Annotated in this window: 90 protein-coding genes (2 of these 90 cut by a window edge); 43 read left to right on the top strand and 47 right to left on the bottom strand. The window is 73.3% G+C overall.

Translation table 11 applies throughout. The features are described from left to right. The 6 genes from ACIBNE_RS19540 to ACIBNE_RS19565 form a co-directional block, all read right to left on the bottom strand. On the bottom strand, positions 1–7,710 hold the 5' portion of the coding sequence (locus ACIBNE_RS19540; protein ID WP_399273130.1) for an amino acid adenylation domain-containing protein. Its footprint begins 7,197 nt before the window's first position; only the first 7,710 of its 14,907 coding nucleotides appear in the window; it begins with the start codon at positions 7,708–7,710; the stop codon falls past the left edge of the window. Beyond that, on the bottom strand, positions 7,707–23,234 hold the full coding sequence (locus tag ACIBNE_RS19545; protein ID WP_399273132.1) for an amino acid adenylation domain-containing protein: 15,528 nt from the start codon (positions 23,232–23,234) through the stop codon (positions 7,707–7,709). The genes ACIBNE_RS19540 and ACIBNE_RS19545 overlap by 4 nt, the downstream gene beginning before the upstream one ends. Further along, positions 23,234–29,521 carry an amino acid adenylation domain-containing protein gene (locus ACIBNE_RS19550; RefSeq protein ID WP_399273134.1) on the bottom strand — a complete coding sequence of 2,096 codons (6,288 nt, stop codon included), beginning with the start codon at positions 29,519–29,521 and terminating at the stop codon, positions 23,234–23,236. Before ACIBNE_RS19550 ends, ACIBNE_RS19545 begins: the two co-directional genes overlap by 1 nt. A 241-nt stretch (positions 29,522–29,762) precedes the next feature. Further along, positions 29,763–30,977, bottom strand: a complete 1,215-nt coding sequence (locus tag ACIBNE_RS19555; protein ID WP_399273135.1) for a cytochrome P450 — start codon at positions 30,975–30,977, stop codon at positions 29,763–29,765. A 2-nt stretch (positions 30,978–30,979) separates the two neighbouring features. Further along, positions 30,980–31,966, bottom strand: a complete 987-nt coding sequence (locus ACIBNE_RS19560; RefSeq protein ID WP_399273137.1) for a TauD/TfdA family dioxygenase — start codon at positions 31,964–31,966, stop codon at positions 30,980–30,982. Next, positions 31,966–36,060 (bottom strand): PA14 domain-containing protein, encoded by a 4,095-nt coding sequence (locus ACIBNE_RS19565; RefSeq protein WP_399273139.1) that lies wholly within the window; start codon positions 36,058–36,060, stop codon positions 31,966–31,968. The genes ACIBNE_RS19560 and ACIBNE_RS19565 overlap by 1 nt, the downstream gene beginning before the upstream one ends. Positions 36,061–36,259: 199 nt before the next feature. Between ACIBNE_RS19565 and ACIBNE_RS19570 the strand changes: the two genes are divergently transcribed. Then, positions 36,260–36,910 carry a response regulator gene (locus tag ACIBNE_RS19570; protein ID WP_399273141.1) on the top strand — a complete coding sequence of 217 codons (651 nt, stop codon included), beginning with the start codon at positions 36,260–36,262 and terminating at the stop codon, positions 36,908–36,910. Between the two features lie 59 nt (positions 36,911–36,969). Here ACIBNE_RS19570 and ACIBNE_RS19575 read toward each other — a convergent pair whose 3' ends face one another. The 3 genes from ACIBNE_RS19575 to ACIBNE_RS19585 form a co-directional block, all read right to left on the bottom strand. Continuing rightward, entirely contained in the window at positions 36,970–37,224 is a 255-nt protein-coding gene (locus ACIBNE_RS19575) for a LysR family transcriptional regulator (protein WP_399273143.1), read from the bottom strand. 223 nt (positions 37,225–37,447) lie between these two features. Then, on the bottom strand, positions 37,448–39,979 hold the full coding sequence (locus ACIBNE_RS19580) for an ABC transporter permease (RefSeq protein ID WP_399273146.1): 2,532 nt from the start codon (positions 39,977–39,979) through the stop codon (positions 37,448–37,450). Then, positions 39,979–40,749, bottom strand: a complete 771-nt coding sequence (locus ACIBNE_RS19585) for an ABC transporter ATP-binding protein (protein ID WP_399273148.1) — start codon at positions 40,747–40,749, stop codon at positions 39,979–39,981. Before ACIBNE_RS19585 ends, ACIBNE_RS19580 begins: the two co-directional genes overlap by 1 nt. A gap of 261 nt (positions 40,750–41,010) precedes the next feature. Between ACIBNE_RS19585 and ACIBNE_RS19590 the strand changes: the two genes are divergently transcribed. Beyond that, positions 41,011–42,228, top strand: coding sequence for a cytochrome P450 (locus ACIBNE_RS19590; RefSeq protein ID WP_399273149.1), 1,218 nt, complete (start codon positions 41,011–41,013; stop codon positions 42,226–42,228). Positions 42,229–42,255: 27 nt separating this feature from the next. Here ACIBNE_RS19590 and ACIBNE_RS19595 read toward each other — a convergent pair whose 3' ends face one another. Then, on the bottom strand, positions 42,256–44,385 hold the full coding sequence (locus ACIBNE_RS19595; protein ID WP_399273151.1) for an ABC1 kinase family protein: 2,130 nt from the start codon (positions 44,383–44,385) through the stop codon (positions 42,256–42,258). A gap of 255 nt (positions 44,386–44,640) precedes the next feature. Between ACIBNE_RS19595 and ACIBNE_RS19600 the strand changes: the two genes are divergently transcribed. Then, positions 44,641–44,859, top strand: a complete 219-nt coding sequence (locus tag ACIBNE_RS19600) for a DUF6269 family protein (RefSeq protein WP_399273152.1) — start codon at positions 44,641–44,643, stop codon at positions 44,857–44,859. A 154-nt stretch (positions 44,860–45,013) separates the two neighbouring features. Here the strand turns inward: ACIBNE_RS19600 and ACIBNE_RS19605 are convergent, their stop codons facing one another. Then, positions 45,014–46,894 carry a BTAD domain-containing putative transcriptional regulator gene (locus ACIBNE_RS19605; protein ID WP_399273154.1) on the bottom strand — a complete coding sequence of 627 codons (1,881 nt, stop codon included), beginning with the start codon at positions 46,892–46,894 and terminating at the stop codon, positions 45,014–45,016. Positions 46,895–47,122: 228 nt separating this feature from the next. On the opposite strand from ACIBNE_RS19605, the gene ACIBNE_RS19610 reads away from it, so the two are divergent. After that, positions 47,123–47,428 carry a hypothetical protein gene (locus ACIBNE_RS19610; RefSeq protein WP_399273156.1) on the top strand — a complete coding sequence of 102 codons (306 nt, stop codon included), beginning with the start codon at positions 47,123–47,125 and terminating at the stop codon, positions 47,426–47,428. A gap of 86 nt (positions 47,429–47,514) precedes the next feature. Here the strand turns inward: ACIBNE_RS19610 and ACIBNE_RS19615 are convergent, their stop codons facing one another. Genes ACIBNE_RS19615 through ACIBNE_RS19625 form a run of 3 tightly spaced genes read right to left on the bottom strand, consistent with a single transcriptional unit; the run spans position 47,515 to position 50,431 of the window. Further along, positions 47,515–47,754, bottom strand: coding sequence for an acyl-CoA carboxylase epsilon subunit (locus tag ACIBNE_RS19615; protein ID WP_399273157.1), 240 nt, complete (start codon positions 47,752–47,754; stop codon positions 47,515–47,517). Between the two features lie 17 nt (positions 47,755–47,771). Further along, positions 47,772–49,319 carry an acyl-CoA carboxylase subunit beta gene (locus ACIBNE_RS19620; RefSeq protein WP_399273159.1) on the bottom strand — a complete coding sequence of 516 codons (1,548 nt, stop codon included), beginning with the start codon at positions 49,317–49,319 and terminating at the stop codon, positions 47,772–47,774. 20 nt (positions 49,320–49,339) lie between these two features. Continuing rightward, positions 49,340–50,431, bottom strand: coding sequence for a polyprenyl synthetase family protein (locus tag ACIBNE_RS19625; RefSeq protein ID WP_399273161.1), 1,092 nt, complete (start codon positions 50,429–50,431; stop codon positions 49,340–49,342). Between the two features lie 161 nt (positions 50,432–50,592). On the opposite strand from ACIBNE_RS19625, the gene ACIBNE_RS19630 reads away from it, so the two are divergent. From ACIBNE_RS19630 to ACIBNE_RS19640, 3 genes are all read left to right on the top strand, one after another. Further along, complete coding sequence (locus ACIBNE_RS19630) at positions 50,593–51,270, top strand: hypothetical protein (protein WP_399273163.1); 678 nt, start codon at positions 50,593–50,595, stop codon at positions 51,268–51,270. A gap of 133 nt (positions 51,271–51,403) precedes the next feature. Next, positions 51,404–52,348 carry an ACP S-malonyltransferase gene (locus tag ACIBNE_RS19635; protein ID WP_399273165.1) on the top strand — a complete coding sequence of 315 codons (945 nt, stop codon included), beginning with the start codon at positions 51,404–51,406 and terminating at the stop codon, positions 52,346–52,348. Continuing rightward, the gene (locus tag ACIBNE_RS19640; RefSeq protein ID WP_399273167.1) at positions 52,345–53,121 is read left to right on the top strand and encodes an IclR family transcriptional regulator; all 777 of its coding nucleotides are present in this window, start codon (positions 52,345–52,347) and stop codon (positions 53,119–53,121) included. The genes ACIBNE_RS19635 and ACIBNE_RS19640 overlap by 4 nt, the downstream gene beginning before the upstream one ends. Before the next feature lie 128 nt (positions 53,122–53,249). Here the strand turns inward: ACIBNE_RS19640 and ACIBNE_RS19645 are convergent, their stop codons facing one another. Both ACIBNE_RS19645 and ACIBNE_RS19650 read right to left on the bottom strand, forming a co-directional pair. After that, positions 53,250–53,996, bottom strand: coding sequence for an IclR family transcriptional regulator (locus tag ACIBNE_RS19645; protein WP_399273169.1), 747 nt, complete (start codon positions 53,994–53,996; stop codon positions 53,250–53,252). Positions 53,997–54,300: 304 nt separating this feature from the next. Further along, positions 54,301–55,176, bottom strand: a complete 876-nt coding sequence (locus ACIBNE_RS19650) for a LuxR family transcriptional regulator (protein WP_399273171.1) — start codon at positions 55,174–55,176, stop codon at positions 54,301–54,303. 223 nt (positions 55,177–55,399) lie between these two features. Here ACIBNE_RS19650 and acpS point away from each other — a divergent pair, with 223 nt between their 5' ends. From acpS to ACIBNE_RS19695, 9 genes are all read left to right on the top strand, one after another. Next, a complete protein-coding gene (gene acpS / locus ACIBNE_RS19655) occupies positions 55,400–55,870 on the top strand; it encodes a holo-ACP synthase (RefSeq protein ID WP_399273173.1) in 471 nt (156 codons plus the stop codon). A gap of 2 nt (positions 55,871–55,872) precedes the next feature. Beyond that, on the top strand, positions 55,873–56,334 hold the full coding sequence (locus ACIBNE_RS19660; RefSeq protein WP_399273175.1) for a hotdog domain-containing protein: 462 nt from the start codon (positions 55,873–55,875) through the stop codon (positions 56,332–56,334). Further along, complete coding sequence (locus ACIBNE_RS19665) at positions 56,331–57,653, top strand: beta-ketoacyl-[acyl-carrier-protein] synthase family protein (protein ID WP_399273177.1); 1,323 nt, start codon at positions 56,331–56,333, stop codon at positions 57,651–57,653. The genes ACIBNE_RS19660 and ACIBNE_RS19665 overlap by 4 nt, the downstream gene beginning before the upstream one ends. After that, on the top strand, positions 57,650–58,033 hold the full coding sequence (locus ACIBNE_RS19670) for a 3-hydroxyacyl-ACP dehydratase FabZ family protein (RefSeq protein WP_399273179.1): 384 nt from the start codon (positions 57,650–57,652) through the stop codon (positions 58,031–58,033). Before ACIBNE_RS19665 ends, ACIBNE_RS19670 begins: the two co-directional genes overlap by 4 nt. Continuing rightward, positions 58,030–59,412, top strand: coding sequence for a beta-ketoacyl-[acyl-carrier-protein] synthase family protein (locus ACIBNE_RS19675; RefSeq protein ID WP_399273181.1), 1,383 nt, complete (start codon positions 58,030–58,032; stop codon positions 59,410–59,412). Before ACIBNE_RS19670 ends, ACIBNE_RS19675 begins: the two co-directional genes overlap by 4 nt. A gap of 93 nt (positions 59,413–59,505) precedes the next feature. Continuing rightward, a complete protein-coding gene (locus ACIBNE_RS19680; protein ID WP_399273183.1) occupies positions 59,506–61,875 on the top strand; it encodes a beta-ketoacyl-[acyl-carrier-protein] synthase family protein in 2,370 nt (789 codons plus the stop codon). Continuing rightward, the gene (locus ACIBNE_RS19685; RefSeq protein ID WP_399273184.1) at positions 61,872–62,639 is read left to right on the top strand and encodes a 3-oxoacyl-ACP reductase family protein; all 768 of its coding nucleotides are present in this window, start codon (positions 61,872–61,874) and stop codon (positions 62,637–62,639) included. Before ACIBNE_RS19680 ends, ACIBNE_RS19685 begins: the two co-directional genes overlap by 4 nt. A gap of 56 nt (positions 62,640–62,695) precedes the next feature. After that, on the top strand, positions 62,696–64,237 hold the full coding sequence (locus ACIBNE_RS19690) for an acyl-CoA carboxylase subunit beta (RefSeq protein WP_399274227.1): 1,542 nt from the start codon (positions 62,696–62,698) through the stop codon (positions 64,235–64,237). After that, positions 64,234–64,407 (top strand): acyl-CoA carboxylase epsilon subunit, encoded by a 174-nt coding sequence (locus ACIBNE_RS19695; RefSeq protein ID WP_399273186.1) that lies wholly within the window; start codon positions 64,234–64,236, stop codon positions 64,405–64,407. The genes ACIBNE_RS19690 and ACIBNE_RS19695 overlap by 4 nt, the downstream gene beginning before the upstream one ends. Positions 64,408–64,547: 140 nt before the next feature. Here ACIBNE_RS19695 and ACIBNE_RS19700 read toward each other — a convergent pair whose 3' ends face one another. The 3 genes from ACIBNE_RS19700 to ACIBNE_RS19710 form a co-directional block, all read right to left on the bottom strand. Further along, positions 64,548–65,786, bottom strand: coding sequence for an SGNH/GDSL hydrolase family protein (locus tag ACIBNE_RS19700; RefSeq protein WP_399273188.1), 1,239 nt, complete (start codon positions 65,784–65,786; stop codon positions 64,548–64,550). Between the two features lie 188 nt (positions 65,787–65,974). After that, on the bottom strand, positions 65,975–66,262 hold the full coding sequence (locus tag ACIBNE_RS19705) for a hypothetical protein (RefSeq protein WP_399273190.1): 288 nt from the start codon (positions 66,260–66,262) through the stop codon (positions 65,975–65,977). A gap of 46 nt (positions 66,263–66,308) precedes the next feature. Beyond that, the gene (locus ACIBNE_RS19710; RefSeq protein WP_399273192.1) at positions 66,309–66,761 is read right to left on the bottom strand and encodes a hypothetical protein; all 453 of its coding nucleotides are present in this window, start codon (positions 66,759–66,761) and stop codon (positions 66,309–66,311) included. Between the two features lie 194 nt (positions 66,762–66,955). On the opposite strand from ACIBNE_RS19710, the gene ACIBNE_RS19715 reads away from it, so the two are divergent. From ACIBNE_RS19715 to ACIBNE_RS19745, 7 genes are all read left to right on the top strand, one after another. Beyond that, positions 66,956–67,963 (top strand): helix-turn-helix domain-containing protein, encoded by a 1,008-nt coding sequence (locus ACIBNE_RS19715; RefSeq protein WP_399273194.1) that lies wholly within the window; start codon positions 66,956–66,958, stop codon positions 67,961–67,963. 132 nt (positions 67,964–68,095) lie between these two features. Next, a complete protein-coding gene (locus ACIBNE_RS19720; RefSeq protein WP_399273196.1) occupies positions 68,096–68,506 on the top strand; it encodes a peptidoglycan-binding protein in 411 nt (136 codons plus the stop codon). A 151-nt stretch (positions 68,507–68,657) separates the two neighbouring features. Beyond that, complete coding sequence (locus ACIBNE_RS19725) at positions 68,658–68,999, top strand: hypothetical protein (RefSeq protein WP_399273197.1); 342 nt, start codon at positions 68,658–68,660, stop codon at positions 68,997–68,999. A 136-nt stretch (positions 69,000–69,135) separates the two neighbouring features. Beyond that, on the top strand, positions 69,136–69,477 hold the full coding sequence (locus ACIBNE_RS19730; protein ID WP_399273199.1) for a hypothetical protein: 342 nt from the start codon (positions 69,136–69,138) through the stop codon (positions 69,475–69,477). A 74-nt stretch (positions 69,478–69,551) separates the two neighbouring features. After that, on the top strand, positions 69,552–69,908 hold the full coding sequence (locus ACIBNE_RS19735; protein ID WP_399273201.1) for a hypothetical protein: 357 nt from the start codon (positions 69,552–69,554) through the stop codon (positions 69,906–69,908). Between the two features lie 8 nt (positions 69,909–69,916). Further along, complete coding sequence (locus tag ACIBNE_RS19740) at positions 69,917–70,330, top strand: peptidoglycan-binding protein (protein ID WP_399273203.1); 414 nt, start codon at positions 69,917–69,919, stop codon at positions 70,328–70,330. A 71-nt stretch (positions 70,331–70,401) separates the two neighbouring features. After that, positions 70,402–71,178, top strand: coding sequence for a GNAT family N-acetyltransferase (locus tag ACIBNE_RS19745; protein ID WP_399273206.1), 777 nt, complete (start codon positions 70,402–70,404; stop codon positions 71,176–71,178). A 512-nt stretch (positions 71,179–71,690) separates the two neighbouring features. Here the strand turns inward: ACIBNE_RS19745 and ACIBNE_RS19750 are convergent. Together ACIBNE_RS19750 and ACIBNE_RS19755 are read right to left on the bottom strand one after the other, a co-directional pair. Further along, entirely contained in the window at positions 71,691–72,206 is a 516-nt protein-coding gene (locus ACIBNE_RS19750; RefSeq protein ID WP_399273208.1) for an NUDIX domain-containing protein, read from the bottom strand. 518 nt (positions 72,207–72,724) lie between these two features. Then, on the bottom strand, positions 72,725–73,198 hold the full coding sequence (locus ACIBNE_RS19755; RefSeq protein WP_399273210.1) for a hypothetical protein: 474 nt from the start codon (positions 73,196–73,198) through the stop codon (positions 72,725–72,727). Between the two features lie 106 nt (positions 73,199–73,304). Here ACIBNE_RS19755 and ACIBNE_RS19760 point away from each other — a divergent pair, with 106 nt between their 5' ends. From ACIBNE_RS19760 to ACIBNE_RS19785, 6 genes are read left to right on the top strand one after another with little or no spacing between them, the layout of a single operon-like run. Continuing rightward, positions 73,305–74,141, top strand: coding sequence for a helix-turn-helix domain-containing protein (locus ACIBNE_RS19760; protein ID WP_399273212.1), 837 nt, complete (start codon positions 73,305–73,307; stop codon positions 74,139–74,141). After that, on the top strand, positions 74,138–74,338 hold the full coding sequence (locus tag ACIBNE_RS19765; protein ID WP_399273214.1) for a DUF397 domain-containing protein: 201 nt from the start codon (positions 74,138–74,140) through the stop codon (positions 74,336–74,338). The genes ACIBNE_RS19760 and ACIBNE_RS19765 overlap by 4 nt, the downstream gene beginning before the upstream one ends. Next, a complete protein-coding gene (locus ACIBNE_RS19770; protein ID WP_399273216.1) occupies positions 74,335–74,535 on the top strand; it encodes a DUF397 domain-containing protein in 201 nt (66 codons plus the stop codon). The genes ACIBNE_RS19765 and ACIBNE_RS19770 overlap by 4 nt, the downstream gene beginning before the upstream one ends. Further along, on the top strand, positions 74,532–74,732 hold the full coding sequence (locus ACIBNE_RS19775; protein ID WP_399273218.1) for a DUF397 domain-containing protein: 201 nt from the start codon (positions 74,532–74,534) through the stop codon (positions 74,730–74,732). The genes ACIBNE_RS19770 and ACIBNE_RS19775 overlap by 4 nt, the downstream gene beginning before the upstream one ends. Continuing rightward, positions 74,729–74,929, top strand: coding sequence for a DUF397 domain-containing protein (locus tag ACIBNE_RS19780; RefSeq protein ID WP_399273219.1), 201 nt, complete (start codon positions 74,729–74,731; stop codon positions 74,927–74,929). The genes ACIBNE_RS19775 and ACIBNE_RS19780 overlap by 4 nt, the downstream gene beginning before the upstream one ends. After that, positions 74,926–75,135, top strand: coding sequence for a DUF397 domain-containing protein (locus tag ACIBNE_RS19785; protein ID WP_399273221.1), 210 nt, complete (start codon positions 74,926–74,928; stop codon positions 75,133–75,135). The genes ACIBNE_RS19780 and ACIBNE_RS19785 overlap by 4 nt, the downstream gene beginning before the upstream one ends. Positions 75,136–75,209: 74 nt before the next feature. Here ACIBNE_RS19785 and ACIBNE_RS19790 read toward each other — a convergent pair whose 3' ends face one another. Further along, positions 75,210–75,632, bottom strand: a complete 423-nt coding sequence (locus ACIBNE_RS19790; RefSeq protein WP_399273223.1) for a nitroreductase/quinone reductase family protein — start codon at positions 75,630–75,632, stop codon at positions 75,210–75,212. Beyond that, positions 75,629–76,237, bottom strand: coding sequence for an NAD(P)-dependent oxidoreductase (locus tag ACIBNE_RS19795; RefSeq protein WP_399273225.1), 609 nt, complete (start codon positions 76,235–76,237; stop codon positions 75,629–75,631). Before ACIBNE_RS19795 ends, ACIBNE_RS19790 begins: the two co-directional genes overlap by 4 nt. Before the next feature lie 59 nt (positions 76,238–76,296). On the opposite strand from ACIBNE_RS19795, the gene ACIBNE_RS19800 reads away from it, so the two are divergent. From ACIBNE_RS19800 to ACIBNE_RS19830, 7 genes are all read left to right on the top strand, one after another. Beyond that, a complete protein-coding gene (locus tag ACIBNE_RS19800; RefSeq protein ID WP_399273227.1) occupies positions 76,297–76,683 on the top strand; it encodes a winged helix-turn-helix transcriptional regulator in 387 nt (128 codons plus the stop codon). Between the two features lie 198 nt (positions 76,684–76,881). Beyond that, positions 76,882–77,781 (top strand): GNAT family N-acetyltransferase, encoded by a 900-nt coding sequence (locus ACIBNE_RS19805; protein ID WP_399273229.1) that lies wholly within the window; start codon positions 76,882–76,884, stop codon positions 77,779–77,781. A gap of 457 nt (positions 77,782–78,238) precedes the next feature. After that, entirely contained in the window at positions 78,239–78,640 is a 402-nt protein-coding gene (locus ACIBNE_RS19810; protein WP_399273231.1) for an acyl carrier protein, read from the top strand. 31 nt (positions 78,641–78,671) lie between these two features. Next, complete coding sequence (locus ACIBNE_RS19815) at positions 78,672–79,766, top strand: 3-oxoacyl-ACP synthase III family protein (protein ID WP_399273233.1); 1,095 nt, start codon at positions 78,672–78,674, stop codon at positions 79,764–79,766. Between the two features lie 11 nt (positions 79,767–79,777). Continuing rightward, positions 79,778–80,281, top strand: a complete 504-nt coding sequence (locus ACIBNE_RS19820) for a flavin reductase family protein (RefSeq protein ID WP_399273235.1) — start codon at positions 79,778–79,780, stop codon at positions 80,279–80,281. A 128-nt stretch (positions 80,282–80,409) separates the two neighbouring features. Then, positions 80,410–81,417: an ACP S-malonyltransferase gene (fabD, locus tag ACIBNE_RS19825; protein WP_399273237.1), complete on the top strand. Its 1,008-nt coding sequence runs from the start codon at positions 80,410–80,412 to the stop codon at positions 81,415–81,417. A gap of 136 nt (positions 81,418–81,553) precedes the next feature. Further along, a complete protein-coding gene (locus ACIBNE_RS19830) occupies positions 81,554–81,802 on the top strand; it encodes a hypothetical protein (protein ID WP_399273238.1) in 249 nt (82 codons plus the stop codon). On the opposite strand, the gene ACIBNE_RS19835 is transcribed toward ACIBNE_RS19830, so the two are convergent. The 12 genes from ACIBNE_RS19835 to ACIBNE_RS19890 form a co-directional block, all read right to left on the bottom strand. After that, positions 81,767–82,441, bottom strand: coding sequence for an RNA polymerase sigma factor (locus tag ACIBNE_RS19835; protein ID WP_399273240.1), 675 nt, complete (start codon positions 82,439–82,441; stop codon positions 81,767–81,769). The two genes, ACIBNE_RS19830 and ACIBNE_RS19835, sit on opposite strands and share 36 nt — an antisense overlap. 562 nt (positions 82,442–83,003) lie before the next feature. Beyond that, a complete protein-coding gene (locus ACIBNE_RS19840; protein WP_399273242.1) occupies positions 83,004–84,527 on the bottom strand; it encodes a cytochrome P450 in 1,524 nt (507 codons plus the stop codon). Further along, positions 84,524–85,918 carry a cytochrome P450 gene (locus tag ACIBNE_RS19845; RefSeq protein ID WP_399273244.1) on the bottom strand — a complete coding sequence of 465 codons (1,395 nt, stop codon included), beginning with the start codon at positions 85,916–85,918 and terminating at the stop codon, positions 84,524–84,526. The genes ACIBNE_RS19840 and ACIBNE_RS19845 overlap by 4 nt, the downstream gene beginning before the upstream one ends. Before the next feature lie 32 nt (positions 85,919–85,950). Further along, positions 85,951–86,499, bottom strand: a complete 549-nt coding sequence (locus ACIBNE_RS19850) for an ester cyclase (protein WP_399273246.1) — start codon at positions 86,497–86,499, stop codon at positions 85,951–85,953. A 68-nt stretch (positions 86,500–86,567) separates the two neighbouring features. Next, entirely contained in the window at positions 86,568–88,079 is a 1,512-nt protein-coding gene (locus ACIBNE_RS19855; protein WP_399273248.1) for a phytoene desaturase family protein, read from the bottom strand. 115 nt (positions 88,080–88,194) lie between these two features. After that, positions 88,195–89,298 (bottom strand): FAD-dependent oxidoreductase, encoded by a 1,104-nt coding sequence (locus ACIBNE_RS19860; protein ID WP_399273250.1) that lies wholly within the window; start codon positions 89,296–89,298, stop codon positions 88,195–88,197. 124 nt (positions 89,299–89,422) lie between these two features. Then, positions 89,423–92,056 (bottom strand): MFS transporter, encoded by a 2,634-nt coding sequence (locus tag ACIBNE_RS19865; RefSeq protein WP_399273252.1) that lies wholly within the window; start codon positions 92,054–92,056, stop codon positions 89,423–89,425. A gap of 46 nt (positions 92,057–92,102) precedes the next feature. Further along, entirely contained in the window at positions 92,103–94,373 is a 2,271-nt protein-coding gene (locus ACIBNE_RS19870) for an MMPL family transporter (RefSeq protein WP_399273254.1), read from the bottom strand. A gap of 83 nt (positions 94,374–94,456) precedes the next feature. Continuing rightward, positions 94,457–95,053: an ester cyclase gene (locus tag ACIBNE_RS19875; protein ID WP_399273256.1), complete on the bottom strand. Its 597-nt coding sequence runs from the start codon at positions 95,051–95,053 to the stop codon at positions 94,457–94,459. Beyond that, on the bottom strand, positions 95,050–95,607 hold the full coding sequence (locus ACIBNE_RS19880) for an ester cyclase (protein WP_399273257.1): 558 nt from the start codon (positions 95,605–95,607) through the stop codon (positions 95,050–95,052). Before ACIBNE_RS19880 ends, ACIBNE_RS19875 begins: the two co-directional genes overlap by 4 nt. A 22-nt stretch (positions 95,608–95,629) precedes the next feature. After that, a complete protein-coding gene (locus tag ACIBNE_RS19885) occupies positions 95,630–96,226 on the bottom strand; it encodes a hypothetical protein (RefSeq protein WP_399273259.1) in 597 nt (198 codons plus the stop codon). Beyond that, the gene (locus ACIBNE_RS19890; RefSeq protein ID WP_399273261.1) at positions 96,219–97,829 is read right to left on the bottom strand and encodes an MFS transporter; all 1,611 of its coding nucleotides are present in this window, start codon (positions 97,827–97,829) and stop codon (positions 96,219–96,221) included. The genes ACIBNE_RS19885 and ACIBNE_RS19890 overlap by 8 nt, the downstream gene beginning before the upstream one ends. Positions 97,830–97,903: 74 nt before the next feature. On the opposite strand from ACIBNE_RS19890, the gene ACIBNE_RS19895 reads away from it, so the two are divergent. Then, positions 97,904–98,497 (top strand): TetR/AcrR family transcriptional regulator, encoded by a 594-nt coding sequence (locus tag ACIBNE_RS19895; protein WP_399273263.1) that lies wholly within the window; start codon positions 97,904–97,906, stop codon positions 98,495–98,497. A 134-nt stretch (positions 98,498–98,631) separates the two neighbouring features. Here the strand turns inward: ACIBNE_RS19895 and ACIBNE_RS19900 are convergent, their stop codons facing one another. Continuing rightward, positions 98,632–99,960 carry an ABC1 kinase family protein gene (locus ACIBNE_RS19900; RefSeq protein ID WP_399273265.1) on the bottom strand — a complete coding sequence of 443 codons (1,329 nt, stop codon included), beginning with the start codon at positions 99,958–99,960 and terminating at the stop codon, positions 98,632–98,634. After that, positions 99,957–100,307, bottom strand: a complete 351-nt coding sequence (locus ACIBNE_RS19905) for a non-heme iron oxygenase ferredoxin subunit (protein WP_399273267.1) — start codon at positions 100,305–100,307, stop codon at positions 99,957–99,959. The genes ACIBNE_RS19900 and ACIBNE_RS19905 overlap by 4 nt, the downstream gene beginning before the upstream one ends. A gap of 164 nt (positions 100,308–100,471) precedes the next feature. Between ACIBNE_RS19905 and ACIBNE_RS19910 the strand changes: the two genes are divergently transcribed. Beyond that, complete coding sequence (locus tag ACIBNE_RS19910) at positions 100,472–101,185, top strand: class I SAM-dependent methyltransferase (RefSeq protein ID WP_399273269.1); 714 nt, start codon at positions 100,472–100,474, stop codon at positions 101,183–101,185. 109 nt (positions 101,186–101,294) lie between these two features. Further along, the gene (locus ACIBNE_RS19915) at positions 101,295–102,047 is read left to right on the top strand and encodes a TetR/AcrR family transcriptional regulator (RefSeq protein ID WP_399273271.1); all 753 of its coding nucleotides are present in this window, start codon (positions 101,295–101,297) and stop codon (positions 102,045–102,047) included. A gap of 45 nt (positions 102,048–102,092) precedes the next feature. Here the strand turns inward: ACIBNE_RS19915 and ACIBNE_RS19920 are convergent, their stop codons facing one another. From ACIBNE_RS19920 to ACIBNE_RS19935, 4 genes are all read right to left on the bottom strand, one after another. Then, a complete protein-coding gene (locus ACIBNE_RS19920; protein WP_399274228.1) occupies positions 102,093–102,554 on the bottom strand; it encodes a DUF1772 domain-containing protein in 462 nt (153 codons plus the stop codon). Between the two features lie 42 nt (positions 102,555–102,596). Next, a complete protein-coding gene (locus ACIBNE_RS19925) occupies positions 102,597–104,195 on the bottom strand; it encodes a von Willebrand factor type A domain-containing protein (protein WP_399273273.1) in 1,599 nt (532 codons plus the stop codon). Positions 104,196–104,327: 132 nt separating this feature from the next. Beyond that, positions 104,328–105,200 carry an ABC transporter permease gene (locus tag ACIBNE_RS19930; RefSeq protein WP_399273274.1) on the bottom strand — a complete coding sequence of 291 codons (873 nt, stop codon included), beginning with the start codon at positions 105,198–105,200 and terminating at the stop codon, positions 104,328–104,330. Beyond that, positions 105,197–108,031 carry an alpha/beta fold hydrolase gene (locus ACIBNE_RS19935; RefSeq protein ID WP_399273276.1) on the bottom strand — a complete coding sequence of 945 codons (2,835 nt, stop codon included), beginning with the start codon at positions 108,029–108,031 and terminating at the stop codon, positions 105,197–105,199. Before ACIBNE_RS19935 ends, ACIBNE_RS19930 begins: the two co-directional genes overlap by 4 nt. A gap of 134 nt (positions 108,032–108,165) precedes the next feature. Between ACIBNE_RS19935 and ACIBNE_RS19940 the strand changes: the two genes are divergently transcribed. Both ACIBNE_RS19940 and ACIBNE_RS19945 read left to right on the top strand, forming a co-directional pair. Then, entirely contained in the window at positions 108,166–108,576 is a 411-nt protein-coding gene (locus tag ACIBNE_RS19940; protein ID WP_399273279.1) for a GNAT family N-acetyltransferase, read from the top strand. Continuing rightward, positions 108,576–109,862: a pyridoxal-phosphate dependent enzyme gene (locus ACIBNE_RS19945; RefSeq protein ID WP_399273281.1), complete on the top strand. Its 1,287-nt coding sequence runs from the start codon at positions 108,576–108,578 to the stop codon at positions 109,860–109,862. Before ACIBNE_RS19940 ends, ACIBNE_RS19945 begins: the two co-directional genes overlap by 1 nt. 37 nt (positions 109,863–109,899) lie before the next feature. Here the strand turns inward: ACIBNE_RS19945 and ACIBNE_RS19950 are convergent, their stop codons facing one another. Together ACIBNE_RS19950 and ACIBNE_RS19955 are read right to left on the bottom strand one after the other, a co-directional pair. After that, complete coding sequence (locus ACIBNE_RS19950) at positions 109,900–110,391, bottom strand: GNAT family N-acetyltransferase (protein ID WP_399273283.1); 492 nt, start codon at positions 110,389–110,391, stop codon at positions 109,900–109,902. A gap of 82 nt (positions 110,392–110,473) precedes the next feature. Further along, on the bottom strand, positions 110,474–110,767 hold the full coding sequence (locus ACIBNE_RS19955; RefSeq protein ID WP_399273285.1) for a DUF6355 family natural product biosynthesis protein: 294 nt from the start codon (positions 110,765–110,767) through the stop codon (positions 110,474–110,476). Positions 110,768–111,049: 282 nt separating this feature from the next. Here ACIBNE_RS19955 and ACIBNE_RS19960 point away from each other — a divergent pair, with 282 nt between their 5' ends. Both ACIBNE_RS19960 and ACIBNE_RS19965 read left to right on the top strand, forming a co-directional pair. Next, positions 111,050–112,174 (top strand): hypothetical protein, encoded by a 1,125-nt coding sequence (locus ACIBNE_RS19960; RefSeq protein ID WP_399273287.1) that lies wholly within the window; start codon positions 111,050–111,052, stop codon positions 112,172–112,174. Between the two features lie 106 nt (positions 112,175–112,280). After that, positions 112,281–113,897 (top strand): hypothetical protein, encoded by a 1,617-nt coding sequence (locus ACIBNE_RS19965; protein ID WP_399273289.1) that lies wholly within the window; start codon positions 112,281–112,283, stop codon positions 113,895–113,897. Between the two features lie 108 nt (positions 113,898–114,005). Here the strand turns inward: ACIBNE_RS19965 and ACIBNE_RS19970 are convergent, their stop codons facing one another. The 4 genes from ACIBNE_RS19970 to ACIBNE_RS19985 form a co-directional block, all read right to left on the bottom strand. Continuing rightward, positions 114,006–114,473 (bottom strand): hypothetical protein, encoded by a 468-nt coding sequence (locus ACIBNE_RS19970; protein ID WP_399273291.1) that lies wholly within the window; start codon positions 114,471–114,473, stop codon positions 114,006–114,008. Between the two features lie 107 nt (positions 114,474–114,580). Then, on the bottom strand, positions 114,581–114,808 hold the full coding sequence (locus tag ACIBNE_RS19975) for a DUF397 domain-containing protein (protein ID WP_399273293.1): 228 nt from the start codon (positions 114,806–114,808) through the stop codon (positions 114,581–114,583). Then, positions 114,805–115,083, bottom strand: a complete 279-nt coding sequence (locus ACIBNE_RS19980) for a hypothetical protein (protein ID WP_399273294.1) — start codon at positions 115,081–115,083, stop codon at positions 114,805–114,807. The genes ACIBNE_RS19975 and ACIBNE_RS19980 overlap by 4 nt, the downstream gene beginning before the upstream one ends. 38 nt (positions 115,084–115,121) lie before the next feature. Beyond that, positions 115,122–115,343, bottom strand: the end of a protein-coding gene (locus tag ACIBNE_RS19985; protein WP_399274230.1) for a helix-turn-helix domain-containing protein. 636 nt of this gene lie beyond the right edge of the window; only the last 222 of its 858 coding nucleotides appear in the window; the start codon falls outside the window, past its right edge; it ends in the stop codon at positions 115,122–115,124.

A 115,343-nucleotide genomic window follows, 5' to 3' on the forward strand; every position in this document is an offset into this window, starting at 1 on the left:
CAGCGCCCGGAACCAGCCCGCGGAAAGGTCCCGGACGTCGTCCTCGGAGAACAGCTCGCCGGACCAGATCCAGTTGGCGACCAGGCGCGGCCCGTCCGGGTAGGTGACGGCCGTGGCCGTGACGTCCAGCGGGTGCGGCAGCGCCATGGCGGCCTCGGCGACGTTGCTGAGGTCGTGGTTGACGCGGGGCTCGCCGGAGTCGGCCGTGTCGGTGGCCTCGCCGAGCCTGCCCAGGTAGTTGAAGCCGATCTGCGGGGCGCCGTAGCGGCTGAGCACCTGGGCGGTCTGCGGGTTGAGGTGGCGCAGCAGTCCGTAGCCGATGCCGTTGTCGGGCAGGGCGCGCAGCTGCTCCTTGATCCGCTTGATGGCCCGGCCGACGGCGGGGCCGCCGGCCCAGAGCTCGTCCGTCGCGCTCTCGCCCGGGTTCAGCCTGACCGGGTAGAGGCTGGTGAACCAGCCGACCGTACGGGAGAGGTCGACGCCTTCGACGACCTCCTCGCGGCCGTGGCCCTCCAGGTCGATGAGGAGGTCGGGCCCGGTGCCGCGGCCCGAGCGCTCGCGCCAGTCGATGACGGCCAGGGCGAGCGCGGTGAGCAGCACGTCGTTGATGCCCGCGTTGAACAGGGCGGGGATGCGGCCGAGCAGCGGCTGGGTGAGGGCGGCGGGCAGCGCGACGCTGAGCTGCGCCGCCGTGCCGAACCGGTCCTTGGCCGGGTCCAGCGGGCGGGGGGTCAGCAGCGGGTCGGCGCCGCCGAGCACCTCGCGCCACAGGGTCAGCTCCCGCATCCGGCCGGGCTCGCCCGCCAGTTCGGTGAGCTGCTGCGACCAGCGGCGGAAGGAGGTGCCGACCGGTTCGAGCACGACCTCGCGGCCCGCCGTGAGGGCCGTGAACGCGGCCTCCAGGTCGGGCAGCAGGATCCGCCAGGAGACCCCGTCGACGACGAGGTGGTGGATGACGACGGTGAGCCGGCCGGGGGCGTCCCCGCCCGCGTCGAACCAGACGCAGCGCACCATGGCGCCCGCCTCGGGGTTCAGCCGCGCCTGGGCGTCGGTGACCTCCTGGACGGCGCGGGCGTCGAGCTCGGCCTCGGTGAGGCCGTCGGCGATCAGCCCGGCGGCGTCGACCCGGTGGACGCAGTCCTCGGCGCGCACGGTGCCCGCGGGGGCGACCTCCAGGGACCAGCCGAAGTCCTCGGCGATCCGGGACAGGGTGGTGCGCAGCGCGTCGTGGTGGTCCAGGAGCGCCTGGAGCGCCGCGGTCACCAGCGGCAGGTCCACACCGGCGGGCACGGGCACGGACATGGTCTGGTTGAACTCGTCGATGGCTCCGCCGCGCTCCCTGATCCAGTGGATGATCGGGGTGAGCGGCACCTCGCCGACGCCGTCGGACTCGACGGCGGCGGGCGCGGCCTCCTGGTCCGCCGCGTCCCCCGCGCCCTCGGCGAGTGCCGCCAGCGCCTCGGGGGTGCGGTGCCCGAACACGTCGCGGGGGCTGAAGTGCAGCCCGTTGGCGCGGGCGCGGCTCACCAGCTGGATGGAGCTGATGCTGTCGCCGCCGAGCTCGAAGAAGCTCTCGTCGGCCCCGGCCCGCTCCAGGCCGAGCACCTCGGCGTACAGCCCGCAGAGCACTTCCTCGGCCGGGGTGCGCGGGGCGCGGGAGGAGCCGCCGCCGAACTCCGGCTCGGGCAGCGCCTTGCGGTCGACCTTGCCGTTGACGGTCAGCGGCAGCGCGTCCAGGAACACCAGCACGGCGGGGACCATGTAGTCGGGCAGCGACTGCCCGACGTGGTCCTGGAGCTCCTGGGCCGAGGGCTTCGGCCCGGGGGCCGGCACCACGTAGCCGACCAGGCGCTTGGTGCCGGACCCGTCCTCGTGGGCGACGACGACGGCGCGCTCCACGGCGGGGTGCCGGTCGAGCACGGTCTGGATCTCGCCCAGCTCGATGCGCAGGCCGCGGATCTTGACCTGCTGGTCGTCGCGGCCGACGAAGTCCAGGACTCCGTCGGCGCGGCGGCGCACCACGTCGCCGGTGCGGTACATGCGCGTCCCCGGCTCCCCGTAGGGGTCGGCGACGAAGCGCTCCGCGGTGAGCGGGGCGCGGTGCAGGTAGCCGCGGGCGAGCGCGGGGCCCGCCAGGTACAGCTCGCCGGGGACGCCCGGCGGGACCAGGCGCAGCGCGGCGTCCAGGACGTAGGCCCTGGTGCCGATGGCGGGGGTGCCGATGGGCGGGGCGTCGGCCGCGGGGGCCAGCGGCCCGGACATGACCGTGGCCACGGTGGCCTCGGTCGGGCCGTAGGCGACCACGAAGCGGCGGCCGGGGCTCCAGCGCGCGACGAGCTCGGCGGAGACGGCGTCGCCGCCGACGGCCAGGCTGCGCAGGCCCGGCACGGCGGCGGGGTCCACGGTGGCCAGCGCGGCGGGCTGGATCTGGGCGTGGGTGACGCCGCGCCCCGCCACGGTCTCGGCCAGCGGGTCCCCGGCGAGCGGTCCCGGCTCGGGCACCACGAGGGCCGCGCCCGCCAGGAGCGTCATGCACAGCTCCATCACGGAGGCGTCGAAGCTGGGCGACGCGTACTGGAGCACCCGGCTGTCGGGGGTGACGTCGAAGCGCTCGCGCTCGGTCTCGGCGAAGGCCGCGATGCCCGCGTGGGTGACGACGACGCCCTTGGGCACGCCGGTCGAGCCCGAGGTGTAGATGACGTACGCGGGGTGGCCGGGGGCGAGCGGCGCGGTGCGGTCCCCGTCCGTGGGGGCGGTGCCAGGCTGGGCCGCGATCCGGGCCGTGACCTCGGCGTCGTCGAGCGTGACGACCTCGATCCCGAGCTCCGCCGGTACGGCGCCGCGGTGCTCGGCCACGGTGAGGGCGGCCACCGGGCGGGCGTCGCGGAGCATGAACTCCACGCGGTCCGCCGGGTAGTGGGGGTCGACCGGCAGGTAGGCGGCGCCGCTCTTGAGCACGGCGAGCTGGGCGACGACCGACTCGACCGACCGGGCGAGCACCAGGGCGACGGTCCGCTCGGGGCCCGCGCCCTCGGCGATGAGCAGCCGGGCCAGCCGGTTGGCGCGCTCGTCCAGCTCGGCGTAGCTGAGCCGCAGCCCGGGGGCGTCCACCGCGAGGGCGTCCGGGGCCTGGGCGACGCGGGCCTCCAGGAGCGCGGGGAAGGTGGCGGGCGCCACCTGGCCCGCCGCTCCCCCGCCGACGGCGAGCATGGCGGCGCGCTCGTCGGCGGAGACCAGGTCCAGGGCGGCGAGGCGCTGGGCCGGGTCGGCGGCGAACGCCTCCAGGAGCCGTACGAGGCGGCCGCTGAGGGCTTCGACGTCGGCGTGCGCGAACAGGTCGGGGCGGTACTGCCACTGCACGGCCATCTCGGTGCCGCGCTGGCCGACGCCGAGGGCGAGCGGGTAGTGCATCGCGTCGTGGACCTGGGCGTCGACGACGCCCAGCTCCTGGGCGGAGCTCTCCAGTCCTTCGACGTCGACCGGGTAGTTCTCGAACACCAGGACGGTGTCGAAGAGTTCGCCGGTCCCGGTGGTGCGCTGGACGTCCGCCAGGCCCAGGTGCTGGTGGGCCAGGAGCCCGGACTGCTGGGTCTGCACGCGGGTCATCAGCGTCAGCAGGGTGTCGTCGCGCTCGGCGCGGACCCGTACCGGCAGGGTGTTGATGAACAGGCCGACCATCTTCTCGACGCCCGGCAGCTCCGGGGGCCGCCCGGACACGGTGGCGCCGAACACGGCGTCCTCGCGGCCGGTCAGCGCGCCGAGCAGCACGCCCCACGCGCCCTGCACCAGGGTGTTGACGGTCAGGCCGTGCTCCCTGGCGCGGGCCACCAGGGCCTCGATGAGCGGCACGGGCAGCTCGGCCTTGAGGCGCTCGGGGGCCAGCGGCGCCCGGCCCTGCCCCTCGGGAGCGATCAGGGTCGGCTCGTCGACGCCCGCGAGCGCGGCGCCCCAGGCCGCCTCGGACGCGGCCTTGTCCTGCTGGGAGAGCCAGGTCAGGTAGTCCTTGTACGGCACGACGGGCGGCAGCGCGGCGGCGTCGCCGCCGTTGCCGTACAGCTCGAACAGCTCGCCCACGAGCAGCGGCATCGACCAGCCGTCCAGCGCGATGTGGTGCACCGTCAGGACGAAGCGGTGCCGGGTCTCGCCGAGCCGCACCAGGGTGCAGCGCAGCAGCGGCGGGGTGCGCAGGTCGAAGCGCGCGGCCCGGTCGGCGGCGAGCAGGCCGGCCAGCGCCTCGTCCTGCGCGGCGCCGGAGAGGTGGGACAGGTCGACCTCGGTCCACGGGAGCGCGGCGCGCGCGGGGACGACCTGGAGCGGCTTGCCGCTGGCGCCGGTGACGAAGTAGGCGCGCAGGTTGTCGTGGCGCTCCAGGAGGGTCTGCGCCGAGCGGCGCAGCACCGCCGGGTCGAGGGGGCCGCCGAGCTCCAGGGCGGACTGGATGGTGTAGACGTCGGACGCCGAGTCGTCGTACAGGCCGTGGAACAGCAGGCCCTGCTGGAGCGGGGAGAGCGACAGGACGTCGACGACCTGCTCGTCGGCCTGCTCCAGCCGGTCGATCTCCTCCTGGGAGACCGTCACCAGCGGCAGGTCGGAGGGGGTGAGCCCGCCGGCGCCCGGCAGCGCGGCGTGCGCGGCCAGCGCTTCGAGCGCCTCGAACCACAGCCGGGCGATCTCCCGCACCTCGTCCTCGGCGAGCAGCTCGCCCGACCAGGTCCAGGAGGCCACCAGGCGCTGCCCGTCGGGGTGTTCGACGGCGGCGGCGTTGAGCTCCAGGGTGTACGCCAGCGGCATGGTCGCGTCGCCCGCGCCCGTCAGGTCGCGCACCCGCACGGTGTCGGCGACGGCCGCGTCCCGCTCGTCGGCCCGGCCGATGCGGCCGAGGTAGTTGAAGCCGATCTGCGGCTCCGGGCGGCCGGAGAGCTCCGCGGCCGTCTCCGGGTTGAGGTGGCGCAGCAGCCCGTAGCCGATGCCCTTGTCGGGGATCGCCCGCAGCTGCTCCTTGACGGCCTTGAGGGCCGCGCCCAGGGCGGGGCCGCCGGACCACAGCTCGTCCCGCGGGGCGGTGCCGGTGTCGACGGAGACCGGGTAGAGGCTGGTGAACCAGCCGACCGTACGGGAGAGGTCGACGCCGTCGACGATCTCCTCCCGGCCGTGCCCCTCCAGGCCAACGAGCACCGCGGAGCCCGCGTCGGCGCCTGCTCCGCCGCGCTCGCGGCGCCAGCGGGCCACGGCGAGGCCGAGCGCGGCGAGCATCGCCTCGTCGGGGCCCGCGTGGAACAGCGCGGGCACCCGGCCCAGCAGGTCCTCGGTGACCCGCGCGGGCAGCGTGACCGACAGCTGGCGCCCCACGCCGACCACGTCGACCGCCGGGTCGGTCCTGCGCTCGGCGAGCAGCGGGTCGGGGGTGTCGAGCACCGTGCGCCACAGCTCCAGCTCGGCGGTCCTGGCCTCGGCCGACGCCGCGCGCACGAGCTCCTGGGACCAGCGGCGGAAGGAGGTGCCGACGGGGTCGAGCCGGACCTGCTCCCCGGCCCGCACCGCGCCCAGCGCGGCCTCCAGGTCCGGCAGCAGGATGCGCCAGGAGACGCCGTCGACGACCAGGTGGTGCACGACCAGGGCGAGGTGGCCCTCGGCGTCGGCGCCCGCGTCGAACCAGACGGCCTGGACCATGCGGCCCTCGCGGGGCGCGAGGCGCTCCACGGCGGCCCGCACCAGGGCGTCGGCAGCGGCCTCGTCGACGGCCTCGGCCCGGCGCACGCAGTCCTCGGCGCGCACCGTGCCGCGGGCGGCGACGGACAGCTCCCAGCCGCCCCCGGACGCGGTGCCCAGGCGGGCCCGCAGCGCGTCGTGGTGGTCGAGCAGGGCCTGGACGGCGGCGCGGACCTGGGACTCTTCGAGCCCGGCGGGGACCGGCACGGTCATCGTCTGGTTGAAGGCGTCGACCGGGCCGCCCTGCTCCTGCTGCCAGTGCATGATCGGGGTGAGCGCGACGGTTCCCGTGCCGTCGTCGCCCGCGGCCGGCGCCTGCGCGGCGGCGGAGCCCGCGAGGGCGGCGAGCCGGGCGACGGTGCGGTGCTCGAAGATCTCGCGCAGGCTCAGCGCGACGCCCTCCTTGCGGGCGCGGTGCGCCAGCTGGATGGAGGTGATGGAGTCGCCGCCGCGCTCGAAGAAGTTGTCGTGCGGGGCGATCGACTCGACGCCGAGCACCTCGGCGAAGAGCCGGCACAGCAGGGCCTCGCGCTCGTCGCGGGCCTCGTCGCGGGCCTCGTCGGCGGCCGGGGCCGTCTCGTCCGCCGACCCGGGGGCCGGGGCGGCCGCGGCACCGCCGGGGGCACCGGCGGCCTGCGCGGTCGCCGCGCGGGGCACGACGAGGCGGTCGCGGTCCTGGGCCGTGAAGAGCTCCAGGGAGCCCACGGACCGGTCGGGTTCGGTGGCGAAGACGCCGAGCACCAGCAGCAGCCGGTCCAGGACCTCGCGTCCCGCGCCCTCGACGAACAGGTCGGAGCGGTGGTCGAGGCGGACCGTCATGCGCTCGCCGCGCACGGTCCCCTCCAGGTTCAGCGCGTAGTGCGTGGCGTCCACGGTGGAGGCCGCGACGGCACCGATGCCCTCGGCGGAGTCCTGGAGGGTGTCCGTGTCGATCGGGTAGTTCGCGAAGATCGTGATGGCGTCGAACAGCGGTCCGCTGCCGAGCGCCTGCTGGATCTCCGCGAGCCCCAGGTGCTTGTGGGCCAGCAGGTCGGCCTGCTGGTCCTGGAGGCCGCGGACCTGGTCGCGCAGGGAGAGCGCCGGGTCGATCCGCAGCCGCACCGGCAGGGTGTTGATGAACAGGCCGACCATCTTCTCGACGCCCGGCAGCTCGGGTGGTCGGCCCGAGACCGTCTCGCCGAACAGCACGTCGCCGCGCCCGGTCAGCGAGCCGAGCACCAGGCCCCAGGCCGTCTGGACCACGCTGTTGAGGGTCAGCCCGAGCGAGCGGGCCCGCTCGACCAGCGCCGCCGACAGCTCGCCCGGCACGTCCTCGATCAGCGTCACCGGCAGCGAGGCGCCCGCGTCGGCGCCCGCGACCAGGGTCGGGACGCTGCCGTCCAGGGCCCGCTTCCAGGCCGCCTCGGCCCCCGCCCTGTCCTGCCCGGCCAGCCAGCCGAGGTAGTCCTTGTACGGGATGACGGGCGGCAGCGCGGCGGTGTCGCCGCCGTTGCCGTACAGCGCCATCAGCTCGCCCAGCACCAGCGGCATGGACCAGCCGTCGAGCAGGATGTGGTGGGCGGTGAAGACGAACCGGTACTCCTCGTCGGCCAGCTTGACCAGCGAGAAGCGCAGCGGCGGACGGGTCAGGTCGAAGCGGCGGGTGCGGTCGTCGTCCAGCAGCCGCTGGAGCTCCTTGTCCCGCGCCCCGCCCGCCAGGTGGCTGATGTCGGCCTCGGACCAGTCCGGGTCCGCGTCGCGCAGGATCGCCTGGACCGGCTCGCCCGACTTGCGGTTGCGGAAGGAGGCCCGCAGGTTGTCGTGGCGGCCCAGCACCCCGGCCACGGCCGCGCGCAGACCGGCCACGTCGAGGTCGCGGCGCAGGTCCAGGGCCATCTGGATGACATAGACGTCGGCGCTGTTCTCCTCGTACAGGGCGTGGAAGAGCATGCCCTTCTGCAACGGGGACAGCGGCCAGATGTCGACGAATCCGGGCTTGGTCACCTTGTCGTTTCCTTTCATGACAGTTCACTCTCGAATTCGTCGATCTCGTCCTGCGAGAGGTCCAGCAGGGAGACGTCGGAGGGGGTGAGGCCACCGGCCTCGGGCCGCTCGGCGTACGCCACGAGGGTTTCCAGCGCCTCGAACCACAGTCCGGCCAGCTCCCTGACCTCCCGCTCGTCGAAGAGCGCGCCGGGCCAGGACCAGATGGCCACCAGCCGCACCCCGTCGGGGCGGTCCTGCGCCACCGCGCTCAGCCCCAGGGCGTGGGAGAGCGGACGGCCCTCGTCGCCCCCGCTGCCCAGGGTCTCGGTCGCCTCGGGCGGCGCGGCCCAGTCGCCCGAGCCCGCGCTCCGCCCGCCCTCGTCGGCGGTGGCGGCGGCGAACCGGCCCAGGTAGTTGAAGCCGAGCTGCGGCTCCGGGTGGCCGGCGAGCTCAGCGGCCGTCTCCGGGTTGAGGTGGCGCAGCAGGCCGTAGCCGATGCCCTTGTCGGGGATCGCCCGCAGCTGCTCCTTCACCCGCTTCAGCGCGGCGCCCAGCTCCGGGCCGCCGGACCACAGCGCGTCCCGGTCGGCGCCGCCCGGGTCGACCGCCACCGGGTACACGCTGGTGAACCAGCCGACCGTACGGGAGAGGTCGACGCCGTCCGCGATCTCCTCGCGGCCGTGGCCCTCCAGGCCCACCAGGACGGCGGATCCGCCGTCGGCGCCCCGCTCGCCGCGCCAGCGGGCGACGGCCATGGCGAGCGCCGTCAGCAGCACGTCGTCGATGCCCGCGTTGAACACCGCGGGGACCCGTCCCAGCAGGGGTGCGGTGACCGCGTCCGGGAGGTGCAGGGTCACCTGGCGCGCGGTGCGCACCACGTCGACGGTCGGGTCCAGGCGCCGCTGCGCGAGCAGCGGGTCGGGGGTGGCGAGCACCGAGCGCCACAGCTCCAGCTCGCCGGTGCGGGCCGGCGACAGCGCCTGGTCCGTCAGGAGCGAGGACCAGCGGCGGAAGGAGGTGCCCACCGGTTCGAGGGCGGGCTCGCGGCCCTCGCCGACCGCTTCCCAGGCCTGCTTCAGGTCCTCCTGGAGGACCCGCCAGGAGACCCCGTCCACGGCCAGGTGGTGCACCAGGACCAGCAGCCGCCCGGGGCGGTCGGGCCCGGCGTCGAACCAGACGGCCCTGACCATCTCGCCCCCGGCCGGGGAGAGTTCGGCCTGGACCCTGACCTGCGCATCGGTGACCGCCGCGATGATCCCGTCCTGCGGGACCGCGGAGATGTCGGTGCGGGTCAGCAGGGCCGCGGCCGTGACGGCGCCCGGGGGCGCGATCTCCAGGCGGCGGGTCCCGTCCGCCGTGACGAGCCGCGAGCGCAGCGTGCCGTGGTGGTCGAGGACCGCCTGGAGGGTGGCGGCGAGCCGCTGCTCGTCGCTGCCCGCGGGGACCTGGAGGAGCGCGGCCTGGTGCACGCCGTCCGTCGGCCCGCCCCGGTCGTACAGGTCGTGCATGACGGGGGTGAGGGCGAGTTCGCCGATGGCGTCCTCGGGCTTCTCCCCCGCCTGCGGGCCGTCGTCCTCGCGGGCGATCCTGGCCAGGGCCCGGACCGTCTTGTGCTTGAACACGTCCCGCAGGCTGATCAGCAGGCCCGCCTTGCGGGCCCGGCCCGCCAGCTGGATGGAGACGATGCTGTCGCCGCCCAGTTCGAAGAAGTCGTCGTCCAGACCGACCTCCTGGGCGCCCAGCAGCTCGGCGAAGAGTCCGGCGAGCACGGCCTCCTTGGAGGCGCCGGGCGCCGGGGCCGCGGCCACCGCGTCGGCCGCCGGGGCCGCGTCGGCGTCCGCGTCGGCCGCCGTGTCCGTGGCCGGGTCCGTGGACGTGGACACCTCCGCCGCGTCCTGGCCGATGCCGTCCTGGAGCCTGGACCTGGTCCCGGCCCACCAGCGGGTCAGCTCCCGGGCGTCGGCGTCGGCCGCCGGGCGCTCCGGCCGGGCCACCAGGGTCTCCAGCGCGGCCCGCAGCCCGTCCGCGATCGTCTCCGTCTCGGCCTTGGTGAGCAGGTCGGGGCGGTAGCCGAGGCGGCAGTGCAGCTGGTCGCCGGAGAGCCCGGCGTCCAGGGTCAGCGGGTAGTGCGTCGCGTCGTTCATCTCCAGGTCGACGGCGCGCACCCGGTCGCTGTCGCCGCCGAACCCGGCGCCGTCGGCGGGGATGTTCTGGAACACCAGGAGCGTGTCGAAGAGCTCGCCCTTGCCGACCAGCTTCTGGAGGTCCACCAGCCGGATGTGCTGGTGCGCCGTCAGGTCCACCTGCTGGCCCCAGAGCCGGGCCAGCGAGGCGGTGACCGGCTCGTCGGCCCGGAAGGCGACCCGCACCGGGACCGTGTTGATGAACAGGCCGATCATCCGCTCGATGCCCGGGACCTCCGGCGGCCTGCCGGAGACGGTGGCGCCGAACACCACGTCCTCGCTGCCGGTCAGCCGCGACAGCAGCAGCCCCCAGGCGGCCTGGACGACCGTGTTCATCGTGGTGCCGTGCCGGCCCGCCAGGGCGGTCAGCCCGGCGACCAGGTCGCCGCCGAAGGTGACGGAGATCTTCTCGGTGGCGACGGCCGCCCGGTCCGGGTCGGCGGGCGCCAGCAGCGTGGGCTCCGCCGTCCCGTCCAGCACCTGCCGCCAGGCCCGCTCGGAAGCCTGCGGGTCCTGCTCGCCGAGCCAGCTCAGATAGCTGCTGTACGGGCGTACGGCGGGCAGCCCCGCGGGGTCGCCCTCCGACGCGTACAGCTGCATCAGCTCGTCGAGGAGGATCGGCGTGGACCAGCCGTCCAGCAGGATGTGGTGGAAGGAGAGCACCAGCCGGGCCCGGCCGCCGCCAAGCCGCAGCAGCGCGCAGCGCACCAGCGGCGGCGCGGCGACGTCGAACCGCTCGGCCCGCGCCTCGCGCATCACCCGGTCCACCTCGGCGGCCCGCTCGGCCTCGCCGAGCCCGCTCAGGTCGCTCTCGCTCCACGGGAGTTCGCTGTCGGCCTCGATGAACTGCACGGGCCGCGAGAGCCCCTCGTAGGCGAATCCGGCCCGCAGGTTGTCGTGCCTGGCCAGCAGCGCGCGCACGGCGGAGCGCAGGACGTCGGTCCGCGGGTCGCCCTCCAGGTCGAGGCCGAACTGCACGGTGTAGACGTCGTGTTCGCCCTGGTCGTAGAGGGAGTGGAAGAGCAGTCCCTCCTGGAGCGGCGCCAGCGGCAGCACGTCGGCCAGCGTCCGGCCGCCGCGCTCCAGCAGGTCGATGTCCTGCTGCTCCAGGCGCACCAGCGGGAAGTCGGAGGGGGACCTGCCCCCGCCGTTGCCGTCCGTGCCCGCGACCAGCTCGCGCACCGCGCGCTGCCAGGCGGCGGCCAGTTCGGCGACCCGCTCGGCCTCGAAGGCCGCGGCGGGCCAGGACCAGCGGGCCGTCAGCCGCGTGCCGTCCTCTCCCTCGTACGCCCGCACGTCCACGTCGAGCGCGTACGTCACCGGCATCTGCGGGTCCTCGGCCTCGGCCGCCGCGCCCCGGCCGCCGAACGGCACGGCGCCGTCGGGCAGCGGCGCGGTGAAGCGGCCGTGGTGGCGGAAGCGGACCTGCGGGGCGGGCAGCCCCGCGAGCAGCGGCACCGTCTGCGGGTTGAGGTGGCGCAGCAGCCCGTGGCCCGACCCGTCGCCGGGCACGGCGGCCAGCTGCTCCTTGACCTGCTTGACGAGGGCGCCGGCCGCCTCTTCGCCGCCGCCGATCAGGGCGGGGTACGCGGAGCCGAACCGGCCCTGGGTGCGGGCGAGTCCGTCGTCGGCGGCCCGCCCGTCGTGCTCCAGGCCGACCAGGACGGCGGTGCCGCCCGGCTGGTCGTGCCGGGCGCGCCAGGCGCCGACGGCCGCGGCGAAGGCGCCGAGCAGGACCGTGTCGGTCCCGGTGGCGAAGCCCTCGGGCACGGCGCTCAGCAGGGCGTCGGACTCGGCGGCGGAGAACTCCACCTCCAGGCTCCGCACGGTGCCCGCGACGTCGCGGCGCGGGTCGAGCGGCCCGGCCGCGAGCGGCTCGGCGCCGGAGCCGAGGATCTCGGTCCACGCCTGGAGCTCGTCGATCAGCTCGGGCGCGGCGGCCGCGGCGGCGGTCGCCTCGGCCCACGCCTTGTAGGTGGTGGCCACGGGCGGCAGTTGGGGCGTGCGCCCCGCCGTCACCGCGTCCCAGGCCGTCCGCAGGTCGTCGGCCAGGACCGGCCAGGAGGCCGGGTCGGCGGCGAGCGCGTGGGCCGCGAGCAGCAGGCGGTGTCCGCCCGCGGAGCCGCCGTCGAGCCACAGGGCCCGGAAGACGGCGCCGTCCTCGGGCGCGATGGACGCCCTGAGCGCCGCCTCGTGCGCGGCACGGTCGCCGTCGGCGGGGACCCGGGTGAGCAGCGCCTCGGCGCGCACCTCGGCGCGGGGGCGGACCTCCAGGCCCCAGACGAGGTTCCCGGCGCGGCGGCTGAGCCGCAGCCGCAGCGCGTCGTGGTGGTCGACGAGCGCCCGCAGTGCCGCCTCCAGCCGCTCCTCGTCGGCGTCGTCGGGCAGGGCGACGGTCAGGGTGGTGACCGACTGGGCGACCGGGCCGCCGCGCTCGCGCAGGGCGTGCGCCGCCGGGCTCAGCGGGATCTCGCCGATGCCGGAGTCGTCGACGGGCGCCGCGGCGCCGTCCGTGCCGTCCGCGCCGCCGTCGCCGAGGCCGGTGGCGGCCGCCGCCAGCTCCTGGACGGTGCGGTGGCGCAGCACGTCGGCCGCGGTGAATTCGAGCCCTTCCTCGCGGGCGCGGCTCACCAGCTGGATGGAGACGATGCTGTCGCCGCCGAGCGCGAAGAACCCGTCGTCGATGCCGACGTGTTCGATGCCCAGCAGGTCGCCGATCAGCTCGCACAGCAGCCGCTCCTTGGCGTCGCGCGGTGCGCGGTGCGCCTCGGCGGTGCCGAAGTCCGGCTCGGGCAGGGCCTTGCGGTCCACCTTGCCGTTGGCGCTCAGCGGCAGCGCGTCGATGACGGTGTACGCCGCGGGCGCCATGTAGTCGGGCAGCGCGTCGGCCACGTGGGCGGCGAGCGCCCCGCGGTCGACGGTGGCGCCAGGGGCGGCGACGACGTACGCGGCGAGCTGCTTGCGGCCGTTCGCGTCGACGTGCACGCCGACGGCGGCGCGCTCCACGTCGGCGTGCGCGGTGAGCCTGGCCTCGATCTCGCCCAGCTCGATGCGGAAGCCGCGGATCTTCACCTGGTCGTCGGCGCGGCCGACGAACTCCAGCTCGCCCTCGGCGTTCCAGCGCACCACGTCGCCGGTGCGGTAGAGGCGTTCGCCCGCCGCGCCGAAGGGGTGGGCGACGAACCGCTCGGCGGTGAGGCCGGGGCGGCCGAGGTAGCCGCGGGCCAGGCCGTGGCCCGCCAGGTACAGCTCGCCCGGCACGCCGACCGGGAGCGGCCTGAGGCGGTCGTCCAGGACGTAGGCGGCGGTGTTCCACACCGGCGAGCCGATGGGCGGGTTGACGTCGCCGGACTGCGGGCGGCTCATGGTCGCGCAGACGGTCGTCTCGCTGGGCCCGTACAGGTTGAGCAGGCGGCGCCCGTTCGACCAGTGGGCGACCACGTCGGGCGAGCAGGGCTCGCCGCCGGTGCCGATGGTGCGCAGCGTGGGCAGCGCGGTGCGGGGCAGCGTGGCGAGCACGCCCGCGGTGATCTGGAGGTGGGTCACCCCGTGGGTCTCCACGAGGCGGGCCAGGTCCTCGCCCGCGGGCGCCTTGTTGCCCTCGGGCAGGACCAGGGCGGCGCCGCTGAGGAGCGTCATCGACAGGTCGGCCATGGAGACGTCGAAGCTCGGCGACACGGCCTGGAGGATCCGGCTGCCGGTGTCGATGGCGAAGTGCTCCGCGTGGGCGCCCGCCATGCCGGCGATGCCCCGGTGGGTGACCACGACGCCCTTGGGGCGGCCGGTGGAGCCCGAGGTGTAGATGACGTACGCCGGGTGGGCCAGGTCCAGCGGGCGGACCCGCTCGGCGTCGGTGACGTCGGCGCCGTCCTGGGCCGCGACGGCGTCCCGCACTGCGGGGTCGTCCACGGCCGCGACCGGGGTGTCGCCGCCCGGTGCGACGCGCCCCGCGGCGGCCGTGTCGGTGACGATCAGCGCCGGGCGGGCGTCCTCGGTGATGTAGGCGATGCGGTCGGCCGGGTAGCCCGGGTCGACCGGCAGGTGGGCGGCGCCCGCCTTGAGGACGCCGAGGGTGACGGCGAGCCATTCGACGGAGCGCTCGACGGCGACGGCGACGCGGTCCTCGGCGCCGATGCCCCGGCCGATGAGCCAGCGCGCCCAGCGGTTGGCGCGCGTCGACAGCTCGGCGTAGGTCAGCCGCTCGGTTCCGGAGAGCACCGCGACGGCGTCGGGCGTCGCGGCGGCCTGCCGGTCGAACAGGGCGGGCAGCGTGGCGTCCGCGACCTCGCGGGCGGTGTCGTTCCACGCGGTCAGGACGCGGTGCAGCTCGGCCTCGGGCAGCAGCTCGATGCGGCTGAGCGGCAGCGCCGGGTCGGCGGCGACGGCCTCCAGCAGGCCCCGGAAGCGCACCGCGAGGGACGCGACGGTCGCCCGGTCGAACAGGTCGGTGCGGTAGCTGATCTGGCCGCGCAGCCCGTCGGGCTCGCCGCCGTCGGTGTGGGTCTCGGTCAGCTCGAAGCCCAGGTCGGTCTTGGCCGACGTCAGCTCGTAGTCCGCGGCCGAGATGGTCAGGCCCGGCAGTTCCAGGCGCGGCGCCGCGTTGTTCTGGAAGGCGAGGAACACCTGGAACAGCGGGGTGTGCGCCAGCGAGCGCTCGGGGCTGAGGGCGTCCACCAGCCATTCGAAGGGGATGTCCTGGTGGGCGTAGGCGGCCAGGTCGGCCTTCCTGACCCGGCCGAGCAGTTCGGCGAAGGTCGGGTCGCCCGAGGTGTCGGTGCGCAGGACGAGGGAGTTGACGAAGAAGCCGACCAGCTCCTCCAGGCCCTCGTCGCCGCGTCCGGCGACCGCCGTGCCGATCGGGATGTCGGTGCCGGAGCCGAGCCGGGTGAGCAGCGCGGCCAGCGCCGCCTGGGCGACCATGAACAGGCTGGTCTGGTGGGTGCGGGCGACCTCGGCGAGCGCCGCGTGCAGCGCGGCGTCCAGCTCGAACTCCAGGAGCGCGCCTTCGGTGGCCATCTCGGCGGGGCGCGGCCGGTCGGTGGGCAGGGCCAGTTCGGCCGGTGCCCCCTCCAGCGTCCCCTTCCAGAAGGCGAGCTGGCGGGCGCCGAGGCTCTCCCCGTCCTTCTCGTCGCCGAGCAGCTCGCGCTGCCACAGGGTGTAGTCGGCGTACTGGACGGGCAGCGGCGCGAAGGCCGGGGCGCGGCCGGTCCGCCGGGCGGCGTACGCGGTGGACAGGTCGCGGGCGAGCGGCGCGTTGGACCAGCCGTCGGACGCGATGTGGTGCACGGTGAGCAGCAGTACGTGCTCGGTGGCGGACGCCTCGAACAGCGTTGCCCTGACGGGCAGTTCGGTCGCGAGGTCGAAGCCCCGGGCGGCGGCGGAGCGCAGCGCGTCGGCCAGGCCCTCCTCGCCGGTGCGCACGGTCTCCAGCGGTACGCGGGCGTCGGCGGCGGCCACGATCTCCTGGCGCGGCTTGCCCCGGGAGTCCGGGTAGCGGGTGCGCAGCACCTCGTGGCGGGCGACGACGTCGGCGACGGCGGCGGCGAGCGCCGCGCGGTCCAGGGTGCCGCTGAGCCGGATGCCGATGGGGATGTTGTACGTCCCCGTGGGGCCCTCGACCTTGCCGAGGAACCACAGGCGGCGCTGCGAGAAGGAGAGCGGCACCTCGTCGGGCCTGGCGGCCTGGACGAGCGCGGGCCGGCCGGAAGCGCCGGGCACGACGGCGGCGGCGAGCCGGGCCGGGGTGGGCGCCTCGAAGACGGCGCGCACGTCGACCTCGGCGCCGAAGGCGGCGCGGACCCGGCTGAGCAGGCGCACCGCGCTCAGGGAGTTGCCGCCGAGCTGGAAGAAGTCGTCGTCGACGCCGACCTCTTCGCGGTCCAGGACCTGGGCGAAGAGGCCGCAGAGGATCTCCTCTTGCGGGGTGCGCGGGGCGCGGGCCCCGCTCGTCGCGGTGAACTCCGGCTCGGGCAGGGCGACCCGGTCGAGCTTGCCGTTGACGGTCAGCGGCAGCGCGTCCAGGACGACGACGGCCTCGGGGACCATGTAGTCGGGGAGGGCCGCGGCGAGCGGCTCGCGCACGGCCGCCGCGTCCAGCGGGGCGCCTTCGGCCGGGACGACGTACGCCACCAGGCGCTTGCCGTCCTGGCCGCCGTCGCGCACGACGACCGCCTGGGCGGCGACGCCGGGCAGCGCGGCGACGGCCGCGGTGACCTCGCCGAGCTCGATGCGGTGGCCGCGCACCTTGACCTGGTCGTCGGCGCGGCCGACGAACACCAGGTTCCCGTCGGGCAGTCGGCGGGCGACGTCGCCCGTGCGGTACATGCGCTCGCCCGCCGGGCCGTACGGGTCGGCGGTGAAGCGCTCCGCGGTGAGCGCGGGGCGGCCGAGGTAGCCGCGGGCCAGGCAGGCGCCCGCGAGGTAGAGCTCTCCCGCGACGCCTTCGGGCACCGGGCGCAGCGCGGCGTCCAGCACGTAGGTGCGGACGTTGCCCTGGGGGCGGCCCATCGGGACGGGGCCCGCGGGGAGCGCGTCGCCGGGGGCGATGCGGTGCTCGGTGACGTTGACGGTGGCCTCGGTGGGGCCGTACACGTTCCACACGGTCGCGTCGGGGTGGCGCTCGCGCCAGGCGGCGACGGCCTCGCCGAGCAGCGCCTCGCCGCCGAGCAGCAGCTCGGTGCCGGGCGAGTACGCGGCGGGCAGCGCGGCCAGCAGCGGCAGGTGGCTCGGGGTGGCCTTCATGAAGGTGACCGGGGTGGCGGCCAGGCGCCGCGCGACCTCCGGGTCCTCCTCCAGGGGCGCGATGAGCACGGTGCCGCCGACGGTGAGCGGGGTGTACAGCGCGGTGACCGTGAGGTCGAAGGAGAGCGGCGAGTGCACCAGGGCGAGTCCGGCGGCCGCCGGGTAGGCGGACCCGGTCCACTCCAGGTAGTCGACGACCGAGGCGTGCGTGACGACCACGCCCTTGGGGCGTCCGGTGGAGCCCGAGGTGTAGATGACGTACGCCGGGTGCTGCGGGGTCAGTGCGGTGACCGGGGCCCCGGCGGGCCGTCCGGCGATCGCGGCGGCCACCGCCGCGTCGTCGACGACGACGCGCTCGACGTCGGCCTCGGGGAGGTTCGCGGCGACCGCGCGTTCGGTGACCAGGAGCCTGGGCTTCGCGTCGCCGAGCAGGTAGGCGATGCGCTCCGCCGGGTAGGCGGGGTCCACGGGGACGTAGGCGGCGCCGGACTTGAGGACGGCGAGCAGTGCCACGACCAGGCCGGCCGAGCGCTCCATGGCGACGGCGACCAGCTCGTCGGGGCCCGCGCCCTTGTCGACCAGCGCGTGGGCGAGCTGGTCGGCCCGCGCGTCGAGTTCCGCGTACGTGTACTCGGTGCCCCCGTCGACCAGGGCCACCGCGTCGGGGGTGCGGGCGGCCTGGGCGGCGATCAGCTCGGGCACGACGGCGCCCGAAGCGGGCGTGGCGGCACCCGCGGAGCCGGTGGTCAGGCGGCGGGTCTCGGTGTCGTCCAGCAGGGCGATCCGGCCGACCGCGGTGGCCGGGTCCTCGACGAGCGCGGTCAGGACGCGGCGCAGCTGTCCGGTCGCCGAGGTCACCAGGGCCTCGTCCAGCAGGTCGGCGCGGTAGTACCAGTTGAGGACCATGCGCTGCTCGTCCTGCATCACCACCATGCCCAGCGGGTAGTGGTTGTCGCCCTTGGTGTCGACCTCGGACAGGGAGAGCCCGTGCACGGCCTGGCGGGCGCCGGGGTCGTCGGGGAAGTTCTCGAAGACGACCGCGGTGTCGAAGAGCGTGGGGAGCCCGGCGATCCGCTGGAGGTCGGCGAGGCCCAGGTAGTGGTGGGCCAGCAGTTCGACGCGCTGGTCCTGGACGCGGGTGAGGGTGTCGATCAGGGAGGCGCCGGACTCGACGCGGACCCGGACCGGCACGGTGTTGCTGAACAGGCCGACCATGGACTCCACGCCGGGCAGCTCGCCGGGACGGCCGGAGACCGTCTCGCCGAAGAGCACGTCGTCGCGGCCGGTGAGCTGGGCCAGCACGATGCCCCAGGCGCCCTGGACGACCGCGTTGAGGGTCAGGCCGTGGGCGCGGGCGGTGCGCGTGAGGGCGGCGGTCAGCTCGGCGGGCAGCTCGTCCACGATGCGTCCGGGCAGGGCCGCCGCGTGGCCGGCCGCGCCGGGGGCGACCAGCGTGGGCTCGTCGGTTCCGGCGAGCGCGGTGCGCCAGGCCTCCTCGGCCGCGCCCTTGTCCTGCTCGGCGAGCCAGCCCAGGTAGTCCTTGTAGGGGACGACCTGCGGCAGCCGGGACGCGTCGCCCTTGGCGCCGTACAGCGCGAACAGCTCGCCGGCGAGGACGGGCGCGGACCAGCCGTCCAGGAGCAGGTGGTGGGCGGCGAAGAGCAGCCGGTGCCGGTCGTCGCCGAGCCTGATGAGGGTGAAGCGCAGCAGCGGCGGGCGCTCGGGGTCGAAGCGGCGGGCCCGCTCCTGGACCAGGAGGCGGTCCAGTTCGGCGGTCAGTCCGTCGCCCGCGAGGTGGCTCAGGTCGATCTCGTTCCAGGGGAGTTCGACCTTGGCGGGCACCAGCTGGACGGGGGTGCCGTCGCTGGTGCGGTGGAAGGAGGCGCGCAGGCTGTCGTGGCGCTCCAGGAGGCCCGCGACGGCGGCGCGCAGCGCCTCGATGTCCAGCGCGCCCTCGACGTCGAGGGCGAGGCGGGTGATGTAGACGTCCTCGGCCTGCTGGTCGTACTCGGTGTGGAAGAGCAGGCCCTCCTGGAGCGGGGAGAGCGGCAGCACGTCGGTGAGGTGCGGCTGCGCCCGCTCCAGGCGGTCGATCTCCTCCTGGGGGAGGGCGACCAGGGTGAGGTCGGAGGGGACGAGGCCGCCGCCGTTCTCGGCCCGCTCGGCGCGCTCGACCAGGGTGCGCAGCGCGGCGAACCAGCCGTCGGCGAGCGCCTTGACGTCGTCCTCGGTGAGCAGTTCGCCGGGCCAGGTCCAGGTCGCGGTGAGGCGGGGGCCTTCGCTGTGGGTCTCGGTGACGGCGTTGGCGGTGAGGGTGTACGGCAGCGGGGTGCCCTGGTCGGCGCCGCCGCCCAGGGCGCTGTCCAGGCCGTCCTCGTCGGCCGCGCCGATGCGGCCGAGGTAGTTGAAGCCGATCTGCGGCTCGGCGAACTTGGCGAGCGCGACGGCGGTGCGCGGGTTGAGGTGGCGCAGCAGGCCGAAGCCGATGCCGTTGTCGGGGATGGCCCGCAGCTGCTCCTTGACGGCCTTGAGGGCGGTCAGCGGGTCGGCGCCGGGCGCTCCGGCGTCCAGGCGCACCGGGTAGAGGCTGGTGAACCAGCCGACCGTACGGGAGAGGTCGCCGTCGGGGAGCACGTCCTCGCGGCCGTGGCCCTCCAGGCCCACCAGTACGGACGAGGCGTCGCCGCGTCCGGTGGCGCGGCGCCAGTCGGCGACGGCGACGGCGAGCGCGCTCAGCAGCACGTCGTTGATCTGCGCGTGGAACGCGGCCGGGACGCGGCCGAGCAGCGGCTCGGTGATCTCGGCGGGCAGCCGCAGGGTGAGGTGGCCCGCGGTGGCGAGGGTGTCGCGCTCCTGGTCCAGCGGGCGCTCGGTGAGCAGCGGGTCGGGGCCCGACAGGATCTCGCGCCACAGGGGCAGTTCGCGGATGCGGTCGGGTTCGCTGGCGGCGGCCGTCAGGTGCTGGGCCCAGCGGCGGAAGGAGGTGCCGACCGGTTCGGGCGTGAAGGTGCGGCCCGCGGCGGCGGCCTCCAGGGCGGCGGTCAGCTCGGGCAGCAGGATGCGCCAGGAGACGCCGTCGACCGACAGGTGGTGGACGACCAGCAGGAGGCGGCCGGGCAGGCCGTCGCCCGCGTCGAACCAGACGGCCTGCACCATGCGGCCCCGCTCGGGGGCGAGCCTGCGCTGGGCGGCGGTGGACTCCTCGGCGAGCACGGCGCGCAGCGCGTCGGTGTCCAGGCCCGCGACGTCCACGCGGTGCAGGGATTCGGCGGCCGGGACGGTGCCGGGCGCGGTGGTCTCCAGGCTCCACTCGTCGATGTCCGCGATGCGGGTGAGCTTGAGGCGCAGCGCGTCGTGGTGGTCGAGGAAGGTCTGGAGGACGGAGGTCAGGCGCGCCGCGTCGAGCCCGGCCGGGACCTCGACGGGCATGGCCTGGTTGAACTGGCTGAACTGCTCGGCGGATCCGCTGTGTTCGCTGAACCAGTGGATGATCGGGGTGAGCGGCACGCCGCCGACGCCGTCGCTCGCGGCCTGGGCCTTGGCCGCTCCCCTGCGCGGGCGGCCCGTGCCCTCGGTCACGACGGGGGCCAGGGCCTCCACGGTCTTGTGGGTGAAGACGTCGCGCGGGGTGAGGCGCAGTCCGGCCTTGCGGGCGCGGCTGATGAGCTGGATGGAGACGATGGAGTCGCCGCCGAGCTCGAAGAAGCTCTGGTCGACGCCGACCTCGTCGAGGCCCAGGACCTCGGCGAAGAGCTTGCACAGCAGCTCCTCGCGGGGCGTGCCGGGGGCCTTGCCGGCCTTGGCGGCGAGCTGCGGCACCGGCAGGGCCTTGCGGTCCAGCTTGCCGTTGGCGGTCAGCGGCAGCGCGTCCAGGACGAGAACGGCCGAGGGCACCATGTATTCGGGCAGCCGCTCGCCGACGTGGCCGCGCAGCGCCTCGGCGTCGGGGCTCTGGCCCGCCGCTGGCACCACGTAGCCGACGAGCTGCTTGACGCCCGGCTGGGTCTCGTGGACGGTGACGGCCGCGGTGTCCACGGCGTCGTGGGAGGCCAGGGCGCTCTCGATCTCGCCGAGTTCGATGCGGAAGCCGCGCACCTTCACCTGGTCGTCGGCGCGGCCGACGAACTCCAGCTGGCCGTCGGCGCCGGTGCGCACGACGTCGCCGGTGCGGTACATGCGCTCGCCGGGCGCGCCGAACGGGTCGGCGGTGAAGCGCTCGGCGGTCAGGCCCGCGCGGCGCAGGTAGCCGCGGGCCAGGCCGGGGCCCGCCACGTACAGCTCGCCGGGGACGCCGGGCGCCACCAGGCGCAGCGAGGCGTCGAGCACGTAGACGCGGGTGTCGGCGACGGGGGCGCCGATGGGCGGCAGGCCGCCCGGCTCCAGCGGGGTGCTGATGGAGACCGCGACGGTGGACTCGGTGGGGCCGTAGGCGTTGACCATGCGGCGGCCCGGGGCCCAGCGCTCGACCAGTTCGGCGGAGCAGGCGTCGCCGCCGACGACCAGGCAGCGGAAGCCGGGGAGTTCGGCGGCCGGGACGCTGGCGAGCGCGGCCGGCGGGATCAGGGCGTGGCTGACCTGCCGGGCGGCGATCAGCTCGGCCAGCGGCTCGCCCGCGAGGGGGCCGGGCTCGGGCACGACGAGGGCGGCGCCGGAGGTGAGGGTCATGCACAGTTCCAGCACCGAGGCGTCGAAGCTGGGCGAGGAGAACTGGAGGACGCGGCTGGTGCCGTCGACGGCGAAGCGCTCGCGCTCGGTGGCGGCGAACGCGGCGATCCCGGAGTGGGTGACCACGACGCCCTTGGGGACGCCGGTGGAGCCCGAGGTGTAGATGACGTACGCGGGCGAGGCGACGGACACCGGGCCCGTGACGGTCCCGGCGTCGCCGTGCCACGGCTCGTCCAGGCGGACGGTGCGCGTGCCCGGGGTCTCCGGGACGACCGGGGCGTACGCGGAGGTGGTGAGCACGGCGGCGGGGCGCGCGTCGGAGAACATGAAGGCGATGCGCTCGGCCGGGTAGTCGGGGTCGACCGGCAGGTAGGCGGCGCCGGTCTTCATGACGGCCAGCGAGGCGACGGCGGACTCCACCGAGCGGCCCAGCACGAGGGCCACGATCTGCTCGGGGCCGATGCCGTCGGCGGCCAGCCGGCCGGCCAGCTCGTCGGTGCGCGCGTCGAGTTCGGCGTAGGTGAGGGTGGTGTCGGCGGACTCGACGGCGACGGCGTCCGGGGTGCGCGCGGCCTGTGCGGCGAACAGCTCGGGGAAGGTCGCGGGGGTGACGGCCGCGGTGTCCCCGGTGCCGACCAGCGCGGCGCGCTCCTCGTCGGTGAGCAGGTCCAGGGCGGCCAGCGGGCGCTCGATGTCCTCGGTCAGCGCTTCCAGGAGGCGCACCATGCGGCCGCCGACGACCTCGACCTGCTCGCGGGTGAACAGGTCGGGGCGGTAGTTGAGGATCAGCCGCAGGGTGCCTTCGTAGACGTGCGAGACCAGGCAGAGCGGGTAGTGGTTGGCGTCCAGGACGTCGAAGCCGTCGATGGTCAGGTCGCCCGCGAGGTCGCGCAGGTCCTGGAGGTCGAACGGGAAGTTCTCGAACGCCACGTAGGTGTCGAAGAGTTCGGCGTGGCCCGACAGCCGGTGGATGTCGCGCATCCCGGTGTACTGGTGGGCGGACATCTCCTGGTGCTCGCTCTGGAGCCGGCCGAGCACCGAGCGCAGGGTGTCCCCGCCCTCCAGGCGCATCCGGACGGGGAGGCTGTTGATGAGCATGCCCACCATGCGCTCGACGCCCGGCACCTCGGGTGGTCGGCCCGAGACGACCGTGCCGAACAGGACGTCGTCGCGGCCGGTCAGCACGGAGAGCAGCAGGCCCCAGGAGCCGTGCACGGCGCTGGAGAAGGTGAGGTCGCTGGCGCGCAGCCGGGCCGAGAGCGCCTCGGTGGCCTCGGCGGACAGCTCGATGTGCACCTGCTCGGGGTGGACGACGGCGCTGCCGGGGTTGGACTCGACGAGCCGGGTGGGGGCGTCGATGTCGGCGAGCGCGCGGCGCCAGGCGTCCTCGGAGGCGCCCTTGTCGAGCCTGGCCAGGTAGGCGAGGTGGTTGCGGAAGGGGGTGACCTCGGGCAGCGCGGAGGCGTCGGCCCCGGCCGCGTACAGCTCGAAGAGCTCGCCCAGGAGCACGGAGGTGGACCAGCCGTCGAGCAGGATGTGGTGGAAGGTGCACAGGAAGCGGTACGCGTCGTCGGCGAGCCGCAGCAGCGTGAAGCGCATCAGCGGCGGGCGGGCGACGTCGAAGCGGTGGGCCTTCTCCGCGGCCTGGACGCGGTCGCGCTCGGCGGTGCGCTCCGCGTCGCCGAGGTGGCGCAGGTCCACCTCCTCCCAGGGGAGTTCGACCTCGCGGGCGACGGCCTGGACGGGGCGGGACTGCTTGGGGTGCAGGAAGCCGACGCGGAGGTTGGCGTGCCGGCGCAGCAGGGCGTCGGCGGTGGCGCGCAGCCGTGCGGCGTCGAGCTCGCCGCCGAGGTCGAGGACGACCTGGACGGTGTAGACGTCGCTGCCGCTGTCGTCGTAGAGCGCGTGGAAGAGCAGCCCCTCCTGGAGCGGCGACAGGGGCAGGATGTCCTCGGGACCCGACTTCTTCATTACAGCGTCCTCCACTCGTCTTCGAGCCCGTCGATCTCGTCTTGGGAAAGCTCCACCAGCGCCAGGTCCGACGGGGCGTAGCCACCGGCGTCAGGCCGCTCGGCGTGTTCGGTCAGTGCGCGCAGGGCGCGGAACCAGGTGTCCGCGAGCTCCCGCACGTCGGCCACCGACAGCAGCCGCGCGGACCAGGTCCAGGTGGCGGTGAGCCGGGGTCCTTCCGGGTGGTCCTCGACCACCGCGTTGATCTCCACTGCGTGCGACAGCGGCAGGTCGGCGCCCTCGGCGCGCACCGCGTCGGTCTCGGCCGCGGGTCCCCAGTCGGCGCCGGGTCCCTGTGTCCTGCCCAGGTAGTTGAAGAGCACCGGGGCCTGGGCGAGCCCCGCGAGCTTCGGTCCCGTCTCCGGGTTGAGGTGGCGCAGCAGGCCGTAGCCGATGCCGTGCCCGGGGGCCGCGCGCAGCTGCTCCTTGACGGTGCGCACCGCCCGTCCCGCGGCGGCGCCGCCCGCCCACAGCTCGTCGCGGGCCGCGGCGTCGTCGACGCCGGTGGCCAGCCGGACGGGGTGGATGGTGGTGAACCAGCCGACCGTACGGCTGAGGTCGACCGCGGACTCCGGTGCGGGGTCCAGGTCCTGGCGGCCGTGGCCCTCCAGGTCGATGAGGGCGCCTTCGCCGAGCGGGGCGCCGCGGTGGTGGCGCCACTCCTCGACGGCCACCGCGAGCGCGGTGACCAGCACTTCGTGGACGCCCGCGTTCAGGGTCTCGGCGGCCTGCGCGAGCAGCGGCTCGGTGCGGTCGGCGGGGAGCGACTGGGTGAGGGTGCGGGCCCCGGCGGCCGTGTCGCGCCCGGGGTCGAGCGGCTGCTCGGTCAGGTCGGGCGCGGGCAGCCGCACCTGCTCGCTCCAGTGGTCGAGCTCGGCGGCCGCGGCGGGCTCGGCGGCCCGCGCGGTGAGCAGTTCGGCCCAGCGGCGGAAGGGGGTGCCGACCGCGTCGAGGTCCGGGGTGCGCCCCGCCGCCGCCGCTTCCCAGGCGCCGCGCAGGTCGGGCAGGAGGATCTGCCAGGACACGCCGTCCACGACCAGGTGGTGCGCGGCCAGCAGCAGGCGCCCGGGGGCGCCGTCGCCCGCGTCGAACCAGACGGCCTGGACCATGACGCCCGCGGCCGGGTCGAGGCGCTGCCAGGCGGCGCGGGCCCCGGCCTCGACGGCGGCGCGCAGGGCGTCGGCGTCCAGGCCGGCGACGTCGGTCCGCCGCAGGAGGTCGCCCGCCGCGACGGCGCCGGTCCCGGGGACCTCGAAGCGCCATCCTTCGGCGCCGCGCACCAGGCGGGTGCGGAGGACGTCGTGCCGCTCCAGGAGCGCGCCGAGCGCGGTGGCCAGGGCCTGTTCGCCGAGCCCGCCGGGCACGTGGAGGAGCACGGTCTGGTGGAAGGCGTCGACGGGGCCGCCGCGCTCTTCGAGCCAGCGCATGATCGGCGTGGCGGGGAACGGTCCGGTCGCCGGGGCGGCGGCCTCCTGCGGCGCGGCCGGGGCCGCTTCGCCGACCTGCGCGGCGAGCGCGGCCACCGTCTTCAGCTCGAAGACGTCCTTGGGGCTGACGTCCAGGCCGAGCCTGCGGGCGCGGGCCACCAGCTGGATGGAGACGATGCTGTCGCCGCCGAGGGCGAAGAAGCTGTCGTGCAGGCCCACCGAGTCCACGCCGAGCACGTCGGCGAAGAGCCCGGCCAGGGTCTCCTGGAGCGGGGTGCGCGCGGCACCCGCGCCCTCGCCGTCGTCGCCGCCGGTCCCGGTGAACTCGGGGGCGGGCAGCGCCTTGCGGTCGAGCTTGCCGTTGGGCGTCAGCGGCAGCGCGTCCAGGACGACGACCGCGGCGGGCACCATGTAGGCGGGCAGCGGTCCCTCGGCGTGCGCGAGCACGGCGGCCGGGTCGGCGCTGCGGCCTTCGGCGGGCACCACGTAGCCGACGAGCTGCCGGTGGCCCGGCCGGTCCTCGCGGACCGTGGCGGCGGCGTGCGCCACGTCGGGGTGGCGGGCCAGCACGGCCTCGATCTCGCCGAGTTCGATGCGGAAGCCGTTGAGCTTGATCTGGTCGTCGACGCGGCCCAGGTACTCCAGCTCGCCGTCGGCGCGCAGCCGCCCGACGTCGCCGGTGCGGTACATCCGGGTGCCGGGGGCGCCGTACGGGTCGGCGACGAACCGCTCGGAGGTGAGGGCGGCGCGGCCGAGGTAGCCGCGGGCCAGCTGCTCGCCGCCGATGTAGATCTCGCCCGCGATGCCGGGCGGCACCGGCCGCAGGGCCGTGTCCAGCACGTAGACGACCGAGTTCCACATGGGGCGGCCGATCGGCACGGGGCCCGCGGGCGGCTGGTCGTCGGGGCCGATGCGGTACTCCACGCAGCCCACGGTCGCCTCGGTGGGGCCGTACTCGTTGACGACGGTGACGCCGGGGCGCCGGTCGCGCAGTTGGGCGACGGCCTCGCCGAGCAGCATCTCGCCGCCGACGACGAGTTCGCCGGTGGGCGAGAACTCCTCGGGCAGCACGCCGAGCAGCGCCAGGTGGGAGGGGGTCGCCTTGAGGAAGGCGGGGCGCGGCGCGCCGGTGCCCCGGCCCTCCAGGTCGGTGACCCGCACGGTGCCGCCGGAGATCAGCGGGCCGTACAGCGCGGTGACGGTCAGGTCGAAGGAGACCGGCGAGTGCAGCAGGGCGCTCGTCGCGACGGACGGGTAGCGCTCGCGGGCGTACTGGAGGTAGACGGCGACGGACCTGTGGGCGACCACGACGCCCTTGGGGCGGCCGGTGGAGCCCGAGGTGTAGATGACGTACGCCGGGTGGGCCGGGTCCAGCGGGGCGGTGCGGTCCGCGTCGCTCGGGTCGAGCGTCGGGGCGTGCCGCTCCTCGGTGACGTCCAGGACGGGCACGCCTTCGGGGGCGGCGTCCCGGGTGGCGGCGGACGCCAGGACCAGGGCGGGGGCGGAGTCCTGGAGCATGTACGCGATGCGCTCGGCCGGGTAGTCGGGGTCGACGGGGACGTAGGCGGCGCCGGACTTGAGGGCCGCGAGCAGCGCCACGACCAGGTCGGCGGAGCGCGGCAGCAGCACGGCGACGCGCTGTTCGGGGCCGGCCCCGGCGGCGATCAGCTCGTGGGCGAGCCGGTTGGCGCGGGCGTTGAGTTCGGCGTACGTGAAGGAGGTGTCGCCCGCGACCAGGGCGGTGGCGTCCGGGGTGCGGGCCACCTGCGCCTCGAAGAGCGCGGGGGTCAGGAGCTCGGGCTCGACGAACGGGGCGTCGTTGAACTCCCGCAGCACGGCGTGGCGTTCGTCCTCGGTGGTGACGTCGATGGCGCTCAGGCGCTGCGCGGGGTCGGCGGTGAACGTCTCCAGGAGGCGTACGAGCCGCTGGGCCATCGCCTCGATGGTGGCGCGGTCGAACAGGTCGGTGCTGTATTCGAGGCGGCCGCCGATGCCGCCCGCGGCCTCGTGGCCGTGCGAGCGCTCGTCGAGGCCGAAGAGCAGGTCGATCTTGGTGACGCCCGGGTCGACCTGCTGCGGGGTCGCGGTGAGGCCCGGCAGGTCGAGGACCGCGTCGGTGGGCGTCTGGACGTCCATCATCACCTGGAACAGCGGGTTCCTGGAGAGCGAGCGCTCGGGGTTGAGCGCCTCCACCAGACGCTCGAAGGGCACGTCCTGGTTGGCGTGCGCGGCGAGCGACATCTCCCGGGCGCGGCCGATGAGTTCGGCGACGGTCGGGTTGCCGGAGAGGTCGTTGCGGAAGACCACGGTGTTGACGAAGCAGCCGATGATCTCGTCCAGCTTGGCGTCGCCGCGGCCCGCGACGGCGCTGCCCAGCGGGACGTCGTCGCCCGCGCCGAGCTTGGCGAGCAGCACGGCGACGGCGCTCTGCAGGACCATGAAGAGGCTGGCCCGGTGGGACCTGCCGAGGTCGGTGAGGCGCTGGTGGAGGGCCGGGTCGATGTCGAAGCGGACGATGTCGCCGCGCTGGCTCAGCTCGCTGGGCCTGGGCCGGTCGGTGGGCAGGCTCAGCTCCTCGGGGATGCCCGCGAGGGTCTTCGTCCAGTGGGCGAGCTGGCGGCCGAGCGGGCTGTCGGCGTCGGAGTCGGCGCCGAGCACCGACTGCTGCCACAGGGTGTAGTCGGCGTACTGCACGGGCATCGGCTCGAAGGCCGGCGGGTTGCCCGCGGCGCGCGCGGTGTAGGCGGTGCCGAGGTCGCGGGCGAGCGGGGCGAGCGAGAGGCCGTCGCCGACGATGTGGTGGAGCACGATCAGCAGCACGTGCTCGTCGGGGCCGAGCACCAGCAGGCGCGGGCGCACGGCGAGTTCGGCGGTGAGGTCGAAGCCTTCGGCGACCACGGCCGCCACGTCGGCGTCGAGTTCCGTGTGCGTGGTGTCCTGCTCGGTGAGGCGCACGCGCGCGGCGGCCTCCTCGACGGTGAGCACGTGCTGGCGCGGGGTGCCGTCGGTCTCGGGGAAGAGGGTGCGCAGGCTCTCGTGGCGGGCGACGACGTCCTGGACGGAGGCGGCGAGCGCGGCCCGGTCCAGGCTGCCGGTGAGCTTGAGGGCGAGGCCCATGTTGTAGGCGCCGCTGGGGCCCTGGAGCCGGTTGACCAGCCACAGCCGCTGCTGGGTGAGCGAGAGCGGCAGTACGGCGGGGCGCGGCAGCGGTTCCAGGGCGCGGCGCGCGGGGTCGCCCGCGTCGAGGTGGGCGGCGAGGCCCGCGACGGTGGGCGTCTCGAAGACCGTACGGATGGAGAGTTCGGCGCCGAAGGTCTCGCGGATGCGGCCGAGGAGGCGGATCGCGGTGAGCGAGTGGCCGCCGCGCTCGAAGAAGTTGTCGTCGATGCCGATCGGCTCGGCCTTGAGGATCTCGGCGACCAGCGCGCACAGCCGTTCCTCGCGCTCGGTGCGCGGGGCGCGGTAGGCGGCGGGCGCGGGGCCGTCGGCCTCCTCGGCCGAAGGGAGCGCGGGCGGCGTCCAGTTCTCGGGCACGGCGAGGTCCACGGCCGCGACGGGCGCCTGGGGGTCGGCGGTGGCGAGCGCGGCGAGGAAGCCGGTGAGGGAGGCGCTGTGGGCCGCCACGGTCCCGGCCGTGTAGAGGTCGGCGTTGGCGTGGAAGTCGATGAGGAAGCCGTCGTCGGCGGTGCGGTTGTCGACGACCAGCGAGAGGTCTTCCTCCGGGCCGATCGAGAAGCCGCGGACCTCGGCGTCGTGTCCGGCGAAGCGCAGCCGCTCGCCGTACATGATCAGGTTGATCTCGGGGCCCCACAGGCGCTTGCGGTCGCCGACGCGGCCGAGGTCGCGGTGGATGTCCTCGTAGCGGTAGCGCTGGTGGCGCAGGGCCTGGTGGAGCTCGTCGCCGACGGCGCGCAGCAGCTCGGCGACGGTGGTCCCCGGCGTGAAGGTGACGCGCAGCGGAAGGGCGTTGGAGACCATGCCTGGGGTGCGCTTGGCGTCGGCGCCGGTCCTGGCCGCGACGGCGAGGCCCAGGACGACGTCGTCGGCGCCGGTGAGGCGGTGGAGGTAGCCGGCGATGCCCGCGACGACGGCGGCGGGCCAGCTGGCCCGGTGCTCGCGCGCGAGGTCGCGCAGCGCGTCGGCGTCCTTGGCGGCGACCTCGCCGACGCGGCGGACGTGGTCGGTGGGGACGCGGGTGGGGCGGGGGGCGAGGCTGACCGGCGCGCCGGTTCCGGCGAGGCGCTCGGTCCAGTGGGCGCGGTCGGCGGCGAACTGCTCGGAGGCGCGGTAGGCGGTGTCCTGCTCGACGAGGTCGCCGAAGGAGCCGAAGGTGCTCGGGGCGGGCTCCTTCCCGGCGGCGTACGCGGAGTAGACGGCCGCGACCCGGGCGACGATCAGGGACCAGGAGTAGCCGTCGACGATGGTGTGGTGGACCCGGCTGAACCAGGTGTACCGGTCGTCGGCGAGCTTGAGGAGGCCGAAGGTGAACAGCGGTCCCGCGGCGAGGTCGACCGGTTCCCGCACCCTGGCCAGCATCCAGGACTCGGCGGCGCCCGCCGGGTCTTCGGCGGCGCTGAAGTCCGGGGCGGCCAGGTCCCAGCGCAGGTCCGCCACCACCGACTGCTCGGGGCCTTCGGCGCCCGCGACGAACCGCAGCCGCAGCGCCTCGGACTCGTCGACGGTCCTGCGCAGCGCCGCCTCGAAGAGGCCGGTGTCCACCGGGCCCGATATCTCGACGCATTCGGCGATGCTGTACATCGGATTGTCCGGGTCCACCTGCTGGGCCAGCCACATTCCGTGCTGGGCGGCCGTCAGAGGCAATTGAATTCCATTCCGATCGGCCATTGCCATTCTCTCCGATTGAGTAGACGCATCGATCGGCCTCACACTACGAATCAAACGCACGGAGCCGATCGGCTCATGAAAAACTTCGAAGCGCCCCGAGTTCCGTATCGAAGAATTCTCATCACGGTGTACACGGGCGCCCCGGCGGCACTGCGGGCGCGCCTGTGCCCCGGCCTGGATCGGGCCGGGGCACAGGCGCGCTGGGGGCGGCGGGCGGTCAGGCCGCCCGCAGGGAGACGGGCAGGCTTCCGTACCCGTGCAGGAAGTTGGAGTGGATCGGCTTGCCGGGCCCGGTCAGCTCGGCGTCCGCGACGTGGGTGCGCAGTGCGGTCAGCAGGGCGCTGATCTCCGCCCGGCCCAGGAAGGCGCCGAGGCAGAAGTGCGGGCCGTAGCCGAACGACACGTGCTTGTTGGGCGTGCGCCCCAGGTCGAAGACGTCGGGGCGGTCGAAGACCTCCTCGTCGTAATTGGCGGAGCTGTTCCACAGGGTGACCACGTCGCCCTCGCGGACCGGTTCGCCGCCGATCTCCACGTCCGTCACCGCGCGGCGCCCGAAGTGCATCGCGGGCGTGACCCAGCGCAGCAGCTCCTCCACCGCGCTCTCCACGGTGACCTCGCCGGACTTGAGCCTGCGCCACTGCTCGGGGTGGTCGATGAGCTCCTTCATCCCGCAGATCATCGACAGCCGACTGGTCTCGTCGCCGCCGATGATGACGCTGTAGCAGTTGAAGACGATCTCCTGCTCGGTGAGCGGCTCGCCGTCGATGGTGCTGGTGGCCAGCACGCTCACCACGTCGTCCCGCGGGTCCTCCCGGCGCTCCTCGGCCAGTTCGGAGAAGTACAGCAGGAGTTCGTTGCGGGCGACGAGCGCGTCGTCCGCGCCGCTGCCCTCCTCCTCCGTGCTGAGCGCCTCCTTGGTGAGCGAGAGCAGGTACTCGCGGTCCTCCTCCGGCACGCCGAGCAGGTCGGCGATGGTGGCCATCGGGATGTGCTCGGCGACGTCCTGGGCGAAGTCGCACTCGCCGAGCGCCACGGCCTGGCGCACGAGCCGGTCGGCCCGCTGCTTGACGCCTTCGACGACCGGTTCGAGCACGCGCGGCGCGAACGCCTTGAGGAGCAGGTTGCGCAGCTCGCGGTGGCGGACGCCGTCGGTGACCGCCAGCATCTTGCCCGCCGCCGAGTCGCCGCCCTCCAGGAGGGTGGTGAGCAGGTTGCCCCGCTCGGAGGTGAACCGCTTGTTGTCCCGGTAGACGCCCATCACGTCGCGGTGCTTGGCGACCACCCAGAAGCCGGGGACGGCCCGGCCCTCGACCGGCTGCCAGTAGACCGGGCGCTCCGCACGGGCGCGCCGCCACCAGGCCCGCATGTCCCGTTCCTGGAAGGTGCGCGGATCGCTGAGGTCGAGCGAGCCGACCTCCTCCATGACGGTCATGGTCAGGCGGCCCTCTGCGTCATGGCGACCAGCACCTTGCGGTCGCCCGTGAAGGGCCTGCGGCCGTGCGAGGTCAGCAGGTTGTCGATCATCAGCAGGTCGCCGGTCGCCCACGGCTCGGCGAGCGTGGTCTCGTCGTACACGCCGAGGATCGTGGCGATCTCGTCGGCGGTGATGGCGGTGCCGTCGCCGTAGTAGGCGTTGCGCGGCAGGCCGTCCTCGCCGCAGATCTCCAGCAGGCCCTCGCGGACCGCCTCGGGCAGCGCGTGCACGTGGAAGAGGTGCGCCTGGTTGAACCAGACCTTCTTGCCGGTGACCGGGTGCACGGTCACGGCCTGGCGGCGCTGGCGGGTGCGCAGCACGTCGCCGTCCCAGGCCGTCTCGATGTTGTGGTCGGCGCAGTAGCGCTCCACGTAGTCCTTGTCGTCGCTCTGGAACCCCTCCTGCCAGGACAGGCCCATGCCCGTGCGGTAGGTGCGGGTGTAGGTGACGCCGCCCTTCTCCTCGAAGCGGCGCACCAGGTCGGCCGGGAGGCGGTTCAGCACGGCCTCGCTGTCGGCGACCGGGGTCTCGCCGCCGGTCTGCGCGGCGAGCGCGCAGAAGAAGAACAGGTTGTGCGGCCAGTTCTCGGAGTAGGCGCTCTCGTTGTGCTGCGGGATGCTCTGGTCGGCCGGGTACTCCGTGGAGGTGTACACCTTGCCGGTGACGCGGCTGCGCGGCGTGGAGCGCTCGTTGTACTCCAGGGTCGCGCCGCCGATCTCCTCGGCGAGGACGGCGAGTTCCGCCTGCTCGGCGAGGCCGCTGCCCTTGACCATGACGGCCGCGTGCTCGTACATCGCCGAGCGCAGCGCCGCCGCGTTGGCCGTGAACCAGGCCCGGTGGTCACCGCCGGCGGCGGGGGTGACCCGGACGAGCCGGGATCCGTTGTGCTCCAGCACGTCGGTCCGGGCGTCGGTGAACTCGGTACGGAGCGAAAGGGTGGTCGTCATCATTCCTTCTCCACGTCAAGGCTGTAGCCGTCGATGCTCGTGTGGTTGACCGGGTCGCCGGCCGCGTACTCGTAGGGGTTGAGGAAGGGACCGCCCGAGACGGGGGCGGAGAAGCGGCCGAAGGACGGGTTCAGTACGCGGGTGTCGAGCACCACGCTGTACTGGGCGCCCGCGTGCTCGGTGCCCGACTGGTAGCGGCCGAGCCAGCCGTAGTCGTAGTCGCCGGGCAGGTTGTCCGGCACGTGGTCGGGGTCGGGGGTGCCGTCCGCGCGCAGCGCCTCGCCGTACAGGCCGTACTGGTAGCGGTCGCCCAGCTGGCGGCCGGTCTCGCCGGTGAGGAGGAAGACGTCGCCGCGGACCGTGGGGTGGCTCCAGGTGGTGCGCCCCGTGCCGGTCTGCCCCTTGAGGCTGAGGACCACGCCGCCGGGCAGCGGGACCACCCGGGCCAGCACCCGCTCGTCGGACCCGAGGACCAGGTCCGGGTAGACGTCGGAGGCCGAGGTGTGGCTGTACAGCAGGCGCGAGGTCCCCTTGGGGGTGGTGGCGTCGCGGGCGGTCAGGTGGTCGGCGATGTCCTTGGTGTACGTGACGTCGGCGGCGTCGGGGCCGTCCACGGAGCCGCCGAGGTAGCGCTCGGCCGCGTCCTGGCGCTGGGTGACCGCGGTGGTGCCCGAGCGGTAGCCGGTGAGGTGCCCGTTGAGGCCGTAGGACGGGCCGGTCAGCGGGTGCGCACCGGTGGTCGCCAGGAGGCGGTCGGCGTCGTCGTAGCAGTAGCCGGTGGTCACCGTGGACGTGGCGGTGCGGTCCGTGGCGCGGACGACGTTGCCGTTGAGGCCCGCGTTGGCGCGGCTGCCGCTCGGGCAGTCGGCCGGGGCCTGCGCGGTGAAGTCGCGGCTGTACTCGTGCCCGGCGATCCAGGCCCGGACGAGCCTGCCCGCGGCGTCGTACTCGAAGTCGGGGCCGTCGGCGCGGCCCTCCTTGCCCGCCACCGACTCGTCCACGACGGTCCCCGACTGGGAACGGCGCACCGTGGCGGGCAGCTTGCCGCCGTCGGCGAGCGTCCAGTTCTTGGCGACGACCCGGCCCGCCTCGTCCCGGCCCACGGAGAGCTGGGTGCCGTTGCCGTAGCGGACCCGCTCCAGCGCGCCGCCCGCGTCGTAGCCCGTCTCGGCCAGCCGCTTCCCGCCGAGGTCCACGGAGAGCGTGCGGCCCGCGGCGTCGTAGCGGGTCTCCTTGACCTGCGCGGCGTCCGCGCCGGACGGCGGGGTCACCCGCTCCTGGACCTGGCGGCCCGCGCGGTCCAGGACCAGCTCGGTGACGGTGCCGTGGCCGTCGGTGTAGCCGACCGTGCGGCCGAGCAGGTCGACGGTCATCAGCAGCGAGTGGTCGTGCTGGACGGCCTTGGTGACCAGCGGGTCACCGCCGAACGAGGTGTCGTAACTCACCTTCCACGCGGGCAGGTTGGCGTTGCCCGGCATGGACATGGTGCTGATCTGGCCGCGCTCGTCGTAGGTGACGCAGGTCCAGTCGGCGCCGCCGAAGTTCACCGCGGCGGGCAGGCCCCGCTCGTTGGAGACGAACTTCTCGGCGCGGGCCGTGCCGTCGGCGGACGCCGGGAGGGTGATCGCCGACGGCAGTCCGAACTGCGGCAGCGGGTCCTTCTGGGGGGTGCAGGGGTTGTCGACGGACTCGGTCGGCCCGTAGTAGTCGAAGGTCTGCCGGGTGCCGCTCGGGTTGATCTTCGCGGCGGGCATGAACGCCTCGTTGAACTCGACGCCGGTCCTGAGCGCCAGGCCCTTGGGGTCGGCCACCTGGGCCGCGGGCAGCCCGAGTTCGTTGAGCAGCGTCTGGTTGGTCTGCGCCGGCACTCCGTCGGAGTCGGCGCGCACGGTCGTCACGCCGTCCGGCGCGTACTCGGTGGTCTGCGCGGGGATCCGGCCGCAGCCCTCGGGTGCCGGGCTCAGCGGGCGCAGGTCGGTGCCGAAGCAGCGGGCAGGGCCGGGGCCGTAGGTGCCGACGGGCATGCCGCCCTCGTTGTGGACGGTGGTCGACGTGCGCCCCGCGGGGTCCGTCGTCGACGCGGGCTGGTCGGCGGCCGTCCAGGTGTACCGGGTGGTGCGCCGGGTGCCGTCCGTGTCGGAGACGGTCCGGCCCGCGGCGTCGAGCCCGACCTTGCGGGTCCAGCCCTGGGCCGTGGTCACGCCCGCGACGCGGATCTCCGCCGAGCCGGGGGCGAAGGCGTAGGTGCGCTCGGGGCGCCGCTCGACGAGCCGCTGGACGCCCTCGGGATCGGGGGCGCTCACCCGGCGCGCGACCGGGGTCGCCCCGGAGCCGTAGGCGATCTTGTACTGGGCTGCCTCGGTGTCCCGCGCGGCCGGGGCGACCGCGATCCAGTCCATGACGAGCGGCGGCCTGACGGCGGTCAGCCGGTGGTCGGCGCTGAACCCGAAGTCCGTGGTCTCGCGGCCGGGGTTGACGAACCTGACCAGCTTGCCCGCCCGGTAGACGAGCCTCGTGGTGCCCGCGCCGGGGACCCGCACCGCGCACACGTAGCCCGCGGGGGCGGTGTCGTCGGCGCACTCCGCGCTGCCGCCGTAGAAGAACCTCAGCCCTTCGTCCTCGGCGGCGGCGACCAGGGCGGCGACCTCGGTCGCACCGGCGACGCCCGCGGCGCCCTTGTTCTTCTTGTTGTCCCTGTTGCCCTGCCGGGCCTGTCGGGCGCCCTGCGCGGCCTTGGCCGCGTCGGCGCTCCGGGCGGCGAAGGCGGCGGCGGGCGACGCACCGGCGACACCGGTCGCACCTGCGGCACCGGTCGCCTCGGCGGCACCGGCAGAACCGGCCGCGGTCGGCGCACCGGGCGCCGTCGGGCCGCTCGCCCTGTTCGCCGCGCTCGCCGCCTCCGGCGCCGTGGCGTCGGGCGTCACGGTCCAGCCGGGCGGCAGTACGGCGCCGGAGGGCCGGAGCCAGGAGGCGGGCACCGGGGCGCTGCGCCCGTCCCCGCTCACCCACAGCCCGGCCTGCCCGCCGTCGGCGCGGCGGCGGTAGTCGATCCGGATGTCGTACGCGTGCCCGGCCCTGAGGGTGACCTCGGTGCCGTACGCCGCGCGCTCGCCGGTGGCCGCGGGGCGCTGCCAGTCGTCGAGGACCGGCTTGCCGTCGAGCAGGATCCGCATGCCGCCGTCGTAGGTGCCGCCCAGCCGGTAGCGCCCGGTGCCCGGCACCGTCAGCTTGCCGGTCCAGCGGGCCCTGAAGGCCGCTTCGGGCGCCGCGTCCGGGTACGGGGCCTGGGCGCCCCAGCGGAAGTCCACCCGGGCGTCGGTGCGCCGGGCGGCGGGCTTCTCCCCGGCACCGATGCCGGTCGCCGAGTCGCCCGCGTAGTACGCGCCGGTCAGTCCTGCGGCGGAGGCCGCGGCCTGCGAGTCGTAGCTGAACGTCGCGCCGAGCGGGCCCGTGCCGCGCTGGACGGTCGGGGTGCTGACCGAGGCGGTGACGTTGCCGTTGGCCAGGTTCACCGTGACGGGGCCGAGCGCGTCGGTGGGCACGGGCCCGCCGGGGGCCTGTGCACCCAGGCGCTGGTTCACCGAGAAGGAGCGGGCGGGGGCGTCCGCGCCGACCGTTCCCGACAGGGTCTTCACCCGTACCGTCCAGCGGTACTGCGCGCCGCTCCTGAGCAGCCCGGCGGGCACCCGCCAGTGCGGCGTCCGCACCCAGCCGGACGAGGTGACCTGCCCGGTGCGCGGGCTCTCGCCGGTGCCGAGCACGAACTCGTAGGCGCGGGCGCCCTGCTGGCGCGCCACCGACAGCACGGGCCGGACGCCGGTCAGGACGGCGCCGTCGGCGGGTCCGCCGAGCGCGGTGCCCCGGAGCGCGGCCGCGTGCCCCGCGGTCGCCGCCGGGGTCCGGTCGAAGTCGCCGTCGGGCCAGGCGGCCCGCACCGCGTCGCCCGCCGCGGCCGGCAACAGCGCCACCCGGGACGCGTCCGGCTTCCCGGTGTCCTGCGACGCGGCCGGGCCCCCGGCACCGAGGAGTGTGAACGAGACCGCGAGGGAAGCCGCGGTCGCGACCGGCGCTCTGAGCCTTCTGCTGTGAGCCATGCCCACTCACCAATCCGAAAAAAATAAAGGGGGGAAGGGGGGAAGAGGAGGGGGGTGCACGCCGCGCGGCGCTCCTTGGAGCCTGGTGTCTCCAACTGACCAGATGCTCCCAGCGGCGGATTGCACGGCGAAGCCCGCAGAGAATCTTTGAATACGGTCCGGTGGCTGCCGCGCGCCCGCTGCGGATACGGTGCTGTCCGTGACCATCCGCATACTTCTCGCAGACGACCAGGAATCGGTCCGGGTGGGTTTCCGGCTCATCCTGGACTCCCAGCCGGACATGGAGGTCGTCGGCGAAGCCGTCGACGGACTACAGGCCGTCGAACTGGCCGGAAAACTGAGACCGGACGTCGTTCTCTCCGACATCAGGATGCCCCGGCTGGACGGCCTGGAGGTGACGCGCAGGCTCGCCGGTCCCGACGTCGCCGATCCGCTGCGGGTGGTCGTCGTGACGACCTTCGACCTCGACGAGTACGTGCACGCGGCGCTGCACAACGGGGCCTGCGGATTCCTGCTGAAGCGCTCGGGCCCCACGCTGCTCGTGGAGGCGGTGCGCGCCGCGATGGCGGGCGACACCCTGATCAGCCCGTCGGTGACGGTGCGGCTGCTGAAGCAGTTGCAGAATCCGGCCAAACAGCAGACGGGCCGGCCGGTGGACGCGCTGACCGAGCGCGAGACGGAGATCGCCCGGCTGGTGGCCAAGGGGCTCACCAACGGGGAGATCGGCGACGAGCTGTTCATCTCGGCCGGTACGGCCAAGACCCACATCGCCAACGTGCAGCGCAAGCTCGCGGTGCGCAACCGGGTCGGCATCGCCGCCTGGGTGTGGGACAACGGCCTGGCCCAGTAGGGCGCCGGGGCCGCGGACGGGTCCGCCAGCTCCCGGACGCCCGGGGCCGGCGGACCCGATCACACCTCGCAGACGCCCTTCATGCTGTCGATCAGCGCGAGCACGGCCCGAGCGGACGGCAGGATCATGCGCCCTTCCCTGGTGAGCCTCGCCCCTGTCGAATCGCGGGTGAACAACCGCGTCCCCAGCATCTGTTCAAGGCACTTGATCTGGTAGCTGATGGCGGGCTGTGAATATCCCAGAGCCTTCGCCGCCTGGTCCATGCGACCAATTTCAGCCACGGAGACAAAGGCGCGGAACTCACGCTCGTGCATATGGCCCCCTGTATCTGTGGTGGATCACCCCCATCCGGCGCCGCGCACTGAATGGCTGTGAACTCCACTCCATATCAGCCCACTTGAAGTAGCCGGACAATGGATGAGGCAGGAAGCTGCAACGCGGCCCTCCGCTCCGTGCGAAAACGGCACGCGCTCCGCACGCCGAAGCGCCCCCCGGGGAGACCCTGGGGGGCGCTTCGGCGTGCGGGCCGCGGCCCGCTCACGCGTGGCTGATGGCCTTCAGGACGTTCAGCCGCGCACCGCGCCTGGCGGGGGCGAGGGAGGCGATGACGCCCACGACAGCGGCGCCGATCAGGTAGGCCGCCATCTGGCCCCAGGGCAGCGCCAGCTGGGTGACGCCCTGGTCCTTCATCGCGTGGGTGACCGCGAGGCCGAGCACGCCGCCGACCACGATGCCGAGCAGTGCGCCGAAGAGCGAGATGACCACCGACTCCGTCATGATCATGCGTACCGTCTGGCCCCTGCTGAGGCCGATGGCCCGCAGCGAGCCCAGCTCCTTGGTCCGCTCCAGGATCGACAGGGCCAGGGTGTTCACGATGCCGAGCACCGCGATCAGCATGGCCACCCCGAGCAGGGCCTGGACGATGGTCAGCATCATCGCGAAGCCGCCGCTGAACATCTCCGTCACCTGCGCCTTGGTCTTGACCGTGACCTCGGGGCTGTCCTTGAGGAGACCCTCGATCGCGGTCTGCGCCGCGGCGGTCCCCGCGCCGTCCTTCAGCTCGAAGAACGCCTGGCCGGGAAGCTGGTTACGGAAGCCGGTCGTCGCGTCCTGCCAGGGCACGATCAGGCTGTTCGCCAGGTTCGAGTTCTTGAAGACGCCCGCCACCCGGTAGGTGTGCGGCTCGCCGCGCTGGAGCTGGAGGGTGACCGTGTCACCGACCTTCAGACCGCGGTCGTCGGCCGTGCCCGCGTTCATGACGACCTGGCCCGCGCCCAGCGCGTCGATCGAGCCCTTGTCGGCCTCCAGGCCCATGATCTGACGGGCCTTCGGCCAGTCCTGCCAGGAGGCGACGCCCTGGCTCGCCGAGCCCACCTTGGCGGTGTCGAACATCGCGGAGGCGACGGTCTTGACCTCGGGGAGCTTCTCGATCCTGGTGAGCGCGGCCGGGTCGATGGTGGCCGTGGCCGCCGAGCCGCCCTCGCCGATCGCCATCAGATCGGCCTTGAGGTTGTGCGAGATGTCGTTGTTGACGCTCTTCTCGGAGGAGACCGCGACCGTGGAGATGGCGGTGACCAGGGCGACGCCGATCATCATCGCGGACGCGGTGACGGCCGTACGGCGCGGGTTGCGGGCCGAGTTGCGCCGGCCGAGCTGACCGGGCAGCGAGCGGGAGAACAGCGCGCCGAGCAGCCAGACCACGCGGCGGCTGAACAGCGGGGTGAGCAGGGCGACGCCGATGAAGGCGAGCACCACGCCGCTCAGGATGGAGCCGAAGCCGCCGGAGCTGAGGCCGACGGCGAGCAGCACCGCCCCGAGTCCGGTGAGGATGCCGCCGGTCCAGGTCTGCTTGGTGCCCTTGCCGTCCGGGGTGGCCGACGCGCGGATGACCGCGATCGGGGCGACCTTGGAGGCGCGCAGCGCCGGGAAGAGCGCGGCGGCCATGGTGACCAGGATGCCCACCGAGAAGGCGGTGATCACGGCGCTGGCCGGGACGCCGAGGGAGGCGACCTTCAGGCCGTCGGTCTGGCCCGCCAGGGCGCTCGCGCCGAGCGCGCCGACCCCGATGCCCGCGGCCAGGCCGAGGGCCGAGGAGACCAGGCCGACCACGAACGACTCCAGGAGCACGGAGTTGATCATCTGGCGGCGGCTGGCGCCCAGGGCCCGCAGCAGCGCCAGTTCCTTCAGCCGCTGGGCGACGATGATGGAGAAGGTGTTGACGATCAGGAAGATGCCGACCAGGACCGCGACCCCGGCGAAGCCGAGCAGCAGCTGGTTCATCATGTCGAGGATGCCGCGCGACTTGTCGGACGCCTTCTTGGCCAGCTCCTTGCCGGTGACCACCTCGAAGGCCGGGCCGAGCTCCTTGGCCAGCGCGCTCTTGACGGCCGACGCGTCGCCCCCGGTGGTGATGCCGACGCCGGAGAAGGCGCCCGCCTTGCCCATCATCAGCTGCTGGGCGACCGGCACGGTGAAGGCGACGGTCTGCTCGCCGCCGATGGAGTCGCGGTCTCCCGAGTAGCCGAAGACGCCCGCGACGGTGAAGGTCTGCTTGGGCTTGCCGGTCAGCACGCCGATCCGGTCGCCGACCTTGAAGTCGCCCTTGTCGGCGAGCGCGGCGTTGATGGCGACCTCGCCGTCGTTGCGCGGGCCGTGGCCCGAGCGCAGCGCGAGCAGCTTGCTCTCGCCCCGCCAGCTCTCGCCGTACCGGGGACCGCCGGTCCCCGAGACCACCTTGCCGTCCTTGCCGAGCGCGCGGGCGCCCTCGACCTTGACGAACCCGGCCGCCCTGGTGACCCCGGCGACCCCGGCGGCCTTGGCGACCGCGGCCGCCTCGACCGGCTGCGCCAGCGCGGTCTCGCCGGTCTCCGCCGCCACCTTGGGCTTCAGCGAGGCGTGCAGGTCCATGTCGTCGTAGGCGCCGGCGAACTGGTTGTCGATGGAGCGGCCCAGGGTGTCCCTGATGACCATCGAGCCGGAGACGAACATCACCGCGAGGACCACGGCGAGGCCCGACAGGACGAGCCGCAGCTTGCGCGAGAGCAGGCTCTTGAGCGTTGCCTTGAACATCAGGCCACCCGCCCGCTGACGTCGATCTTGCGCATCGTGTCGAGGACGGCGTCGGCCGTCGGCTCGCGCAGCTCGTCGACGATCCGGCCGTCGGCGAGGAAGATGACCCGGTCGGCGTAGGAGGCCGCGCTCGGGTCGTGGGTGACCATGACGATCGTCTGGCCCAGCGTGCGGACGGAGTGCTGGAGGAACTTGAGCACCTCGGTGCCGGACGTGGAGTCGAGGTTTCCGGTCGGCTCGTCGGCGAAGATCACCTCGGGCTGCGAGACCAGGGCGCGGGCGCAGGCCACGCGCTGCTGCTGGCCGCCGGACAGCTCCGTCGGGCGGTGCCCGAGGCGCTGGCCGAGGCCGACGGTGTCGACGACCCGGTCGAACCAGTCCTGGGACGGCTTGCGGCCCGCGATGGCCAGCGGCAGCAGGATGTTCTCCTCGGCCGTCAGCGTCGGCAGCAGGTTGAACTGCTGGAAGATGAAGCCGATCTGGTTGCGCCGCAGCTCCGTGAGCTGCTTCTCCGACATGCCGCTGACCTTCGCGTCACCGATGAACACCTCGCCGTCGGTGATGGTGTCCAGGCCCGCCAGGCAGTGCATCAGGGTGGACTTGCCGGAACCCGAGGGGCCCATGATCGCCGTGAACTCACCGGCGGTGAGGTCCACGTCGACGCCGCGCAGCGCCGCGACCTGTGCCTCGCCCTCGCCGTACAGCTTCGTGACTCCCACGGCCCTGGCGGCGGTCCGCTGCTTGATCGAAGTCGAAATGGTCGCGGTCACACGACTCACACTCCTCACAGAGTTTTCTGTCTACGGGGGTCGATGACCGGAGCACTGTGCACGGTGTCCGGCGGATGCATTGGAGACTAGACGCGGCCCGCACGCGGCCACCTCTGCCAAACGGCATAGAATTTATGCCCGTTGTCGTCCGCTTCCCGAGCTCATATCGAATTCTTGAGTCCAGGCCTGCGCCGAACGGCAGAGCGCCCCTAGCGTCCACTGCAAAAGGGCGTAACCGCCGCTGACGGCACGGAGGACGGCATGGCAGGCACCCGGACACTCTCCAAGTACTGGATGCTCACGAACGACTTCACCCAGAACCCCTACCCGGTCCTGGAACACGTCCGCAACGAGAGCCCGGTGAGCGAGCTGTCCATGCCCGGCGGCGGCCGCGCCTTCGTGGTGACCAGGTACGAGGACGCCAAGGCCGCACTCGCCGACCCCCGGCTGAGCCGCGACATCCACGTCCACTACCGGCTGATGTCGGAGCGCACCGGGCAGACCATGACGCCGCCGCCCGAGGAGGCCAACCACCTCGCCAACCTGGAGCCGCCGCGGCACACCCCGCTGCGCCGCGCCATCAGCTTCGCGTTCACCCCGCGCCGTGCCGAGGCGCTGCGCCCGCGCGTCGAGGAGATCGCCGACGACCTCCTCGACCGGCTCGCGGGTCAGCCGGTGCCGGACCTGATCGCCGGGTACGCCGACCCGCTGCCGGTCATCACCATCGCCGAGCTGATGGGCGTGCCCGCCGACGCCTGGCCGGACTTCCTGCGCTGGTCGACGGCGCTGCGCACCTACTCCCCCACCGACGGCTCCGGCGTCCTGGACCGCAACATCCAGGAGCTCTCCGCCTACATGTCGGCCCTCATCGCCGAGAAGGAGCGCGAGCCGGGCGACGACCTGCTCTCCGCGCTGATCCACGCCGACCCCGAGCGCCGGCTGACCAGCACCGAGATCCTGTCCACCGGCTTCGCGCTGATGACCGGCGGCAACGACACCACGGCCAGCCTGGTCGGCGGGGTGATCGCGGCCCTCCTCACCCACCCGGACGAGCGCGAGCAGCTGCTCGGCGAGCCGGGTCGCTGGGGCAAGTCGATGGACGAGCTGATCCGGTACGTCAGCCCGATCAGCAACGCCCTCCAGCGCGTCACCACCGAGCCGGTCGAGCTCGGCGGGGTGACCATCCCGGCGGGCGAGGTGGTGGTGATCAGCGTGATGTCCACCAACCGCGACACCTCCCAGTTCCCCGACCACCCCGACGTGCTCGACCTCGACCGGCACAAGCCCGCGCACCTGAGCTTCGGCTTCGGCATCCACTACTGCTCGGGCGCGCACCTCGCCAAGGTGATCACCGAGATCGGTGCGCGCAGGCTCTTCGAGCGCTTCCCCGACGTGCGCCTGGCGGTGGAGCCGGCCGAGCTGCGGTACGCGCAGAACGTCGTCGTCCGGCCGCTGGAGGCCCTGCCGGTACGGCTCTGACCAGCGCGGCGGTGCGCCGCGGCCCGCTCAGGGGTCGCGGCGCATCGCCGTGTAGAGCGCCCTGAGCATCAGGATCGCGCTGACCAGCAGCACGTGGTAGCCGGCGACCGGATACAGCTCCAGCGAGCCGCCGACCTTCGGCCCCTTGCCGCTGCCGAACACCACCAGCATCACGCCCATCAGGCCCGTGACGGCGGACAGCAGCGTGACGGTGAGCTGGTGCAGCAGGCCGGAGAGGAACTTGCGCTCGCGCTCGTCCGCGAGGAAGCGCACCCGGACCCCGAGCCGCCCCTCCTCCAGCGCGGAGCTGATCCGCTCGACCCTGCGCGGCAGCCTGCGGACCATCGGCAGCAGGGAAAGGGCCTCCTGGGCCGCCGCGTTGGCCAGCGCGGCGACGTCCGACAGCTCGGGCCCGCCGCCGCCCGCGCCGTCCGTTCCTCCCACTCCGCCGTCCGCCCCGCCGTCCGCCGCCCTGCCGCCCTTGCGGCCGCCCCGCCCGCGGAACTTGAGCCGGTCGGAGAGCACCGTGACGGCGACCGCGCGCGCCTCGTCGAGCAGGTTGAAGCCCGGGGCGAGCTGGGCCAGCGTGCCCTCGATGGTGGCGAGCGCCCGGAAGACCGCGGCGACCTCCGGCGGCACGGCGAGGCCGAACCGGGCGAGCATCCGGAAGAGCGCGGTGAACGTCTCGGTGTCGGGCTGCGCCCCGGCCCCCAGGTGGCGGGCCATGAAGCGGCCCAGCTCCCGCTCCAGCAGCAGCGGGTCGGGCATCAGGTCCTCGTGCGTGGTGGCGCGCGTGCCGAGCAGGTCCAGCAGCGCGTCGTGCAGCCCCGCCGGGTCGCCCCGGTCGACGGCCACCAGCAGTTCCTGGATGGCCTGGCGCACCGCGGGGTCGATCCGGCCGACCGAGCCGAAGTCGATGAGCCCGATCCGCCCGTCATCCAGCAGGAGCATGTTGCCCGGGTGCGGGTCCGCGTGGAAGACGCCCGCGCGCAGGACCTGCTGTAGCACCGCGGCGAACGCGGTGCGCGCCAGCTCCTTGCGGTCCAGGCCGCGCTGGTCGGCGAGCGGGCCCGCGCGGTCCAGCGTGACGCCCTCCAGCCACTCCTGCACCAGCACCCGCGCCGAGGTGTAGCCGAAGTACACCCGGGGGATGCGCACCCGGTCCTTCGTGCCGTGGCCGCCCGAACTGTCGGCCACCGCCTGTGAGTTGCGCGCCTCGATCCGGAAGTCCAGCTCCTCGCGCACGGACTCGGCGAAGCCGTCGCCCAACTCCTTGATCCCCAGTGCCTGCACGGACCTGGCGCGGGCCTGGAGGCTCCGGGTGATGGCGAGCACGATGTCGAGGTCGCGCTCGACGGACTCGCGGATGCCGGGGCGCTGCACCTTGACGACGACCGTGGGGCCGCCGCGCAGCCGGGCGCGGTGCGCCTGGGCTATGGAGGCGGCGGCCAGCGGCACGTGCTCGATCCACTCGAAGACCTCGGAGACCGGGCGGCCCAGCTCCTTGTGGAGCACCGCCTCCACCTCGGGCCAGGGCGCGGGCGGCACGCTGCTCTGCAACCGGCTCAGCTCGTCGATGAAGTGCGGCGGCAGCAGGTCGCGCCGGGTGGAGAGCACCTGGCCGAGCTTGATGAGGGCGCCGCCGCACTCCTCCAGGGCCAGCCGCAGCGACCTGGCGGCCTGCTCCCCGAACTCCCCCGGCTGGAAGGCCCGGTCGATGTGGGAGCGGCCGCGCAGCAGCCTGCTCAGGCCGTTGCGCATCATGATGCGGCTGATCTGCGAGTACCTGCGCGCCCTGCGGAGCCGGTCCCCCAGGCCGCGGAGCATCTGCCAGGGCCTGGCCCAGGCCCCGTACGGGACGAAGACCTCGGCGAGCACCAGCGTCACCATCGCGGCGAAGAGCGAGAGCGCGATCTGGAGCGTGGAGAGCGCGCCGCGGCTGGCCTCGTCGGTGACCACCGCCTCGAATCCGGAGAGCGTGCCGACGCCCACGAGTCCCGCGCACAGCGCGCGCAGCGGGCCGACCGTGATGCCGAGGAGTCTGCGCGAGGCTGTGGAGACCCCCATGGCGAGGCTGCTGACGGCGACCACGGCGACGACCACGATCAGGACGGCGAGCGGCAGGTCGTCCGCCCCTACGGCGGCCAGTACGGGCATGGAGGGCTCCCTCGGTAGGTCGCCGAACACCCTAGGCCGGTTCGCCCGGCGTGCGGGGTGCGCTGACAGCTTCATGCCGGTGGACGGCGGGGCGACGCGCCCCGCTTTTTTCATGCATTCCCCTATAGCGCTTCTGTACGGACCCCTTTCGGGCTCTGTACGGGGCTACAGAGCGACGCGGTAATTAATACATGCACTCGGCCGAATCTGTTGGTGCGGGACCTGAATGGGGCCCGGATCCACAGAGGAGGAAGCATGTCCCAGAACCCGCTGGACGTCCTGACGAGCATCGAGCAGCAGCACTCACTGGAACAGGAGATGGAACTGCAGCTGCTGGACGGCGGAAACCCCTACATCGAGCTGTTGGCCAAGTACCTGGAAATCCTCAACGAGTTCTCGGCCAAGGAGAACGATATGGGCGTCTCGCTGGACATACGAGGCTTCGAGGACGGACACGCGGGAGGCTGCGGCTGACCTCTGAGCCGCACACCCCACTGACGAGAGCGGGGGCCGGCCGCGAAGGAGCGACCGGCCCCCGAACGGAAAATCCCCGGGAAGGATCCCGGGGATTTTCCAAGGAGACGGCAGAGGAAAAGAAAGAAGAGAAGAGCGGCAGGCGACGCGGAAATCAGGCGGCGGCGAACTCGGGAGTTTCGTACGCCTCCTTGACGATCCGGACGGTGCAGCCGCGCGCGAAAACCCGGTTGAGTCCGGAGAAGCGGTAGAGGAGCCGGTCGCCCTTTCCGGTGGAGTCCGTTTCCAGGAGCCAGGCGTCGGCCAGTTCGTCCAGGATTTCCTCCGCGTCGTCCACGTCCTTTCCCACGCCCCATTCCACGACCTGTGCCGGGGCGAGGTGCGGGAGTTCCAGCTGGGCGAGCAGGTGGAAGGCGGTGCGGGTGCGCAGCGGGAGCCGGGCGTGGCCCGCGCTCAGGGCGGCGCCCATGTCGAGGCTGCCGAAGCGCAGTTCGGCGAGGCGGCGGCCCTCGGGGGCGAGCCGGGCGGCGAGGCGGGCGGGCGTCCAGTGCGGCTGGGCGGCGAGGCGGGCGCCCGCGGCGCGCAGGGCGAGCGGCAGCCGGTCGCAGAGTTCGGCGACGCGGGCGGCGGACTCGGGGTCGGCCGCGACGCGTTCGCGGCCCGCGACGGCGGCGAGCAGGTCCACCGCGTCGGCCTCGGCCAGCGGGCCCAGGCGCACGGGTGCGGCGCCGGGCAGCGAGACGAGCTGCCGTTCGCCGGTGACCAGGGCGCGGCTCGCACCGCCGCCGGGCAGCAGCGGGCGCACCCGCGCGTCGTCGGACGCGTTGTCCAGGAGCACCAGGACGCGGCGGTCGGCCAGCAGGGTGCGGTAGAGCTGGGCGCGCTCGTCGACGGTCTCGGGCAGCGCGGCGCGCTCGGCGCCGAGCGCGGTGAGGAACCAGCCGAGCACGTCGCCGGGTTCGCGCGGGGTGCCGTCGGCGGCGCGCAGGTCGGCGTAGAGCTGGCCGTCGGGGAAGTCGGCGCGGCAGGCGTGCGCGGCGTGCACGGCGAGCGTGGACTTGCCCGTGCCGGGGGCGCCGGTCACCACGAGGGGCCCGCCGGGGGCGTGCAGCGCGGCGCGCAGGGCGTCGAGTTCGGCGGCGCGGCCGGTGAAGTCGGCGGCGTCGGCGGGGAGCATCGCGGGGGCGGGCCCGGTGCCGGATCCGGTGGGTACGGCGGCCGGAGCGGCGGCCACGAGGCGGGCGGCGGGCGCGGCCTTCGGGGCGCTGTCCGCGGGGCGCGCGGCCGGGGCGGCGGCGGGCGGCGGGAGTTCGCCGGTGAGGACCTGCTGGTGCACGGCGCGCAGCACGGGTCCGGGGGTGACGCCCAGCTCCTCGTCGAGGGCGCGGCGCCCGGCCTCGTACGCGGCGAGCGCGTCGGCCTGGCGGTCGCAGCGGTAGAGGGCGGTCATCAGCTGGCAGCGCAGCGGCTCGCGGAGCGGGTGCTGGGCGACGAGGCGGGTCAGCTCGGGGACGGCCTCGGCGTGCCGGCCGAGTGCCAGGGACGCCTCGACGCGGTTCTCCAGGGCGGCGAGCCTGGCCTCTTCGAGCCCGGCGGCCTCGGTCTCGGCGAGGTGCGGGGTGACGCCGGTGAGCACGGCGCCCCGGTAGAGGGAGAGCGCGGACTCCAGGTGGCGTTCGGCGTCGGCGTGGCGGCCCGCGGCGAGGTCGGCGCGGCCCCGGTCGGCCAGGCGCTGGAAGGCGGTCCAGTCGAACGCGGCGTCGCCGATGTCCATGCGGTAGCCGGGGCCCACGCGCACCAGGCTGAGGCCGGGGCCGATGCGGGTGCGCAGCCGCGAGACGTAGGTGTAGAGCTGGTTGGTGCTGGTGGCGGGTGGCTCCCAGCCCCAGAGCAGCTGGGTGAGCCGTTCGTCGGAGACGACCCGGCCGTCGGCGAGCAGCATCGCGGCCAGAACGGTGCGCTGCTTGCTGCCGTCGAGCTCCACCTGGGCGCCCGCGACCTCGGCCGTGACGGGTCCCAGAATCCGAAATTCCATCGTCACTCCCCGTTCCAGGGCCCGCGACCTTTCGCGCCGGCTACCTGTTGGGAAGCTACTGACCTGCGGTTTTTTCGTTCTCTCAGAGCTCCATCGGATCGATTTCGTCGCGACGAAATCGATCCGATGGAGGCTGGACAGAGCCCGCCCCTACTGTTCTGGACATACCGCAGAGCACACGGGGCAGGGCCACCAGGGCACCGCTCCGGAGGACTTCAGGAGGACACCATGCGCGCCACCTTCACCGCCTTCACCGCCCGCACCGGCAAGACCCTCGCCACCGGGGCGACGCTCGTACTGGCCACGGCCGGTGCGCTGGGCCTGGCGACGGCGGCCGGCGCGGTGGCCTCGCCAGCCAAGGGCGCCGTCACCGTCCAGGCCGACGACCCGTGGACGTTCGCCCCCAAGGCCCCCAAGGCCATGGACGACCCGTGGACCGTCGTCGCCAAGGACGACCCGTGGACGGTCGCCCCCAAGAAGCTGGACGACCCCTGGACCATCGCCCCCAAGAAGCTGGACGACCCGTGGACCTGACCGGAATCCGCGAGGTGGCGAAGCGCTGCCGCGCGCCACCAACCGGCGGCTGTCGACGCAGCCGTCAGCAGATCCCTGACCGTTCGTCAGGCCATCCACGAACCCGCCGTCGTGTCGCGCGAGTCGATTCGCCGCCACGGAGCGCGCCTGCTCTGCGCGGAGTCCTCGGGACGCTCGTCGGCAGGACTCGACGCGGCACTGAGCACGGCGGCCACCGCCGCCAGCTCCTCCGGGGTCGGGGTGCCCTTGACGACCTTCATCAGGGTGGGACCCAGCGGTCCCGCCAGTACCTCTGCCTTCTTCTCCTCGGGTTCCATGGCTGCCATCGGCCTCTCGCTCCTCGTCACGTCGGTGGGTTGCCGTGCTTCCTCGCGGGCAGGGAGGCGTGCTTGGTACGCAGCGTGTCCAGTGCCCGGACGAGCACGGTCCTGGTGTCGGCGGGGTCTATCACGTCGTCCACCAGGCCGCGCTCGGCGGCGTAGTAGGGGTGCATCAGCTCGGACTTGTACTCCTTGACCATCTGGGCGCGCATCGCCTCCGGGTCGTCGGCGGCCGCGATCTGCCGCCGGAAGACGACGTTGGCCGCGCCCTCCGCGCCCATGACCGCGATCTCGTTGGTGGGCCAGGCGAAGGAGAGGTCGACGCCGATCGAGCGCGAGTCCATCACGATGTACGCGCCGCCGTACGCCTTGCGCACGATGACCTGCACCCGCGGCACCGTCGCGTTGCAGTACGCGTACAGCAGCTTCGCGCCGTGCCGGATGATCCCGCCGTGCTCCTGGGCGACGCCGGGCAGGAAGCCGGGCACGTCCACCAGCGTCACCAGCGGGATGTTGAACGCGTCGCAGAGCTGCACGAACCGCGCGGCCTTCTCGGAGGAGTGGATGTCCAGGACGCCCGCGAGCGACTGCGGCTGGTTGGCCACGACGCCCACGACCTCGCCGTCGAGCCGGGCCAGCGCGCAGATGACGCTGGTGGCCCAGCGCTCGTGGACCTCCATGTAGTCGCCGTCGTCGACGATCTCCTCGATGACCTTGTGCATGTCGTACGGGCGGCTGCCGTCGGCGGGCACCAGGTCGACGAGCGCGTCGCAGCGCCGGTCGGCGGGGTCGGTGGCGACCGTGCGCCGGGGCGTCTCGCGGTTGTTGTCCGGGAGCAGCCCGATGAGGTAGCGGACCTCTTCCAGGCAGGTCTCCTCGTCGTCGTACGCGAAGTGCGCGACGCCCGAGGTCTCGGCGTGCACGTCCGCGCCGCCCAGCCCGTTCTGGGTGATCTCCTCGCCGGTCACGGCCTTGACCACGTCAGGGCCCGTGATGAACATCTGCGAGGTCTCGCGGACCATGAACACGAAGTCCGTCAGCGCGGGGCTGTAGGCCGCGCCGCCCGCGCACGGGCCGAGCATCACGCTGATCTGCGGGATCACGCCCGACGCCCTGGTGTTGCGCTGGAAGATCCCGCCGTACCCGGCCAGCGCCGAGACGCCCTCCTGGATGCGGGCCCCCGCACCGTCGTTCAACGACACCAGCGGCGCGCCCGCCGCGATGGCCAGGTCCATGATCTTGTGGATCTTCTGCGCGTGGGCCTCGCCCAGCGCCCCGCCGAAGATCCGGAAGTCGTGCGCGTAGGCGAAGACCTTGCGGCCGTTCACCCGGCCCCAGCCGATGATCACGCCGTCGGTGTACGGCTTCTTGTTCTCCAGGCCGAACCCCGTGGCGCGGTGCCGCCGCAGCTGCTCGATCTCGGTGAAGCTGCCCTCGTCGAAGAGGAGCGCCAGGCGCTCGCGCGCGGTCAGCTTCCCCTTGGCGTGCTGCGCGCTCGTGGCGCGCTCGTCACCGGCGACGGCCTCGGCCCTGATCCGGGCCAGCTCGTCGTTGCGCTCCTGCATGGTCATGCCCCAACTCCCCAATTCCGTCATGCCGTTCGCACCGCGACGTAGTCGCAGAGCGCGTCCAGGGCGTCGCGGGCGGGCCTGCGGGGCAGCCGGGCGAGCGCCAGCCTGGCCCGGTCGAGCCGCGCGTGCATCAGCGCCTCGGTCTCCTCGGCCGCCCGCGAGGCGGCGAGCAGCTCCAGCGTCCCGAGGTGCTCCGCCGGGTCGGCCGAGGGACCCGCGGCGAGCCGGGCGCGCAGCTCGGCGTCGCGCGGGCCTTCGCCCGCGACGGCGAGCAGCACGGGCAGGCTGGGCACCCCGGCGAGCAGGTCCTTGCCCTGCTCCTTGCCGGTGAGTTCGGCCGGTGACCTGAGGTCCAGCAGGTCGTCGGCGACCTGGAAGGCGGCGCCCAGGTGCTCGCCGTACTCGGTGAGCGCCGCGACGTGCTCCGCGGGCGCGCCCGCCTGCACGCCGCCGACGGCCAGGGCCATCGCGAGCAGTGCGGCGGTCTTGCCCGCGACGACCTGGAAGTAGTGGTCGACGGGGTCCTCGCCGGGCGCGGGTCCCGTCAGTTCGCGCAGCTGGCCCGAGACCAGGCGCCCGGCGGTCTCGGCGTTGAGCCGGACGATCTCGGGGCCGAGGTCGGCGGCGAGCTGGGCGGCGCGGGCCAGCAGCCAGTCGCCGCCGAACACCGCCGCGCGCTCGCCCCACCGGGCGTGGGCGCTGGCCACGCCGTGCCGGGTGGCCGCCGCGTCCATCACGTCGTCGTGGTAGAGGGAGGCGAGGTGGACCAGTTCGGCGACGGCGCCGGCCTGGATGGTGCCCTCGCGCCAGGGCTCGCCGAACTCCGCGCCGAGCAGCACGAGCAGCGGTCGCAGCCGCTTGCCGCCCGCCGCCCCTATGTGCCCGGTGAGTTCGGCGACGCGCGGGTCGGGCGCGCTGCCGATGGCGTCCTGGAGCCACTTCTCCGACGCGACGAGCGCCTCGCACACCCGCGTCTCGAAGGCCGCTTCCAGCGGGCCGAGCCGCTTCAGCAGGCCGACCCCGCCCATGGCGCTGCGGCCGGCCGCGCGGCGCGCGGACGCGGGCAGCACCGAAGCGGTCGTCCGCGCCCCGAACCCTTGCGTAAGCCCCACGGAATGCCCCTCTGTCCCGACTGTCGAACGCAATTGTTCGCACGCTCCGCGAGGGCTGCGGCAGGTCGATGACCGCTTCCTGCCAACCTGCTTTCCGTCAAGCCCGATTCGAAAATTCGCGGCTAGGCTCCGCCGGGAACTCATCCGGAAAGGGAAGTGAATTGCGCAACCGAATCGTCTGTACCGCCGTGGCCGCCGCTGGTCTGATCGCCCTGACGACGGGCTCCGCGTCCGCCGCCGACCCCGCCGCCCGGGACGCGTCGCAGTCCTGCGGCAGCGTGAAGCTCACCGGCGAACTGCCCGCGCCCCCGGCCGGAATGGCGGTCCAGCAGGAAGTGACCATGGGCGAGGACTGCGAGCTCGTCACCGGGCCCGTGAAGTTCGTCCCCCTGGCCAAGTCCAAGGCCCCCGCGGGGATCGTCGCCGCCGCCCAGGCGGGCACCACCAAGCAGCTGCGCAGCTGGAACGAGATGTTCGACTGCTGCAACATCCGGATGACCGGTCTCTACACGGACTCCACCTGGACCTCCGACGGCTCCAAGGTGACCACCGCGGCGACCACGCCCCGCCAGGAGTGGAACCGCGAGCCGTGGAACGCGGGCTGGAACCTGAAGTCGGCGACCAACAAGAACGACTGCGTCACCGACTGCACCGTGGTCAACTCCGAGGCGCACGCCGACTTCACGTACAAGGGCATCTTCGACACCTCGGGCAACACGTACGCCAACACCCACCACTCCTACATCCAGCTGAAGGCGGACGGCACCTCCTCCTGCCGTTTCGAGGTGCAGAACCGGAACACCTTCATCGGGTGGAACTGGCAGCGCGGCTGCGCCTGATCCACAACCCCGTTCCCTGGCAGCTTGCTGAAGTCGGCGTTGCCGCCGCCCGGCGCGCCGACTGTCATGGGCTGCCAGGAACGGGATTCCGTCTGGGCGGAACGCCCATCCATCCGGCGGAAGGTAGACACACATGAGCACGCACGGCATCGGCCTGGTCTTTCCCGGCCAGGGCACGCAGAAGCAGGGCATGGGCGAGCCCTGGCGCTCCACCCCCTCGTGGGCGCTGACGTCCGAGATCTCCGAGGCGACCGGCGAGGACCTGGCCGAGCTGCTGCTGGAGACCGGGGCCGAGCAGCTGCGGCGCACGGACCTGGCCCAGTTGACCGTCTTCACGGTCGCGGTGATCGCGCACGCCGAGGCCGTGCGGCTCGGTGCGCTGGGCGGCGACGTCGTCGCCTGCGCGGGCCACAGCCTGGGCGAGTACGCGGCGCTCACCGCGGCCGGGGCGCTCACCGTCACCGGGGCCGCGAAGCTGGTCGCCGCGCGCGGCCGGGCCATGCGGGACGCGGCGCTGGAGCGCGAGGGCACCATGGGCGTCCTGGTGGCGGCCCCGCTGGAGGCGGTCGAGGCGCTGGTGACGGAGGTCAGGGAGGCCGGGGCCGACGCCTGGGTCGCCAACGTCAACGCGCCGGGTCAGACGGTGGTCTCGGGTTCGCCCGCCGCCATCGAGGAGCTGTCCGCGCGGGCGCCGGAGATCGGCGCCAAGATGCTGCGCCTCCAGGTCGGCGGCGCGTTCCACAGCCCCTACATGGCCCCGGCGGCCGAGGCGCTGCGCACGGCTCTGGAGGCCGCTTCCTTCGCGTCCGGGCACCTTCCGGTGGTCGCCAACGTGGACGCGGCCGTGCACACGGGCGACGGAGAGTGGCCCGACATCGGCACCCGGCAGCTCACCTCGCCGGTGCGCTGGGAGCAGAGCGTGCACACCCTGGCGGGGCAGTTGGGCTGCGTCCGCCTGGTGGAGCTGGGCCCGGGGCGCACCCTCGCGGGTCTGGTCAAGCGCACGCTTCCCGGCCTGCCGGTGGTCTCGGTCGACAGTCCGGCGGCCGTCGAAGCCCTGCTGGTGCCGGCGGGATGAGCGTCGCCACCGGACAGCGGCGGGAGCACCAGGAGTACGCGGTCAGCGGGGTGGGCGTGCTGGACAAGGCGTCCACCCTGCTGAGCGTGGTCGAGCGGGGGCCCGCGACGCTCGTGGAGCTGGTCGCGTCCAGCGGGCTGCCCCGGCCCACCGTGCACCGGCTGGCGCTGGCGCTGGAGCGCCTGGGCCTGCTGGCCAGGGACACGCACGGCCGGTTCGTGCTGGGCGCCCGGCTGGGCAATCTGACGGTCGGCACGCGGCGCGACCGGCTGACCCAGTTCGCCGAGCCGGTGCTGGGCGAACTGCACGGGGCGACGGGGTTCGACGCGCGGCTGTTCCGGCGCAACGGCGGCCTCCAGGTCTGTCTGGCGGGCGCGGTGGCCGACAGCCGCGCCGACCCCGTGCCCGTCGGCACGTCACGGCCCGCCAAGGCGGGTCCGGTCGCCCAGGTCCTGCTGGCCTGGGAGGACCCCGACGCGCTGCACCAGGGGCTGCACGGCGCGCACTTCACCGTGGCGCAGCTCGGCCAGGTGCGCCGCCAGGGCTGGGCGCAGGGTCCGGACAGCACGTCCCCCGGGCGCTTCACCGTCGCCGTGCCGATCAGGGAGGGCGTCGACCGGGTGACGGCGGCGTTGACGCTGAGCGGACCCCAGGAGGGGATGTCGCCCGAGCGGTGCCGCAGGATGCGCAGCCTCGCCATCGACGCGGCGGTCACCCTGGGCGACGCGGCGCGGCGGGGTGCGGCGGGCCGGGCCCCGGCACGGACGCGATAAGGGCAAGGGCGCATGCGGGTTGGGGGGGGGGCCGCCCCCCCCCGGGGGGGGGGCCCCCCCCCCAACCCGCATGCGCCCTGTCCGTCTGTCCGTCTATCCGTCGCGCCGGACCTCCGCCCGGCGCCCCGTCACAGCTTGAGGGCCCGCCGCCCCGCCTGCCGCCGCAGCGCGTCGCTCAGTTCGGCCGCCGCGTCGATGGCCGCCGTGCCGAGCATCCGCCCCTGCTGGGGCTGCACCCGTGCGGCCGGGCCCGACACCGCCAGCGCCGCGACGACCTGACCGCTCGTCAGCCAGACGGGCGCCGCCACCGAGACCGTGTCGGGGGCGACCGTGTCCTGTCCGTACACCCAGCCCTGCTTGCGCACCAGCGCGAGCTGGGTCGCGCTGAACCGGGCGCCGCCCAGGCCCTTGTACAGCTCGTCGGGCTCCTCCCAGGCGAGCAGCACCTGGGCGATCGGGCCCGCCTTGGCAGGCCAGGCCGAGCCGATGGGCACGTGGCCCCGGCGCTCCACCGACGCCACGCAGATCTGCACCGAGCCGCGCCGCTTGTACAGCCGCGCGTCCAGGCCGGTCAGCTCGCTGAGTTCGGCGAGCACGGGCTGCGCGGCGCGCGCCAGCCGGTCGCGCTGCGCCTCCATGGCGAGCGAGCCGAGCCGGGGGCCGAGCACGAACCTGCCGTACTGGTCGCGGGTGAAGAGTTCGAGCCGTTCCAGGGCGAGCGCGATGCGGTGCACGGTCGGCCTGGCGAGGCCGGTGCGCTCGACCAGTTCGGCCAGCGACGAGGGGTTGCGCTCGACCACGGCGAGCAGCTGCGACGCCTTGTCCAGCACGCCGACGCCCGAACTCTGCAGGGTCCTTTCCTGGAGGTTCACCATCACGCGTCCTCCGGAACTCGTACGTGGATTTCTGCCCCCTGGCAAAACGCGTCTTCGAGGAATGCCGGAGTGCCTGGTGATCTCTTCATGACTTGATTCACCTGATTCTTGAGCCGCTTTCCGCACGGATTTCACCGAGAGCGCCCGGGGGTCGGGGTACGCCGTACGTACCCCGGCCCCCGGGCGCCCCGACGGCACACGGAGGGGGAACTCGGCCGCCGGGGAACGGGCGGTCCGGCAGCACCGGATCCCGTACCCTGAACTCGATTGAACTCGCGGCCCGCAGGGTGTTGCAACGCGCCCTTCAGGAAGTTGCCAGCGGGACCAGCCCCAATTCCGCCGCGCGCACTCCGGCCTGGAATCGCGACTGGGCCCCCAGCAGCGCCATGACCTCGGCGACGTAGCGCCGGTAGGTGCGCACCGAAACGGTGAGTTCCCTGGCGGCGACCTCGTCGGTGACCCCGGCCCGCATCGCGCGCAGCACCTGGCGGGCGATCCGGGCGCGGTAGGGGTCGCCGAAGACCAGGCTCTCGGCGGCCGGTACGGCGCTGTCCCAGACGGTCTCGTAGAAGGTGCCCAGGGTGTGCAGCACCTCGGGGGCCCTGATCACCGAGGCCCGCGGGCCGTTCGGGCCATCGGACGCCACGAGGGCGGTGGTGTCGTCGACGATCAGCGCCTGGAGCGGGGGCACCCTGGCGACCCGTACGGCCACGGGCCTGTCGACGCCCTCGTGCTCGCGGACGAAGGCGTCGGTGAGCAGCGCCGGGCTGATCAGCACGCGCACCGGCACGGCGGCGGGAACGCGCTGGACGAGGCCGTGCGCGGTGCCGTGGGCGGTCCCGTACGCGCTCGCGCGCCGGTCGCGCTGTGCGGGGACGCGCACGGCCCCCTGTTCGGCGCCCCTGGCGGGGCCCGTCGTCGGGTTCTGGGCAGGACCCTGCCCCGACTGGCCGGATCTTTTCCCTGTGTGGATCCGCTGGGCGTGCACCACGGCCACCGACGTCACGGCAGAGTCGATCAGCTCCCTGGCCGCGTCGGCGACGCCGTCGTAGCCGCCGTCGATGCGGACGATCTGGCGTTCCCGGTGGGAGAGGTCACGGTGCATGGCAACCGTGCTCTCGATCAATGACTGCACCTGTCGCAACGCCTGTTCGACGGCGTCCCCCCGCTGCTCGGGCACTCTTGCTCCCCCGCCCCCCGGCGCTGGCCGTCAGGCGCGGGCGGTGACCCTCGCCGGACGGTACGTCATCCAGAAGTCAAGGTAACTCGCTGCGCGCGTGTCCGGCCACTCAGTGACGAGATCCGGACACCCGCGGACACTCCGCTCGCGTCCCGGTGTATCCGGCGCGCCCCGCGCCGGATCTCTCTGAGCAGTGCCGGACTGGAATGGCGACGGAGGAACGGTGACACAGCGGATCGCGGTGGGAGTGGACCTGGTGCGGGTGGACCGGGTCGACCGGCTGCTCGACGACAACCCCGAAGCCGAACAGGACATCTTCACCGAACGCGAGCGCGCCTACTGCGCGGGCAAGCGCAACAGGGGCGCCCACCTGGCGGCCAGGTTCGCCGCCAAGGAGGCCGTGCTCAAGGCGCTGGGCACCGGCCTGGGGCCCGGCACGCGCTGGCACGACGTCGAGGTGGTCAACACCCCGCTCGGCCGGCCCAGGGTGCGCCTGAGCGGCGGGGCGGGCGCGCGGGCCGCGCGCGCCGGGGCCACCGACGTGGAGATCTCGCTCTCGCACAGCGGCGAGTACGCCGTCGCGCACGCCGTACTGCTGCTGACCGCCGACGACTCCTCCGGCACGGCCGCCGCCTCCGACACCGCCGACGACGCCGCCGACCACGCCACCGCCGACGCCCCTGACGAAGGATGACGATGCGTTTCCATCTGATCGACCGAATCGACGCGTGGGATGCGGGGCGCTCCATCACGGCCCGCAAGCTCACCTCCTGGCTCGAAGACTTCTGGCGGGACGAGGGGAACGGGCCCGAGATGCCCGCGCCGCTGGTCCTCGAAGCGCTCTGCCAGGCCGGCACCTGGCTGATCATCGCGACGACCGACGTGCGCAGGCGCGCCGCGCTGCTGTCCGTGGACGGCGTCTCCTTCCACGGGCCCGTGCGCCCCGGCGACGTGCTCGTCCTGGAGGGGGCGGTGGAGTCCATGGGGGACGAGACCGCGGTGATCTCCGGCAGCGCTTCCGTGAACGGCCGTACGGTCATGAAGGCCGACGCCGTGATGTGCGCGCTGCTGCCCGCCGAGGACCTGGAGGACCCCGAGGACACCCGGCGCATGCTGGACCGTCTGACGCGCGAGCCGGTGGGCGGTGGTCGCCGATGAACGCGGTGGGCACCGCGGTGCGCCGCGTCGCGATCACCGGGGTCGGCGCCGTCACCCCGCTCGGCAACACCGCTGCCGAGACCTGGCGGGGACTTGCGGCCGGGCGCAGCGGCGTGAGCGCGCTGGAGACCTTCGACGCCTCGACGTTCCCGGTCAGGATCGCGGGCCAGGTCAAGGGCTTCGACCCGAAGGCGGTGGCCTCCGCCAAGGAGCGGCGCCACCTGTCGCGGGCCGCGCTCTTCGCGCTGGCCGCCGCGAAGGAGGCGGTGGCGGACGCGGGCGAGGGCTGGCACGCCGCCGACCCGTACGACCGGGGCACGGCGGTGGCGGGCACGGTGGGCCGCCCCGGGCTCCAGGAGCTGGTCGACATGTCGCACCAGCTCGCCACCAGCGACTTCCACGACCTGTACCGGCAGGCCCCGGGCGACGTCCTGCTGCGCAACCAGAACGTCGGCGTGGTGGCCGTCGCCCGTGCCGGGGACTGCCGGGGCCCGATGGCGAGCGTGTCGACCGCCTGCGCGGGCGCCGCGCACGCGATCGGCGAGGCGTACCGGCGCATCCAGGAGGGCGAGTGCGTCCAGATGCTGGCCGGCGGCTTCGACGCGCTGACCTCCTGGATGGACGTGCTGGGCTTCTCGCTGCTCGGGGCGATCACCGACCGCTGGAACGACGAGCCGGAGCGCGCCTCGCGCCCCTTCGACGCGGACCGTTCGGGCTTCGTGCTCGGCGAGGGCGCGGTGATCGTGGCGCTGGAGGACTGGGACAGCGCGGTGGCGCGCGGCGCCCGGATCCACGCCGAGCTCGTCGGCTACGGCTCCACGTTGAACGCGTACCGCATCACCGACTCGCCGCCGGACGGCGGCGGCGCGACCTCCGCGATGCGCGACGCGGTCGCCGAGTCGGGCCTGGGCACCGACGCCATCGACTACATCGCGGCGCACGGCACGTCCACGCCCGGCAACGACGCGAGCGAGACCACCGCGATCCGCGCGGTCTTCGGGGAGCACGCGCGGCGGCTGTGCGTCTCCTCGCCCAAGTCCATGACGGGCCACCTGACGTCGGCCGCGGCCGGGGTCAACCTGATCGCCGCGCTGGGCGCGCTGCGGGAGGGCGTGGTGCCGCCGACGATCAACCTCGACACCCCGGACCCGAAGCTGGGCCTGGACTACGTGCCGAACGCGGCGGTGCGCCGCCCGGTGCGCGCCGCCCTCGTCAACGCCTTCGCGTTCGGCGGCACCAACGCCTGCTTCGTGGTCGCGGCCCCCGGGCGGGCGGCCGGATCCGAGCAGGCCCCCGTTACCGAAGGAGCAGCGGCATGACGGCCTTCGACGAGGTCATCGACGTGACGCCGGGCAGGAGCGCCCGCGCGGCGCGCCACGTCACCGGCACCCTCGCGGTGTTCGAGACCCACTTCCCCCGCTTCCCCGTGCTGCCCGGCGTCCTGATCCTGGACGACCTGGTCAGGGCCGCCAGGCTGGCCGCGCCTGACGCGCCGCCCGGCAGGCGCTGGACGCTCGCCGAGGCGCGCCGGGTGCGCTACCGGCACTTCGCGCAGCCCGGCGACCGGCTGGAGATCCAGGTGACCGTCACGGCCGCGACCCGGCACGAGGTGACCCTCAAGGCCGCCGCGTCGGTCGATGGCAAGGACGTCACGACCGTGCGCGAACTGCGCCTGGTCTCCTCGGAGGTGGCGGCATGAGCACCACGGCGACCACGGCAACCACAGCGACCACGGGCAACACGGGCGCTGCGGGCACTGCGGGCACCACCGGCGGGCGGCGCGTCGCCGTGACCGGCGTCGGCGTGCTGACCGCGCTCGGCGAGGGCCGGGGCGAGACCTGGAAGGGCCTGCTGGAGGGCCGTACGGCCGTCGGACCGATCCGGGGGTACGACGCCTCGTCGCTCGCCACCCGGCTGGCCGCCGAGCTGCCGGACTTCAAGGCGGCCCGCTACGCCCCGCGCAAGTCCCTGCGGATGACCACCCGCAACGACCAGCTGGCCATCGCGGGCGCCGCGCTGGCGGCCGAGGACGCCGGGCTCGACCTGGCGGGCGACGCGGCGGCGGGCGGCGGCTACGACCCGGAGCGCGCGGGGGTGTTCGTCGGCGGCAACAAGGAGATCTCCAACCCGGAGCACCTGCTGAACGGTTCGCTGGCGGGCCGCCGCGAGGACGGGAAGGCGGACCTGCGGCAGCTCGGCGAGCGCGCGTCCTCCGCCTTCTACCCGCTGTACTTCGTCGAGGGCCTCCAGTCGGCGTCGCTCTTCCACCTGTCGCACGCGCACGGCTTCAAGGGCGCCAACTCCTACTACCACGGCACCGCGGACGCCGGTCTCACGGCGCTCGCCCGGGGCTACCGCTCCATCAAGGGCGGCGAGTCCGACGTGGTGATCGCGGGCGGCTTCGACGACGCGTCGTCCTGGTGGGTGATGACCAAGATGGACGGGATGGGGGTGCTCACCAAGCGCAACGAGTCGGGCGCGGGCGCCTTCAGGCCGTACGACCGCGAGCGCAGCGGGTCCGTGCTCGGCGAGGGCGCCGCCTTCCTCGTCATGGAGGAGTGGGAGGCCGCCGAGCGGCGCGGCGCGCGGATCTACGCGGAGGTGCGCGGCTTCGGCGCCACGCAGGACCCGGAGCTGGTGACCCCGCACCCCGCGGGCGAGCCGCTGGCCGCCGCGCTGCGCAAGGCGCTGCGCGAGGCCCGCGTCGACGCCGGGGACGTGGACTACGTGGCCGCGCACGGCTGTGCGACGCGGCTCGGCGACCTGACCGAGGCGCGGGCGCTGACCAGCGTGTTCGGCCGGGACGGGGCGACGGCCGCGGGCAGCGTGAAGCCGTCGGCCGGGCATCTGGTCGCGGGCGCGGGCGCGTTGAACGCCGCCGTGTGCGCGATGGCGCTGGACGGCGGGGCGCTGCCGCCCACGCTCGGCCTCGACGACCTCGATCCGGAGTGCGCGGGGATGGACTGGGTGGCGGGCGCCGCCCGCGAGGAACGGGTGCGGCACACCGTGGCGATCGGCCGCGGCTTCGAAGGACAGCAGACGGCGCTCGTGCTGAGCGCCCCCGCCGCGCGGCCGTGAACAGCGGTCGTGAACGGCAGGAGTGACCGGCGGGCGTGACCGGCGGGCGTGAGCAGCAGCAGGCGTGAAGGGGGAAGGAACAACATGACAGGGATGTCCAGCGGTGTGACCGTGGTGGGCACGGGCGCGATCTCGGCGCTCGGCCCGACGGCCGCCGACCTGTGGGAGGGGGCGCGCGGCGGCAAGGTCGGCATCGGCCCCGTGCGGGCGCTGTCCATGGAGGGGCTCGGCACCGGGCTCGGCGGCGAGGTGACCGACCCGGTCGAGCCGCGCCACGGCCACCGCGCCCCGGACGGCTTCCGGGAGCGCTCGATCGAACTGGCGCTGGTCGCGGCCGACGAGGCGCTGGCGGCGTTCCCCGAAGGGCTCGTCGCATCCGAGCGGTTCGGCGTGGTCCTCGGCACCTGCAACGCGGGCCTGCTCTCGGGCCGCGAGTGGCTGCGCGCGGTGCGGGACGGCGAGGAGCCGGACCCGAGGCTCGCGCTGCTGGTGACCCCGCAGGCGCTGGCCGAGTCGGTCGCCGCCGCGTTCCGGCTGCGCGGCCCGGTCCTCGCGGTGAACACCGCGTGCGCGTCCGGCGCCAACGCGATCGGCCTCGCCGCCGACCTGCTGCGCACCGGCCGGGCGGACGCGGTCCTGGCGGGCGGCAGCGACGCCTTCTCGGACGTGTGCTTCGCCGGGTTCAACGCGCTCCAGTCCCTCTCCCCCGAGCCCGCCACCCCCTACGACGCGAACCGCCAGGGCCTGTCCCTCGGCGAGGGCAGCGGCATGGTCCTGCTGGTGCGCTCGGACTTCGCCCGCGAGCACGGCCTGGCGGGACTGGCGGACGTGGCGGGCTACGGCCTGTCCGCCGACGGCTTCCACTCCACGGCCCCGCACCCCGAGGGCCGGGGCGCGGCCAGGGCGATCACCTCGGCGCTGCGGCTCTCGGGCATCACCCCCGAGCAGATCGGGTACGTCAACGGGCACGGCACCGGCACCCCGAAGAACGACCCGGCGGAGACCAACGCGATCCGCCTGGCGCTCGGCGAGGCGGAGGCGGCCCGTACGCCGGTCTCCTCGACCAAGTCGATGATCGGGCACATGCTGGGCGCTGCGGGCGCCGCCGAGGCGATCGTCACCGCGCACGCGCTGGCCGACCAGCTCGCGCCGCCCACCGCCGGTTACACCACGCCGGACCCGGACTGCCCGCTCGACTACGTGCCGGGCGGCGCCCGGCAGCTGGACACCCCGGCGGCGCTCTCCAACAACTTCGCGTTCGGCGGCGCCAACGCCTCGCTGGTGCTCACCGCCCACCGCGAGAACCACGTCCCGCCGACCCCCGAGCGGGACCGGGTCGTCGTCACCGGCATCGGGCTGCTGAGCCCGGCCGGCGGCACGGCCGCCGAGGTCTGGTCCGCCTACAGCAGGGGGGAGGCGCCCGTGACCTGGGCGGACGGGCTGCGGCAGAGCGCCGTGGACTTCGACCCCGACCCGTACCTCACCAAGCGCGAGCGCCGCCGGATGGACCGGCTCGCGCAGTTCTCCGTCGCGTCCACCTCCAAGGCGCTCAAGGACGCCGGGATCGAGCCGGGCAGCCCGGAGGCGGAGGCCGTCGGCATCGTCTTCGGCACCGGTACGGGCCCGATGGAGGCGATGCAGAAGTTCACCGACCCGCTGCTCGCCGAGGGCCCGGCCGCCGCCGACCCCTCCGTCTTCCCCAACACCGTCTACAACCAGGCGGCCGGGCAGGTCGCCATCCACCTCGGGCTGCGCGGCCCGACCTCCACCCTCTCGGTGGGCCACGCGACGGGCGCCGCCGCCCTCGCGTACACCGCCGACCTGCTGGCCTCGGGCCACGCCGACGCGCTGGTGTGCACGGTCACCGACACGCTCACCGAGCAGGTCGGCCGGGCGTACGCCGCCGTGGGCGCGGCCTCAACCCGGGCCGAGGGCGAGCCGGAGGACGGGAGGTTCACGCTGTCCGAGGGCAGCGTGGCGATCGTCCTTGAGCGCCGCTCGGCGGCTCTCGCGCGCGGCGCGACGATCCTCGGCGAGGTGCTGGGCCACGGCATGGCGTCCGACGCGAGCCGCGCCCGGCTGTGGGACGCGCGGGGCCGGGGCGTGGAGCGCGCGATGCGCGCCGCGCTGGCCGACGCCGGGATCGAGCCCACCGGGCTCGGCGCGGTGTGGCTCGCGGCGGCCGGGCTCAGCGCGGCCGACACCGCGGAAAGCGCGGCGGTGGAGCGGCTGTTCGGCCCCTACCCGGTGCCCGCGCTGCACGCGCCCAAGACCGTGCTGGGCGAGCCGATGGGCGTCGGCGGCGCGCTGACCCTGGCGCTCGCGCTGCACCAGGGCAGGTTCGGCGGCGACCGGCCCGTCCTGCTCAACAGCTCCTCGCTGGGCGGCAGTCACGTCTCGGTGGCCGTGCGCTGCGGCACCGACGCAACCCCCACCTCTGACACTCCTGGAGAAAACCGATGAAGCTCGAAGGACAGGTCGCCCTGGTCACCGGCGGTTCCCGGGGGATCGGCGCCGCCGTGTGCCGCAAGCTCGCCGCCGACGGCGCCGCCGTCGCGATCAACTACCGCTCGTCCGAAGGCCCCGCGAAGGAGCTGGCCGAGGAGATCGTCGCGGCCGGCGGCCGCGCGATCACCGTGCACGGCGACGTCGCGGACTCCGCGGCCGCCGAGGACATGGTCCGCCAGACCGTCGAGGGCCTGGGCGGCATCGACATCCTGGTGAACAACGCGGGCGTGGCGCAGGACGCGCTCGTCTACAACATGGAGATGGACGACTGGCTGGACGTCATGAAGGTCAACTTCGGCGGCGTCTTCCACTGCACCAAGGCGGTGCTGCCGCACTTCATGTCCAAGGGCGCGGGCGTCATCGTCAACGTCTCGTCCGTGATGGGCGAGCGCGGCTGGATCGGCGAGTCCAACTACGCCGCTTCCAAGGGCGCGGTGAACGCCTTCACCCGCTGCTGCGCCATGGAGTCGGCCCGCTTCGGCATCCGCGTCAACGCGGTCCTGCCGGGCTTCGCGCCGACCGACCTGGTCGCCGGGCTCACCGAGGGCGCCACGGGCCGCTCCATCAAGAAGCAGATACCGATGCGGGACTTCGGCGAGGTCGAGCAGATCGCGGACGTGGTGCGCTTCCTGAGCGGACCGGAGTCCTCCTACATGACGGGGTCGCTGGTGAACGTGGACGGCGGGGCGATGACCGCCCTCGGGCTGGGGCGGCCGTGAGCACCCCGGAGACCGCGCTGCGCCCCGAGGTAAGGGCCGAGCTGCCGCGCGAGACGATGGAGCAGCGGACCGACGAACTGCGCGTCATCAAGGAGGAATTGTACGCGGGTGACGCGGCGGCCACCGAGCGGCAGCACGCCAAGGGCAAGCTGACGGCCCGCGAGCGCATCGGACTCCTGCTGGACCCCGACTCGTTCACCGAGGTCGAGCCGTTGCGCAGGCACCGCGCGACGGACTTCGGGATGGACCGCAGGCGCCCGCACGGCGACGGCGTCGTCGCCGGGTGGGGCCGGGTCCACGGCCGCGAGATCCTGGTGTACGCGCACGACTTCCGGGTCTTCGGCGGGGCGCTGGGCGAGGCCCACGCGCAGAAGATCCACAAGGTGATGGACCTGGCGGAGGCGAGCGGCGTGCCGCTGGTCGCGCTCTGCGACGGGGCGGGCGCGCGCATCCAGGAGGGCGTGACGGCGCTCGCCGGCTACGGCGGCATCTTCCAGCGCAACGTCCGCGCCTCCGGGCTGATCCCGCAGATCAGCGTGGTGCTGGGCCCGTGCGCGGGCGGCGCGGCGTACAGCCCGGCGCTGACCGACTTCGTGTTCATGGTGCGCGGCACCTCGCAGATGTTCCTGACGGGCCCGGACGTCGTCCAGGCCGTGACGGGCGAGAAGCTGACCCAGGACGAGCTGGGCGGCGCCGACCTGCACGCGGAGGTGTCGGGGCTGGCGGCGTTCGCCCACGACGACGAGGAGTCGGCGCTGGAGGACGTACGGCACCTGCTGTCCCTCCTCCCCCAGAACAACCGCGAGATGCCCCCGGCCGAGCCGACCGCCGACCCGGCGGACCGGTCCTGCGACGCGCTGATGGACCTGGTGCCGGTGGATCCGCAGGCGGCGTACGACATGCGCGAGGTGATCGGGGAGATCGTCGACGACGGCGAGTACTTCGAGGTCCACGAGGGTTGGGGCGCGTCCCTGATCTGCGCGTTCGCGCGTCTCGACGGGCAGACGGTGGGCATCGTCGCCAACCAGCCGATGCGGATGGCGGGCGTGCTGGACATCCACTCCTCCGAGAAGGGGGCGCGGTTCGTCCAGACCTGCGACGCGTTCAACGTCCCGCTGGTGACGCTGGTGGACGTGCCCGGCTTCCTGCCCGGCGCGGACCAGGAGCGCGGCGGCATCATCCGGCACGGCGCGAAGCTGCTGTACGCGTACTGCAACGCGACGGTGCCCCGGGTGCAGGTCATCGTGCGCAAGGCGTACGGCGGCGCGTACATCGTCATGGACTCGCGCTCGATCGGCGTCGACCTCTCCTTCGCCTGGCCCACCAACGAGATCGCGGTCATGGGCGCGGAGGGCGCGGCCAACGTCGTCTTCCGCAAGCGCATCGCGGCGGCGGAGGATCCGGAGGCGGAGCGGGCGGAGGTCATCGCGGACTACAAGAGGACGCTGATGCACCCCTATTACGCGGCGGAGCGCGGCCTGGTCGACGACGTGATCGACCCCCGGGAGACGCGCTCGGTCCTGATCCGCTCGCTGGCGCTGCTGCGGGCGAAGTACGTGCCGTTGGCGCGGCGCAAGCACGGGAACCAGCCGCAGTGAGCACGGTACGGGTGACGAAGGGGGCGCCGACCCCGGAGGAGCTGTGCGCGCTCCTGGTGGCCCTGCGCCTGACGGCCCCCGGGGCGACGCTCCCCCCGCCCCGCCCGAAGGCCCCCTGGCTGACCCCGAGGGGCGCGGCGGACGCGTCCCCGGTCTCCTGGTCGGAGTAGCCCGCACCGAGTGGGCACGCGCGCAGTTCCCCGCGCCCCCAAAGGGGCGCGGGGAACTGCGCAAATCTTTTGACGCCCCCGGGCAACGGGGCCAGGACGGGCGCGCCCGCCCCAGCGCCCGCCCCGGCCCCGCCCCCGCCTCACCCGAGCGCCGCGGCGATCGCCGCCGCCCCCGCGTCGTTGGGGTGCAGCCCGTCCATGTACACGTACCCGGCACGCGGCAGCTCCGGGTCCGAAGGATCGGCCATCGCCCGGTCGACGTCGAGCACCTCGTCGTACTCCCCGCCGTTGCGGATCCACTCGTTGAGCGCGCCCCGCACCTTCTCCCCCTCCGGGCTCCACACCGGGAACAGCGCACCCTTCATCGGCGTCACCGTGGCCCCGATCGCCTTGACGCCCTTGGCGTGCGCGGCGCGGATCAACTTCCGGTGCCCTTCGATGAGTTCGGCCGCCGTGACCTGTCGCTTCGCCATGCAGGGCCCGCCCCCGAGCTGCGCCGCCGCGATGTCGTTCGCGCCGAGGTGGATCACGGCGGCCCGCACGCCGGGCCGGTCCAGCACGTCGCGCTTGAACCGGTCGATCCCCTTGTCGCCGAAGCACGGCGAGTCCGCCAGCAGCTGGTTGCCCGCGATCCCCGCGTTGACGACGCCGCGCCCGCGCAGCCGCTCCGCGACCTCGTCCGGGACGCGGTTGTCGGCGCCCGGCGTGGTGCCCGTGCCGTCGACGAGCGAGTCGCCGAACAGCACGAGCCCTCCGTCGCGGCGGGTGCCGTGGGTCTCGACGCCCTTGAGGAAGTACGTGGCCCGCGTGGTCCCGCCGTCCGAGCGGTGCGCGGTGCCCGTGGTGAACCGGTGGAAGGTGGCCGGGCCCGTCGCGGCGGCGAACGTCAGCTTGACGGTGACCTGTTCCAGCGGCGAAGTGGTGTAGGGGACGCCGTCGCTGAGGAGTTCGCGGCCGGGGGCGACGACCGCGGCGGTGCGCCCGCCGAAGGTCAGCGTCCGCTCGGATCCCGGCCACACCGTGGTGCCGTCGTGCCCGGCGGCGCGCCCGACCGTGACGGACGCCAGGCGCAGGGGCCGGTCCCCGTGGGCGTTGGACACGCGCAGGCGGAGCCTGTCGCCCTCGCCGCCGGAGAGCCGCAGGGTCTGGGTGAGGGACTGGCCCGCGGCGAAGCCGGTGGTGGACCAGTTCGGCCCGTCGTCCTCGTTGCCCGCCACGGGCTGCTGCATGGCCGCGCCCCAACCGGCCTGCCAGCCGGTGACGTTGCCCGAGGGGGCGCTCCCCGCGCTGCCGCCTGCCAGGAGGGTGGCCGCGGTGGCGGCGAGGGCGACGGCGGTGGCGGTGACGGTGGTCCGTACGGCGAAGGTGGTGCGGAGCATGGCGGCGGAACTCCTCGGGGTGCGCGGGCTTGGTGACCGTTTCGGCTGCGAGACGATTCCACCGCAGGACCGGTCCAAGATCACCCGTGCAGGCCACCGATTCGAAGGGGGGTTATCCCCCGCCCTCCGCACCGCCCGGCCGCCGCACCACCCGCCCCTCCGCACCACCCGGCCGAACAGGCCCTGCCCTACGACTCGTAGAACATGAACCAGCTGTTCTGCGCCGCGTTGTAGACGCAGGTCGTGGCGTCGACCCACCAGTACTCGTTCTTGTACGCGGCGGCCTTGGCCCAGCACGCGCCCGCGGTCGCGAAGGCCGCGTAGAACGTCCAGTCCGAGGGTGCGGCGGGCGCCGAGGCGACGGCGGGACGGACGGCCTCGGGCGCACTCGCGCTCGCGGCCTGCACACCGGCCACCGGGGTCAGGACGGCGGCCACCAGGGCGGCGGCGGAGAGTCGCTTGGCGACGGTCTTCATGGGGGAACCTCGCTCGTTCGTACGGATGCCTGGCACCGGGGACCGGTCAGTCCTTGGTCCAGATGAAGATGTAGGAGTTGCCGCCGGACATCGCCTGCGTGGCGTCGACGACGTTGTACATCTCGGTGTGGATGCCGAAGGTCTTGGCCTTCCACAGCTGGAGCCCGTGCGCGTTGAAGTCGTCGACGGACAGCTGGGCGCTGGAGGACTGCTGGTTGTCCTGGGCCTGGCACAGGACGATGGGGCCCGACTGGATGCCCTTCCACCACGTGACCCCGGACAGCTTCAGCTGGATCGAGATCTGGCCGGGGGCCGCTCCGCCGGGGAGGACGGTCGCCTGGATGACGTCGCCGTCCGGGAGGCGTTCCCCGTTGAGGAGCTGCTGGAAGCGGATTCCTTCGGCGGCCTGCGCGGAGGGGGCGTAACCGACGAGCGGTACGGCGCCGAGGACGGCGGTCGTGAGGACGACGGCCGGTATCCGCCGGGTGGCTGAACGCATGGGAGTGCCTTTCCTGGGGGGACTCCTGGGATGGGCTCTGCCCTTCCATACGAACACCTGCGGCGACGATCCGCATGCGCAGGGCAACGATCTGCCGGGCGGGGCGGCGGGGCCCGCCCGGCCGCCGTGTGACGGACGGCCGCCCCCGGCTGCATCCTGGTCCTGAGCAAAGAGATCGAACGGGGGGCGCGACAATGTGGTCAGTGGTGTCGACGGACGGGGTAGCGGCGGAAGACCGGTTCGACTGGTACTCCGACGTCGTGTCGAGCGAGGTGATGCCCACCAGCCTCAGCTGCGAGCGGCCCGCCGCGTTCCAGGGGGAGGCCGCGGTGCTCGACCTGGGAGCGATCCGCGCCTCCAGGTTCACCCTCTCGCCGCTGCATTCGCGGCGCACGGACGCGATGATCCGGCGCGGCGACCCGGAGGAGTACCAACTGGCCCTGCTGCGCGGGGGATCCACCTCGATGTCGCAGCACCGCAACGAGTGCGCCGTCGGGGCCGGTGACCTGATGCTCTGGGACACCTCCCGGCCATCCGACAACCAGATGGCCGCCGACGGCGGAGAAGTGCGGGCCACGATCCTGATGCTGCCCCACTCCGTCCTGCCGATACGCGCCGAGCGCCTGGACCGGGTGCTGGCCCGGCGGATACCGGGCGACCGGGGCATGGCCGCGATCCTCGCGTCCTTCATGACCTCCCTCGAAACGCACGGCGCCGAGTGCACGCCGGAACAGCTGCGCCACCTCAGCACCGTCGCCGTCGACCTCGCGACGGCCTGCCTGGCCGAGCAGTTGGACGCCGAGGACCTGCTCCCCGCCGAGGCCAGGACGCAGGCCCTCGTACGGAGGATCCACGCCTTCATCGAGCACAACCTCGGCGACCCCGAACTGAACCCCGCGGCCGTCGCCGCCCACCACCACATCTCGGTGCGCACCCTCCACCAGCTCTTCCAGGGCCAGGAGGAGGGCGTCCAGGCCCGGATACGGCGCCGCCGCCTCGAAAAGAGCCGCGCGGACCTCGCCGACCCGGCCCTCCGCTGCCGCCCCGTGAGCGCCGTCGCGGCCCGCTGGGGCTTCAGCGGACCGGTGGTGTTCAGCCGTTCCTTCCGCGAGGCGTACGGCGTCAGCCCGACCGAGTTCCGTGCGCTGAGCATCAAGGACTTCCGCACGGAGTGTTCAGAGCAGCAGCCATTTTCGGCCTAAATTCGGTGCCGCTGGAGAGGCCGGGGGGCCTCCGGCACTCGTGGGCGAACCGGGGCACGCGGCCACATCGGTCCGGCCGCCGCCCCGCCCTGCCCACGACGTCCCCTTTGAATACGTACGGAGAACACGCACGTGAAGCGAACCCTGACCGTTCTGACCACTCTCGCGGCCGCCGTCGGAGGCATCCTGGCCGGCGCTCCCACCGCCTCGGCGGCCGACGGCACCTGCACCTCGACCACCGGGGTCAGCCGGGGCGGGTACTGGACCTTCGTGCCCACGACCGGCGGCGGATCCACCAGCTGCATCATGTCCCGGGGGGCCAACAACGACGGCGTCAGTGAACTCCAGCGTGCCCTGGCCATCTGCTACGGCCTCGACGTCGGCGCGATCGACGGCATCTACGGCTCCAAGACCGAGTCGGCCGTGCGGTGGCTGCAGAGCAGGACCGGCCAGAAGGTCGACGGGGTCTACGGGCCCAACACCCGCAACGCCGTCTCCTGGCGCTGGTACTCCAACGGCGGCGCGATCTGCAGCCAGCTCTGACGCCCACCGGCGCCACGCGCTCCGGCACGGGTTTCCCGGCGGGCCGCCCCCTGCCGGGAAACCCCTGTTGGTGAGTTGTTGGCGCACACCGGCAGAGTGACCACCGCCAACGACCGGAAACCACCCAGCCCTCTCAGAAACAGAACCCTTCATGAACAAGCGTCTCAGGAACCTCGCCGTCACCCTCGCCGGAGCACTCGCCGCGACGGGCCTCTCCACCGTCACCGCCACCCCCGCCGCAGCCGACGGTTGCCCTTGGCCCTACGTGTGCTTCGCGGCATCCGGCGGAGGAATCCTGACGATGTACAAGGACACCGGATACCAGACCACGAGCGCGAAGACCCGGACGGCGAAACTCGTGTACAACGCCCGCCGCGAGGACTGTGTGGGCATCTACCTCTCGGGCGGTTCTTTCTGGGTACTGCCACCGGGGACCAGCTTCTCCACGAGTGAGCCCGTCGTGGCGCTCAACATCACCTACGGCTGCCCCTGATCGTGCCCTTGCCCGGGTTTCCCGGCCGACCGCCCCCGCCGGGAAACCCCTGTTGGTGAGTTGTTGGCGCACACCAGCAGAGCGACCACCGCCAACGACCGGAAACCACCCAGCCCTCTCAGGAACAGAACCCTTCATGAACAAGCGTCTCAGGAACCTCGCCGTCACCCTCGCCGGAGCACTCGCCGCGACGGGCCTCTCCACCGTCACCGCCACCCCCGCCGCAGCCGCCGACCCCTGCCCCTGGCCCTACGTCTGCTTCTTCGACGGCAACGGACGGCTCCTGACGATGTACAAGGACACCGGAAACCAGACGACGAGCGCGAAGACCCGGTCGGCGGTCTTCGTCCAGAACGCCCGCAACGAGGACTGCGCGTACATCCGCTTCCAGAACGGCTGGACCTCGAAGATCGAGCCGGGCGAGTTCTCCGCCCTGGGCAACCCCGTCGTAGCGATCAACATCACCTACGGCTGCTGACCGCGCCCCTGCCCGGGTTTCCCGGCGGACCGCCGACGACCGACCTCGCCAAGCCTTCAGGAGCAAAGCCCTTCATGAACAAGCCCTTCATGAACAAGCGCCTCAGGAACCTCGCCGTCACCCTCGCCGGAGCGCTCGCGGCGACGGGCCTCTCCACCGTCACCGCCACGCCCGCCGCGGCCGCCGACACCTGCCCCTGGCCCTACGTCTGCTTCACGGACAACAGCGGCCGGATCCTGACGATGTACAAGGACACCGGATACCAGATCACGGGCTCGAAGACCCGGACGGCGACGCACATCGAGAACTCCCGCAACGACGACTGCGCGTGGATCTACTTCTCCAGCGGTGACGTCGTGCAGCTGAGGCCGGGCGGCGTCTGGGGCCTGGGCAACCCGGTCGTGGCGATCAACATCACCTACGGATGCTGAGGAAGCACATGCGCATCACGTCCAAGCTCGCCAAGGGCGCGGCGGCCTTCGCCCTCGCGGGCGCCGCGCTCCTGGGCACCGCCGGCACCGCGTCGGCCAACCCCAGCGCGCCCAACATCGGCTACGGACGCGTCACGTCCGGTCCGGCCGTGTGGTGCGTCCAGCACGACCTCAACTGGTACATCAAGAACGCCGGGTACCCCTCCGATCCCCCCTACGGGACGATCCCCGAGGACGGCGTCTGGGGCCCGAAGACCGAGGCCACCGTCCGCTGGTACCAACGCCGCTGGAACAGCATCGACGACGGCGTCGTCGGCCCCTGGACCGGCCACCTCCTGCTCGCGTACACCGACGACTACTACAACGGCACCTACTCCGGGGGCCCCGGCTACTGCTGGAAGTACCTCCCCGGCGACTACTAGCCGCTCCGGCTGTACGAGAACCCCGGGAACCGGCCTGTGCAGCAGGCCGGTTCCGCATTACCGTGGGCGCAATGACGCCAAGATCGACTTCACCCGGGCAGCCCCCGGCCACCGCGACCGCCGCCGACGCGCTGCGGATGCAGGCCCGCAACTCCGCCGCGTTCTGGAGCGCGACCGGCCGGAGCCGGGGGCACGAGGTGATCCGGCGACGCGGGTTCGTCGCGGTCGAGGGCGACGCGCGCGCGGGGCTGCGCGTCCTGGTCCAGGAGCCCGGCCTCTCCCCGGACGAGGTCGCCGAATTGAGCGCGGTCGTCCGCCGGGCGGCGGGGCAGGTGTACGTCGAGGACCCCTTCAGCTCGACCGACCTGACGCACCTGGACCTGCGCCACTGGCAGATGCCGGTCATGCTGCGCGCCCCCGGCCCCGTGGCCGCACCGGCGCTGGACGTGGTCCGGGTACGGGAGCCCGAGGACCTGCGGGCGGCCGAGCGGATCGTGATCGAGGGCTTCGAGCTGACCGGGTTCGAGCCCTACCGGCCGGGCGAGTTGTTCCCCGACGCCCTGATCGAGCAGCCGGGCGTGGACGTGTTCATCGCGTCGCTCGACGGCGCGGTCGCGGGGGCGGGCGTCAGCGTCCTGGACGAGGGCATCGGCAGCCACTACTGGATCGCCACGTCGTCGGCGTTCCGCTCACGGGGGGTGGGCAGGGCGATCATGCTCGGCGCGCTGGCACACGTGGCGGACCTGCCGTGCACGCTGACGGCGTCGAAGGCGGGCAGGCCGCTGTACGAATCGCTGGGGTACGAGGTCGCGGCACCGTCGACATGGTGGGCAACGCGGGACGCGTAGCGCTCATTTGGGGGGGGGCGACGCTCATGACCTGCGCCCCGGCCCCGCACGGCCCGGCCCGGAGCCTCCGCACGAACGGAGGCGTTCCGGCTGGCGCGCCAGGCCCCGACTGCCCGACGGGGGCCGCTCCCGCCTTCGGCCCGCTCCGCACGCGAAGACATCACGACCGAGACCAACACGAGGCCCCCACAGAACCGCTAGCCTCTAAAACCCTCACCACCAGCAGCAGGATCTCGCCCCGATGCACACAGCAGCACGGGCTTGCCGAAGCAGCCCAAACGGCAAAGGATTTACCAAGCCCCTCTAACGCCCCAGGTCGCGAAGGGTCCGCTCCGCGCACGCGGAGGTGTTCCGCTGACGCTGACCTGCCCGCTCTGGATCGGCGGGTCCGCTCCGCGCACGCGGAGGTTGGCTGCGTTCTGGCCGTGCCGAACCCCGACCGCCCCCGGGGGGGGCGGGGCCCCGCCCCGGCCGAGCACCCCGGGGCGGCGGCCCCGTGAGCGTGTCGCCCCCTACACCCGCGCCGGCTCCCCGCACCGGTACAGCGGCAGCCGCATCCCGAACTCGTACGCCCTCGCCGCCGCCCTGATCCGCGCCGCCTGGTACGGCAGCGCGTGCGCGTCCAGGTCTCCCATCGGCACCCACCGCAGCGCGGACAGTTCCCCCACCGCGCTCTCCGGCAGCCGCACCCCCCGCGCCTCCTCCGGCGTCAGCATCCCCCCGTCCACCACCACGTTGAACCCCTCCGCGCTCGTACCGTCCTCGCTCTCCGGGATCTGGTCGATCATCAGCGCGTGCGAGATGTGCCGCCGCAGCCCCGTCTCCTCGAACAACTCCCGCGCCGCCGCGGCCGCCACCGTCTCCCCTGCGTGCGCCCCTCCCCCGGGCAACTGCCAGCCCAGCTTGCTGTCCGCGTGCTTGTACAGCGGCTTCACCAGCAGTACGGACCCGTCCTGGTCCCGCAGCAACACCACCGCGCCGATACGGCGCCTCGGCGGACGTGCGGGGTCGATGTCGGCGTGTGCCATGAACTTTCCGTTCTCTTGAAGAGTTACGAAGGGAGCGCCCCGCTCCCCGTCCGGCGGAGGGAACAAGTGGCCCCCGGGATGCTCGGCGAACAGCTCGCACAGTCCCCCCGCCCCGTCCCGGCCCCCACAGGGCTCCGCGACCCCCACCCTCGACTCCGCCTTCCGCCACCGCACCCACACCGCCCGCCCCGAAGCGCCCGGCAAAAACAGGACGTGCGCCGCGTGGTCCGCCCCCTCGTGCCCCGCCAACTCGCACTCGGTTATGACCAGGACGTCATCCGCGATGGCATCCCCGCCCGCCAGGCCCACGGCCCGGTCCACCAGCGAGGACGGAAAGAAGAAGCGTTCACCGCAGCGCATCACGGAAGCTCCCAGCTCGATCGGAAGAGTTCGAAGGGTTCGAAGCGTTCGTTGGGTACTCGGGTCTCAGGGGCGTACGAGGGGCGTCGCCAGCAGCCAACCGGCCACCGCCCACGACGCGAACACCGCCGCCGCGACCAGCACGGTCCGTACGTGCCTCACGCCACGCGCCCCCCAGCGGGTACGCGGCGGCGGTACCGCACCCGTATCGGCGCCTCCACCGGCACCGCCCACAGCACGTACGCCCCGGTGTGGTCCACCGCCTCCACCACCACCGGCCGCCCCTCGCGGAGCCGTTCGTAGGCGGTCCGCCGCCCGGCCTCGTCCGCGCACCACGCCCGCAGCGCCGCCGGGGCGCTCGGCAACCGGTCCAACTCCGGACTCGTCACCAGCGCGCCCCGCTGCTCCGGCGCCAGCCAGCCCACCCCGGGGTCGGGGTCCAGGCCGTCCGCCACCCGCAGCGCCTGCGCGGACAACCACCGCACGGCCCGGCCCGGGTACGGGGTGCGGAACGTGCCCAGCACGACCCGGACGGTCCCGCCGCCCACGGGCCCCACGGCGACCGCTTCCGCGCGGTACTCGCGACAGCCCGCCGACTGCACTCTTTCGACGTCAATGTTCTCGCCGAACACGCCCGCTCCTCTCCGTAGTGCTACGACTACCGGGGGGTCCAGCGTGGACCCGCGGATGGGAAGCGTTCAACTTGTCGGAAGAGAAGGAAGGGGCGGTGAACAGCCTTTGAACCGCAAGGAGTTAACCCCCGACGGCTCACCTCAGGAAGCGTTCGGCGCGCGTTTGCGCAGCCTGCGGGAGGCGCGCGACTGGACTCAGGAGCAACTGGCCGACCGCATCGGCTACTCCAGCGTCCACGTCTCGGCCGTGGAAACTGGTCGCAAGCCTCCGACTCTCCGTTTTTCGCGTAGTACGGACAGAGCATTCGGCATCGACGGAACCGTAGACACATTCGAGCGCGAGCGCCGCAAGCTCCTCCAGAGCGGCCTGCTGGAGGGCTTCCCGGAGTACGTGAAGCACGAGGCGCAGGCCGTGGAACTTCGGCTCTTCGAGATCGGGATCATTCCTGGCCTGCTTCAGACCCCCGAGTACGCGCGCGTGCTGGCCGACAGCGCCGTGCGACGAGGCGCCATCTCGTCCGAGCAAGCAGACGAACGTGTCGATTTCCTGGCGCGACGCCAGGCCGCACTGCAACGTTCTCGGCCACCCATGGTGTTCGTGGCCATGGACGAAAGCTGTATCCGGCGTACCGTGGGTGGAAAAGCCGTCATGGACGCCCAGCTTGCGCGCCTGGTCGAGTTCGCCGCGCTGCCGAACACACTGCTACAGGTGGTGCCGTACGACATCGGCGAACGCCGCACGTTCGACCTGCCAGTCAACCTCCTGACGCTGCCGGACCGGTCCGTGATCTGTTACGCCGAGTCCCAGGCGCAGGGGAATGTGGACCGAGAATGCACGTCAGTGACGACCATGCTGACGGCCTACCATCAGTTGCAGGCCGAATCGCTGTCGCAGGCGGCATCTGTGGCCATGATCGAGCAGGTACGAAAGGGCACATTGTGACGACCGCACAACCGCACTGGTTCAAGTCCTCCTACAGCAACAACGGCGGCAACTGCGTCGAGGTCGCCGTCAACCTCGCCGCCACGCGCGGTGTGGTCCCCGTCCGTGACACCAAGTCCCCCAATGGCCCGACCTTGAACTTCCGCGCGGACGCGTTCACTTCCTTCGTGACAGGCATCAAGAAGGGAACTTCGTGACGATCGAAACCCCTCGCTGGTTCACCAGCTCGTACAGCGACAACGGCGGCAACTGCGTGCAGGTCGCCACGAACCTCGCCGCCTCACAGGGTGTCGTCCCCGTACGCGACACCAAGAACCCGAACGGTCCGACCCTGAACTTCCCTGCCAGGGCCTTCACGTCCTTCGTGACAGGCATCAAGGAGGAAGCACCGTGACGATCGAAACCCCCCACTGGTTCACCAGCTCGTACAGCAACAACGGCGGCGCCTGCGTGCAGGTCGCCGTCAACCTCACCGCCACACGCGGCATCGTCCCCGTACGCGACACCAAATCCCCCGACGGCCCGACCCTGAACTTCCTTACAGGCGCCTTCACTTCCTTCGTGACAGGCATCAAGGAAGGAGCCTCGTGACGACGGAAACCCCTCGCTGGTTCACCAGCTCGTACAGCGACAACGGCGGCGCCTGCGTGCAGGTCGCAGTCAACCTCGCCGCCACACGTGGCACCGTCCCCGTACGGGACAGCAAGTCCCCCGACGGCCCGACCCTGGCCTTCCCCGCTGATGCCTTCGCCTCCTTCGTGACGGGCATCAAGAAGGGAACGTCATGACGGCCGGAACCCCCCACTGGTTCACCAGCTCGTACAGCGACAACGGCGGTGACTGCGTCGAGGTCGCAACGAACCTCGCCGCCGCACACGGCACCGTCCCCGTACGCGACACCAAATCCCCCGATGGGCCGACCCTGACCCTCCCCGTACACGCCTTCGCCTCCTTCGTGGCGGGCGTGAAGGCCGGAGAGTTCGACGTGCTCTGATCTCCGTACCGCACGGAGAGGTCCCGCCGCTTCCCCGAAGCGGCGGGACCTTCGTCCGTGCGCAGGCGCCCCGCTCAGCCCGCCGGGGTGACCAGGACCAGCGGGATCTCCCGGGTCGTCGCCGCGCGGTACGCCTCGTACGAGGGCATCGCCGCCACCACTACCGGCCACAGCCGCGCCGCCTCCGCCGCCGTGGCCCGGCGGGCCGTCGCCGGGAAGGCGGACCCGCCGACCTGAAGGGTCACCTCCGGGGCGGCCACCAGGTTCAGGAACCACGCCGGGTGGCGGTCCGCGCCCGCGTTGGAGGCCGTCAGGACGTACGCCTCACCGTCCCTCACGTACGCCAGCGCCGTGCGGCGCAGTTCGCCGGACCTGCGGCCGCGGGTGGTCAGGAGCAGGTCCGCCACCCCGGGCCTGGGGCGACCGCCGGTCTCCTCGAAGCGGCGGATGTGGTCGGCCACCCAGGGGTTCGGGCTGTCGTGGACCGCGGCGCTCATGCCGCGGCCACCCCCACGTGGGTCCGGCGCACGGTCGGGCGCACGGCCTCGTCCACCAGCGCGCGGGCGAAGTCCCGGTGCGTGACGCGGCTGTCCGCCTCCGCCGGGGCCGGGGCGTACCCGCCCGACGGCTCCGAACCCTCCGGGGCGAAGTCGCCCGCCGGGCTGAGCACCGCCCAGTCCAGCGCGGCGGGCGCGGCGGACCGCAGCGCTTCGACGCCCGAGGCGTGGCCGACGTAGAACTCCCGCCATTCCTGCGGGTATCCGGGGGTGTCCATCAGCAACTCGCCGGACGCGGTGGGCAGGACGGACGCAAGGCCGACGTACACGAGCCGCTTCACCCCGGCCTCCGGGAGGCCCCGCGTGAGGGCGCGGGCAAGGGCGGGGAAGAACTCGCCGGGGAGGGCCCCGGAGTCGTACACGGCGACGATCGCCGCGTCGTGCCCGGCGGCGAGCCGCGCCACCGCCGCCGGGTCCGTCACCTGCCCGTCCGCCCGGCCCGCCTCAGTGACCTCGTGGCCCCGCCGCCGGGCCTCCGCCACGGCCGCCCGGCCCACGCGTCCGCCCGCTCCGAAAACGACGATCCTGCTGCTCTTGGTGTCCATGGACGGGAGCGTAGGAAGTGGGCTGGTTTCCGGTCGGATACCGGCCTACGGTGTGGATCATGACGAAGCCGCGGGACGGCCTGGCGCCCCTCGATCCCGAGATGTTCGATCCGGTCTGTCCGTCGACCCTGGTGCCGTTCCGGGTGGGCGACAAGTGGGCCGCGCTGATCCTGCGCTGCCTCCAGGAAGGCCCGCGCCGCTTCTCCGAGCTGAAGGTGCCGCTGCGGGGCGTCACCGCCAAGTCGCTGAGCCAGTCGCTGCGCAGGCTGGAGCAGGACGGCTTCGTCGTGCGGGAGGAGTACGGGGGCGGTGAGCGCCGCGTCGAGTACGCGCTGACGCCGCTGGGCCGGGGGCTGCTCGGGCCGCTGGACGCGGCCTGCACGTGGACGCGGGCGCACTGGGACGAGCTGATCGACGCGCGGGAGGCGGGCCTTTCGAGGGCCTGACGCCCGGCCCCGCAAAAACCGTGGACGGATCAGATGATGATCACGTAACGTGTGGCTCCACGCCTTGAGACGACCGGAAGGAGGCGAGTGCCGTGCAGTTCACCACCATCCAGCGCTCCCTCTTCCGTGTCCCGGCGTGACGCGTCAGTTCTGACCGGGGAGCGCTCCACTCAGCACGTTTTCCCGGAGGAACCACCCATGACCGATCTGGTCATCCGCACGCTTTCCACGAACGACGCCCACCTCTTCGACGCGCTTCCCGACCCGCTCGGCGCGCGCGAGGCCCACCGGCTCACCCAGCACCGCCCCGACTGGAAGCGCGTCGCCCTGCGCGACGGCCGGGTCGTCGCGCGCGGCGCCTGGTGGGGCGGGCCCGACGACTCCGAGCCCATCAACGTCAACTGGTTCGACGTCGCCGAGGGCGAGGAGGAGGCCGGGGCCGAACTCCTGCGCTCCGCGCCCTGGCAGGTCGAACTCGAAATCAACCTGTCCGGCGACTGGCGGGAGCAGGACGCTCTGAAGGCCGCCGCGGAATCCCGTTTCGCCGCCGCGCGGGCGGCCGGGTACGAGCTCCTGGTGGAGCGCTTCATGTACCGCTGGACGCCCGAGTGCGGGCTGCCCGAGCGGCCCGGCCGCCTGACCTTCCGCGCCGAGCCCGACGACGCGGTGTTCTTCGACGCGCTGCGCCGCATCCACTCCGCGACCCTGGACGCGCACGCGCTCAAGGCCATCGGGGAGGGCGGCCTCGACCAGGCCGCGCAGGAGGAGCTCGACTTCTTCCACTGGTGCCCCTCGCCGCGCGAGTGGTGGCAGGTCGCGCACACGCCGGAGGGCGAGTTCGCCGGAATCCACATCCCGGCGCGCAACCACACGGGCCCGGTCATCGGCTTCATCGGGGTCGACCCCGAGCAGCGCGGCCGCGGCTACGCGTACGACCTCCTCGCGGAGTGCACGCACTTCCTCGTCGAGCAGGGCGCGGAGGCCATCGCCGCGGCGACGGACCGGGGCAACTTCCCGATGGCCGCGAACTTCGCGAAGGCGGGCTACCCCGTCGTGCGTGAGCGGGTCAACTTCCACCCGGTGGGCCGGGAGTCCTAGGCGCGTGTGACGGGCGCCCCGTAGCGCGTGTGACCGGGCGCCCCGGCGGGGAGGCCGGGGCGCCCGGTGCCGCTCAGGGGCCGCCTGGGCGGCGGTTGTGAGCCCTCCCCGCCGGCCGGGCCCGGCGGACCGTGGCGGGAGGCACCCCATACCGCGGTGGTGGCTCCGGACGACGGCCGGCGGGGAGGAACGCGATCCAGCATTTCCCCGCCTTCCCGCATAAGCCATCACTCGAAAGAGGGACCGGCATAGAACAATCGGGCACGCCTGCGGCATCCGTGTCCGGCACATGACCACGCCGCGTACGGCACATCCGTCACTCCCCCCTCCGACGATCCGCGCAGCCCCGTCGCGAGGTCTCCCTCGACCAAGGTGTATCCCCGGGCCCTCCGCCCCGATCTGGACCTGTGAGAACGGCGAAGAACGCCCACCGCACGAGTCCCGGAGGACCCATCACATGGACCGCAACACCATCGTCGACGCCGTCACCGAGGCCGTCATCGACGCCCTGGGCGCCGAAGCCGACGAGGTCGTGCCCGAGGCCACCCTGCTGGACGACCTCGGCGCCGAGTCGATCGACCTGCTCGACATCCTGTTCCGCCTGGAGCGCTCGCTCGGCATCAAGATCCAGGCCGCCGAGCTGGCCGCGTACGTCCAGGGCGGCATCCCGGACGAGGAGTTCGGCGACGAGAACGAGATCGTCTCGGCCGCGGGCCTGGCCCAGCTGAAGAAGGTCATGCCACAGATCGACACCGCCGCGCTCACCGGCAAGCTCCAGGCCACCCAGGTCATGGGCCTGTTCACGGTGGAGAACCTGGTCGGCCTGGTCGAGCACCGCGCCGCGCTCGCCGCGGTCTGAGGAACCGAGGGAGCTGAGGGAGCCGCACTCCATGACCAACAAGCCCGCGATACAGATCATCGGCACCGGGGGCTACCAGCCCGGTGACCCGATCTCCACCGAGGAGATCGCGCGCCTCGTCGGGCCCCTGCCCGACGAGGTCCGCGAGGGCCTCTCCATCGAGCGCCGGTTCTGGATGATCGACCCGGTGACCGGTGAACACCGGGAGAACAACTCGGACATGGCCTACAAGGCCGCCGTCCGGGCCCTGGAGTCCGCAGGTCTCGAAGCGGGCGACATCGACCTGATCGTCCTCGCCACCGGCACCCCGGACTTCCCGCTGCCGCCGCTGGTCAACCTGGTGCAGGAGCGCCTGGGGCTGGCCCGCTGCGCCACGCTGGAGATCCGCTCCGGCGGCGCCGGGGTGGTCCAGGGCCTGGACGTCGCCCGGATGTACCTGGAGTCCGGGATCTACCGGACCGCGCTGGTCATCGGCAGCGAGGCGATCTCGCCCGTCCTCGCGCCGGTGTTCCTCGGCAAGGACCCGTACAAGATCCGGATGCGGGACCGCATGCCGGTCTACATGTTCGGCGACGGCGCGGGCGCGATCGTGCTGCGCGCCGAGGAGGGCGGCGAGGGCGGACTGCTCGGCGCGGCCATGGAGGCCATCGGCGGCGACCGCAAGGCGGGCATCCACTCGGTGGGCGGCGGCACGCACGCCCCGATCCACGAGCAGCTGAAGGCCAAGCGGCTGGTCGACCTGAAGGTCGACGTGGTCGGCGCGGGCGACTTCACCCCGGTGATGGTCACCGAGGCGATCAGCAGCACGCTGCGCCGCAGCAACGTGGACGTCGACTCGGTGGACCTGTGCCTGGTCCCCGAGGGCAACGTCGGCTGGATGCTCGACTCCCTCCAGGAGCTGGGCCTCGACACCGCCGAGTGGAAGGCGCTGGACGGCAAGGTCTTCGACTCGCTGTCCACGATGGGCGCCGTCGGCTGCGCCGCCGTCCCGCTCTTCCTCGACGACGCCTGGCGCTCGGGCAAGGTCAAGCCGGGCGACCGGCTGATGCTGGTCGGCGTCGAGTCCACCAAGTGGATCTACGCGGGCGCGATCGTGGACTGGACCGCGGCCGCCCCGACCGCCTGAGAGGGGTCACCATGACGTCCCGTACCGCCACCCTGGTCGAGGCGGCCGAGTTCCGCCGCGCCATGGGCCGGTTCCTCACCGGAGTGACGGTGGTGACCTCGTACGGCCCCGAAGGCCCGTACGGCACCACGGTCTCCTCGGTCACCTCCGTCTCGCTCGACCCGCCGATGCTGCTGGTCTGCCTGGGGAACCGGTCGCACGTGTCCCAAGTCATCGGCGCCACCGGCGTGTTCACCGTGAACGTGCTGGGCCAGGAGCAGGCGGGGCTCGCGTCGCGGTTCGCCGCATCCGACCGGCCGCGCGGCGCCGCGGGCTTCGCCGGAGTGCCGCACCGCACCGGCGACGCGGGCACTCCGGTGCTCCACGGGGCGCACACCCACCTGGACTGCCGGGTGACCCAGCAGATCACGGCGGGCGACCACACCGTGTTCATCGGGGAGGTCACCGGCACCGGCTGCGCCCCGCACACCGAACCCCTCGGCTACCACCAGGGGAAGTTCCTCAGCCTGCGGTGACCGGCCGGGGCCAACCAAGCGGCAAGGGGCCGGCGCGGACCACGCGCCGGCCCCTTCCACATCCGCCCCCCGCTCCGCCCCCACTCCGTCAGCCCTCCACATCAGCCCTCCGCATCAAGGGAGTTGTCATGCAGCAGATCGCCTTCCTCTTCCCCGGGCAGGGCTCCCAGCGCCCCGGCATGGGCCGGGACCTGGTCGAGCGCCACCCCGAACTGGTCGACCGCTACTACCGGCCCGCGGACGAGATCCTCGGCTTCGAGCTGTCCCGGATCTGCTGGGAGGGCACGGCCGAGGACCTGGTCCCCACCGAGATCACCCAGCCCGCCGTCTTCCTCACCAGCATCGCCGTCCTGGACGTGCTGCGCGGCCACGGCATCACCCCGTCGATCGCCGCGGGACACAGCCTCGGCGAGTACGCGGCGCTGGTCAGCGCCGGGGTGCTCGACTGGCGGGACGCGCTGCGGCTGGTGCGCAGGCGCGGCGAGCTGATGGCCGGGGTCAACGCGCGCACGCCCGGCGCGATGGCCGCCGTCATCGGCCCGGCGACGTCCGTGGTCGAGGAGCTGTGCGCGGAGGTGCGGGCCGAGAGCGGCGGGATCGTCGAGGTCGCCAACTACAACGACCCGCGCCAGCACGTCGTCTCGGGCGAGGCCGACGCGGTGCGGGCGCTGTCGCGGGCCGCGAAGGCGGCGGGGGCCGAGCGCGTGGTGGCGCTCAACGTCGGCGCGCCCTTCCACTGCAGCCTGATGGCCGCGCTGGAGGACGAGTTCACGGCCGAGCTGGACCGGGTGGAGTTCCGCGACCCGCTCTTCCCGGTGCTGGCGAACGTGACGGCGACCCGCGTCACGGACGGCGCCGAGGCCCGGCACATGCTGCGCAGGCAGCTGGCGGGCGCGGTGCGGTGGACGGACACGCTGAAGGTCATCGACGAGAGGAAGGTCGGGACGTTCGTCGAGGCGGGCCCCGGCCGCACGCTCAGCGGCTTCGTGCGCAACACGCTGCCGGAGTCGGAGTGCCACCCGGCGGGCGAGGCGCGCCGGATCGACCGGCTGCTCAAGGCGTTCGACGCGGTGCCGGTGACGGTGCCGGTGACGGCGGGGGCGGGGGCGGACGCGCGGGTCGCCGTACACGGATAGTCACACGCCGTACGGGACGGGATTCCGGCGTACGGAAGAAGCGAAGGTCCCACGAACGCGCCTACTCTGCGGTATTGCCGTTCGTGGGGCCTTCACTTACCCTGCATGTAGTTAATCCGCGAACTAAAAAATGGAGGTGACCGAAATGGAAGAATCAGAGAGCCCCGAGAGCACGCCGAACGACGCCCTCGACAAGCTGCGCGATGCCATCGGGCAGCCGCCGAGCAGCGTCGCCGAGAACGCGAAGGCGCTCTTTCCGTTCATTGCCCATGAGGCCCTCATGAGTGAAGCGCTGGTGAACAGCGAATCGACGTCGGCCGACGTCGAGGAGGACGCGGGAGAGCCCGAGTCAGCCGGCTGCCACCGGGCTGCCCCCGGCCGCTGAGCGGAACTCCGCCCCGCCCTCCAGCGCGTACGTCCGCAGGCCCATCTCCTTGATGGCCGCGAACAGCACCCTGGCCTGCTCCGACCTGCCCGCCTCGCGTTCGAGCGCACGCTCCAGATGCTTGAGGCAGCGGCCGCGGATGGGCCCGATCGACCCACGGGCGAGCCCCAGAGCCGCGCTGACCTCGTCGTACGACATCGGCGGCTCCGCCACCAACAGGCCCAGCAGGGCCTGACACTTCGGCGACAGCGAGCAGTAGGCGAGCAGGACCTCGTCCCGCGCCTCGCGCTCCAGCGCCTTCTCCTCCGGCTGGTTGACCGACGGCTGCGGCCTGTCGAACACCTCCGGGTCCTCGATGGGCGTACTGCGCCCGGCCTTCTGGATGTGCTTCAGGCTTTCCCGGCGGGCCGACACCGAGATCCAGTGCGCCAGCTTCTCCGGGTCGCGCAGCTTCGCCAGGTGCTGGATGACGCGCATCCAGGTCATCTGACTGACGTCCTCGCAGTCCGCCGGCGAGAGCCGGTGGCCGCGGGCAATCGCCCATATCAGTGGGGTATACCGGTCGACGATCTGGTTCCAGCTCTCCTGGTTTCCGGCCAGGCAATCGTCGACGAGTTCATTCAGAGCACGAGCTTCCATTGCTTCCCCCGTTGTGCGCTCACGCAAGAAATAGCGTCTCAATTACCACTGTCTCTGTCGCTACAGGCGTTAACTATACGGTGACCACAAGGGACAGTGTCAACGTTCCGATGTGGCTCATAACCACACCCTTCGTGCTACAGAATCGTCTCCTCCGCTTATTCGGAGGGACCATTCCGGGCGGCATTCCGGAGGTTCTGAGGAGTCGTCAGTGGCCTGATCATGCCGCCGCCGGGAGCCGGGGGCCGGTCGGGCCCCGCGTACGCCCGGGTTGAGCTGGGACGACGGTGAAACCAGCTGCATATACCAGGCGATCGCGGTCCCCGGGGGTCTGGACCACCGCGACGTCCCGGCATGCGGACGGTCTCGTGACAATCGGCCGTCCGGTACACAGTCGGGGCTCTGGTTGCGACGGGAGCTGGCAGCTTCCTGCAATCGAGCGAGGGCGCTCGTCCGTACCACCGGCGCGCGTTTGGCAGTAACAGGTCAGCCCCTCCGGGCGGAAAACGCGTCGCGCCGGACCGCTCCACGGCGGTCCGGCGCGACGCACCCGGGATATCGGCTATTGCGGCGACGCCGCGGGCTCCTGCGACGGCTCCTGGGCGCTTCCGTGGCCGAACGGGCAGCCGGTGGCCGCGCCGTCCACCGCCACCGGCTCCGGCGCCGCCGCGGCCCGTACGGGCGCCACCGCGCCCTCGGTCGCGTCCGACTCCCGCACGGGCCGCAGCGTCATGCGGATGCCGTGCTTGGCGCGCAGCGAGATGTCCGGCTGCATCACGATCGGATGGCCCGGGACCATGTCGAGGTGGAAGCGCTGGAGCAGGGAGGCGACGACGATCGTCAGCTCCATGTTGGCGAAGGCCATGCCGACGCAGTTGCGCGGGCCGCCGACGTACGGGACGTAGGCGTAGCGCGGCCTGCCCGCCGAGCGCTCGCGGGTGAAGCGCTCGGGGTCGAAGCCCTCGGGGTTGTCCCAGAACTTCGGGTTGCGGTGCGTGATGTACGTGCTGAGCAGCAGGAAGGACCCGGCCGGGATGTGGTGGCCGCTGAGCACGTCGTCCTTCAGCGGCATCCGCGCCACCTGCCACAGCGGCGGGTAGAGCCGCAGCGCCTCCTGGATGAAGAGCTTGAGGTACTTCAGCTGCGGCAGGTCCTCCATGGTCGGCGGCCTGTCCCCCAGCACCGCCCGCACCTCGGCCCTGGCCCGCTCGGTCTCGGCGGGCCTGGTGGAGAGCAGGTGGCAGATCCACGACAGGGTGGCGGCGACCGTCTCGTGCCCGGCGATGAAGAGCGTCATCACCTGGTCGCGCAGCTGCTCGTCGGTCATCAGCCGGCCCGTCTCCGGGTCGGGGGTGTGCATCAGCATGGACAGCAGGTCCTCGGCCTCGCCGTCCGCGGGCAGCTTGCGGCGTTCGGCGATGAGCCGGTACACCGTGTCGTCGAGGACCTTGCGGGCCGCCCGGAAGCGGCGGTTGCGCGGAGTGGGGATCCTCTCCGGGATGTCGGCGACCGCGATCAGCTTGGCGTTGATGTGCTCCAGCTGCGCCGCGACCGCCTCCCCCAGCACCAGCGCGTCCTTGGACCAGTCGGCCTTGAACAGGCAGCGCGCCAGGATCTCCAGCGTCAGGCTCTGCATCTCGGTGCGCGCGTCCATCGGCTCGCCGGTGCGCGCGAGCACCTCCCAGCGCTCCAGCATCCGCCGGGAGCTGTCGACCATCACGTCGGCGAACCGCTCGAGCGGCTCGCGGCGGAAGGTCGGCGCGACCGTGCGCCGCTGGGCCCGCCAGACCTCGCCCTCGGTGGTGACCAGACCCTGGCCGACCGAGACCCCGACCTTGCGGTTGAAGTCGTCGGGGTGCGGATAGTTCTCGAAGTTGTCCGCGAGGATCCGCTTGAGGTCGTCGGGGTGGGTGACCAGCACCACGGGGACGGGCCCCCGGAAGCGCACCAGGTCGCCGTGGTCGCGCCACGCCTGGACGAAGGTCCGGAGCGGGTCGCGCCTGAAGTCCAGCGCGGAGCCCAGCAGCGGCAGGCCGAGCGGGCCGGGCGGCCGCTTCAGTCCCGGCGGGACCTGTGCCTTCTTCATTTCGCGCCCTCCCCCGTCTCCTTGAAGTGCTGGAGCCGCATCGGCATGCCGCCCCTCGGGTACAGGAAGACGTTCGACGTCGGCTCGCAGACGTGGCCGCCGGCGAGCGTGAGCCGGTACGCCTGGAGGATGCGGGCGATCACCAGCGGCGCCTCCAGGACGGCCACGGACGAGCCGGGGCACAGCCGCGGGCCGCGCGAGAAGGGCACGTACGCGTAGAGCGGCGCGCCGCCCGTCGCGCTCTTCTCGAACCGCTCGGGCCTGAAGCCCTCCGGGTTCTCCCAGTAGTCGGGGTGGCGGTGCATCAGATAGGGGCTGATGAACACCTGGGACCCGGCCGGGATGTGGTACCCGCCGATCTCGTCGTCCTCGATCGGGGAGCGCGAGAGCGTCCACACCGAGGGGTAGAGCCGCAGCACCTCCTGGTAGAAGGCGCGCAGGTAGCGCAGCTTCGGCAGGTCGGAGGCGGCGGGCTCGCGGTCCCCGCACACCTCGGCGACCTCGGCGCGCGCCTTGCGCTCGGCCTCCGGGTGGCGGGAGAGCAGCGAGAACGCCCACACCAGCGACAGCGCGGTGGTCTCGTACCCGCCGAGGAACATCGTGACGACCTCGTCGCGCAGCTGCTTGTCCGACATGCGCCCGCCGGTCTGCTCGTCCTCCGCGCGCAGGAAGCGCGTGAGCAGGTCGTCCGGCGGGTTCGGGTCGCGGCGGCGCTCCGCGATCAGCCCGTACACGAAGGAGTCGAGGGTGTCGCGGGCCGCCAGGAAGCGGCTGCGCGCCTTGCTCGGCAGGGACTGCGGCAGCTCCACGAACCGCTGGAGGCGGACGTTGGTGTACGCGTTGCAGATCCGCACCGCGCGGGCCAGCTCGCCCGCCCGGTCGCTGACGTCCGTGCTGAACAGCGTCTGCATGACGATGGTCAGCGCGAGCCGGAACATCTCCGGCGTGATGTCGAAGGTCTCCTCGCGCGAGGCCCTCCCGCGCCACTCGTGCACCAGGTCGCTGGTGGCGTCGACCATCGCGGGGCCGAAGCCGGAGATCCTGGCGCCCTTGAAGGCGGGCTGGGCGAGCCTGCGCTGGCGGAAGTGGAAGTCGCCGTTGGAGGTGAACAGGCCCTGCCCGACCCAGGGTTCGAACTTGCCGACCGACAGCGGGTCCTTGGGGTAGTTGGGCTGCCGGTCGTCGAGGACGTGCTTGATGTAGTCGGGGTTCGCGATCAGGAACAGGTTGCGCTTGCCCGGCAGTCGGAAGCGGACGATGTCGCCGTACTCCCGCCAGGCCCTGGTGAAGGTGCCGACCAGGTCGCGGACCAGGTCGGGCCCGCAGCCGACCACCGGGTAGCCCTGGGGGCCGGGGGCCAGGCGCGGCCGGCTGCTCGTCGTCAGACTCATGGTGCGTGCCTCGCTCTGCGGGTGGCCGGTGGTCAGCGGTTGCGGATCTTGTGCTTGGCGACGTGCAGGATGTTCCCGAAGGTCAGCTTGAGGATGGTGCCGGGGCCGCTGCCGGGCTCGGGGGCCATGCCGCACTGCTCGACCATCGAGGCGGTGGACTCCTCGTGCCACAGCTCGGAGAACTTCCCGTCGCGCACGACGTGGAAGTCCAGGCCGGTCATCGTCATCCTGCGGCCGGTGCCCGGGAAGCCGTACAGCTCGCCGCGGAAGGTGCCGGTGGCGGTCCAGCGGTCGATGACCTTGTCGCCCATGATCGTCACGTCGTCGAGCGAGAACCGCAGGTCGGGGAAGGCGTCGTGCATCAGCTGGACGGCGGCGCGGTGCCCGGCGGGGCCCTGCGGGCAGCCCGGCAGCGGCATGTGGTCCTTCCAGTTCGCGGCCAGCAGCTCGCGCTCGGTCTCGGCGTTGTTCTTGTCCCAGACCTCCTCGATGTAGCGGCGGGCCATCTCGTAGTACGTCTTGTCGAGGGAGCCGTCGAAGTTGGCGTCGGTGGCGGTGTCGATGTACGCGGGACGGGACATGGGTGTGTTTCCTCCGGGAAGGGTTGCGTGGTTCCTGGTCTGCGGATGACGCGTGCGGGCCCGGCCGCTCAGAGCTCGGGGCCGACGTCCTCGACGCCCTGCGTGCGCAGGATCTGCTGGGCCGTGTGGCTGCCCGAGACGATCACGCGCAGCGCGCTCGCCGCCTGCGCCCAGTGGCCCGACAGGTACAGGCCCTCGATCGGGGTGTGGTACGTGAGGCGCTTGCTGCCCGCCTGCATCGGCGTGTTCTCCCAGCCGTACGCGGCGCCGCGGTGGTTGCCCGTGAACCGCTCCAGCGTCAGCGGGGTCGAGCTGGAGACGAAGGTGAGGTTCTCCTTGAAGCCCGGGTAGAGCCGCTCGATGAGGTTCAGGTACTTCTCCTCCAGCTTGGGCTTCAGCTCCGACCACGGCTCGGGGCCCTCGTAGGGGGCCAGCGCCGTCGAGGTCACCAGGTGCTCGCCCGCCGGGCCCAGGCTCGGGTCCAGCAGCGTGGGCACGACGACGACGGTGGCCGGGGCCTCGCCCTCGGAGAACCCGGCGAAGTTGGCGTCGTGGTCGTCGCTCTCGTAGATGAACGTCTCGTGGGCGCCGCCCATCGCGGCGATGTCCAGGGTCGTCGCCGCGTACACCACGAACATCGACATGGAGCCCTTGAGCGAGCGCAGCCTGCGGCTGTACGCCTTCGGCAGGTGCTCCATGCCCACCAGGTCGTGGAAGGTGTGCGTGGCGTCCGCGTTGGAGATCACCACGGGGGCCCGCAGCTCCTGGCCGCCCGCGAGGACGACGCCCTCGGCGCGCCCGTCGGTGACCAGGATCTTCTCGACCGGCGAGTTGGTGACGATCTTGCCGCCGTCCCGCTCGATGGCCGTGGTGAACGCCTTGACCAGGTGCTGGAAGCCGCCCTTGCAGTGGTAGAGGCCGTGCATCTGGGTGTAGAGGAAGCGGGCGAACAGCTCGAAGGAGAGCTGCGAGGGCGGCAGGCCCATGTAGGGCCAGCCGGCCGTGCAGAACGCCTTGCAGCGCGGGTCGGTGATGAACCGGTCCAGCACCTCGCCGAGGGTGTTCATGCGGTTGCCGAAGAGCGTGGGGAACTTCTCGACCGCCTCGCCCAGTTCCTGCGGGGAGAGCTGGAGCGGCACCTGGTGGGCCTCTTCGAGGAACTTCTCGCAGAGCCCGAAGAAGCCCCTGATGCCCGCCTCCTCCTGCGGGAACAGCTCGACGTGCGCGGCGATGAAGGCCTCCGAGCCGAACGGCGCGTCCAGCACGTCGTCGTCGATGACCACCCGGTACAGCGCGTCGGACTCGACGAACTCGCACATCTCCCGTACGCCGAGGTAGCGCAGCAGCACGTCGATGGTGCCGCCCTCCTCCGCGCCCGGCACCACGTGGATCGCCGGGTCGTAGTAGCGCTCGCCGGCCCGGAACGCGTGCGCGTAACCGCCGATCCCCTGGCCCTTCTCGGCGACCAGGACGCGGCGGCCGAACTTCGCGAGGAAGGCGGCCGCCGCCAGTCCGCCGAGGCCGCTGCCGACGACGACCGCGTCGTAGTCGTAAGGCTGGGGTGGTTCTGTCTGCGTCATGCCGCTGCCCGTCCGTTCCCGTCCGTGGTGAATTCGTCCGGCGTGAATTCGTCGCTTCACGCCGGGCACTTCACTGGGAGAGATCCGGCGGCGCCCCCGCTGGATACAGCGGCCGTCAGCGGAATTCCGGCAGCGGCAGCGCCGACTTGGTGAACAGCTTGGTCAGCAGGGCCTTCGGCATGTTCCCGAGCACCCGGTCGCGGACCGGGGACGGCATGGCCCGCATCCTGAGCATGCCCCTGGAGCTCTCGAAGTGGCCCAGCACGCGCGGGTAGCGGTCGTCCTCGTACGTGCGCAGGGCGCCCGGCAGGTCGTCGGCGCGGGCCAGGCGCGCGGCGAGCACCCCGGCGTCCTCCAGGGCCATGCAGGCGCCCTGGCCGATGGTGGGCAGGATCGGGTGGGCGGCGTCGCCGAGCAGGGTGATCCGGCCCCTGCCCCAGTTCTTCACGGGGCGCCGGTCCCAGGCCTGGCCGGGGAAGAGCTGGGCGGCCGGGGTGCGGGACACCAGGTCGCGCACCACGTCGGGCCAGCCGTCGCCGGTGGGCGGCGCGTCGATGGAGCCGTCCACGAACCAGTACACCCGGCCGCGGGTGAGCGGCATGATGCCGCAGGTGCCCTTGCGGCCGAAGTGGAAGTCGGTGCCCTCGTAGTCCCAGGCGCCGCGCTCGACGACGCCCTGCCAGCTCTCCAGCGGGTTGTCCCTGCGGTCGTCGTGGCCGGGCGGCAGCAGCCCCCTGCGGACCGTGGAGCCGACGCCGTCGGCGCCGACGACGACGTCGGCGCGCAGCACCTCGCCGTCGGCGAGCGTGACCGTGCCGTCGGGGTCGGCGCGCACGACCTCGGCGCCGAACCTGACGGGGGTGCCCGCCTGTTCGATCAGGGTGTCGAGCAGTTCGGCGCGGGTGACGCCCTGGCCCGTCACCCCGTACGTACGCTTGAGGAACGCCAGGTCTATGGAGGCCAGTTGGCGGTCCTTGGCGCCGAACATCCGGGCGGACGCGATGGGCTGGCAGACCTTGAGCAGCGCCTCGTACATGTCGTCGCCGCCCGAAGCGCGCACCGCGCGCAGGGCGTTGGGCCAGATGGTGATCGCCAGGCCGTCGCGGCGCTCGGCGGACTTCTCCAGGACGGTGACGTCCCAGTCCATCCGGGTCAGCATGCCGGCCAGGGCCAGGCCGCCGACCCCGCTGCCGACGATGATCGCGGACCTTCGTGACATCGCTGTTTCCCCCTGGGTTCGGTGGTGCGGTTCTGTGGTGCGGTTCTGTGGTGCGAACGGCCGCGCGGGCGACGGCGGGGCCGTGGTTCCCCGCCGTCGCCCGCGCGCGTACCGGATGCCGGGACTACTTGAGGCCGAACGGGTTGACCGCGCGGTAGTCCAGGCGGCTCCAGTGCTCGACGAAGCGGCCCTTCTCGACGCGGAAGACGTCGGCGCGGTTGAGCTTCAGCTCCTTGCCCGTGCCCTTCTCGTGGCCGCGCCAGACCCAGAACACGGTGACCTTGTCCTGGTCGGCGACGGTGTGCTTGACCTCGAAGGACAGGTCGGGGAAGCGCTCGCGGTAGGAACGCAGGTTGTCCTTCATGCCCTTGAGGCCGGGCGCGAGGCCCCGCTGGTTCTGGATCAGGTTCGGCGCGATGGCGCTGGGGACCGGGGCGTTCGGGGCGCGGTAGAAGGTGTTGACCGTGTAGAGCAGCGTGACGAGGTTGCGGCGCTGCTCCTTGGTGCCGCTCCAGTCGGTGCGGGTGCCGGGCTGGTCGCCGCCGGGCAGGTTCACGCCGAACGCCTGCATGGCGGCGTAGTCGACCGCGTCCCAGTGCTCGGCGATCTTGCCGTCCTGCACGCGGTACAGCTCGGCGGTCTCGAAGACCAGCTCCTGGCCGGTCTGGACGTGGTGGCCCTTGAAGGTGGCCAGCAGCATCACCTTGTCGCCCTGCGCGACGATCTGGTGGATGGAGCCCGCGAGGTCGGGGAAGATCGAGTGGAAGAGCTTGTAGTCCTCGTAGTAGCCCTTGAGGCCCTGCTTGAGGCCGGGGCTGTGCTGGATGTAGTCCTCGCGCATGAACTCACCGGCGCGGTCGAGGCGCTTCTTGGCGAGCACCTCCTGGTAGAAGCCGAGGACGACCTTCTTGCTGGCCTCGGCCCTGGCGTCGGAGCGCACGTTGCGGGGCGCGGCGGCGTCCTCGACGGCGTTGGCGTTGCTCCAGGTGAAGAGGGCGAGCAGGGCTCCGATCACCCCCACCACCAGGAGGCGGCGGAGCCTGCGCTTCTTCACCGGCTCGGCCGTGGTGCCGTCGGGGCGTGTCTCGTCGTTCACGCGAGTGGGTTCCTTTCGGGATTCGTGTGCGTTGCTGTGGAGTTGGTGCGCCGGTACGGGGGATGCGGCGCGCGGGGGTGCGGTGGGGACGGGGGTTTCGGGGGCGCCGGGCGTTTCAGGGGCGCCGGGGGCCTCAGGGGTGCCGGGGCCGGTGCCCGCCGCGGCCTGCTCCTGCCGCTTTCCCGGCAGCAGGAGCAGCACGGCGAGGACGCCGACGCCCGCGACGGAGCCCGCGACGGTCATCGCGTCGGCGAGCGCCCCGACGTACGCGTCGGACGCCAGGGAGCCGAGCCCCTGGCCGACCTCGCCGCCGAGCCGGGAGGCGACCTCGGAGGCGCCGCCCAGCGAGTCGCGGACGGCCGCCTCGGCCGGCGCGGGGAGCCCGCCGAGCTCCGGCAGCCCGTCGCGGTAGGAGGTGGTCAGCACGGAGCCGACCACCGCGATCCCGAGCGAGCCGCCCACCTGGAGCGTCGCGTCGGTGACCGCGGAGGCGGCGCCGCCCTGCTCGGGGGGTGCCGCGGCCAGGATGGCGTTGGCGCAGGGCGGCAGGACGAGGCCCATGGTGAAGCCGAAGAGCGCGAGCGCGCCGAGCGCCACGCCTTCGGACCCGGCGTCGGCGCGGGCCATCAGCAGCATGCTGCCGGTGAGCACGACCAGGCCGACGGAGGCGACGGGCCGCACGCCCGTCTTCTGCACCAGCTTCTCGCCGAGCCCCGCGCCGATGACGGCGGTGAGGACCGGCAGCAGCCTGAGCCCCGCGTCCAGCGGGCCGTGCCCGCGGACGAACTGGAGGTACTGGGTGACCACGAACAGCAGCCCGAAGAGGCAGAAGTTCACGCAGAACATCGCCACGGCGCTGCCCGCGAACAGCGGTGCCCTGAACAGCTTCCCGGAGAGCATCGGGTGCGGCGTGTGCCGCTCCCAGAGCACGAACAGGACGGTGAAGAGGGCGCCCGCGCCGAGCGCGGAGAGGGTGACCCGGTCGGTCCAGCCGTACCTGGGGCCCTCGATGATGCCGTACACGAGGACGCCGAGCGCGGCCACCGACAGCAGGACGCCCACGAGGTCGAGCGGCAGCCGCAGCGGATTGCGGGACTCGGGCACCATGACGGCGCAGGCGACGATCGCGGCGAGCACGATCGGCACGCTGATCAGGAAGACCGAGCCCCACCAGAAGTGTTCGAGCAGCAGCCCGCCGAGCACCGGGCCGAGCGGCACGCCGATGGCGCCGGACCCCGCCCACATGCTGATCGCCTTGGCCTGCTCCTCGGCCGGGAAGACGTGCTTGATGATCGAGAGCGTCGCGGGCATCACGAACGCGCCGCCGACGCCCATGCCCGCGCGCATCGCGATCAGCATCTCGGGGCTGGTGGAGTACGCGGCGGCCAGCGTGAAGCCGAACACCAGGACGAGGCCGGTCAGCAGCAGCCGCTTGCGGCCGAACCGGTCGCCGAGCCCGCCGCCGAGCAGCAGCAGCCCGCCGAAGGCCAGCGTGTAGGAGTCGATGATCCACTGGAGCTCGCCGCCGGTCGCCCCGAGGTCGTGCTGCACCCGGGGCAGGGCGAGGTTGAGGATCAGGTTGTCCATGCCGATGACGATCAGGCTCAGGCACAGGACGGCCAGGATCCGCCAGCGGCTGCGGTGTACGGCGGTGGGGTCCACGGGGCTCTTCTTCCTTCCGGTACGGCAGGGGTGTTCGCAGGGGTGTTCAGCGGGTGCGGGCGAGCGGGGCGACGGGTGCGGCGCGTTCGGGCGCCGCGGGCCCCTCCGCGATCCCGAAGCGGCCGTGCAGCCGTCGCAGCGGGCCGGGCGCCCACCAGTTGACGGGGCCCATGAGGCGCATGAAGGCGGGCAGCAGCAGGCCGCGCACCACCAGCGCGTCGATGAGCAGGGCCAGCGTGAGCCCGAGCGCGAACATCTTCTGGAAGGCGATGGTGCTGGTGAACAGGCCGGCGACGGTGACGACGCCCATCAGCGCGGCGGCCGACGTGACGAGCCCGCCGGTGCGCTGGAGGCCGCTCGCCACCGCCTCGGTGTCGTCGGCCCCCGCGTCGTGGGCCTCCTTGATCCGCGAGAGCATGAAGACCTCGTAGTCCATGGAGAGCCCGAAGAGCAGGCAGAACATCAGGATCGGGGCGACCGCGGTGAGCGCGCCGGTCGCGGTGAAGTCCAGCGGCCCCGACAGGTTTCCGTCCTGGAAGATCCAGACCATCGCGCCGAAGGTGGCGCTGAGGCTGAGGACGTTGAGGACGAGCGCCTTGAGCGGCAGCACCACGCTGCCGGTGAAGAGGAAGAGCAGCACGAACATCGCGACCGCGATGAAGCCGAGCACGAGCGGCAGGTGGTCGCCGAGGCTCTGCTTGGTGTCGGCGAGCGCGGGCCCGGCGCCGGTCAGCTTCACCGGCCAGGGCGCGTCGACCGCGCGGACGTCGTCGACGAGCCGCTCGCCGCTGTCGGAGTACGTCTCCACGGACGGCACGACCTTGAGGTACGCGCCGGCCCGCGAGGCGGCGGCCGCGGTGGCCGGTCCGGGCGGCGCGGTGCGCTCGCCGCGTACGTGCACCCCGGCGTAGGAGGAGACCGACGCGACGCCCTCGACCTTCGACAACTCCCGTGCGTACGCCGCGATCTCGGCGCTCTTGGCCCGGCCGTCGCCGATCCCGGTGGCGACGACGGTGATCGCGTCGGACTCGCGGGAGCCGAAGTCGGTCCGCAGCGCCTCGCCGACCTGGCGGCTCTGCGAACTGGCGGGCAGCTGGCGGTCGTCGGGCAGGCTGAAGCGGACGCCGAGGAACGGCGAGCCGAGGACGAGCAGCGCGACGACGGCACTGGCGGCGACGGGCAGCGGGAAGCGCATCACGAACGTCGCGGTGCGGTGCCAGAAGCCGTGCTCGTCCCCGGTGGCCTTCGCGGGGCGGCCCCGGCGCAGCGCCCTGCGCAGGTCCAGGCTGTTGATCTTCGCGCCGAACAGGGCGAGCAGGGTCGGCACGACCACGATCGCGGCGAGCGCGGCGAAGAGGGCGACGCCGATCCCGGCGACCGCGATGGAGCGCAGGAAGGGCAGCGGGAAGACGGCGAGCGCGGCCAGCGAGAGCATCACGGTGAGCGCGGAGAAGAGCACGGTGCGCCCCGCCGTGCGGACGGACGCCACGATCGCCTCGGACCTGACGGCCCGGTCGGTGACGTCGCCGCCGCGCTCGCGCAGCTCCTCGCGGTAGCGGGAGACGACGAACAGGCTGTAGTCGATGGCGAGTCCGAGGCCGACGATGGTGGTGGCGTTGAGCGCGACCACCGACACGTCCATGAACTCGGCCATGACGCGCAGCAGGAGCAGCACGCCGAGCACGACGGGGATCGTCATCAGGATGGGCAGCAGGGCCGCGACCAGGCTGCCGAAGACCAGCGTCAGCACGACGAAGAGCACCGGGAAGGCGATGCGCTCCATGGCCATCAGGTCTTCCTGGGCGGCCTTCTCGGTGTCCTGCGCGGCGGCGACGGAACCGCCGAGCTTGACGTCGAGGCTCCCTTGCGCACCGGCGAACTCCGCGCGCAGCCCGTCGATCCGCTTGGCGGCCTGCGTCTCGTCGCCGCCGATGTGGGCGAGGACGAGCGCGGTGGAGCCTTCCCCGTCGCGCAGTTCGGGCCGCTTGCCCGAGGTCCAGTAGGAGGCGACCTGCTCGATGCCCGGCTCGCGGGCGAGCCGGGCGGCGAGCGCCGCGCCGTCCCTGCTCGCGGCCGGGTCGTCCACCGACTTCCCGCTCCGCGCCAGCAGCACGAGGTTGGGCGCGCGAACCCCGAAGTCGTCGGCGAGGGCTTCGCGGGCGACGCTGGACGCGGCGGCCGGGTCCTCGAAACCGCCGTTGGAGAGCTTGCCGACCACTCCGGCGCCGACGGCTCCGCTGAGCACGACGAAGCCGATGACGGCGAGGAGGAAGGCTTTGGGACGGGCCGCGACGGCCCTGCCGATGCGCGCGAGCATGACGCTCCGTATCTGAACTGTCGTGTGGGGGTACGGGAGTACTCGGCCGCGCACCGGGAGGGCGGCTCACCGGCGCGCCGGGCTCACCCTGCGGCCCGGTGGCCCTGCTTCCTGCGGTGCTCGCGGTCGAGGCGGGTCAGCCTGATCGCGGTCCTGATGGAGTGGGCCAGGGTGCCGATGGGGCCGGTGCCGGGCGGCGGGACGATGCCCATCTGGGTGAGCATCCCCGCGTAGTCGCCCTCCTGGCGGAACTCGCACATGCGGCCCTGGTCGTCGTACTTCTCGATGATGATCTCGCCGATCTCCAGCGGCCGCTTGGTGGGCGGGATGCCGAAGAGCGGACCGAGGTGGGTGCCGCGGAAGGTGACGTGCAGGACGGCCTGGTTGCCCTCGATGAGGATGTCGTGCCAGTCGATCTGCACGTCGGGCTTGGCCGCCTTGACGAGGTTGAGCGTGTCCAGGAACTCCTGCCCGCCGTTGAGGACGGGCCGGCCCGGGAGGTAGCACTTGTAGTCGGGCGAATAGTGGGGCAGGGCGCGGGAGTTGTCGTCCGACCAGGAGAGGTCGGAGACCATCAGGATGTGCTCCTCGGTGAGCACGAAGCCGCTGTCGGACGTCTGCTGCGACGCCTCTTCCGACGCCGCGCCGGTCGCGTTCGTGAGCGTTCCCTCGGCGGTCATCGACCGGCCCCCCTGCGCTGCTTGATGCGGTCCTTGACGGTGAGCGCGCCGATGCGGCCGACGGTCTTGAAGGTGTGGGCGACGGTGCCGAGCGGCCCGGCGTCCTCCGGCGGCGTGATGCCGATCTGGCTGAGCACGCCCAGGTAGTCGGCCTGCTGCCACATCTCGACGATCTTGCTGCCGGAGAACCGCATGATCACGTGCTCGGTGAGGAACGTGGGCATCCCGGTGGCCGGGATGCCCATCAGCGGGCCGTTGTGGTGCCCGCGCAGCTCGCCGCGCACCAGCACCTTGGTGCCCTGCGCGATGACCTCGTGGGTGGTGCGGGACAGGTCGGGCATGGCCGCGAACATGTCCCCCGCCAGCTTGCGCAGCCCGGGGATGCCGTAGATGACGGGCTGGCCGGGCAGCGGCACGTGGGTCACCACGTTCGGGCTGAAGTGCTCGTCTATGACCCCCAGGTCCCGCTTGTTCCACAGGTCGTCCAGGACCCGCGGCGCGATGGCCCTGATGTCGGGGATGTCGGGCGCCTGGGGCGCCGCACTGCTTGGCATCGTCTCTCCGTCTCATTGCCGCTCATGGCCGCACCCCGCTGCGCGCGTTGCGGGCCGCGGCGGCCAGCCAGTCGTGGCGGATCAGGTTGCTGAAGGGCTCGATCAGCAGCCAGTAGGGGCGGAACCTGCGTACGGAGGCGGGGTCCGTGCCGTACACCCGGGTCTCGGTGTGCAGCAGCGTCCGGCCGCCGTGGGAGGTGACCGAGAAGGCCATCAGCCCCTTGATGTGGCCCGGCTCGTCGAACGCCCGGTACTCGTCGGGCGTCAGCCGCAGCCACTGCTGGCGCAGCTTCCACGGCCGGCCGACGAAGCCGACGACGAAGTCGCCGTCCTGGTCGTCCTGGAGCTCGAACGCCCCCACGCCCTCGTACAGGCCCTCGATGACGCGGTCCTCCTTGGTCAGGTAGCGCTCCTTCTCGCGCGAGGCGATGCGGGAGGGGATGCTGCGCACGAAGACCAGCGGCCGCAGCACGTACATGTCCCCGGGCCGCACTTCGCGCACGGCCCGCGCCGCCGCCGCCGGTTCGGCGTCGACGACCCGCTCGCAGTGGGTGCGCCACTGGTAGCGGGGCAGCCAGTCGTCGCAACTGGCCATCCGCAGGTCCTTGTTGTCACGCATGACGTCCACCTCTCGCGCCCTTCACCTGATGAGATCCGTGCGGGTCCGCTCCGGATACACCCGGGCGGAAGTCTTCGTCGGTTCCCGGGGCCGCCCCGGGGTCCTCCGGTTTCCCGGGCCGTCCCGGGAGGATCAGCGCGGCGGCGACCGCGCCGAGCGCCGTGGCCACCGCGCCGACCGTCAGCGCGTCGCCGAGCCCGTCGGTGAACGCCCGGCGCGCGGCCTCCGCGAGCGCCGCGCCCGCGGGCCCGCCGACCGCGTCGGAGGCGGCCGTGGCGGCGCCGAGGGAGTCGCGCACCGCGTCGGACGCCTGCGGCGGCAGCGCGTCCAGCGGGGGCAGCGCGTCGCGGTAGGAGGTGGTCAGCACGGAGCCGACGCCCGCGATGCCGAGCGCGCCGCCGATCTGCAGCGCCGTGTCGGTGACCGCCGAGCCCGCGCCGGACTGCCCCCGCGGGGCCGCGGCGAGCATGGCGTCGGCGGCGGTCGGCATGGAGAGGCCCGCGCCGAGGCCGAACAGGGCCAGGCTCAGCAGGACCCGGCCCTCGGACGCCTGCCCCGCGCCCGCCATCACCACCAGCGCGGCGGTGATCAGCACCAGGCCGCCCGCGATCACGGCGCGCAGCCCGACGCGGCGGGCGAGCAGGGTGCCCACCGGGGCCGCGGGGACCATCGTGGCGACGGCGAGCAGCCGCAGGCCCGCCTCCAGCGGCTCGTACGCGAGGATGAACTGGAGGTACTGGGTGAGCACGAACAGCGCGCTGTACATCCCGAAGGCGATGGCCAGCACCGCGACGGCGGCGCCCCCGAAGCGGGCGTCCCCGAACAGTCCCGGCGTCAGCAGCGGGTGGGCGGTCGACCGCTCCCAGAAGAGGAACCCGGCGAGCAGCGCGGCGCCCCCGAGGAGCAGGCCCAGCGTCGTGGCGTCGGTCCAGCCGTGCCTCGGCGCCTCCACCAGACCGTAGACGAGCACCGTGAGGCCCGCGACGGAGAGCAGCGCGCCGACCAGGTCGAGCCCGGGGTGGCGCGGTGCGCGGGACTCGGGGACGAGCGCGGCGCCCGCCCACAGGGCGAGGAGCACGACGGGGATGTTGACCAGGAAGACCGAGCCCCACCAGAAGTACTCCAGGAGCAGTCCGCCGATCACGGGCCCCAGCGGTACGCCGATGGCGGCCGTGCCCGCCCAGATGCCGACGGCCTTGGCCTGTTCGTCGGCGGGGAAGACGTCCTTGATGACGGCGAGCGTCGCGGGCATGATCATCGCCGCGCCGACGCCCATGGCCGCGCGCATCGCGATGAGCGTGCCGGTGTCCCCCGCGAAGGCGGCGCCCAGCGAGAACGCCCCGAAGAGCGCCATGCCGAGCAGCAGCAGGCGCCGGCGGCCGAAGCGGTCGGCGAGGCTGCCGCAGAGCAGCAGGAGCCCGCCGAAGGTCAGCGTGTAGGAGTCGACGGTCCACTGGAGCTCGGCCCCGGTGGCGCCGAGGTCCAGCTGGATCTTCGGCAGGGCCAGGTTGAGCACGAGGTTGTCCAGGCTGATCAGCACGAGGCTGATGCAGAGCACGGCGAGGATCTTCCAACGGTGCCGGTGGACGGCTGCGCGGTCCATGCACACCCCCCTGGGGATGGTCGCGAGAGTTACGATACCCGAGTTCCGGAACGACAGTATCGTATAGTTGCCCCATGGCGAGTCAGCGCCTGGGACGCCCCAGGGACACCCAGATCGACGGCACGGTCCTGGCCGCCGCCCGCGAGATGCTCACCGAGGTCGGCTTCGCCGGGGTGACCATGGACGCGGTCGCCGCACGGGCCGGGGTCGGCAAGGCGGCGATCTACCGCAGGTTCGGCTCCAAGGCGGAGCTGCTGTTCGCGGCGGCCGTGCACGGCATGGACATAGAGCCGCCGCCGGACACCGGCTCGCTGCGCGGCGACATCAGGGCGATGGCCGGGCTCGCGCACGAGCGCCTGTCGGCACCGGCCGCGCGGGTCGTGACGCCCGCGCTGATGACGGAGATGGGCCGCGATCCCGCACTGGTCGCGCGCTTCCAGGACACCTTCATCGCGCAGGAGCACAAGGACCTCACGGAGATCGTGCGGCGCGCGGAGGCGCGGGGGGAGCTGCCGCCGGGACAGGATCCGACGCTGGCCCACCTGCTGCTGGGCGGCCCGCTGTTCCTCGCCCTGTTCGCGTTCCACCACCCGGTGGACGGGCCGCTGCTGGACGACCTCGCGACGGTGATCGCGGAGGGCCTGATCGCGAAGGGGCGGGAGGGGTAGGGGCGGGGGGGCGAAGGGGCGCGGGGAACCGCGCGATCTCCTGACGCCCCCGGCAGGGTTTCGGGAACGGGCGGGGCGGGTCCCGCCGCGGGCGAAAACGGCGCCCCCGGGCAACGGGACCCGCCCCCGTACCGCTACACCCCAGCGAACCCCGGCAGGGCCCTCTCCGCCTCGGCGCGGTACGCGATCCGCGCCCCGAGCTGGCTCAGCATCCCCAGCTCGCTGATCCACACGCGCTGCACCAGCGCGTACTCCGGCGGCATCCGCAACCGCGCCCTGATCAGCTCCGCGTCGTCGGAGAACGCCGCGCGCCCCATCATCTCGCGCATCCACTCCCGGTCGAAGGTGAACTCCTCCGTGGCGAGCGGCCGCGCCATCAGCTCGAACGACCCCAGCAGCCACCCGAAGTCGTCCGCGTCCGCACCGCCCGCCGAGGGCTTCAGCATCCCCGCCTCCCGCATGACCTCCCCGAGCCGCGCCGCGTCGTCGTCCACGCACGCCCGCATCGCCCGCCCGATCCACGGCGGCAGCCCGTCGGGCAGCCGGGCCACGGCGCCGAAGTCCATGACCCCGAGCCGCCCGTCGGGCGTGAGCCGGTAGTTCCCCGGGTGCGGATCGGCGTGCAGCAGGCCCGCGCGCTCGGGACCCGCCAGCGAGAACCGCGCCAGCAGCAGCCCGAGCCGGTCCCGCTCCTCCCGCGTGCCGTCCGCCATCACGGCCGACACCGGCTCGCCCGCCAGCCACTCGGTGACCAGCACCCGCTCGGTGCCCGCCACCACGCGCGGCACGAAGAAGTCCGGGTCGTCGGCGAACGCCTTCGCGAACACCCGCTGGGACTCCGCCTCCTGGACGTAGTCCAGCTCCTCGACCATCCGCTCGCGCAGCTCCGCCAAGATCTCCTTGGCGTTCATCTCGCCGCCGGTCACCCGGTCCAGGATCCAGCCGATCCTGGTGAGGTGGCCCAGGTCCGAGGCCAGCGCCTCCCCCGCACCGGGGTGCTGCACCTTGACCGCCACCTCGGTGCCGTCGCGCCACCGCGCCCTGTGCACCTGCCCGATCGACGCCGTCGCGACCGGCTTGTCGGCGAACTCCGGCAGGTCGGCGCGCCAGTCCTCGCCCAACTGCTCGCGCAGCACCTGGTGCACGGCGCGCGCGGGCAGCGCGGGCCCCGCCTCCTGGAGGCTGGTCAGCGCCGCCCGGTAGGGCTTCACCAGGCCCTCCGGCAGCCCGCTCTCCATCACGCTGAGCACCTGCGCGAACTTCTGCGCACCGCCCTTGAGTTCACCGATGACCGCGAAGAGCTGCTTGGCGGTGCGCTCCTCGATCTCGGCGCGGATCGCCTCCTCGGCGCCGCCCGCGATCCGCCGCGCGAGGCCGAACGCGGTCCGGCCGGCGAACCCCAGCGGCAGCGTCGCCACCTTCAGGGACCGCCGCACCGCCCCCTTCGGCAGCTCCCCGCTCACCGGGCCGCACCCCCCGGGGCCCGGGACAGCAGCACGTCCCCGTCCACCACGCGCACCGCGAAGACCTCCACCGGGTCGACCGCGGGGAGGTCGAGGGCCGCGCCCGTGCGCAGGCAGAACCGGCTGAAGTGCCAGGGGCACTCGATGGCCGCCCCCTCCAGCTCGCCGTCGGACAGCGCCGCCTCCTCGTGGCTGCACTCGTCGCGCACCGCGTACACCTCGCCGTCCACGTTGGCGAGCAGCACCTTCACGCCGTCGAAGTCGACGCTCAGCGTCTCCCCGACCGGTACGTCCGCCGCTCCCGCCACGCGTATCGCGCCCGCGGTCCCGATCTCCGTGCTCTCCATGAAGTCCACCTTTCCCTCGGGCCGCAAGGACTGCGGGCCACAGCCGTCCTGTCTCAGGAGATCCGCGCGCGGCGCGCCCGGATACACCTGATGCGCATGTGTGAAGCGGGGGTGATCGGCCCCCCGGCAGGCCCTAGGATCGGGCCCGACGACCGGGGGGAACGATGGAACGACAGCCCGCTCGCGGCCGGGACGAGGCGGGGGCCAGGACCGCGGCCGCCGCCTACACCGCGCCCGTGCTCGCCTTCTACGACCTGTCCGTGCTCGGCGTGGTCAGCCCGCTGGTGTGGCGCTGCCCGCGGTCCGCGATGGACGCGCTCTACGGCCTGCACGTCTCCGGCCGGCACATCGACGTCGGGCCGGGCACCGGCACGTTCCTCGACCGCTGCGCGTTCCCCGTCGCGGACCCGCGCCTCGCGCTGGTCGACCTCAACCCGACCGTGCTCAGGACGGCGGGCGACCGGCTGCGCCGCTACCGCCCGACGCGCCACCTGTGCGACGTCCTGGCGCCGTTCGAGCTGACCGGCCCCGAGGGCGCCGACGGGCGCGCGGACCCCGGGCGCGAGCGCTTCGCCTCCGCCTCGCTCAACTTCGTACTGCACTGCCTGCCCGGCACGATGGCCGAGAAGGCGACCGTCTTCGACCACCTGCTGCCGCACCTGGAAAGCGGCGCACGGGTCTTCGGCAGCACCGTGCTCGACCGCGGGGTGCGGCACACCCCGTTCTCCCGCGCGCATATGGAACTCCTCAACCGCCGGCGGATCTTCCACAACCGGGGCGACTCGCTGGACGGCCTGAGGGGCGAACTCGACCGCAGGTTCTCGGGTGTCGACGTGTCGGTACGAGGAACGGTCGCGCTCTTCGCCGCCACCGTCTAGACGGCCCGGCAGGTTGCTGCCAGAAAGATCACCGTTCCGCTCCGGGTCTGGGCGGCGACGGCACCATGGAGGCAGGACCCGTCAACACGCGGGAAACAGGGGAGAGTTCATGACGGTGCAACTGGTCGGACGTTCCCGGCGCCAGCAGCAGCGGCGCGCGACCATCGACGACATCAAGCAGGTCGCGCGCGAACTGCTGGTCGACGAGGGCGTCGACAGCGTGACGATCCGCGCCATCGCCCGCCGCAGGGGCATGACGGCCCCCGCGGTCTACCGCTACTTCACCAGCCACGAGGAGCTGCTGGGGAGCCTGCGCGACGACGTGTTCGCCGAGATCTCCCGCCACGTCCGGAACGCCTGCGCCGACCTCGCGCCCGACGACACGCCGCGCCGCCTGATCACCACGAGCCGGGCCCTGCGCCGCTGGGTGCTCGACCATCCGAACGAGTTCGAGCTGCTCCTCGCCCCCACCGGCATCTGCCAGTCCCACGACGCCGAAGGCCCGCTCGGCCGGGACTCGGGTCGGGTGTTCGGACAGCTCTTCGCCGACCTGACGGCCGAGCTGTGGCGCTCCCACCCCTTCCCCGTCGGCCCGCCGGGCTCGCTCCCCCCGCAGCTGCACGAGCAGTTGGACCGGCTGCGCTCGCCGCACCACGAGGACCTCCCGGTGGAGGCCGTCGCGGTGATCCTGCGGCACTGGCTGCGGCTGTACGGGCTGATCTGCATGGAGGGCGTGGGCCACCTGCGCTTCGCCCTGGGCGACAGCTCGCTCTTCTTCGAGCACGAACTCGCCGACGTCTGCCGGAGCCTGGGCATCGGCCACCTGTACGCCCCGCCCGCCGACCGCCCGGCCACCGACTGACCGCCCGCCGGCCGCCCGTCGGCCGTCCACCGGCCGGGCGGCGCGCTACTTCAGCGCGGCGGCCGTCAGCAGCCCGAACGACGCGAGGACCAGCAGCGTGCGCACCAGGTGCAGCCGGTTCCAGCGCGCCTCGAACGCGGCCCGCACCACGTCCGCCGCCTGCCCCTGGTTCGAGGCGAGCGCGGTGTTCAGCGGAACGTTCCCGCCGATCGTCACCAGGTGGTTGAGGACCGCGCAGACCAGCCCCGCCACGATCAGCCACCGCTGCGCGTCGCCGCGCCCGTCGACCGGGAAGGCGAGCGCGAGCGCGGGCAGGACGACGACCCCGGCGAAGACGGTCATGAACACCGCCTTGGGCACGTGCACGTTGATCAGCCGCATGACGTGGACGAACTGCTCGTCCGTCAGCCGGGCGAGCGCGGGCATGATCCCGGTCAGGAAGATCAGCATGAATCCGGCGTAGAGACCGGTGGATACGACGGCGAGGGCGAGCAGCACGGTGGCCATGGCCATAGACCTACCGTGCCGCCGCCCCCGCCGCCAGCGAATTCAGTCCCTGGGCAGCTCGCCCTCGCCCAGTCCCCGCGCCTGCCCGATCGCGTCCGCCAACTGCCGTACGGCGCCGTCCTCGACGCTCGTTGCGAGCCTGCGCGCCTCGCGCTCAAGACCGGCCAGCGGCGGCACTCCGGGCGGCGCGGTGCTGCCGCGCAGCGCCTCGGCGAAGTACGCGGCGACGGCCGTCACCTGGAGCCGCTCGCCCGCCTCGCCCCACAGCCCGCCCTTGAGCGCGGCGGCGTCGACCGTGCCCGACTCCTCGTGCGGGGCGCGGGACTTGGGGTCGAGCCAGCGGACGGTCGCCTCGGCGACCCGCCCGCGCGCGCCCTCGCGCAGCTGCACGGCGTAGAGCGCGGTGACGGTGTGGCCGGGCCCGACCTCGCCGCCGTCCACCGAGTCGTCGCGGAAGTCGTCGTCGGCGACGTCCCGGTTCTCGTACCCGATCAGCCGGAACCGCTGGACCGTCCTGCGGTCGAAGGCGACCTGCGCCTTGGCGTCGCGGGCGCGCAGCTCGATGTGGCCGGGCAGCTGGGTGACGAAGACCTTGCGGGCCTCGGCCTCGTTGGAGACGTAACTGGTGTGCCCGTCGCCCCTGTTGGTCAGCTTCTCCATGAACGCGTCGCCGTAATCGCTGCCGACTCCGACGCCGAACAGCGTGATCCCGTACTCCTTCCGCTCCTCCTCGACGCGTTCGAGGATGCCGTCCGCGTCGGTGTCGCCGGTGTTGGCGAGGGCGTCGGAGAGCAGGACGACGCGGTTGTTGGCGCCCTTCCTGAGGCCGTCGACGGCCTCGTCGTAGCCCCGGGTGATCCCGGCCTCGACGTTGGTGGAGTCGGTCGCCTCCAGCTCGTCGATCTCGTCGTGGATCCGGCCCCTGTTGCCGCCGACGCGGGTCGCCCCGAGCCGGGTCTCGGCCTCGCCGCTGAAGGTGACCAGCGCGATCGAGTCGTCGTCGCGCAGCTCGTCGGTGAGCAGCCCGAGCGACTTCCGCACGAGGTCCAGGCGGCCCGGCTCGGCCATCGACCCCGAGACGTCCACGACGAAGGTGAGGGCGGCGGGCGGCCGTTCGGCCGTGCGGGCCGCCGGACCCGTGGCGAGGCCGACGCGCAGCAGCGACCAGTCGCCGGGCCCGGTCCCCTCGGGTGCCCGTGCGCCGTCCATGGTCACCGAGAAGCCGTTGCCCTTCGGGCGCCGGTAGTCCTGGCGGAAGCTGTTGACGAACTCCTCGGGCCTGACCTTGCCCGGCTCGGGCCGCCCGCCGTCGGCGAGCGTGCGCCGCGCGTAGCCGTAGCTCGCGGTGTCGACGTCCAGCGCGAAGGTGGAGAGGTAGTCGGGCGGCGCCGGATCGCGCGCCTGGTCCCCCTCGGCCGTCCCGTCGGCGGGCGCCCGGCTCGCCTGCCCGCCGCCGGGCGCCTTCGCCCCGCCCTCGCGGGCCGCCCCGCCGCCCGCGCCCGGCGCCCTCCCGCCGTCGGCGGACGAGCCGCCGCTCTGCGCACTGCATCCGGCCGCCGTGAGCAGCAGCCCGCCCACGAGCGCGGCCACCACCCCCGTGCGCACGCCCCCGGCCGTCCTCTTCCGCACAGTCGGTCCCATCCCAAGCCCCCTCGGTCCGTACGTCAGCACTTGTGAATGTGACGCGCGGGACGGCCGGGAGGAGCCGACGAAAGCGTTGCGGAACGATCTCGAAGCCGCAACGGGGAGCGGACGAGCACCTTCAGGACACCGTCAGGACACGATGTCCTTGCGGCCGAACCCCCGGAAGGCCAGCGCGAACAGCACCAGCGCGTACGCCACGGAGACCGAGGCGCCCTTGGCCATCCCGCCCCACTCCAGCTGCGGCTGGAGCGCGTCCGCCCAGGCGAACTGCCAGTGCGCGGGCAGGAATTCGCGCCAGTCGCCGAGCGCGGTCACCGCGTCCAGGACGTTGCCGACGATCGTCAGGCCGACCGCGCCGCCGACCGCGCCCAGCGGCGCGTCCGTCTTGGTGGACAGCCAGAACGCCAGCCCGGCCGTGACGAGTTGGGAGACGAACACGAAGGCGACGGCGAGCGCCAGGCGCGGCACGGTGTCCGAGGCGGGCAGCGTGCCGCCGGTCGGCAGCTCCAGCGGCCCCCAGCCGTACGCGGCCGTGCCCACCGCGAGCCCCACGACCGGCAGCAGCACCATCGCGGCGAGGCCGAAGCCCAGCGCCACCACCAGCTTGGACGCCAGCAGCCTGGCCCTGGGCACGGGCGCGGCCAGCAGGTAGCGCAGCGACGACCAGCCCGCCTCCGCGGCCACGGTGTCCCCGCAGAACAGCGCGACCGGGATGACCAGCAGGAACCCGGAGGAGACCAGCAGGCAGGTCGCGGCGAAGTTGGCGCCGGTCGCGGTCGCGGTGTCCATCAGGGTGATCCGGTCGTTCCTGCCGCCCGGCTCGCCGCCCACCGCGAAGGCGATCAGCAGCACGAACGGCAGGGCGGCGAGGACCGCGCCCATCACCAGCGTGCGCCTGCGCCCCAGCTGGCGCAGTGCCTCCACCCGCAGCGGCAGGGTGTGCCCGGCGCGGTAGCCGGGCGCCTGGGCGGCCTCCCTCGGCGTCTCCCGGGTCGTCGTCATGCGGGGGTGCCTCCGATCAGGGTGAGGAACGCGTCCTCCAGGCGGCGGTGCGGGCCCACACCGGTCAACGGGACGTCGAGGCGGACCAGTTCGGCGATGAGCGTGCTCGCGCTCGCCCCGTCCAGCCGCACCAGCAGGCCCTCGTCGCCCCGGGTCGCCGAGCCGATGCCGGGCAGCGCGGCGATCTTCTCGACCACGGCGTCCCCGACGGGCTCCGCGGTGGTGACGAGCAGCGCGCTGCCCTCCCCGGTGATCTCGGCGACGGGCCCGGCCTGGACGAGGCGGCCCCGGTCCATCACGACCAGGTGCGTGCAGGACTGCTCGACCTCGGCGAGGAGGTGGCTGGAGACGATGACGGTGCGGCCGCCCGCCGCGTACCGGATCATCACGTCCCGCATCTCGCGGATCTGCGGCGGGTCGAGGCCGTTGGTCGGCTCGTCGAGGATCAGCAGGTCGGGCAGGCCGAGCATGGCCTGCGCGATGGCCAGGCGCTGGCGCATGCCCTGGGAGTACGTGCGCACCGCGCGCTCCAGGGCCGTGCCGAGCCCGGCGATCTCCAGGGCCTCCTCGACGTGCGAGTCCTCGGCGGGGCGGCCGGTCGCGCGCCAGTACAGGTCCAGGTTCTCCCGCCCGCTGAGGTGCGGCAGGAAGCCCGCGCCCTCCACGAACGCGCCGACCCGCGAGAGGACGGGCGCGCCGGGGCGGATCGCGTGGCCGAAGACCCGGATCCCGCCGTCGTCGGGCGCGATGAGGCCCATCAGCATGCGCAGCGTGGTCGTCTTGCCCGCGCCGTTGGGCCCGAGCAGCCCGAGCACCTGGCCCTTCTCGACGCGGAAGGACAGGTCGCGCACGGCGTACCGGTCGGCGGACCTCGCGTACTTCTTGCTCAGGCCGGTGATCTGGAGCGGCACTCCGGCCAGCTCCGGGTCGGGCGCCGGGGTCGCGGCGCGGCGCCGCGCGGAGAGCAGCAGCGCGGCCGCGACGACTGCGGCGGCCAGCGGCAGCCCCCACACCCAGGCGGGCAGCGGGGCGGCGGCCGTGCGGACGCCGGGCGCGGTGGGCACGGACAGCGGGGACGCCAGGGCCACGGTGTACGGGGCGGGGGCGGCCGGGGACGCGTAGCCGAGGTCGGTGGCGGCGACGACCAGGCGCAGCCGGTGGCCCGCGGCCACCTCGTGGTCGATCGCGGGCAGCGTGAGCGCGACGTCCTCGCCGTCCCGCGCGCCCCGGACCCTGACCGGCGCGACGAGCTGGGCGGGCAGGACCTGGGAGCGCCCGTCGGGCCCGACGTCGTACAGCTTCCCGAAGAGCACGGCGTCGCCGCCGGGCGCGGTGACCTTCAGGCGCACGGTGGGCGAGCCGGTGACGCGGGTCGAAGCGGCGAGCGGCTCCGAGGTGAAGGCGCCGTACTGGCCGGGGAAGTCGACAAAGAGGCCGACGCCGAGCGAGGACAGCTGGGCGAGGCCGCCGCCGACGCCGGGCACGGTGGAGATCGCGGGCGGTCCCGCGCCCGCCGGGTTGTGGAACGTCTGCGCCCGGCCGGTCAGTTCGACCTTCCGCCGCCCCGCCGCGAGCCCCGGGTAGCTCGCGCCGTCCGCGCCGCGCAGCACGGCGGCGCCGTCGGTGGAGTCGACGCCGCCGGTGCGGCTGACGCGGAAGGCGGGCCCGGTGTCGGCGCCGTCGTCGTCCTTCAGGTACCGGTCGAACCAGCGCGTGACGCGCTTCTCGATCCGGGAGTCCTCGTTGTCGCCGCCGTCGTGGCCGCCCGCGATCCAGTCGACGGCGACGGGCGCGCCGTTCGCCTTGAGCGCGGCGGCCGCCGCGTCGGCGTGCCCGAGCGGGAAGAGCGAGTCGCGCTGCCCCTGGACGACGAGCGCGGGCACCTTGAGGCGCGACGCGACGGCGACGGGGCTGCGCTCGCGCAGCATGTCGTACGCGGCGGCGTCGGGCTTCCCGGAGACGGCGACGCGCTGGTACATGGCGCAGAGGTCGGCCGCGAACCGCCCGCAGGCCCCCGCAGTGGGCGGGCGTTGCGCGGGGGCGGAACGGGTGGGCGCGGCGGAACCCGCGCGAGCGGACCCGCCCCCGCCCTGCCGTTCGCCCGGGGCGCCCGCGCCCTCGGGCGCCTCCCCCGTACCCGCACCCGTGCCCGCACCCGCGTCGAGCGCTCCGCCGGCCGTGAAGAGGAGCCCCGCCCACAGCTTCTTGAACACCCCGCCGGGGAACATCGCCTCCCCGAGGTCCCAGTACGTCACGCGCGGAGCGATCGCGTCGACCCGCGCGTCGTGCCCCGCCGCGAGCAGCGAGATCGCGCCCCCGTACGACGCCCCGGTCACGCCCACGCGCGGATCGCCCGCCTTGTCGAGCCGCACCTCGGGCCGCTCCGCGAGCCAGTCGACGAGCGCGGAGACGTCCCGCACCTCGCGGTCGGGCGCGTTCAGCCCGATCGTCCCGCCGGACGCCCCGAACCCCCGCGCCGACCAGGTCAGCACCGCGTACCCGGAGCGGGCCAGCGCCTGGGCCTGCTCGCGCACGTCGTCCTTGGAGCCCCCGAAGCCGTGCCCGACGAGGACGGCGGGCCTGCGCCCTGCGCCGCCCGCGGTGAAGTACGAGGTGTCGATCCGCACCCCGTCGGCCATCACGGCGGTCCGGTCCAGCCGCCGCACCGGGGGCCCGCTGTCGTCGGCGACCGCGGCCCACGTGCCGCCGCCCGCCACGAGCACGACGCCCACGACGAGACCCGCGAGCAGGCGCCCGCGCGGCCGTCCGCGAAGGCGCCCGCGAAGGCGCCCGCGCAGCGAGCCGCGCGGCCTGCGAAGGGAGTTCTCCATGAACGAACCCTATGCGGCCCCCCGCGCCTCCTAGACTGCCGCGAGACGGAACCCACCGGCCTCCCCGGGAAGTACGGGGCCCGCGGACCGTACTGCGGACGCGGTACGACCGCCTCCGAGGAAGGACCCCACGCATGGAGATCCGCCGAGCCACGACGGTCACCGAACTCACCGCGGCCGGTCACCTCTACGACGGCCCGGCGCGCCCCGAATGGGCCGAGAGGTTCCTCGCCGCCGACGGCCACCTGATGCTGATCGCCTACACGGACGGCCGCCCCGTCGGCTTCGTGTCGGGCGTCGAGATGGTCCACCCGGACAAGGGCACGGAGATGTGCCTGTACGAACTGTCGGTCGACGAGGAGCACCGTCGGCGCGGCGTGGGCCGGGCGCTCTGCGAGGCGCTGGAGACGGTCGCGAGGGAACGCGGCTGCTACGACATGTGGGTCGGCGTGGACCCGGCCAACACGGCGGCGCTGGCGACGTACCGGGCGGCCGGCGGCAAGGACGACGAACGGTTCGCCACGATCACCTGGGAGTTCAACTGATGCGGCAGGCAGAACAGCGGGAGCCGACCACCGGGCGCGCGGCGGTAAAGGCGGCCGGGCCGTCCCTGGCCACGGCCCAGCGCTCGCTGCGCGACCCCTCCGTCACGTACCCGCTCTGGCCCCCGCTGACCGAGGGCTGCCCGGTCACCAGCACCCCGGTGACGGCGTTCCCCGCCGAGGTGGACTACGCCTACGACGAGGTCCCCGCGGACCTGTTCACCGCGCCACCGCCGCCCGGCGTGCGGGGCCACGAGCGCTGGGCGCCGCTGCTGCCGCCGCTGCGCGCGCCGGGCCTCGCGGAGGGCGGCACCCCGCTGGTCCCGCTCGCCGACGGCGTGTACGTCAAGGACGAGTCCCGCAATCCGACGTGGAGCCACAAGGACCGGCTGAACCGGATCACGGTGAGCGCGGCGGTCGGCGCGGGCGCGCCCGGCGTCATCGTCGCCTCGTCCGGCAACCACGCGGCGTCGGCCGCCGCGTACTCGGCGCGCGCGGGCCTGTCGTGCGTGGTGCTGGGCTCCGCTGGGGCGCCGCCCGCGATGGAGGCGTTCTTCCGGGCGTACGGCGCCGCCGTGCTGACGGTCCCCGAGCCCGCCCGCTGGCCGCTGATGCGCCGGATCAACGAGCGCCTGGGCTACCACCCGGTCAGCAACCTCACCCCGAGCGCCCACACCGGGCACGCCTTCGGCGCGGAGGGCTACAAGACCCTCGCGTACGAGCTGTTCGCGGACCTGGGCCGGGTCCCGGCCGCGGTGTTCGTGCCGACCGGCTACGGCGAGCTGCTCTTCGGGATCTGGAAGGGCTTCGACGAGCTGGTGCGCCTGGGCGTCGCGGAGCGCGCGCCGAAGCTGTACGGCTGCGAGCCCGCGGCGGGCGGTCCGCTGGCGGCCGCGGTGCGCTCGGGGGCGCCAGCGGCGACCGTGGAGGTCGGGCCCACCGACGCGTACGGCATCTCCTGCGCGGTCGGCGGCTACCGGGGGACGCTCGCGGTGTCCCGCAGCGGCGGGGACGCGCTGCTGGTCACGGACGAGGAGATGCGCGCGGCGCAGGCGGAGCTGACGGGGGCCGGGCTCTGGGCGGAGCTGTCGGGCGCGGCGGGCCTCGCGGGGCTGCGGCGGCTGCCCGGCCTGCCGCGGCTGCTGGCCGAAGGGCCCGTGGTGTGCGTGTCGACGTCGAGCGGGTTCAAGGACAAGCGGCTCGCCGTGGACGCGACGCCGCCGCTCGACCCGGAGGACTGGGGCGCGGTCACGGGCGCGCTGAAGGCGGCGGGCATCGACCTGTCCTGAGAGCCGGTGCCCGAAAGAAGCAGAAGAAGCAGAGGTCCTAGAGCTTCAGGTGCATCCCGTGCACGTCGACGTAGCCGTGCACGGGGTGGTTGAAGCCCTCGGGCAGCGTGCCGATGATCTCGAAGCCCAGGGACTCGTACAGCTTCACGGCCCGGGTGTTCGACGCGACGACCGCGTTGAACTGCATGGCGCGGTAGCCGGACGCCCGCGCCCAGTCGACCGTGTGCGCCACGAGCGCGCGGCCCACGCCCCTGCCCGAGCGGGCCGGGTCGACGAGGTAGGTGGCGCTGGCGATGTGGGAGCCGTTGCCCTGGTGGTTGCGGTTCATCTTGGCGGTGCCCAGGACCGCGCCGGTCTCCTCGTCGACGGCGACGACGGTGCGGTCGGGGGCCGCGAGGTACCACCAGCCGCGCGCCTCCTCCCGGCCGAGGTCGGTCGGATAGGTGAGCGTCTCGCCCGCGGCGACGATCTCGTGGAAGAACGGCCAGATGGCGTCCCAGTCGTCGGCGACGGCGTCCCTGATCAGCATGCGGGACAGGATACGGAGGGCCCGGCCGCCGTCGGACACGGGCCGGGCCCGGGGGCGGAACGCCCCGGGCCCGGCCCGCCGTTCAGCAGGTGCGGCCGATGTACCAGGCGCCGTCGACGTCGCCCGCCTCGCCGATCCAGGTGGTGCCGGGGCCGACGCACTGGACGGTGTTGGGGCCCCAGTCGTCGATCTCGATCAGGATGTGCGAGCCGTCGCTCGTGCAGTGGTTGTAGTAGGCGTCGCTGGACGTCTCGAAGAATCCGCACGGGTTCCTGGCCGAGTCCACGGGGGACGGCGCGGCCGACGCGGTGGCCGAGAGTCCGAGCAGCAGGGTGGCGGCGCCGAGGACGACCGGCAGGGAACGGCGAATGCGCATGGGAAAGCTCCTTCTCGTCGTGGAACGACGTGCCCGGGTCCTGACCTCCCGTGCACACGGAGAGCTTCGCGTCGATCACTCTGGGTAGTCACTCGAACTCACTCGTACGGCTGATTGAATTCACCGGTTCGGAGGCGAAGGTGTTTCAGTGACGGCGGTGTTGAGCTGGGGCGGAAGGGGCTCGGGCGGCTCCGGTCGCGTTCGAACGCCTCCGCCGCACGGCGGAGGCGGCTGGTTCACGCGGTGGATGTGGCGGGCCCCGACCCGGGCCAGCCTGGGGGCATGGAGACCCTGACGCACGCCTCGACGCCCGGCGAAGCCCCTCCGCCGACGGCCGCCCCGGAGTCCCGGCGGGGCCGCTGGCCGCACCGGGTGCCGCACGCCGCCGCCGTCTGGGGTCTGCTGTGCGCGCTGACGCAAGGCGGCTGGGCGGTGACGGGCACCGCCGTGCCGTGGCGCCCCGACGCCCCGTACCCGGCGGACATCCAGGTGTGTTACGCCGCCCTGGCGCTGCTCGCCGCGGGCGCGGCGGCCTCCGTGCCGCACCCGCGCTCCCCCGGCGGGCGCGGTGCGGTGACCGCCGGGCTGGTGCTGACGCTCGCGGTCTGCGCGGTCAACGTGATAGGGCTGCCCGCGTACTTGGTGACCCTGCTGTCGGGCGGCGGCGTGGAGAGCGCGACGGGGCTCGCGCACGTCGCGCTCTACTCGGCCGGCGCCTGTCTGGTGCTGCCGACGCTGCTCGTGCACCGCCGCCGGGGCCTGGGCCGCTGCCCGCGCTGCGGCGCCGCGCACCAGGGCACCGGCACGGGCGCGTTGATCCATCCGGAGCGGGCGGACGCGCCGCGCGGGACGCTGGTCGCGGCGTACGCGCTGCTGTGCGGGCTGCTGCCGTGGTCCGCGGTCAAGACCTGGTGGACGCTGGGCGGCGACGCGCTGGGCGTCACGGCCGAGGAGTGGGCGGCCTCGGGCGAGCGGGGGTCGGACGCCGCCCGGTCGCTGGCGTCGGCGGGCGTCGACGTGACGGTGCTCGCGGCGGCCCTGGGGGTGTTCCTGGCGCTGGGTCTCGTGCACCGCTGGGGCGCGGTGTTCCCGCGCTGGACGCTCCCGCTGTCGGGCACGCGGGTGCCGAGGCTGCTGCCGCTGGTCCCGGCGTGGCTGGTGGGCGTGCCGCTCGCGGCGTACGGGACGCTGCTGACGATCGGGGCGGCGCTGAGCGCGACGGGCGCGATCCCCGCGTTCGAGGCCCAGGAGGGCTTCAGCCCGGCGGGCCTGACCTGGATGGTCCTGTTCGGCGGGCTGGCGTTCGGTGGGCTGGGCGGGAGCCTGCTGGTGGGGGCGCGGTCGTACGCGGCACGGACGCGTCCGGTCTGCGCGGCCGCGAACTCCCCGGCCGAAAAGGCCCGTTAAGGGCACGTCAGGGGCCAACCGCCCGTTTCGAAACTCCTTGCATGCCGCACGCGAGTTCTGGAACCGTGTCCACTTCCCCCCACGGACGCAACGGAAGGCCCGCCCCTTGTCCCGCAGCAAGCGCACTTCGCTCCGCCGCACGCGCGCCGCCTGGCTCTCCGTCACCGCGGCCGCCGCGCTGACGGCCACCGGCCTCTCCCTGCCCGCGCGGGCCGACGACCCGCCCCCGCCGGGCGCGGGCGCCGACTCCTGGGTCCAGGACCCGCTGACCGCCGAGGCGCCGCCCGCGCCCGCGGCCGCGTTCCCCGGCCCCGGCGCCAAGGCCGACCCCGCCGGGTTCACGCTCCAGGCGGGCGCCATGAACGCCGAGACCACCAGGCGCGTCGACCGGCTCGACGCCGTACTGCCCAAGCTGGGCGTGCAGAACATCCTCGCGTCGGCCAACCGCACGGCCCGGCCCTGGTGCGACGACCCCGAGGACCCGTTCGGCTCGGCGCCCCGGCCCGACGTCAAGTACTGCCTCAAGGAGGACGACGCCAAGAGCCGCGAGTGGATACCCCAGGCCGTCACCGGGGTCTCCGACGCGCGGCAGGAGGAGGACTGGGGCGCGGCGAAGGACATCCAGCTCTTCGCCTCGTACGACGGCTGGGACCCGGGCCGCGACAGCAACGACAACGGCAAGGGCGACTGCAACCCGGACGAGCTGGAGAAGCAGGACGCCTGCAACCAGAAGGGCGTCCGCGTCTCCTTCGTCCACACCCGCCCCAACCCGGTCACCGGCCGCGTCGAGACGGCCTACCGCCACGTCCTGCTGGCCTGGGCGTACGAGAACGGCGCGGACCACATCTCCTTCGACGCCGTGCACGCCTCCGAGAAGACCCTCCAGAAGGGCGTCCACGCCGGGGGCATGGTCTGGTACGGCAACTTCCTGTACCTCGCCGACACCCGCAACGGCATCCGCGTCTTCGACATGCGCAGGATCATGGACCTGGACCCGGACGGCGACCCCGCCACGCACGACGCGGTGGGCGCCGACACCGACGGCGTGAAGACGAAGGCCAACACCGAGGACAAGACGAAGGTCGGCCGCCACGACAACGTCTGGTACAGCTTCGGCTACCGCTACGTCATGCCGCAGGTCGCCGCCTGGAAGTTCAAGGCACCGCAGCAGAACCCGTCGGCCAAGGACGGCGACAAGCTCAAGTACGCCTGCACGGACGTGAACGCGCCCAAGGCCTCGTACCTCTCGCTCGACCGCAGCACCGAGCCCGACCGGCTGGTCATGGGCGAGTACTGCCGCCCCTACGGGGACTACAAGTCCACCGGACGCGTCGCCTCGTACAAGGTCGCGGACCTGGAGGCGCGCAGCGGCGAGGCGAAGGCCCAGGGCTGGGCCAACTTCCTGCCCAGGCCCGGCCTCCAGGGCCTTGCCGTCAGCGGCGGCAAGTTCTACTACAACGAGAGCAGGGGCGTGGCCAAGAACGGCTACCTGTGGCGCGCGCACCTGGACGACTCGGGCAGGCTCGTCGAGAACCCGAAGCCGATCGAGACGGCGACGGGCCCCGAGGACCTCTACATCGAGCGCGGCGCCGACCGCCTGTGGTCGGTCTCCGAACACAGCAAGTACGCGGTCAACGCGAACGACCCGGTGAACACACCGTGCGGCTCGCTCTGCGCCCGCGTGCTGTACGCGCACAAACTGAGCTGGGTCGACGCCCAGTGACGCGCTGAGCGCACGGAAGGGGCCCCCGATCCGGTCGCGGATCGGGGGCCCGGCCGAGAGAGACATGCCCCAGGACGACCGCAGGCGCTTCGGCGGACTGTGAGCCCGCTATGCCGAGGCCGGGCACGGTAGCTCTGGCTCCATCCTGTTGCGGCAGGTGACCAGAGCCAGGCTCAGAAACTGGCTCTGCCCCACGTAGAAGCCGAGGGAGACGTCGCCACCCCACGACAGCCGTTCGGTTGCCTCGGACACGTGGAGCGCCGACGTCGTACTGTCCTGGTCGCTCTGGGAGCGGAAGCGCGGGACGTACTCGGTCAGACGCTCACCGAGCCATTCCGCAGCCTGCTCCGGGTGCTCCCACGTCCCCCGGATGCGCTGGGGCGGCTTCATGAGCCAGTGCGCCGTCTGGATGGGAGGCAGGTCCCCCTTACGGAACTCCTCCGCCGCCTCCGTGTACCGCTGGGTGAGCTTGTGGCCGTTCGTGTCGTCCGCGCCGGTGGGTGTGGGCGGTGGGTCCGGGTGCGGTGGCCGCCTGTGCCCCTCCTTGTCGAACTGCTTCTTTTCCCCCAGCCACATGTATCCGTGCTGGTGCAACTCGGCTTCCTGTTCGTGGAGTTGAGAACGGTGGGGGCCAGCCGGCCCCGGCCCGCGCCGGAGGGGGCGAGACGGGGCCGAAGGAGCGGTCAGGCAGAGACCGTGAAGCGGGCCGGGTCGATACCGGCCGCGTCCAGCTCCGCCGTGGTGAACCGCAGCGGCGCCACGTCCGGGCGCTTGCTGTCACCCAGGGCCCAGGCGTCGGGGCCGATCTTGGCGAGGGTGGCGCACGCCTCGCCGTCGGGGTGGGTACTGCCGCCGCACGCCTTGTTGAAGACGGCGGTTTCGGGCGTGGGGAGGTCGTACAGGTCGGTCATGGGTGTGCCTTCCTGATGGCTGCGTCAGCTGTCGCAGGGCCCCTTGCCCTGAACAGCGCGTGGAACAGCGAGCGAGGAGCCCCCGAAGCCTCGGCGAGCTGTTCTTGCAGCAGCTCGGCCCCGGAGGGCAGGAGCACCATTTCGGTGCCGGTGACGTGTTCCCCATTTCGGGCAATCCACATAGGAACGTGAACGTTCCCGTTCTTACTCAGGTATGCCTTGCGGCTCGAAATGAGGCCGAGTCGCCGGCCGGTGCGTTCCTGTTCGCTCGCCATGAATCCATCATCCGAGCCCAACGGAACCATTGGAAGCGTCAGTTACGTTGACGCATAAACTCGGATGCCGCCTCATTGAGGAACACGGAAGCGGCCTCACCGGTCAGAGCGTGCGACCAGAACAAGTCGAACAGGTTCAGGTGGTGGATGACATCACGAGGATCACGCAGCACCACTTCCCCGGAAAAGAGTTCGATCGTGACAAGCCGGTCGTCATATACGACGAAGATGTTCATGGGTGTGCCCGGAACCCGGGCCGG

Source organism: Streptomyces sp. NPDC050504 (assembly GCF_044458065.1).
Taxonomy (GTDB): Bacteria; Actinomycetota; Actinomycetes; order Streptomycetales; family Streptomycetaceae; genus Streptomyces.

Bases quoted from the DNA above. Each gene is read 5' to 3' on its own strand.
- ACIBNE_RS19975 (WP_399273293.1), bottom strand. From the start codon at position 114,808: ATGACCGACCTGTACGACCTCCCCACGCCCGAAACCGCCGTCTTCAAC.
- ACIBNE_RS19705 (WP_399273190.1), bottom strand. From the start codon at position 66,262: ATGAAGACCGTCGCCAAGCGACTCTCCGCCGCCGCCCTGGTGGCCGCC.
- ACIBNE_RS19685 (WP_399273184.1), top strand. From the start codon at position 61,872: ATGAAGCTCGAAGGACAGGTCGCCCTGGTCACCGGCGGTTCCCGGGGG.
- ACIBNE_RS19730 (WP_399273199.1), top strand. From the start codon at position 69,136: ATGAACAAGCGTCTCAGGAACCTCGCCGTCACCCTCGCCGGAGCACTC.
- ACIBNE_RS19640 (WP_399273167.1), top strand. From the start codon at position 52,345: ATGAGCGTCGCCACCGGACAGCGGCGGGAGCACCAGGAGTACGCGGTC.
- ACIBNE_RS19715 (WP_399273194.1), top strand. From the start codon at position 66,956: ATGTGGTCAGTGGTGTCGACGGACGGGGTAGCGGCGGAAGACCGGTTC.
- ACIBNE_RS19855 (WP_399273248.1), bottom strand. From the start codon at position 88,079: ATGACGCAGACAGAACCACCCCAGCCTTACGACTACGACGCGGTCGTC.
- ACIBNE_RS19970 (WP_399273291.1), bottom strand. From the start codon at position 114,473: ATGTGGCTGGGGGAAAAGAAGCAGTTCGACAAGGAGGGGCACAGGCGG.
- ACIBNE_RS19665 (WP_399273177.1), top strand. From the start codon at position 56,331: ATGAACGCGGTGGGCACCGCGGTGCGCCGCGTCGCGATCACCGGGGTC.
- ACIBNE_RS19740 (WP_399273203.1), top strand. From the start codon at position 69,917: ATGCGCATCACGTCCAAGCTCGCCAAGGGCGCGGCGGCCTTCGCCCTC.
- fabD (WP_399273237.1), top strand. From the start codon at position 80,410: ATGCAGCAGATCGCCTTCCTCTTCCCCGGGCAGGGCTCCCAGCGCCCC.
- ACIBNE_RS19595 (WP_399273151.1), bottom strand. From the start codon at position 44,385: ATGCCCGTACTGGCCGCCGTAGGGGCGGACGACCTGCCGCTCGCCGTC.
- ACIBNE_RS19735 (WP_399273201.1), top strand. From the start codon at position 69,552: ATGAACAAGCCCTTCATGAACAAGCGCCTCAGGAACCTCGCCGTCACC.
- ACIBNE_RS19920 (WP_399274228.1), bottom strand. From the start codon at position 102,554: ATGGCCACCGTGCTGCTCGCCCTCGCCGTCGTATCCACCGGTCTCTAC.
- ACIBNE_RS19600 (WP_399273152.1), top strand. From the start codon at position 44,641: ATGTCCCAGAACCCGCTGGACGTCCTGACGAGCATCGAGCAGCAGCAC.
- ACIBNE_RS19925 (WP_399273273.1), bottom strand. From the start codon at position 104,195: ATGGGACCGACTGTGCGGAAGAGGACGGCCGGGGGCGTGCGCACGGGG.
- ACIBNE_RS19605 (WP_399273154.1), bottom strand. From the start codon at position 46,894: ATGGAATTTCGGATTCTGGGACCCGTCACGGCCGAGGTCGCGGGCGCC.
- ACIBNE_RS19795 (WP_399273225.1), bottom strand. From the start codon at position 76,237: ATGGACACCAAGAGCAGCAGGATCGTCGTTTTCGGAGCGGGCGGACGC.
- ACIBNE_RS19620 (WP_399273159.1), bottom strand. From the start codon at position 49,319: ATGACCATGCAGGAGCGCAACGACGAGCTGGCCCGGATCAGGGCCGAG.
- ACIBNE_RS19885 (WP_399273259.1), bottom strand. From the start codon at position 96,226: ATGCGTGACAACAAGGACCTGCGGATGGCCAGTTGCGACGACTGGCTG.
- ACIBNE_RS19790 (WP_399273223.1), bottom strand. From the start codon at position 75,632: ATGAGCGCCGCGGTCCACGACAGCCCGAACCCCTGGGTGGCCGACCAC.
- ACIBNE_RS19845 (WP_399273244.1), bottom strand. From the start codon at position 85,918: ATGAGTCTGACGACGAGCAGCCGGCCGCGCCTGGCCCCCGGCCCCCAG.
- ACIBNE_RS19880 (WP_399273257.1), bottom strand. From the start codon at position 95,607: ATGCCAAGCAGTGCGGCGCCCCAGGCGCCCGACATCCCCGACATCAGG.
- ACIBNE_RS19745 (WP_399273206.1), top strand. From the start codon at position 70,402: ATGACGCCAAGATCGACTTCACCCGGGCAGCCCCCGGCCACCGCGACC.
- ACIBNE_RS19810 (WP_399273231.1), top strand. From the start codon at position 78,239: ATGGACCGCAACACCATCGTCGACGCCGTCACCGAGGCCGTCATCGAC.
- ACIBNE_RS19785 (WP_399273221.1), top strand. From the start codon at position 74,926: ATGACGGCCGGAACCCCCCACTGGTTCACCAGCTCGTACAGCGACAAC.
- ACIBNE_RS19820 (WP_399273235.1), top strand. From the start codon at position 79,778: ATGACGTCCCGTACCGCCACCCTGGTCGAGGCGGCCGAGTTCCGCCGC.
- ACIBNE_RS19835 (WP_399273240.1), bottom strand. From the start codon at position 82,441: ATGGAAGCTCGTGCTCTGAATGAACTCGTCGACGATTGCCTGGCCGGA.
- ACIBNE_RS19565 (WP_399273139.1), bottom strand. From the start codon at position 36,060: ATGGCTCACAGCAGAAGGCTCAGAGCGCCGGTCGCGACCGCGGCTTCC.
- ACIBNE_RS19840 (WP_399273242.1), bottom strand. From the start codon at position 84,527: ATGAAGAAGGCACAGGTCCCGCCGGGACTGAAGCGGCCGCCCGGCCCG.
- ACIBNE_RS19875 (WP_399273256.1), bottom strand. From the start codon at position 95,053: ATGACCGCCGAGGGAACGCTCACGAACGCGACCGGCGCGGCGTCGGAA.
- ACIBNE_RS19815 (WP_399273233.1), top strand. From the start codon at position 78,672: ATGACCAACAAGCCCGCGATACAGATCATCGGCACCGGGGGCTACCAG.
- ACIBNE_RS19915 (WP_399273271.1), top strand. From the start codon at position 101,295: ATGACGGTGCAACTGGTCGGACGTTCCCGGCGCCAGCAGCAGCGGCGC.
- ACIBNE_RS19945 (WP_399273281.1), top strand. From the start codon at position 108,576: ATGCGGCAGGCAGAACAGCGGGAGCCGACCACCGGGCGCGCGGCGGTA.
- ACIBNE_RS19610 (WP_399273156.1), top strand. From the start codon at position 47,123: ATGCGCGCCACCTTCACCGCCTTCACCGCCCGCACCGGCAAGACCCTC.
- ACIBNE_RS19750 (WP_399273208.1), bottom strand. From the start codon at position 72,206: ATGGCACACGCCGACATCGACCCCGCACGTCCGCCGAGGCGCCGTATC.
- ACIBNE_RS19910 (WP_399273269.1), top strand. From the start codon at position 100,472: ATGGAACGACAGCCCGCTCGCGGCCGGGACGAGGCGGGGGCCAGGACC.
- ACIBNE_RS19950 (WP_399273283.1), bottom strand. From the start codon at position 110,391: ATGCTGATCAGGGACGCCGTCGCCGACGACTGGGACGCCATCTGGCCG.
- ACIBNE_RS19800 (WP_399273227.1), top strand. From the start codon at position 76,297: ATGACGAAGCCGCGGGACGGCCTGGCGCCCCTCGATCCCGAGATGTTC.
- ACIBNE_RS19660 (WP_399273175.1), top strand. From the start codon at position 55,873: ATGCGTTTCCATCTGATCGACCGAATCGACGCGTGGGATGCGGGGCGC.
- ACIBNE_RS19890 (WP_399273261.1), bottom strand. From the start codon at position 97,829: ATGGACCGCGCAGCCGTCCACCGGCACCGTTGGAAGATCCTCGCCGTG.
- ACIBNE_RS19680 (WP_399273183.1), top strand. From the start codon at position 59,506: ATGTCCAGCGGTGTGACCGTGGTGGGCACGGGCGCGATCTCGGCGCTC.
- ACIBNE_RS19670 (WP_399273179.1), top strand. From the start codon at position 57,650: ATGACGGCCTTCGACGAGGTCATCGACGTGACGCCGGGCAGGAGCGCC.
- ACIBNE_RS19725 (WP_399273197.1), top strand. From the start codon at position 68,658: ATGAACAAGCGTCTCAGGAACCTCGCCGTCACCCTCGCCGGAGCACTC.
- ACIBNE_RS19980 (WP_399273294.1), bottom strand. From the start codon at position 115,083: ATGGCGAGCGAACAGGAACGCACCGGCCGGCGACTCGGCCTCATTTCG.
- ACIBNE_RS19905 (WP_399273267.1), bottom strand. From the start codon at position 100,307: ATGGAGAGCACGGAGATCGGGACCGCGGGCGCGATACGCGTGGCGGGA.
- ACIBNE_RS19895 (WP_399273263.1), top strand. From the start codon at position 97,904: ATGGCGAGTCAGCGCCTGGGACGCCCCAGGGACACCCAGATCGACGGC.
- ACIBNE_RS19645 (WP_399273169.1), bottom strand. From the start codon at position 53,996: ATGGTGAACCTCCAGGAAAGGACCCTGCAGAGTTCGGGCGTCGGCGTG.
- ACIBNE_RS19615 (WP_399273157.1), bottom strand. From the start codon at position 47,754: ATGGCAGCCATGGAACCCGAGGAGAAGAAGGCAGAGGTACTGGCGGGA.
- ACIBNE_RS19545 (WP_399273132.1), bottom strand. From the start codon at position 23,234: ATGAAGAAGTCGGGTCCCGAGGACATCCTGCCCCTGTCGCCGCTCCAG.
- ACIBNE_RS19590 (WP_399273149.1), top strand. From the start codon at position 41,011: ATGGCAGGCACCCGGACACTCTCCAAGTACTGGATGCTCACGAACGAC.
- ACIBNE_RS19805 (WP_399273229.1), top strand. From the start codon at position 76,882: ATGACCGATCTGGTCATCCGCACGCTTTCCACGAACGACGCCCACCTC.
- ACIBNE_RS19710 (WP_399273192.1), bottom strand. From the start codon at position 66,761: ATGCGTTCAGCCACCCGGCGGATACCGGCCGTCGTCCTCACGACCGCC.
- ACIBNE_RS19690 (WP_399274227.1), top strand. From the start codon at position 62,696: ATGGAGCAGCGGACCGACGAACTGCGCGTCATCAAGGAGGAATTGTAC.
- ACIBNE_RS19860 (WP_399273250.1), bottom strand. From the start codon at position 89,298: ATGTCACGAAGGTCCGCGATCATCGTCGGCAGCGGGGTCGGCGGCCTG.
- ACIBNE_RS19930 (WP_399273274.1), bottom strand. From the start codon at position 105,200: ATGACGACGACCCGGGAGACGCCGAGGGAGGCCGCCCAGGCGCCCGGC.
- ACIBNE_RS19555 (WP_399273135.1), bottom strand. From the start codon at position 30,977: ATGACCGTCATGGAGGAGGTCGGCTCGCTCGACCTCAGCGATCCGCGC.
- ACIBNE_RS19560 (WP_399273137.1), bottom strand. From the start codon at position 31,966: ATGACGACCACCCTTTCGCTCCGTACCGAGTTCACCGACGCCCGGACC.
- ACIBNE_RS19960 (WP_399273287.1), top strand. From the start codon at position 111,050: ATGGAGACCCTGACGCACGCCTCGACGCCCGGCGAAGCCCCTCCGCCG.
- ACIBNE_RS19935 (WP_399273276.1), bottom strand. From the start codon at position 108,031: ATGGAGAACTCCCTTCGCAGGCCGCGCGGCTCGCTGCGCGGGCGCCTT.
- ACIBNE_RS19700 (WP_399273188.1), bottom strand. From the start codon at position 65,786: ATGCTCCGCACCACCTTCGCCGTACGGACCACCGTCACCGCCACCGCC.
- ACIBNE_RS19940 (WP_399273279.1), top strand. From the start codon at position 108,166: ATGGAGATCCGCCGAGCCACGACGGTCACCGAACTCACCGCGGCCGGT.
- ACIBNE_RS19580 (WP_399273146.1), bottom strand. From the start codon at position 39,979: ATGTTCAAGGCAACGCTCAAGAGCCTGCTCTCGCGCAAGCTGCGGCTC.
- ACIBNE_RS19575 (WP_399273143.1), bottom strand. From the start codon at position 37,224: ATGCACGAGCGTGAGTTCCGCGCCTTTGTCTCCGTGGCTGAAATTGGT.
- ACIBNE_RS19675 (WP_399273181.1), top strand. From the start codon at position 58,030: ATGAGCACCACGGCGACCACGGCAACCACAGCGACCACGGGCAACACG.
- ACIBNE_RS19955 (WP_399273285.1), bottom strand. From the start codon at position 110,767: ATGCGCATTCGCCGTTCCCTGCCGGTCGTCCTCGGCGCCGCCACCCTG.
- ACIBNE_RS19870 (WP_399273254.1), bottom strand. From the start codon at position 94,373: ATGCTCGCGCGCATCGGCAGGGCCGTCGCGGCCCGTCCCAAAGCCTTC.
- ACIBNE_RS19635 (WP_399273165.1), top strand. From the start codon at position 51,404: ATGAGCACGCACGGCATCGGCCTGGTCTTTCCCGGCCAGGGCACGCAG.
- ACIBNE_RS19850 (WP_399273246.1), bottom strand. From the start codon at position 86,499: ATGTCCCGTCCCGCGTACATCGACACCGCCACCGACGCCAACTTCGAC.